Origin of the sequence: Nonomuraea sp. NPDC050680, assembly GCF_040654555.1 — a bacterium.
Classification (GTDB): Bacteria; Actinomycetota; Actinomycetes; order Streptosporangiales; family Streptosporangiaceae; genus Nonomuraea.
The window spans coordinates 1-110940 of sequence record NZ_JBFAIF010000001.1 but is presented as its reverse complement, the minus strand read 5'-3'; the positions used below and the strand labels follow the sequence as shown (position 1 = coordinate 110940).

Here is a 110940-nt window from a genome sequence, read left to right as displayed (position 1 = left end):
GACCACGTGATCGGCTCGCACATCACCGCCGGGCTCGGCATCCCCACCGGCGACCCGGCCGAGCTCGACGGCGCCACCGAGGCGGAGCTGGCCGAGCTAACGGACCTGACCCAGCGGTTCGCCGGAGGCAGCGGCTACGGGCCCTACCTCGCCAAGCGGCCGCAGACGCTGAGCTTCGGGTTCGCCGACTCGCCGGTGGCACAGCTGGCCTACCTGGTGGAGCGGTTCAAGGAGTTCGACGGCTGGCCCGATGAGGAGGCCGCCGAGCCCATCGACCGTGACCTGGTGCTCACGAACGCGAGCCTCTACTGGCTGACCGCGACGGGCGGCTCGTCGTCGTGGCCGTACTACGAGGGGGCGGCGGGCATGCCGATCAACCAGACCGCGGTGCCGAGCGGGGTGTCGCACGGCGGCTCTCCGCTGCTCCGGCGCATCGCCGAGCGCGGGAACCGGGTCGTCCACTGGGCGGGCGAGCACGGCGACAGCCACATGGTGGCGATGAACTCGCCCGGGCCGCTGGTACGGAGCATCCGCACGTTCTTCGCAACCCTGGAAGGGACGCCGGAAGGAGCTCTGGAAGGGGCGCGGTAGGGGCTCTGGAAGGGGCGCGGTAGGGGCTCTGGAAGGGGCGCGGTAGGGGCTTCTTAAAGCGCTTCTGAAAGAGGCTTCTGAAAGGGATGCGGTAGGGGCGTGGCGTGACGCTGCAGTAGGGTGCTCGCGTGGAGATCGAGCGTGCGCTGCCGGACGACGCCGGTGAGATCCTCACCCTGCAGCGGGCCGCGTACGTCACCGAGGCGCAGCTGTACGGCGACCCGTTCCTGCCGCCGCTCCTGGAGTCCGTGGAGCAGGTCCGCAGGGCCATCGAGACCGGCGTAGCGCTCAAGGCCACCGACGCCGGCCGGATCGTGGGCGCCGTACGCGGCCAGCTGGCCGGCACCACCTGCCTGGTCGGCCGCCTGGTGGTGGCCCCCGACCGGCAACGTCAGGGCCTGGGCCGGGCGCTGATACGGACGCTGCACGAGCGGATGCCGGAGGCGACGGCCTTCGACCTGTTCACCGGCCACCTGTCCGACGGCAACCTGCGCCTCTACCGGAGCCTGGGCTACCGCGAGACCCGCAGGGAGCGCATGGACGACCATCTCACTCTGGTGCACATGCGCCGCTGATCACCGATCACGGATAGGCTTTCCGCGTGCTGAAAATCGGCCTCACCGGCGGCATCGGATCGGGCAAGAGCGAGGTCTCCAAGCGCCTCGCGGCGCGGGGCGCCGTCGTGATCGACGCCGACAAGATCGCCCGCGAGGTGGTGGAGCCCGGCACTCCGGGCCTGGCTCGCGTGGTGGCCGTGTTCGGTGACGAGGTGCTCCACCCTGACGGCTCACTCGATCGGGAGAAGCTGGGCGCCATCGTCTTCGCCGACTCCGACAAGCTGGCGACGCTCAACGGCATCGTGCATCCGCTGGTGGGGGAGCGGGTCGCCGACCTGCAGAGGCAGACGGCCGATGACGCGATCATGGTCTACGACGTGCCGCTGCTCGCGGAGAACCGGCTGGCGCCGATGTACGACGTGGTGATCGTCGTGGACGCCGCCGACGAGGTGCGCATCGCGCGCCTGGCCGAGCACCGCGGCATGCCGGAGCACGACGCCAAGGCCCGCATCGCGGCGCAGGCGACCCGCCAGGACCGGCTGGCGATCGCCGACATCGTGATCGACAACGAGGGCGACCTGGACGACCTGGAGACCAGGGTCGCCCAGGTCTGGCACGACCTGCTGACCCGAGCCGGCCGCGGCTGACGGCCTCCGGCCTGAGGCTCATCAGCGCCTCGGGCCTGAGGCGCTGATGAGCCTCGGCATGACGGGCTGACCGGTTTCCCGCAGGTCGGGAGGAGCGCTCAGAACGGGGAGTCGAGCGGCACCTGGCGGACACCGGGCAGATACGGGTCCAGCTCACCCAGCTCGAACCGCGACATCCCGATGACGTGCCAGAACTGCCCGGAAACCTCCCCCTGGATCTTGTATCTGCCGTCCGGGGACAGCGCCGCCCACCCCTCCGGCAGGCCCAGCAGGGTGGCCCGCCGCTCCGTCCCCGCCCAGAGGATCACCACCCCGTCGTCCCCGGCACTGGCCAGCAGGTCCGCCGCGGGGCTGAACGCCACCGACCACACCCGCCGCGAGTGTCCCGCCAGCGTGTGCAGCGGCCGCCCCGTCGCCGTGTCCCAGACCCGCACCATGAGGTCGTCGCCGCCCGTCGCCAGCCGCTCGCCCGTGGCGTCGAACGCGACGCTCCACAGCCGCCCGGCGTGCCGGCCGAGCGTGTGCTGCAGGCGCGGCTGCCAGGGCTGGCCGGGACGCAGCTCCCAGACCATGGCGAGGCCGTCGTTGCCGGCGCTGGCCAGGTGCTTGCCCGAGGGTGAGAACACGACCGAGTAGACCCGGTCGGTATGGCCTTCCAAGGTAGCGACGCGCCCGCCGGACTCGACGTGCCAGAGGCGTACGAGCCGGTCGTCGCAGCCCGTGGCCACGAAACGGCCGTCGGGGCTGAAGGCGATCGAGCGGACCCGGCCCCGGTGGTCGGCCAGGTTGCTCACCAGGCGGCTGGTCGGCCGATACCAGATGCGTACGCTGTCGTCGTCGTTGGCCGTGGCCAGCAGCGTGCCGTCGGGGCTGAACGCCTCGGCCCACACATGGTCGGTCTCGGCGCTGAGCTCGCGCTCGTAGTCGCCGGTGACGGCGTTCCAGAAATGCACGCCGCCGTCGTTGCTGGAGGTGGCCAGGACCGGTCCGGCAGGCGAGAACAGGGCCGAGATGAGCCGGTCGGCGGTGCCGGTGACCTCGCGCAGGCGGCGGCCCGTGCGCGGCTCCCAGACGCGGACGACGCCGTCGTTGCCGCTGGTGGCCAGCATCGAGCCGTCGGCGCTGAACCTGACCGAGGAGATCCGCCTGCCGTGGCCGCGCAGCACCCGCTGGCACTGGCCGCTGGCCGGATCCCAGAGGCGTACCGTCCCGTCGTTGCTGCTGGTGGCCAGCTGCTCGCCGTCGGGCCGGAACACGAACGGCCAGACCGAGCTGCGATGCCCAATCAGCTCGACCCGCCGGCCGCCGCCCACCTCCTGCAGCCGTACGACGCCGTTGGAGTCGCCGCTGGCCAGTGTGCGGCCGTCAGGGGAGAAGACCACCTGGTAGACGGACCCGGCGTGGCTGGTGTGCACGCCGTGGGCCTGGCCGGCCGGGTCCCACAGGCGTACCGCTCCGGCTGTGTCGCCGCTGGCCAGCAGGGAGCCGTCGAGGGTGAAGGTCAGGCAGTAGACGCTGCCGGAATGGCCCTTCAGTTCGTGCCGCAGGGCCCATGAGGCCGCGTCCCACAGGCGTACCGTCCCCGCCTCGTCGCCGGTGGCCAGCAGTGACCCGTCCGGGCTGTGGACCGCGCGGTAGACCGAGCCGCGGTGGCCGTCGAGCGTGCGTGCCACCTGTCCTGACGCCAGGTCCCAGACGCGTACCACGCCCGCCGAGTCGCCGCTGACCAGCACCGAGTCGCCGAACGACACCGTGAAGACGGGTGCCTGGTGGCCCGCGAGCTCGTGGAGGAGCCGGCCGGTGGCGCTGTCCCAGACGCGGATGACGCCGTCGCCGCCGCCCGCCGCGACCAGCTCGCCCGACGGGCTGAGGCGTACCGGCCAGACCCCGTCGGCATGGCCGCGCAGCTCGCGCAGGTGCGCGCCGGTGAGGGCGTCCCAGAGCACGACCAGGCCGTCGCTCGCGCCGGTGGCCAGCAGGCTCCCGGCGAACGAGACCGCGTACACACGGCCCGCGTGCCCCTGTAGCGTCCGCACGGGCGCGCCGCCCACGCACAGCAGCACGCCGCCGTCCTCCTGGCCGACGGCGAGCGTGGACCCGTCGGAGGTGTACGCGATGGGCTCCGGCAGCCGGCTGGTCTGGAAGTGATAGCCGTACGGCACACCGATCGAGGCGGGCGCGAGCTGGATCTCCACCGGCTGGCCGGGCACCACGGAGGCGCCCGGCAGGTGCGGCAGCGTGCCCGTCACGTTGATCAGCGTGGCCCGGTGCCACCGGGCGCCCTCGGCGGACACGTCGCTCAGGTCCGTGTGGGCCAGCCGCGCGCCCGACAGGTCGGCCCCGGTCAGGTCGGCGCCCGCGAGCTTGGCGCCGTCGAGCCGGGCCCCGGCCAGCTTGGCGTCGCGCAGGACGGCTCGGGACAGGTTCGTGCCGACGAGCGTGGCGTCGGTCAGGTCGGCGCCGGTCAGGTCGACCTCCTGCAGGTCCCTGGCCGACAGGTCTTCGCCCTTGAGGTTCGCGCCCCGCAGGTCGGCCCTGGCGGGGGTGCGCAGCCGCGCCGAGATCTTGACCGCGTTGGCCCGCGACACGTCGTCGGCGGGCGGGTCGGACACCCACGCCCGCAGCGCCCGTACGTCGGCCAGGTCGCACAGGAACTCGACGGTCAACGCCGACAGCGGCCTGCGCGACAGCCCTACCGGCGTCCCGATCGTGGCGGCGATGTGCCGGGCGATCAGCCACTCCATGACCGAGGAGTGGATGAATCCGAACATGCCCTCCTCGGTACGTACCAGCAGGCTTCCCGAGCCCACCGCGTGGGCGGCGTGCTCAGCGGACAGCTGCCCGCCGGCCAGGCCGGTCAGCGTCTCGGCGTACTCGGTCAGCTCGTCGACGCCCAGCAGCGACTCGCCCGAGTCCCACAGCCGCAGCGCGAGCCCCGTCACGACCTGCCACAGCTCGTCGGTGGTCAGGGGAGTCGGCGACCCCGGCACCCTGGCCCGCCGCTCCTCGAAGGCCAGCCACGAGCCGAGGATCTCCTCGTAGAGCAGCGCTGGGCTGATCGTGTGGCGGGCGCCGGCCACCGTGCGCAGCCGGTCGGCGTCGAGATCGGCGATGAAGCTCAGCATCCGCGGGTTCTGGGCCAGGTCGAGCAGGTCCGTGATGCTCTCCATCAGCGACATGCGCGCCGCCGCCGCGTCGCCGTCGTCGAAGCGGTTGGCCAGGTAGGCGCGGATCTGGTCGTGCGTGAAGTCCTCGACACTGAGCACCCGCCGCTGCGGCAGCACGCCGACCATCTCCCCGAGTGAGGTGAGCACCTGGGAGTGCGACTTGAAGTGCTGGGTACGGCTGGCCACCACGATCTTGGCCTTGTCCTCCGCCGCGGCGAGTAACGTCGACAGGTGGTCGGCCGCCCGGTCGTAGGTGAGCCGGGTGACGAGCTCGTCGAACCCGTCGAACAACAGCACGATCCGCCCCTGCCGCAGCAGGTAACGGAACGCCTTGAGATCGATGAACTCCTCGCCGTGGCTCGCCAGGTGGGCGGCGACGAGGGCGTCCACGGAGTGCGCCTTGTCGAGCGCCCGCAGCTCGATCAGGATCGGCGTCAGGTGCGGCAGCTCGGCCGGGATGCGCCTGGCCAGCTCGCGCAGCGCGAACGTCTTGCCGTGGCCGAAGTCGCCCAGCAGCAGCAGGAACCGGCCGTGGTCGGCGGCCAGCAGCCGCATCAGCTCGTCGGTCAGGCCCTGCCTGACCTGGTGTCCGGGGCGGTCGAGCTCGCGGTAGCGCTGGGGGACGTACAGGCTGGGCGGGTAGCGGCGGTCGTTGGTGAGCCGGGCCGTCTGCTCGGCGACATAACCGGACAGGTCCAGCAGGCCCTGGAACTCGGTGAAGCTGCGCAGCCGCACGCCTCTGCGCATGAGCTCGTCGCGCAGCGACCTGGCCGGGGGCGGCCCCTGGTAGACGAGCTCGGCGGCGAGGTCGGCGGCGTGCGCCTGCCGGACGAAATGATCGGCTTCGGCGGCGGTCAGCTCGCCCACGTGCGCGCCGATCATCGTCTGCCGGACGAACCCGTCCTCGGGATGGGTGACGACCAGATGGGCGGTGAACCGGCGGATCCTGGCCCGCTCGTGCCGAGCCTCGCAGACCTCGGTGATCCGATCGAGCAGCAGCTCCACCGGGCCCGGCTCGCGCTCGACCGGCGCGGGCTCGGGGGCGCGGGCGGCCGGCGCCTCTCCGGTGAAGGTGGCCTGGGCGGCCCGCCAGCTGTGGGAGACGCGCTCGGGGCGGTCGGCGCCGGGCAGCCAGGTGCGCAGGCCGCCGGCGGTGATCTCGACGACCTGGTGGTGGCCGGAGCGCGGCGCGGCGACGGCGGCCTCACCGGCCTCCCCCGCGCCCTGGAAGAGCAGGTTGAGCCGCCGGGCGAGGATCCGGTCGTACGTCGGCGCGTCGCGTAGGACGGCCGGCGGGTGCCCGATCGCGCCGAGCCGCAGCCAGGCGCTCTCCTCATAGGGGCGCAGCCGCTCGGCGAACCAGGCGGCCTGCCCCTCGCCGAGCAGGGGATAGGCGTCGCGTTCGAGGTGGCTCATGGCCATCGTCGAGTTGAGCCCGGCGACGACCACCTTCAGGTCGGGCACCTCGAACAGCGTCCACGGCTGGCCGCCGTCGAACACCCGGTCGTCCAGCCCTTGGTACACCTCGCCGAACAGGCCCGCGAAATGCCGCCACTTCGGCCAGTAGGGCGGCTGCGGGGAGACGTCGTCGGCCTCGCAGGTGAGGAAGTAGGCGCTGGCCGCGGCCTTGGTGACGTCGCGCGGACCCGGTACGATCACCAGCCGGTGCGGCTCCAGACCGACCAGCAGCCGCAGGTCGGTGACGAAGCGGGTGGCCTGCCCGAACTGCCCCAGACTGCCCGACTCGGTCAGGTCGCCGGTGACCACCATGAGATCGGGGCGCGGCATGCCCCTGTCGTACATCTCGGTGAGATCCGCCCAGATCCGCGCCTGCATGTCCTCGGGCGTGAACGGCTCGCCCGGATCGGGCAACGCCCGGCCGAACCGGGGGCCGCCGATGTGCAGCACGGTCAGCGACTCGCGGCCGTGGTCGGCGGTGGCCGACGGCGGGAACTTCGGCGCCGACACCGGGGCGCGCCGGGCCCGCGAGCGCTCACCCGGCGGCGGCAGGGTCGGCGCGGGCAGCGGCAGGCCCGCACCCGTCGGGAAGGCGGGTGCCGCCTCCGGCTTGGCCCGGCCCGACATGGCCTCCCTGACCCGGCCCAGCAGCAGTGCCCTGGCCTGGCCGGAATCGGTGACGCCGAGCAGGTCCACCCAGGTGATCGTGGACAGCAGCCCTTCGAGCCGTACGTCTTCGAGCCGGATCGTGACCAGCTTGTTGGACGGGTTGTCGGGGTCGGCGCGGAGCGCGGCCTGCCACTCCATGCGGCCGTAGCGCGAGGTCAGGTAGTTGCGCGAGAGCACGGCCACCACCACCTGCGCCTCGCTGACGCCGCGGTCCATGAAGTCGATGAAGTTCGTGCCGGGCACGAAGTCCCACGCCTGGATCATGGTCCGGTAGCCCGCCGCCTCCAACTCCCAGGCGATCCAGGTCGCCCAGGCCGTGTCGGCGGGGGAGTAGCTGACGAAGATCTCTGTCGGCCTGCCGTCACGTGCCATTTCCTCAGTATCCCCTGTGGGGTGGGCGATTTGCAGCTGTGCCATCATCGACGGGTGTGGCGACGTCTCGGTGTGCTCGACTGGATCAGGTTCGGGCTGCTCGGGCTCGGCCTCGTCTTCGTGGCGACCGGGCTGCTGCCGTGGCGGGAGGCCGTGGCGAGCCTGGATGAGATCGGGCCGTTGCTCGTCTTCCTGGTGGGCATCATCGTGCTGGCGGAGCTGACCAAGGAGGCCCAGGTCTTCGACGCCATCGCGGCGCGGATGGCGGTCCTGGGGCGGGGCAACTACGTCGCGCTCTTCTTCCTGTGTACGGCCTTCGCCTCATTTATTACGATATTTCTGAATCTCGATACGACCGCGGTGCTGCTCACCCCGGTCATGCTGGCGCTGGCACCCAGGGCGCGCATCGCCGCCCTGCCCCTGGCGATGACCACGATCTGGCTGGCCAATACCGCCAGCCTGCTGCTCCCGGTCTCCAACCTGACGAACCTGCTCGGCATCAACAAGATCGCGCTCGACGCCCAGCAGTTCGCCGGGCGGATGTGGGTGCCACAGATCGTCTCGATCGCCGTGACGATGGCCTTCCTGTGGGTCTTCTACTGGCGCCGGGGCCAGCGCCGCGACCTGCGCTACACGCCGCCCGTGCTGGAGCCGGTCGCCGACCGCGTGCTGTTCGCCGCCGCGGCCGCGGGCTGCCTACTGTTCATCGGCGCGCTGCTGTTCAAGGTCCAGGTCGGTGTGGCCGCCTCGGTGGCGGCGCTGGTCGTCGTGGTGGCCTTCTTGGTACGCGCACGCGCCCGGATGACGTGGAGCCTGATCCCCTGGCAGCTGCTGATCTTCGTGACGGGCCTGTTCCTGGTGGTGCCCACCCTCAGCCGGTACGGCCTGGCCGACCTGATGCGCTGGATGATCGGCGCCGAGGGCGACCCCTATCGGACGGCGGCGGTGGGTGCCGGGCTGTCCAACCTGATCAACAACCTGCCCGCCTTCCAGGCCATCGCCGAGGTCATTCCGTCGAGCGACCAGGACCGGCTGCTGGCCCTGCTGGTCGGCACCAACGTGGGGCCGGTGGTCACGCCGTGGGCGTCGCTGGCGACGCTGCTCTGGTTCGAGTCGTGCCGTCGCCACGACGTGTCCGTCCCGATGCGCCGCTTCCTGGCCACCGGCACGGGGCTGGCGGTCGTCGGTCTGGTCGCCAGTGTGTGGGCCCTTGTCACGTTCGGCTGACCGCTTGTCAGAGTCGGGGACAATACGGTTCATGACTATCTACCGTTTGTTTGCATATTTCGGTCTTGCTGTGGCGCTTGCCGGTTGCGGCGCCCAGGAGCCCTCACCGGCCCAGCCCTCGACGCTCCCGTCCGCCGCCACCGCGGCGCCGCCCGCCGAGTCGCCCAGTGCCGCGCCGCCCGCCGCCGCGACGCGCAGGATCAAGCTGGAGGTGCTGGGCAAGGGCAAGGCCATGCAGCCGATCATGTACATGGCTGACGAGGACGGCACGGAGAACAACGCCACGCTGCCCTGGTCCCGGACCGCCACGATCGAGCTCACCGGTGCCGAGCAGCGTGTGGGCCGCCTGGTGTCCGTCGTGTCAGGCTCGGTCCAGGACGCGAGCGGTCAGCTCAAGCCGGCTCCCTGCCGCATCATCGTGGACGGGAAGAAGGTCGCCTCCGGCACGGGCCTGTGCAAGTACAAGGTCAAGTAGCGGCGCGGGCCTGTACGACTACGAGCTCAAGTAGCGGCGCGGGGCGGTACGACTACAAGGTCAAGTAGCGGCGCGGCTGCGGAGCAGGTCGAGGAGGCCGGGCATGGCGCTCGGATGGGTGGCGACGAAGCTGCGGTCGTCGGGCGTGCCGTCGATCCCCTCCTCGAACGGCCCGCCGTCGAGCGCCCGGATCTCGATGCCCGCCTCCCGCGCGAGGAGCGCGCCCGCGGGCAGGTCCACCGCCTCGGCCCGGTAGCCGACGATGCCGTCGATGTCGCCTCTGGCCAGCATCGCCCACGCCAGCAGCGGGGCCCACAACTGCAGCATCCGCCGGGCGCTCAGCTCCAGGGCGTACTTGATGGCCCGTACGGTCGCGTCACTCCTGGACACCGAGTAGCCCTGGGTCCACGCCAGCAGCGGGCCGTGCGGCGAGGGGTTGTGCGGCGGGGCCAGCCGTACGCCGGAGGATGTGATCGCGCCGCGGTCGCGGATCGCGGACCAGGTCTGGGCCGAGACCGGATCGTGCACCACGCCCAGCATGGGACGTCCCGAGCGGCACAGGGCCAGGCCGACGACGTAGGCGGGCAGGCCGATGACCACGTTGTTGGTGCCGTCGAGCGGGTCGATCAGCCACGTCCACTCGCCGTCGGCGGCGCCCAGCAGCCCCGACTCCTCGGCGATGACGGAGTGCGCAGGGAAGGCGGTGAGGATGTGCTCGACCAGCAGTTTCTCCGAGGCCAGGTCGAGCTCGGTGACGACGTCGCCCGAACCGCCCTTGGGCCGGGCGCCGAGCGCGCCGCGGGTGCCGGACACGAGTAGTTCGCCCGCGGCCTCGGCGGCGGTGACGGCGACCGCGCGAGCGTGATCCAGATCCATTCGGGGACCTCTCAACTCAGGTGGGCGGCTATCAGGTGGACGGCGAGTGCCGTCTCCTCGTCGTCGAGCGGTTGCCTGGACACGTGGTGGTCGCCGGTGCCGAGCGGGCCCAGCGACAGGTCGCGGCTGCCCGGCCGGCCGCGGCCGAGCGCGATCGTGGCCGCCTCGCCGCCCGCCGGCACGACGCTGCTGTGGAAGCGACCGGCCGCCAGCGTGTAGGTGTCGCCTGGGCCGAACTCCTCCACCAGCCCCGTCTCCTGTCGTACGGTCCGGCGGGTGGGCGTGATGCGGTCGCCGTCCGCGGCGCTGACCACCTCGAACACCCGGTGGGTCGGGTCGCGCACCGCGTCGGTGACCACCGCGTGCACGTTGCGCACCTGCCCGTAGAGCACGTGGCTGAGCAGGTCCCAGCTGTGGCAGTGGATGCCCGACGTGGTGCTCTCCGCGTGCGTGAATCTGGCCGACCACAGATGGAGACATACCCCCTCGCCGCCGTCACGCTCCAGCGGCAGGCAGACGAAGCCGAGCGGGTGGCGTACGGCCCTGATGCCGGTGCCCGACAGCGCCGCCAGCGCCCACGGCCGCGCCTGTCCCCGGGCGAGCTGCTGGTAGACGCCGTGTCGGGTCATGCGTCGTACGGATTCCTGGCGCGCAGCGCCTTGCGGGCGATGTCGACGACGTCGCGGTCGTCGTAGGACCTGGGCAGCGGGATCGAGATCCGGGTGAACAGCTCCTGCACCTCCTCGACCGTGGGCTCGTCGCTCAACGGCACCTTCTTGTACATCTCCAGCGGCACCAGCCGGGCCTGCTCGAAGCTGAGCCGCAGCTCGGTGTCGCAGTTCTCGTAGTAGAAGGTGTCGGCCAGCGCGGTCATCGCCCGGTTGGGGTCCTCGACCGTCATGATCAGGCGGGTGGCCGACAGGTCCCAGCGGAAGGTCGTCATCGTGGACGACAGGCCGATGCCGATGTCGAGCAGCCCGTAGCGCTGGCGGTGCCAGAAGGCGGCCAGGATCGTGGCGTACGACTCCTTCCTGACCCGGTCGGCCGTCCAGGTCTCGCCGGTGCCGTCGGGCGCGTCGGACAGGGAGCGGCGGTAGTGGGCGTAGGTCTCGCACACCTCGACGTTGGCCGGGTCGATGATCTCGACCCTGACCGTGAGGTGGCGCTTGACCTTCCTGGCCGCCGCCACGCACTCGGGCAGCGTGACCGCGCGCAGGTAGGTGCCGGTGCCGCCCTTGAAGCTCCACCTCGTGGTGTCCTTGCGGGCGTCGGCGTGCGCCTGCGCGATCTCCTGCCTGCTGCCGAGCACCCTGACCAGCTGGAGCGAGTCGAGGGCCCGCCGGGTGCCGGTGACCAGGTCCTCGATCGCCTCGAGCCGGGCCAGCCGCACGGGCAACTGGGCGAGCGCGCCGGAGGTGACGGTCTCCTCCAGCGGCGCCTGACGCACCCGGTCGCGGAGCAGCGCGGTGGCCACCAGCGCCAGGATCACCAGGGTCGCCGCGCTGACCAGCTGGTCCTGGACCTTGTCGCCCTGCGGGCCGAAGATGCCGTCCGGCATGATCCCGAGCACGCCGACTACAATGGCCAGACCGAGTGCGATCGCGCCGTCGGCGTTCTGCGCCGCCCATGGGGCGATCCGCTTCAGCGCCGCCGTGAACCGTGCCATCGCATTGCCCCGCATCCGACGATCAGTCAGTTCCCGAAATCATGGTAACGACCGCGCCGAGTGCGCGGAAAGAGCAGGCCTCCTCCCTGAGTATGACCTGACATATCCCCCTCAGAGGTAGGGCGTGGAGATCGCGAGATCTTTACGCTTACTGGACGGGGGTGGGGATGAAGGGGTTGCTACCGAGCCTGCGCTCGGGTTCTCTGGCGATGGCGCTGGTCGTCTACACGGTGTGTCCCGTGCCGCCGGCCATCGCCGCCACGGTGTCCGACGAGCTGGTCCTGGGGGAGCGGTTCGTGCAGGTCGTCGCCCATCCGGACGACGATCTGCTGTTCATGAGCCCCGACCTCTACGGCGGGGTGCTGGGCGAGCGGCCGAGCGTCACCGTCTACCTCACCGCGGGCGAGGGCACCGCGGGGCTGGATGACCATCATGACCCGTACGTGTACGCACGCGACCGCGTCGAGGGCCTGCGCGCCGCGTACGCCCACCTGGCGGGGGTGCGCGACGACTGGCGCAGCACGATGATCACCGCCGGGGGGCTGCCCGTCAAGGTGGACTCCCTGGTCGAGCGGCCACGAGTCGTCCTCATCTACGCCGGGTTGCCGGACGGCGGCGACCCGCGCGCCGACGGCGGCCGTGACGCGCTGACCCGGCTGTGGGTCGGCCGTGGCTGCGTGCGCGTCTTCGACGCCGCCGACCGGCGGTGCGTGAGCCGCGAGAACGTGGTGGCGATGCTGCGTGCCGTCTACACCAGATACCAGGCGAACGTGATCCGCACCCTGGACCCCGACCCGCCGCCGCGCTGCCGCCTGTGCGACCACCCCGACCACGTGGCCTCGGCCCGCTTCGCCGCCGCCGCTGCCGCCGATCGGCGGGTGCGCCTGGTGGCCTACCGCGGCTACCCGATGACGACCTGGGCGCCCAACGTGCCGCCGCGGATGCGGGAGCTCAAGCGGGAGATCTTCGGCGTCTACCGGCGCCACGACTACCGGGCCAGGTCCGGTTGGCACTACCGGGCCTGGTACGACCGGATGTACAAGGTCACGGGCCATGGCCATCGCCACTGACGCCCTGGCTCCCGGGCGGCGTGGAGCTGTCGTTCCACGCCGCCCTAGGGGGCCTAGAGCCAGCCGCGGCGGCGTGCCATCTGCTCCAGGGCGTGTCGGAGCGCCTGGTCGGCCCGGCTCGGGTCGTCGTAGCGGATCGTGAACCGGTTGTAGGCGTCGTGGCTGGAGGTCAGGAAGCCGCCGCGCTTGTCGGCCTCCAGGATGACGTCCATCTGCCGCGGCCCGGCGATGAACGTCAGCTCCAGCTCGTTGAAGTGCCGCCGCCACTCCCCACCCGCGTAGTACTCGATCTCCTGGAAGAACGGCATCGTCGAGCCGCGCAGCGTACCGCGTTCGAGGTCGGCCTTCTTGAAGCCGAAGCCCAGGCGGTCGAGCGCGGCGATGACGTGCTCCTGCGCGGGCAGCGGGTTGACGAACAACGGGTCGAGGTCGCCCTTGTCCATCGCGCCGGCCAGCGCCAGCTCCGTCTGCACGCCCAGCCGCATGCCGTGCAGCGGATGACCGCCGATGGCGCTGATCGGCGTCTCCCAGGGGATGACGATCTCGAACGGCTGACTGTGCTGCGCGCCGGCGGTGAGCTGGAAGGTCCCGGCGACCTGCTGGCGCAGGAAGCCGTAGGTGGTCTTGTACTCCTCGTCGCCGCGTTCCACCTCGACCACCGCGGTCAGGTCGAGGTAGATGCCCTCGACCTTGTAGTCGGCGCCGCCGCCGCGGAAGTTCACCACTCCGCGTAACGTCTCACCGGGCCGTACACCGCTGTTGGTCAGGACCGTGTCTACTTCGACGCCCGCGCCGAACGCGGCCATCAATTTGCGGAACACCATGGGGTTCTCCTATGACCCGGGGGTCTCTCCGTTGTGATGGCCCGAGAAGCGGGGGAGCAACTGGGCCAGGAGCAAGGTCGACAGCGCGGAGTCGCCGGATCCCTGCTGGGTGCGGACCACCAGGGGTTGCGGGGCGTTCTCCGCCAGTTTGGCGCCCACGTCCAGGCGCCTGCGGGCCAGCTCGTACTGCAGCACGGCCCGGTTGTCACGGTAGGAGGCGGCCAGCCTGCGCAGGGCCTTGGCCTCGTTCTCGGCGGAGGTCAGCTCGGCGCGGCCGCGGGCCTCGATCTCCCAGCGCACCCGCTGCGCCTCCGTCGCCTGCTCTTCCAGCATGCGCGCCACGTCCTTGCGCGCGGTGTTGTGCGCGGCCTTGACCTCGACCACGCGGGCGTCACGGGTCTTCTTGGAGCGCTCGATCTCCATGAGCAGGGTGTCGATGCGGCGCTTGCGCGTCAGCTCCCACTCACGCTCGTAGGCCGACAGCTCCTTGGCCACCTTCTCGCGGGTGGCCAGGTGCTGCTGATACTGGTCGGGCAGCTGCACGTCGGGGATGTTGGCGCCGGTGATGCGCACGCCGTAGCGGCCGAGCTGACGGTTGAGCGCCTCCTGCATGTCGCCGACGTCGGAGCCGCGCAGGTCGTACGCGCGCTCGGTGTTGACTCTGCGGCTGCGCTGCCTGATCGCGTCCTGTACGGCGCTCGACAGCACCAGGTCGAAGTTGCCCGCGCCGATCGTGCGGACGAACGCGACCGGGTCCACGATGCGGAACTTGAGGAAGAACTCGATCGACTTCAGCGGTACGTTCTCGGCCGTCGGGCAGGCCACGATCGGTGCCGAGTACGGGATCTCGGTGGAGGTGTCGACGACCGCGTCCACCCGGTCCCACGGCAGCCACAGGTAGTGGCGGCCCGGCGGGAGCGTGCCGGTGATGGCGCCCCAGCGGCTGCGTACGCCGGTGGTGCCCTCCTCGATCTCGATGATCGCCCGGCGCCACATCCATACCAGCGCGACGGCGAGGAAGAACACCGCGCCCAGCGAGGCCGTCAGGACGAGGTTGCCCATCACCGCCATCCCGGCGAAGTAGACGGCGATGAAGACCAGGGCCATCCAGGCGAAGCCGCGCCTGTCCTTGGGGATCACGACCGGCACGAGCTGGCCCTGCTCGCCGCCGCGCAGCAGCTGGCGGATGTCGGACCAGGAGGCCAGCGACTCCTTGATCTTCGAGAACTCGCGGCTCATCGGACCTCACCCTCGATGGTCGGCAGGGTGCCGGCGAGCGCGGGCTCGGGTGCCTGGCTCACCTCTTCGGCGACCTTCCTGAGCAGTGCGGTGATCTCCGCCTCCCTGTCCTCCACGCGCTTGCCGATCTCGGCCAGCCGGCCCCGGATCGCGGCCATGTCCTCGGCCGAGAACAGCGCCGCCCCCTTGCCGCCGACCAGTTGCTGGGCCAGCGCGAGGAAGTCGATGTCGGTGTGCTCGCCCACCTGCACCACCTGCGGCAGCCGGGTCGCGACCGACTCCAGCTTGTCCAGCAGGTCCTGCTGGAAGCGGTAGTCGAGGATCTCCGGCGCCTCGGCCGCGCTGAGCGCCCTGATGTCGAGCGCCTGCGCCTCCAGCAGCGCCGAGTTGGCGTTGGCGGAGGACTCCGCCTCGACCAGGCGCTGCCTGGCCTGCGCCTTGGCCTGGTGGGAGGCCCGCTCCAGCGCCGTGTCCATGCGCGCCTGGTAGCCGGCGATCTCCGCCTGGATCGCGCTCAGCGTCTCCTGCAGTCCGGCCAGCTCCTTGATCAGGTCGCCCTCGTTCTGCTCCTTGCGCAGTTGCAGCTCGTACTCGTAGGTGTAGGCCTCCTTGGCGACGCGCACCATCTCGGGGGCGGCCAGGTCCATCCGGTACTCCTGGCTGGACGGCTCGGCGTGCGTGATGTTCACGTCGGTGAGGCGTACGGCGGGCAGGAACTGCTGGTTGAGGTTGTCCAGCATGCCCAGCGTGCTCTCGCCCACCAGGTCGTAGATGTCCTCGGCTCGCTGGGCGTAGATGAGCGAGCGGGTGACCTCGCTGATGGCGTTCTGCAGCTTGGACTGGAAGCCGCTGACCGAGCCGAGCACGAAGATGAACTCCGCCGGGTTCTCGATCCTGAACTGCAGGAACAGGTCGACGCTCGCCTTGACGCCCTGTTGCGTGGGGGCCTCGCTGATGGGGGCGTTGAACGGGTACTCGCGGGTGGTGTTGACGATGTAGCTGACCCGCTTCCACGGGTTGAACAGCGTCACCCGGCCCGGGTCGGCGATCTGCACCAGCTTGCCGAACTTGGTGATCAGCGCCTTGCAGCCCTCGGGCACCATCACCACGCTGCGCCGCCACCACAGGAAGGCGGCCGCCAGGACCAGGACGATCCAGTAGTGCGGGCCGAAGAACACATCGGTTCGGGGGATGACGTTGCCGAGCGCGCCGATCAGGCCGAGCACCACCAGGATGCCCAGCGGCACGACCACCTTCGCGGTGGTCCCCTTGGGGATGACCACCGGCGAGATCACGTGCATGCCGTTCTCGGCGAAGCTGCGGTTGATGATCTCGCCGGCCTCGTTCAGCGACGCGGACCGGGCCTCGATCAGCGTGCCCACCGACACGCCGCCGTCACGGGCCGCCGCGAAGTCGTACGGGTTGAGCGCGAAGCCCTGTACCTGTACCTGACCGGCCAGCTGGCCCGCCTGGCCCACCGCCTGGCCGACGGCTTGACGGACATCACCGCCTTGAACGACCGCCTGGGCTATGCCCTGACCTGCCTGGATCAACGCCTCTCTGGGTCGTGACATTGCACCTTCCTCTTCCGCTACGGGCGGATTAGACCGTATCGGGTGTCACTTACTGTTCGCTTGCAAGCCGTTGTCGCACTCCTCTTACGATCGGTAGCAGGAGTGCTACTTCGCTGAAGCAGATGCGCCGTGGCCGAGCACCGCGAGGTATCGGCTGAGAAGATAGGAGCCGATGAGCGAGATCGTCTACAACCGCATCGCGTTGCTGCGCGCCGAACGCGGTGTCACCCGCAGGCAGCTCGCCGACGCTCTGGGCGTGCACTACCAGACGATCGGTTACCTGGAGCGTGGCGAATACAGCCCCAGCCTCCACCTGGCGCTGCGGATCGCCGAACACTTCGAGGTGCCGGTCGAGGTCGTCTTCTCCACCACCCCGTTTCCACGGATCGGCGAACGGTCCGCCTGACGGAGGCCAGGGGTGGCCCTCCTGACCAGGTGACGGTTTCTGTCAGTGGCGCCGCCTACAGTGGCAGCATGCGACCGGTCACTGATTTGCAGCGGAAGGTGGCGCCCTTCGAGGTCGTCACCGAGATGACTCCCTCCGGCGACCAGCCGACGGCCATCGCCGAGCTGGAGCGCCGCGTCAAGGCCGGGGAGAAGGACAACGTCCTGCTGGGCGCCACGGGCACCGGCAAGACGGCCTCGATCGCCTGGCTGATCGAGCGGCTGCAGCGACCCGCGCTGGTCATGCAGCCCAACAAGACGCTCGCCGCGCAGTTCGCCAACGAGCTGCGGGAGATGCTGCCCAACAACGCGGTTGAATATTTCGTCTCTTATTACGACTACTACCAGCCTGAGGCGTACGTCCCGCAGAGCGACACGTACATCGAGAAGGACTCCTCGATCAACGACGAGGTCGAGCGGTTGCGTCACTCGGCGACCAACTCGCTGCTGACCCGCCGCGACACGATCGTGGTGGCCTCCGTGTCCTGCATCTACGGCCTGGGCACGCCGCAGGAATACGTCGACCGCATGGCCAGGCTCCGCGTCGGCATGGACGTCGACCGCGACCAGTTGCTGCGCCGCCTGGTCGACATGCAGTACACACGCAACGACCTCGCCTTCACGCGGGGCACCTTCCGGGTGCGCGGCGACACGATCGAGATCATCCCGAAGTACGAAGAGCTGGCCGTACGCATCGAGATGTTCGGCGACGAGATCGAGAAGCTCTCCACCATGCACCCGCTGACCGGCGAGGTCATCACCGAGGACGAAGAGCTCTACATCTTCCCCGCCTCCCACTACGTCGCCGGCGAGGCGCGGATGGCGATGGCCGTCAACGGCATCGAGGCGGAGCTGGCCGAGCGGCTGTCGGAGCTGGAGCGGCAGGGCAAGCTGCTGGAGGCGCAGCGGCTGCGCATGCGCACCACCTACGACATCGAGATGATGCGCCAGATCGGCACCTGCTCCGGCATCGAGAACTACTCCCGCCACATGGACGGCCGCGAGCCGGGCAGCGCGCCCAACACGCTGCTCGACTACTTCCCGGAAGACTTCCTGCTGGTCCTCGACGAGTCCCACCAGACCGTGCCGCAGATCGGCGCCATGTACGAGGGCGACGCCTCCCGTAAGCGCACCCTCGTCGACCATGGCTTCCGCCTGCCGTCGGCGCTCGACAACCGGCCGCTGAAGTGGGAGGAGTTCCTGGAGCGCATCGGCCAGACCGTCTACCTGTCGGCCACGCCCGGCTCCTACGAGCTGGGCCGGGTCAAGGGCGACGTGGTCGAGCAGGTCATCCGGCCGACCGGGCTGATCGACCCCGAGGTGGTCGTCAAGCCCACCAAGGGGCAGATCGACGACCTGGTCCACGAGATCCGCGAGCGCGCCGACCGCGACGAACGGGTCCTGGTCACCACGCTGACCAAGAAGATGTCGGAAGACCTCACCGACTACCTGCTCGAGCTGGGCATCCGGGTCCGCTACCTGCACAGCGAGGTCGACACGCTGCGCCGCATCGAGCTGCTGCGCGAGCTCCGCTCCGGCGAATACGACGTGCTGGTCGGCATCAACCTGCTGCGCGAGGGCCTCGACCTGCCCGAGGTGTCGCTGGTGGCCATCCTCGACGCCGACAAGGAAGGCTTCCTCCGCTCGGAGACCTCCCTGATCCAGACCATCGGCCGGGCCGCCCGTAACGTCTCGGGGCAGGTCCACATGTACGCCGACAAGGTCACCCCGTCGATGGAGCGGGCCATCGACGAGACCAACCGGCGGCGGGCCAAGCAGATCGCCTACAACCAGGCCAACGGCATCGACCCGCAGCCGCTCCGCAAGAAGATCGCCGACATCCTCGACTCGTTGCAGCGCGAGGACGCCGACACCGACCGCCTCCTCGGCGGCGGTCGCCAGCAGTCGCGCGGCAAGGCGCCCGTGCCCGGGTTCGCCGCCCGCCAGGCCGGGCAGCACGCCAAGACCATCGCGGGGGAGATGCCCCGGGCACAGATGGAGTCGTTGATCGAGTCGCTGACCGAGCAGATGCACCAGTCGGCGGCCGACCTGCAGTTCGAGGTGGCCGCTCGGCTACGCGACGAGATCAAGGAGCTCAAGCGGGAACTGCGCGACATGCGGGAGGCGGGGGTCAAGTAGCCGGCCGGAGAGCGGGCTCAAGTAGCCGGCCAGAAAGCGGGCTCTCCGGCCGCTGTGGCAGGGGGCCGGAGAGTGGGCTTAGCGTCGCTACGCCTTCGTCCCCGGTCCTCGCCCTCTGGCGGGCGTCAGAGCATTCCGGCCTCCGACTGGAGCAGGGCGGAGAGGGCGTCGGGGTCTGCTGAGGCGACGCCCTTCGCGGCGAACCAGGTGGCTACGTTCCGGGCGTCCCGGTCGAGGAACTGCGGGCCCGTGGGATGGGAGACCACGTCGACGATTTGCGGGAGGTCGATGATGACCAGCCTGCCCTCGCGGACCAGCAGGTTGTACGCCGACAGGTCACCGTGAGCCAGACCCTCCCTGGCCAGGATGACCAGCGCCTCCACCAGTTGCGTCCAGAGGTCGTCCAGGTCATCCGAGACGTTGGCGAGGCGGGGTGCCGCGTAGCCGTCCGAGGTGCCAATGAATTCCTGCAGGATCTCGGTGCCCACGATCTGTACCGGATAGGGAACCGGCAGACCGAGCGTGGTCAACCGACACAAAGCGCCGAACTCGGCCGCCGCCCACTGACCGGCGATGAGCTGCTTGCCGAAGGCGGTCCGGTTGGCCATGGCGCGATTCATGCGGCTTTCGCGGGTGCTGCGGCCTTCCAGATAGCCGGCGTCTCGGTGGAACAACCGGTGCTCCGCTGAGCGGTAGCGCTTGGCGGCCAGGAGGCAGACGCGATCGGTGTCCGGCACGCCGCGGGAGAGCAGGTGGACGTCGGCTTCCTTGCCGGTTTTGAGGATGCCCAGCTCGGTGTCCACGGCGGCGAGCTCGGTGACGAGCCAGTCCGGGTGCGGCTTCGGGCCGCGCTCGGTGGGCGTGCTCTGGTCCCAGGTCGACCAGCGGTCGCCTACGGGTGGTCCGTCGTCGACGGGGGCGCTGTCGAGCCATTCGAGGTCGTCGGCGTCGAGAGCGTACTTGCCCCGGCGGCGGGGCGAGGAGTGCTTGGGCACGGTGGGATTTCTCCAGGAATGAGGCCCACCGGCTCAGCGATCAGATTGGCGAGATCCCGGTGGGGAGGTCAGAGGACGCGGAAAACGGCACGCGAACAGTCGTCATCACGGTCTCAACCTCCTTTCGCCTTCCACGTACAGGCTGCGACACGCGCTGTGATATGCACCGGTTACACGGTTGCGTAACGCGCTGTGGTCAGCCTGACTGAGTATGCCGAGCGGGCCTGGTCGCGGCAACTGAATTTCGGCCTCCGCCCACTCACTCACCCACACAAACCGGCACATCACATTGGGACGCAGGTTATGACCCGCTAGGGTCCCCACTGCTTGCGGGCGGAGTCGTTGGTCGTCCCAGCCGCGTCGCCGATCTCGGTCCAGGACCGGCCGTGTTCGTGTGCGCCCCCTACCGCGTTGTCCGGACGGGACTGAGCCTCGCGGACGCATAAGCCTGCGCCGGAGAGCTGCCGAAGCGTGCCGCCGGTGGCCTGTTTGAAGAGGTACTCGGCGCGTTCGTACGACAGGCGGCCGCGGCCCGTCTCCGGACACAGGTCGGCCGGCCCGGGCCTGCGGGCGGGAGCCGGGCGCCGGTCGGCGAGGAACAGCGGGCCGCGGGTCCGGCCCGCCACCAACTCGGGCAGCAGGGCGGCGGTGCCGTGCGCCCAGGAGATCCACACCGCGCCGCCGCTCCTGGCGCCGACCCGGCCGCGGTGGCCCGCCAGGTCGAGGTCCTCGACATTGAGCGACAGGGCCGCCCTGGCGGCGGCGCCCGACTCGTGGAGCAGCCGCCAGAACGTTCTCTCGCGCAGTGACGGGTGCCGCCAGAGAGCTTCGAGGCGGGCGCTGTCGAGGGCGGGGCGGCGTTCGCGGCTTTCCGGCTTCCTGCCCAGCTCCGCCGCCAGGTCCCCGGCGGACGCCCACGAGGCGAACGAACGGACGGCGGCGCGGTGCCGATTCCATGTCTTGGCCGCGGTCGTGCCCCAGGCGACGGCGAAGACCCTGGCCACCTTCTGCGCGGTCACTTCAGCCAGGGGCGTGCCGGAGCCCAGGTCCAGGAGCAGGCGGCGCAGGGTCTGGCCGTAGGAGCGGATCGTCTCCGGACCGAGACTGTCGCGGGCCAGGAAGTCCCGCGCGGCCTGGCCCAGCGTGATGCCCGCCGCCCGGGTCGCGCCAGTGGCGGCGCGGTTGCGGAGGAACGCGCGTTCCGCCTCGTTGCGGGTCAGGGCGCTGGCGCGCTCGAACTCCGTACTGGCCTCGTCGTGCCGTCCGAGCCTGGCCAGCAGGTCGCCGCGGACAACCGACAGCAGGTGGTAGTCCTTGAGCGCCGGGTCCGCGACCAGCGTGCCGACGAGATCCAGGCCCGCGTGGGGCCCGTGAGCCATGCCCAGCGCAACGGCGCGGTTGAGCTGCACCACGGGCGAGGGCGCCAGCCGTACCAGGGCCTCGTAGAGTGCCGCGATCTGCGCCCAGTCGGTTTCCGCCGCGGTCTTCGCCTGGGCGTGGGAGACGGCGATGGCGGCCTGCAGCACGTAGGGGCCGAGCGGACCGCCGGCCTCCCTGGCCCGCAGCATCGCGGCGAACCCGCGGCGGATCAGGAGCTGGTCCCAGCGGCCCCGGTTCTGTTTGTGGAGCTGGATGGGCTCGCCCGACGGGCCGGTACGCGCGGCCGAGCGTGACTGCTGGATCTCCATCAGCGCGACCAACCCGTGCACCTCGGCCTCCCGAGGCGCCAGCTCGGCCAGCAGCCTGCCCAGCCGCAGCGCTTCGAGGCAGAGCGACGGGCGCATCAAGTCGTCGCCGGACGTCGCCGTGTACCCCTCGTTGAAGATCAAGTAGATGACCTCGAGCACGGAGGCGAGCCGGTCGGCCAGCTCCGGCCCGGACGGCAGCTCGAACGGCACCTGCTCCTGCGCGAGCGTGCGCTTGGCCCGCGCGATGCGCTGGGCGGCAACCTGCTCGGAGACTAGGAACGCACGGGCGATCTCCTGGGCGCTCAGCCCGCCGAGCAGCCGGAGCGTCAGCGCGGCCCGCTCCTGCGCGGGCAGGACCGGATGGCAGGAGATGAACATCAGGCGCAACACGTCGTCGTCCACGCCCTGGTCGAGGCCCTCCAGGGCGTGGACGATCTCCTCCTGCTTGCGGTGCAGGCGCTCGTCGCGGCGGATGCGGTCGATGGCACGGCGTTTGGCGGTGGTCATGAGCCACGCGCCCGGATTGCCCGGGACACCTTGTTCTGGCCACTGTTCCAGCGCGGCGACCAGCGCGTCCTGGGCGAGTTCCTCGGCCAGGCCGACGTCGCGGACCATCCGGGTGAGCCCCGCGACGATCCGCGCGGACTCCAGCTTCCAGACCGCGTCGATCGCCGCGTGGGCGTCCCGGGGCGCCATCACCCGTAGATCTGCTGGATTCGGCCCTCACCGTCACCGATGATCTGGAAGAAGCGACGCGCCAGCTCCAGCGCTTCCTCGCGGGACCTGACCTCGATCAACGCGAACCCTCCCGCCATCTCCTTCGCCTCAGCGAAGGGTCCGTCGATCACGGTGATCTCGCCACCACTCGCCTTGACCACGCTGCCACCCAGCTCCATCCCACCCGTGGCCAGCAGCACGCCGGCCGTGGTCATCTCCTCGATGAACTTGCCCATCTCGGCGAAGAGCGCCTCGTCCGCCGACTTCTCGCTCACGTTCGTCATGAGGAATCGCATGCGGTGCTCCTTTGGGTCGAACTTCTGTCTTTGCCCAAGCGTCGACCAACCCTATGTGACAGGGAACGCCGTCCTGCGTTCCCTGTCACATCGCCGGAACGACGCGTAGGCAAAACCACGAAAGGACACCGCAGAAATGACCGCCATCGCCACCACCACCGCAGGAAGCTCCACCCGCACGCTGCTCACCGCCGCAGCCGCGGCCGCCCCCGTCTGGGCGCTGGTGTCTCTGGGCCAGGTGCTCACCCGCGAGGGCTTCGACCTGACCCGCCACCCGCTGAGCGTGCTGTCCACCGGCCCGCTCGGCTGGATCCAGATCGCCAACTTCCTGCTCGTCGGCGCGCTGGTGATCGCCGGTTCGTTCGGTCTCCGGCAGGTCCTGCGCGGCAAGCCCGGCGGGATCTGGGCGCCGCGCCTGTTGCTGATCAACGGTATCGGCATGGTCGCGGCCGGCGTCTTCGTCATGGACCCGGGGGACGGCTTCCCCATCGGCACCCCGGACGGGATGCCGGCGGCTATGAGCTGGCACAGCGTCCTGCACATGGCATCCGGATCGGTGTCGTTCATCGCCCTGGCCGCGGCCGGCTTCGTCCTGGGCCGCCACTTCAGCCGCGCCGGCGCCCGCGGCATGGCCATCGCCTCCAGGGCCGCCGGAGCGGCCGTGATCGTGGGCGACGGCTGGGCGATGAGCGGCGGCCGCGCCGGCTCCCTGACCCTCGCGGTGGGTGTCACTGCCGCGATGGCCTGGGTCTCCCTGGTCGCCGCCCGCCTGCGCAAGTCCGCCTGAACCGCGATCGCCCGAAACCAGGGAGCCAGAATGAGCAAGCCCGCAAACGTCGCTGAGTACGCCGCCGCCCTCGACCAGCCCCTCCGCGAGATCGCCGGGAAACTCCAGACCATCATCGACTCAGCACTGTCCCAGCCGGGGGCGATCTGGCACGGCCACCCGGTCTGGAGCCTCGGCCCAGCCCCGGGCAGGACCCCGATCGCCTACGTCAAGGCCCACTCCTCCTACGTGACGTTCGGCCTGTGGCGCGGACAGGAGATCCCCGACGCCGATGGCCGCCTGGAGCCCGCCGCCCGGCAGATGGCCGCCGTCAAACTACGCACCCTGGCCGAGGTCGACGCCGAACTCTTCACCACCTGGCTGAACGCCGCCCGTGCCCTGGAGAAATGACCCGGACGCGTCCAAGCCCGTTCCGGAAATCCCGGAACGGGCTCCGCGGATGGCCATCCCGCACCAGTCCACCACCAACCCCGCGCCCATCAGCCAGCACCAGCGCCTGGCCGTGCTCCGCCGGCTCGCCTGGCTGGCCTACCACAGCAGGTGCTGGCCCTTGGGCCCACTGGCGGCTTGAGTGTGCCCCCAGGGCACGGTGTTCCCTTGGGCGTGGAACAACCATCTCGACCCAGGAGGACCGCCCGATGTCCGTGCCAGAACCCGGCCAGACCCCGGCCACGGCAGCGCGCCCGAGCTCACCGCACCAGGCTGACGACCCGGCACGCGGACGTCGCGGGCCGGAGGTCGACGGGTCCCGGCCGTTCGGTGCCCACGTCCGCATGAGCTGGTGGAGGCCGCTGGTCGTCCTCGTCGTGCCGCCGGTCGTGATGGTGCTCCTGCAGATCCTGCTGTACCAGGTCGTGGGCGTCATCGAGGGCAGCGACGACCCGATGTCCGCCACCTTCACCCCGCTGAAGCTGCTGGCCGTCAACCTGAGCGTGGGCATCGCGGGCGTGGTGGCGATCCTGCTGCTGGCACGGCTGGCGAAGGTGCCGTGGCGCAGCCTGATCAGCTCGCCACGGGCGTTCGACGGTCGACGCCTGGCGCAGTACCTGCTCGGCGCGGCCCTGCTGGTGGGCGCCGGCATCGGCGTGGTGGCGCTGGTCGCCCCCGAGTCCCCAGGCTGGGTCGCGTTCGGTGTCTCCGGGACGACGATCCTCATGCTGGTGATCACCGTGCTGAGCACCCCGCTCCAGTCCGTCGGCGAGGAGCTGATGTTCCGCAGCACCGTGCTGCCCGCCGCCGCGTCCTGGGTACGCGCGGTTCGCCCGGCCCTCGCCATCGGCCTGGTGGTCTCCAGCCTGGCCTTCGCGGTGGTTCACGGCTCCAGCGACCCCTGGCTGTTCGGCTACTACACCTTCATCGGCGCTGCCACGGGACTGATGGCGATCATCAGCCGCGGCATCGAGGCGCCGGCCGCGTTCCACGTCGCCAACAACGTCCTGTTCTCGAGCGTCAACGCGCTGATGGCAGACGGCGAGGGCTACACCATCGACCGGTCCACCGACACCGGTGATGCGGCCCTCCTGATCCTCGCCGCCGTCAACATCGCCATGGTCGTCCTCGTCTGGGTGCGCGAGCGACGCGCACGGAGCACGACCTAAAATCGGCACCGGACGACGAGGTGAGGGCCCATGACCTGGAGCACACGCGAGATCGCCGACCTGGCAGGCACCACGGTGAAGACGGTGCGCTACTACCACCAGGTCGGGCTGCTCGACGAGCCCGACCGCGAGCCCAACGGCTACAAGCGCTACGAGGTGCACCACCTGACGCGGCTCCTGCAGATCAAGCGCCTGACCGGGCTCGGTGTGCCGCTCGCGCAGGTGGCCGAGATGGGCACGAGCGGCGAAGGGCAGGCCTCCGTTTTCCGGACCGTCGACGCCGAGCTCGAGGCGACGATCCGGCGGCTGGAGAGCATCCGGCGAGAGCTGGCCACCCTGGCGCGGCCGGGTGCCTCACCTGAGGTGCCGACCAGCTTCAGCGGCCTCGTCCAGGACCTGCGCGACAACGACCGCGCCCTGCTGACGATCTACGCCCAGCTTTTCTCGGACGAGTCGATGGAGGTGCTGCGCCGGACGCTCGAGGCACACCCGAACGACGATCTCGACGAGGCGTTCCGCGACCTGCCCGAAGACGCCGACGATGCCACCCGGCAGGCCCTCGCCGAGCAGCTCGCGCCCTTCATCGACCCGGGCGCCACCGCACACGGCGTGACGCTGGAGCCGCGGGCCACCACGCCAGGCCAGGCCGAGGCGGCGCGGCGCGCCGCCGGTCACGCCCTCAGGGCGCTGTACAACCCCGCGCAGCTCGACGTGCTCCGTCGAGCGCACCTGCTCCACGAGGCCGACGACAACCCCGCCCAGATCGATGTGCTCACCCGCGCCGGCATCATGGTCAGTGCTCAGCCGTCGTCCGACGACCGCGGAGACGGCGAGAAGCCACAGTCTGCTCGGTGATTTGACCATGTTCTGGGAACACCGCTTGTACTGGGTTTCGAGAACCACCCGCTGCGACATGTCCCGGCGCCGCCGCCACGACCGCCGCGTACCCGGCCTCGGTCAGCGTCGCGTTGGTGCGTCTGCCGGAGCCGGGGATCCGGGCTCGTGCCACCAGATCAGCCGCGGTCGGCGCCGCCTGCTGTTTCTCCGGGGCCGCGATCACGATGATTGCCTCGCGCATCACTCACCCCTTGCCCTGGCGCCTTCGCTCCGGCGGACTCCCGGGCCCATGGCTGGATAACCAGGTGAAGCCGTTCGCCGTCGCTCGTATGGTGCTGGAGTGCGGCGATGCGAGGAGTGCTCCCACTGGGAACCGGCAGGAGCGCCGGGGTGTGTTCGGTGTGCCCGCGAGGTGGACCTGATCGTCGAGAGCGGCTGGCGGGCGTTCCTGGAGGGGGAGTTCGGTACGGCTGAGCAGTCAGATGAGCGGGCCATCGCCGAGATGGTGGTCGACGAGCCTGACAGGCATCTGTGGCGGGTGGTCGATGCGGCCTACGACCGGCTGACCTGCCCCGAGTGCGGCGGCCGGCTGAGCCGGGGCCCGGCCGGGTGCGGGCCGTGCGACCTGGCCAATGGGTTCCGTTATGTCGCGATCGAGGTCGATCGACCGGGAGTCGTACCCGGGAACGAGCACGCGCTGCGGGTCAACGTGTCCGTGGTGCGCAGGCCGTACGGGATCTCAGAGCGTGAGGTGCTGGCTCGGCGGCTCACGTTGCCGATCCTGCTCGAAGGCCGCCTCCCCACGATTCGGCAGGCACAGGCGGCACGTGCCATGCTCAACAAGGGTGCCAGCGTGGGAGAGTATGACGCGTTCATCCATCGCGTCTAGGGGCGCGACGTCAGCGGACGAACCTGTGCAGATCGAGGTCGATGTCTACGGGGAAACCGATGTCGACCTGTAGACGTTTGCGATGGATGCCGGTTGGAACGTAGGCCCGGACCGCCGGCTCGAGCTCGAACGTGTAGATGACGGGCTTCAATTCTTCTTCCTCTTCCACCCGCCAGAAATGCTTGATGCCCGCGTCCGAGTACTTGATTGGCTTTGTGGTCCTGTCTCTTTCTCTCGACTCCGTGGAGACCACTTCAACGGCCAGATGGACGTCGTCAGGAGTGAAGGAGGTGACCCGGCTAGCGAACGCAGAACTCTTGACCACTAGAACGTCCGGTTCTGGCCGCTGCCGCATGCCCAGCGTTACAGTCATCTCACGCGCGATCATAAGACCGGGAGGGGTTTTTATCCCGAGGGTGTGGTCAATGAGCAGGTTTATGACGAGCATGTGGAAGCCCGCCTGCGGCGACATCAAGATGAGGGACCCATCGATCAGCTCGACGTGCTTGGGCGCGTCGGGGGGGAGGTGATCGAGCATGTCGGCGGTCCATCCGCCGGGAGGGCCGGGATAGAACCACTCAGGAAATGCCGCGGTCATCGCACGTCTCCTCAAAAAGCTCACTGTACGAAGCCATTATGCCACGTCAGGTAACCGTCAGGGGAAGTCTCGGCGCTCCTGCGTGCTCCTGCGATACAGCTCGTCGATCTCGTCGAGCGGGTCCGGGGGGCGGCGGCGGGCCTCGATCTCCAGCTCCGTGCGGGAGTGGAGGTCGTCGATTCCGGCCGAGGCGTGCTGGAGCTGGTCACCGAGAAGGTCGGCGCGGATGCGGGCGCACATGGCGGTCAGCTTGGCCTGGTGCTCGCGTAGGCGATTGAGCGTGACGTGGTCGACATATGGCGAGGCGCGGCGTTGCTGGGCGTACATGGCGAGTTGCCCGTCGTGTACGTCGGCCTGCGCGGACAGGTCGGCCAGGAGCCGAGGGAGGTCGCCGAGGCCCCAGCCCTGGCGCTGGGCTTGTTCGACGGCCTGGCGGGTGATCGAGACCTCGCGGCGCAGGTCGAGGCGGAGGCGTTCGACCTCGCCGGCGTCGCCGGCGCCCATGGCGTTTACGTGCGTGGTCAGCTGGGTCGCCGCCTGCCTGGCCTTGATCGCCGCCTTCTGGCCCAGCTTGACCAGGAAGTAGATGCCGACGCCGGCCACCAGGCCGAGGAAGCACAGGACGCCCAGGATGATGAGAAGGACCTCGGCGATCGTCCCCACCTCCTGCTGACTGTCGACTGCCGACTCCTGAACGGTCGCTGCTTAGAGGATAGTGCGAGCGCGGGGCGGGTGCGTGGCCAAGCAGGCTCCGTACTACCAAGCAGGCTCCGTACAACCAAGCAAGCTCCGTACTACCAAGCAAGCTCTTGATTGTTGTTGCGGGTGCGTGATTCAGTTCACGTACCGCGAAGGAGCCACGCATGCTTGACGGCAAGGTAGTGCTCATCACCGGCGGCGCCAGGGGCATGGGAGCCGCGACGGCCCGCCGCTGCGTCGCGGCGGGGGCCACCGTCGTGATCACCGATGTTCTGGTGGAGGACGGCACCGCCACCGCAAAAGACCTCGAATCACGATTTATCCCGCACGACGTGACGAGACAGGATCAGTGGGCTGATGTGGTCGAGGAGGTCCTGGACGAATACGGCCGGATCGACGGGCTGGTCAACAACGCGGGCATCGCCCGCTCGGCGCTCCTTGAGGAGTACACGCTCGACGACTTCGAGCGCGTGCTCAAGGTGAACCTCGTCGGCGTCTTCCTCGGGCTCAAGTCGGTGGTCGCGCCGATGCGCACGTCAGGCGGCGGCTCGATCGTGAACCTGTCGTCGGCGGCCGGCCTGACGGCGCTCCCCGGCACGGGCGGCTACGGCGCGTCCAAATGGGGCGTCCGCGGCCTCACCAAGATCGCCGCGATCGAGTACGCCCCTCACCGGATCAGGGTCAACTCCGTACATCCCGGCATGATCGTCACCCCGATGACGCTCCGGCACGGCGCGGTCTCGGGCGAGGGAGGGTTCCCGCTGGCCGCGGCCGGGCGGTGCGGTGAGCCCGAGGAGGTGGCGGAGACCATCGCGTTCCTGCTGTCCGACGCCGCCTCGTACGTGACGGGCGCCGAGCTGGCGGTGGACGGCGGCTGGACGGCGGGCGAGACCGCCATGCTCCCGCGGACGGAGGCTGAGTGAAGTATGGCGATCGACGAGGTCACCAGGGCGGTCATCGACGCCATGACGGCGGTCTTCCCCAAAGTGGGCACTGAGGTGATGGACGCCGTCGAGGCCCGGCGGATCCTGGCCGAGATGCCCCAGCCGGAGGCGGAGCCGTACAAGGTGGGCCGGGTGGAGAACCGGATGGCCGGTGACCTGCCCGTGCGCGTCTACTGGCCGCCGACGGAGCGGGCGGTGCGGCCGGTGGTCGTGTACTTCCACGGCGGCGGGTTCACGCTCTGCACCCTGGACACCCACGACCCCGTCTGCCGGCTGATCTGCGCGGACGCCGACGTGATCGTGGTGTCCGTCGACTACCGGCTGGCGCCGGAGCATCCGTATCCGGCCGCCGTCGAGGACGCCTACGCCGCGACCCGCTGGGTGTACGAGCACGCCCGGGAGCTGGGCGCCGATCCTGGCAGGCTGGTGGTCGCCGGTGACAGCGCGGGCGGCAACCTGGCGACCGTGACGTGCCTGAAGGCCAGAGACGAGGGCGGGCCGCCGATCGCGCTGCAGGTGCTGATCTATCCCGTCACCGACGCCGCCCAGGACGCCCCCTCGCACGCGGAGAATGCGGAGGGATATTTCCTGACCGCGGCGCACATGCGATGGTACTGGGACTGCTACCAGCCCGACCACGCGAGGCGCGCCGAGCCGTACAGCTCGCCGATCAAGGCGGACGTCAGCGGGCTGCCTCCCGCGCTGGTGATCACGGCGGAGCACGATCCGCTGCGGGACGAGGGCGAGGCGTACGCGGAGCGGCTGCGCGCGGCCGGGGTGGACACGTGGAGCGTGCGTTATGCCGGGATGTTCCACGGGGCCTTCGGGCTGGGCGCCATGCTGCCCGCCGCGAAGGAGGCCGAAGAGCGGGTCTGCGCCACGATCAAGGAGCGGGTGGGGTAAAAGATGCCTTATGCCGATTTAGGGCAGGATATTCGGCTCTTTTATACCGACGACGGCAAGGGTGACGGGCCGCCGCTGCTGCTCGTCCACGGCTGGGGCACGGACTCCCACCAGTGGTCCTGGCACATCGACGCGCTCGCCGGCAAGCACCGGGTGATCGCGGTGGACCTGCGCGGGCACGGCTACTCCTCCGTGCCCGATGAGGGCAACACGCCGCGCGAGATGGCCGCCGACCTCGCCGCGCTGCTGGACGGGCTGGCCATCCCCGAGGTGATCGCGATCGGTCACTCCATGGGCGGGCAGGTCGTCTCCATTCTGGCCGTCGAACATCCGGACAAGGTAGGCAAGCTGGTCGCCCTCGATCCCGGCTACGGCATCACGGCGGACGTCGCGCGGGGCTTCCCGGAGACGATCGCCGCGCTGCGCGGCCCGCACGCGCACGCCGCCGCCGAGCAGCTCGACGAATGGTGCACCAACGCCGCCACCCCGGCCGTCATCAGGCGCTGGCACAAGCGCCGGTTGTACGGCATGGCGCCGCACGTGCTGCTCCAGGCGTTCGAGGCCATGTTCACGCAGCCCGACTCGATCGGGATGCGGCCGGCCAGCGACGACTACCTGACCCGCAGGGAGTGCCCGGTGCTGTCGATCTGGTCCGACCCGGAACGCGCGGCCTGGGAGGCGGGGCTCTGCAAGCATCCGGCCTCGAAGGTGGTGTGCTGGGAGGGCTCCAGCCACCGGCTGCACGAGGAGCGCCCCGGCGAGTTCCTCCTGGTCCTGCGCCGATGGTTACGGGCCTCCTGATCCGTCCTGAGCTGTCCCGTGCTGGTGGCTATGGACTTGCCGCCGTCCGTCTGGCCCGGCGGGCGGCGCGGTAGCGGCGTACTCTCCTGATCGTCCACCAGGCGAGCAGGGCCAGCGCCAGCAGCGCGACGATGACCAGCGCGGGCAGGAACACCGCGATCAGGCTCATACCGAGCGACCCGGCGTCCTCCACCGTGCTGGCGACGGGCGCGCCCACGCCGCCCGTACCCACGTTGATCATCGGACGGGCCGTCGCCTTCAGCGCGTGTACGGCCAGCGCCACCAGGATGCCCAGCAGCCAGCCCGCCCATGGGTGCTCGGCCATCCAGGCCGAGTGGTCCAGTTCCGACGCCGCGTTCGTGGCGCTGAAGACCACACCGCCGGCCGCCGGTCGTACGGCAGTCTGAATGGTGTCGTTGATGCTGTCGACGGCCGGGATCTTGTCGAGCACCATCTCCGCGACCAGTAGCACCGCGATTATGGCGAGCACGCCCCAGTTGGACAGCCACGAGTAGCCGTCGGGCAGCTTCACCCTGTCGGTGAAGTTGGCCAGGATGCCCACCACGAGGAGCGGGATGTAGGCGTTCAGGCCGGCGGCGGTGGACAGTCCGAGCCCTGTCAGTGCGGCGAACATGTTTCTAGTCTGCCCGGACCGCCTCGTCCATGAGGCGGGGCAGACCGGATCCGGTGAACTCGGCCACCGCCCGCTCGTACTTCTCCATGCCCCACGACCAGAAGTCGAAGTCGATGCTCTGGTTGGCGCCGTCCTGGATCGAGGCCCACAACGTCCAGCCGTACTTGGACATGAGCCCGAGCAGCCGGGCTCGCGCGATCTTGTGGCGCAGGCGGCGGCCGTAGTAGGCCGTGACGAGCTCTTCCAGCAGGTCCAGGGACAGGTCCGACTCGCTCCAGATGTTGCCGAGCTCGAAGCAGGGGTCGTTGTTGCCGGCGTACTCGTAGTCGATCAGCCAGAGCCGCTCGCCGTCGTCGATGATGTTGCCGGGGAGCAGGTCGTTGTGACACGGCACCCGCCCCACATCCCGAATAGCCAGACATTTCCGGATCCGCTCAACCTCGGGCATGAAGTCGAGATATTTCGCCGGAAGGCGGTATCCACGGCTCTGGACGATCTCCAGATACCCCCGCTGCACCTCGAACATGTCGAAATCCCGCCCGAACCGGGGCCCCGCGTGCAGCCGCCCGCACACCTCGGCCAGCCGCCGGAGGTTCGCCGGATCGCGCAGATCGGCCTCCGTGAACGTCCGGCCCGGCAGAAAACCCACGATCAGCACCCCGAGCTCCGGCAGATAATCGTGCACCGGCGCCCCCACCCCGATCCGCGCGGCGGCCAGCGAGCAGGTGTGCTCGACGTCCCGGTCGATCGCCAGCAGCGATCCCTCACTGGCCGACACCCGCGCCACATAGGCCCCGCCGGGAACGGTCACCTTGTAGTTGTGGTTGGTCAGCCCGCCGGGCAACTCCTCGATGGAACGCGGCACGCCGGACAGCAGGGGGATGCGGTCGAGGATCTCGGTCATGGTCGATGCTAGCGCCGCCACCCCCTAAACGGTCTAGACCTTTAGTGTAGCCTCGCCCGCATGAGCGACTCGGCCCGCATCGTGATCATCGGCGGCGGCGTGGGCGGCGCCTCCGTCGCCTACCACCTGACCCAGCTCGGCGAACGCGACGTCCTCCTGCTGGACCGCGACGAGCTGACCAGCGGCTCGACCTTCCACTCCGCGGGGCTCGTCGGCCAGCTGCGCGCCGACCCCACGCTGACCAGGATGAATCAGTACTCGGTGGAGCTCTACCGCACGCTCGACGCCGGCTGGACGGAGTGCGGCGGCATCAAGCTGGCCGGCACGCCGGAGCGGATGGCCGAGATCCGCCGCCAGATCGGCTGGGCGCGCACGTTCGGGCTGCCGCTGGAGGAGATCTCCGTCGCTGAGGCGGTCGAGCTGTTCCCGCTGATGGACCCCTCGGGCGTCGTCGGCGCGGCGTACCTGCCCACCGACGGGCAGATCGACCCCTCCGCGCTCTGCTACGCGCTGGCCGCGAAGGCCCGCGAGGGCGGCGCCCGCGTCAGGACCAGGACCCGCGTGCTCGGCATCGACACCGAACGCGGCCGGGTCGCGCGCGTACGCACCGACCAGGGCGACATCGACTGCGAGGTGGTCGTCAACTGCGGGGGCATGTTCGCCGCCGAGATCGGCCGGATGGCCGGGGTGCGGATCCCGATCGTGCCGATGTCGCACCAGTACGTGGTCACCGACGCCTTCCACGAGCACACCGGCCTGCCGACGCTGCGCGACCCCGACCTGCTCGTCTACTACCGGCAGGAGGTCCAGGGCCTGGTCATGGGCGGCTACGAGCGCACCTGCGCCCCCTGGATGGCGGACGAGACCTCCTACGACGCCATCCCGGGCGACTTCAACGGCCGCCTGCTCGCGGAAGATTGGGACCGATTCACCGAAATTTCGGAGAATTCGCGGATCCGTGTGCCGGCCATGGCCGACGTCGGCATCCGTAAGATGATCAACGGCCCGGAGGCGTTCACCCCCGACAACGAGTTCTGCCTGGGTGAGACGGAGGTCGGCGGGTTCTTCGTGGCGGCCGGGTTCTGCGCGCACGGCATCGCGGGCGCCGGCGGCATCGGCAGGGTGATGGCCGAGTGGATCGTCGAGGGCGAGCCCGCCATGGACGTCTGGCACATGGACATCCGCCGCTTCGGCCGCCAGTACCGCTCCCCGTCCTACACCCTCGCCCGCGCGGTCGAGAACTACGAGACCTACTACGACATCCGCTACCCCGGCCACGAGCGTTCGGCGGGCCGCCCGCTCAAGGTCTCCCCGGCGTACGGCTGGCACGCCGCGCACGGCGCCGAGTTCGGCGAGAAGGCGGGCTGGGAGCGGGTCAACTTCTACCGGTCGAACGAGCCGGACCGGTCGAACGAGCCGGACCGGTCGAACGAGCGGGATGGCGGCGACCAGCGGGGTGCGGGTGACCAGCGGGTCGGCGGCGACCAGCGGGATGGCGGTGACGAGCGGCCCCAGGGATGGGCCGGGCGGTTGTGGTCGCCCGCGATCGGGGTCGAACACCGGGCCGTGCGGGAGACGGCGGGCCTGTTCGACGAGACCTCCTTCGCCAAGATCGAGGTCTCCGGGCCGGACGCCGCCGAGCTGCTCGAATGGGTCTGCGACAACCGCGTCGCCCGTCAGGTGGGCGCGGTGACGTACACGCAGGCGCTCAACCGGCGCGGCGGCATCGAGTGCGACTTCACCGTCACCAGGCGGGCCGAGGACGAGTTCCTCATCGTGACCGGCACCGCGTTCGGCTCGCACGACCTGGGCTGGCTGCGCAAGCAGGCCGCGCTCAGGGGCGCCGACGTACGGATCGCCGACGTGACCGGCCAGTACGCCTGCTTCGCCCTGTGGGGACCGCGCGCCCGCGACATCCTCGGCTCGCTCACGCCCGACCCGCTCGCCTTCCCGTTCATGTCGGCGCGGGAGATCACCGTGGGCGACGTGCCGGTGCTGGCGCTGCGGGTGACGTTCGTGGGGGAGCTGGGCTGGGAGCTGTACTGCTCCTGCGAGTACGGCCTGGCGCTCTGGCAGGCCCTGTGGCGGGCCGGGCAGCCGTACGGGCTGCGGGCCGGCGGCTACCGGGCCATCGACAGCCTGCGTCTGGAGAAGGGCTATCGCGTCTGGGGCGCCGACATCGGGCCCGAGACCACACCGTACGAGGCGGGGCTGGGCTTCTGCGTCAAGCTCGACAAGGACTTCCTCGGCAAGGACGCACTCGACCCCGACCCCGAGCGCCGGCTGCGCTGCCTGACGCTGGAGCCGGGCGCGATCGCGCTCGGCAACGAGCCGGTGCGCCTGGACGGCCAGGTCGTGGCGCGGATCACCTCAGGCGGCCACGGCTACACGGTCGGCTCGCCGATCGCCTACGCGTATCTGCCCGTGGGGCCGGGCGCCAAGATCGAGGTCGAGGTGGAGGGCGCCTGGGTGACCGGGACCGTCGTCAGGGACCCGCTCTTCGACCCGGCGGGGGAGCGGGTGCGCTGAGGCCGCCGCGGACGGGTGCGCTGAGGCCGCCGCCGACCGAGGGTGCGCTGGGACCGCTGCCGACCGAGGGCGCGCTGAGGCCGCTGCGGACAGAGATGCGCACCCGGTCGGAGCGGAACAGGTCGCGGGCGAACTCCACCGGCTCCCCGGCCGCCGCGTAGGCGGTGCGCTCGATCAGCATGAGCGGTGTGCCCGGTTCGACGCCCAGCTCGGCGGCCTCGTCGGGCCTGGCGATGACCGGGTCGAGGTGCTCGACGGCGGTGCGCGGCTCCAGGTCGTAGCGGGTGGCCAGCAGGGCGTAGAGCGACCCGCCGAGATCCTCCTCCAGGAAGCCGGGCAGCGCGGGGAAGAAGGAGCGTTCGAGCGCCACCGGCGACTGCCCGGCCGAGCGTACCCGGGCGACGTGGTGCACCGGCTCGCCCACGGCGAGCTCCAGCGCGGCGGCGACGGAGCGGGGCGCGGGGACAGTCGTGGCGACCAGCACTCTGGCCTCGGCCTGGAGATGGGCGCGCCGCATCTGCTCGGTGAACCCCGCCAGCCCCGTCAGATCGCACTCGACACGCGGGTCGGCGACGAACGCGCCCCCCGACCTGCCCGGCGTCCTGACCAGGACGCCATCGTGCTCCAGCGTCGCCAGCGCCTGCCTGAGCGTCATCCGGCTCACGCCCAGGCGCGCCGACAGCTCCCGCTCGCCCGGGAGCCGGTCGCCGGGCTCCATCTCGCCGCTGCCGATGGACTCCAGCAGCCACCGCTCGATCTGCACGTGCGCGGGGACCCCGGTGCCGCGCTCGACCTCGGGTGTCCCGACCACACGCGCATCGTAGCCGGTCACGCCGACAGCCCGGTCACGTCGACGGCCCGGTCACGTCGACGGCCCGGTCACGCCGACAGAGCGGTCAATCCGGGCAGCCGGTCCACCGCGTCGGCGAACTCGCTCACCATCTCGTACACCACCTCGCGAGCGGGCTTGACCTGGTCGAGCTGGCCGACGACCTGCCCGACGAAGTAGTTGGCCAGCTCCACGGCCCCCGGTTCGCCGCGCTCGGCCGCCGTGCCGATACGGGACATCGCGGCCTCGGCCACGAGCATCTGCAGCGGCATCCCGAGCGGGCCGGGACTCTCCTGCCCGGCGTCCCACTCCTCGGTCCAGGCCGACTTGAGCTGCCTGGCCGGCTTGCCGGTACGCGACCTGGACCGGACCGTGTCGAGCGACGAGGCGGCCAGCATCTTCCGCTTCACCGAGGGCGCCGTCTCCGCCTCCTCGGTGGTCAGCCAGACCGAGCCGCACCACACGCCTTCGGCGCCGAGCGCCATCGCCGCCGCCATCTGCCGCCCCGAGGCGATGCCGCCGGCCGCCAGCACGGGCACCGGGGCGACCGCGTCCACGACCTGCGGCACCAGCACCATCGTGGAGATCTCGCCGGTGTGGCCGCCCGCCTCGGTGCCCTGCGCCACGATCAGGTCCGCGCCCGCCGCCACCTGCCTGTGGGCGTGTTCGACGGTGCCGACCAGCGCGGCCACCTGCACGCCCGCCGCCCTGGCCTTGGCCACCATCTCCGGCGGCGGCGGTCCGAGCGCGCTGGCGATCAGGCCGATCGGATGCTTGAGCGCCACGTCGATCAGCCCGGTCGCGCCCGCCGCCGTCACCCGCCTGCCGAACTCGTCCGTCGAGGCGGCCAGCGGCTGCGGCGGAGCGCTCACGCCGTACTTGGACAGCAGGTGCGCGACGAAGTCGCGGTGCCGTTCCGGGATGAAGTCGGTCAGATGGGCGTCGAGATCGAGCGCCGACGCGTCGAGCTTGCCGGGCACCAGCACGTCGACCCCGTACGGGCGGCCGTCCACGCGCTCGTCGATCCAGGTGAGCTCGGTGTCGAGTTGGTCGGGGGTGTAGGCGATCGCGCCCAGAACACCGAAGCCGCCCGCGTTCGTGACCGCGGCCACCACGTCGCGGCAGTGGCTGAAGGCGAACAACGGGAACTCGACACCGAGACGTTCGCAAATGGCGGTCCGCATGGTCCGACGCTAACCGCCAGAAGGTTGTTCGGTCCACCGTATGGGCGGGCAGATCTACGGGCGGATCCCCCCTCTGGGCGGGCGGGGTCAGGAGGCGGTGGCTTGCCGGTCCATGTCCAGCGACATGCCCGGCGTGTGCCAGCCCAGCGCGGGATCGTAGCTGCGCACCAGCTTGGCGGGCACGCCCGCGACCACGCTGTGGTCGGGGAACTCACCGCGGACGACCGCGCCGCCCGCCACCACGCACTGACGGCCGATCCTGGTGCCGGGCAGGATGATCGCGCCCGCCCCGAGCCAGGAGCCCGCGCCGATCGAGACCGGACTGTTGCGCGGCCACTGCCGGCCGATCGGGGTCTCCGGGTCGTCGTAGACGTGGTTCTGGTCGGTGATGTAGACGTACGGGCCGGTGAAGACGTGCTCGCCGATGTCGATCGACTGGTGGGCCACGATGTGCGAGCCCCGGCCGATCGAGCAGCTGCCGCCGATCCGCAGGATCGAGTCCGGGCCCAGGTCGACGCCGGGGCCCATGCCGCAGGACAGTGACACGCGCTCACCGATCAGCGTGTGGTCGCCGATCTCGATCCACCGCTCGCCGAAGATCGCGCCCGGTGGGAAGGCGATGCTGACTCCGTCGCCCAGATGCCGGAAACGGGTGCCGCCCGGACTGGCGGGAGTGATCGCCCCAGCCGTGCGGATCGCCTTGTAGGCACGGTGAATCAGCGCGCCCGTCGCCCGCCGTACTAGTGACATAGGGCCCAAAGTTACCGCTAGGTCATGCCGTTCGGGCATGTCGGGGACGTTGTTTGATATCCTGAGAGCCCGTGGACGCTTCGACCACACATCGACCCACGGGAGCCCCTTTGCGCAGCGCATCGCAAACCAAGCATCTATTCGTCACCGGCGGTGTCGCCTCCAGCCTAGGGAAGGGGCTCACCGCCTCCAGCCTGGGCCGTCTGCTCAAGGGACGCGGTCTCCGGGTCACCATGCAGAAGCTCGACCCCTACCTCAACGTGGACCCCGGGACGATGAACCCGTTCCAGCACGGCGAGGTCTTCGTCACCGACGACGGATCCGAGACCGACCTCGACGTCGGCCACTACGAGCGGTTCCTCGACACCGACCTGCACGGTTCGGCGAACGTCACCACCGGCCAGGTCTACTCCAACGTCATCGCCAAGGAGCGGCGCGGCGAATACCTGGGCGACACGGTTCAGGTCATCCCGCACATCACCAACGAGATCAAGGACCGCATCCAGGGCATGGCGAGTCCTGAGGTCGACGTGGTCATCACCGAGGTGGGCGGCACGGTCGGCGACATCGAGTCGCTGCCGTTCCTGGAGGCCGTACGCCAGATCCGGCACGAGGTCGGCCGCGACAACGTCTTCTTCCTGCACGTCTCGCTGCTGCCCTATATCGGCCCCTCCGGCGAGCTGAAGACCAAGCCGACACAGCACAGCGTGGCCGCGCTGCGCAGCATCGGCATCCAGCCCGACGCGATCGTGCTGCGCTCCGACCGGCCCGTGCAGACGGCGATCAAGCGGAAGATCAGCCTGATGTGCGACGTGGACGAGGACGCCGTGGTCTCGGCTGTGGACGCGGCCTCGATCTACGACATCCCCAAGGTGCTCCACTCCGAAGGGCTCGACGCCTATGTGGTGCGGCGGCTCGGCCTGCCCTTCCGTGACGTGGACTGGAAGGAGTGGGAGGAACTCCTGCGCCGGGTGCACCGCCCGGCCAAGGAGGTCACCATCGCCCTGGTCGGCAAGTACATCGACCTGCCCGACGCCTACCTGTCCGTCACCGAGGCGCTGCGGGCGGGCGGGTTCGCCAACGACGCCCGCGTCAACATCCGCTGGGTCAAGAGCGACGACTGCGAGACGCCCGAGGGCGCCGAGCGCGAGCTCGACGGCGTCGACGGCGTGCTGATCCCCGGCGGGTTCGGCGTCCGCGGCATCGAGGGCAAGATCGGCGCGATCCGCCACGCCCGGGAGGGCAAGATCCCGTTGCTCGGCATCTGCCTCGGGATGCAGGGCATGGTCATCGAGGCCGCGCGCAACCTGGCGGGACTCGAAGACGCCAACTCCGCCGAGTTCGACCCCGACGCCAAGCACCCGGTCATCTCCACGATGGCCGACCAGGAGGACGTCGTCGCGGGCGAGCGCGACATGGGCGGCACCATGCGCCTGGGCAGCTACACCGCCAAGCTGGGCGAGGGCACCCTGGCCAGGCAGCTGTACGGCGGGAAGGCCAAGGTCGCCGAACGCCACCGGCACCGCTACGAGGTCGCCAACGCCTACCGCGAGCCGCTGGAGAAGGTCGGCCTGGTGTTCTCCGGGCTGTCGCCCGACGGCCGCCTGGTCGAATACACCGAGCTGCCCGTCGAGGCCCACCCGTTCTTCATCGGCACCCAGGCCCACCCCGAGTTCCGCTCCCGGCCGACGCGGGCCAACCCGATGTTCAAGGGCCTGATCACCGCCGCGCTCGCCTACGCCGACAGCCGTGTGACCTCGAAGGTGGCCAAGTGAGAGTGGAAGACACGCCCGAGGCGTGGGAAGTCGTCGAATCCAAGGACCGGTTCAAGGGCCGGGTCGTTCAGGTGGTCACCGACACGGTCCGCATGCCTAGGGACACGGTCGCCGACCGCGACTACGCCGTGCATCCCGGGGCCGTCGCGGTCCTCGCGCTCGACGAGCAGGACCGGGTGCTGCTCATCCGGCAGTACCGTCACCCGATGCGCCACCTGCTCTGGGAGCTGCCCGCCGGATTGCGCGACGTAGAAGGCGAACCGCTGGTCACCGGCGCCGCGCGGGAGCTGGCCGAGGAGGCCGGATACCGAGCCGAGACCTGGCACACACTGGTCGATCTCTACACCTCGCCCGGTATGTCCAACGAGCGGGTCCGGGTGTTCCTGGCCCGCGGCCTGTCGAAGATCCCCGAGGACGAGAACGGCTTCGTCCACGAGCACGAAGAGATCGACATGCCGGTCGAATGGGTGCCTTTGCCCGACGCGGTAGAAAGGGCGCTCATGGGAATGATCCACAATTCCCCGACCGTGGCCGGTATCCTCGCCGCATATGCGGCTTCGGTCGAGGGATTCGCCCTGTTGCGCCCCGCCGACGCCAAGGAGGCGTGACGGAAGGACCACTTCGTGGAGGCGGTGCTCTCCAGCTACCTCGCCCACCTGACGGTGGAGCGGGGCCTGGCTGCCAACACGCTGGCGTCCTACCGCCGTGACCTGGACCGCTATTTCGAACACCTGCGCTCACGCGGCCGCGTGTCGCTCGGCGAGGTGGGCGAGGCCGACGTGCTCGACTTCCTCGCCGCGCTGCGGGAGGGCAACTGTGACCACCCCGCCCTCGTGGCCAGCTCGGCCGCGCGGGCGGTGTCGGCCGTCCGCGGCCTGCACCGCTTCGCGCTGCGCGAGGGCGTCACGGCCCACGACCCGGCGCACCAGGTACGGCCGCCGCGACAGCTCCGCAGGCTGCCCAAGGCGATCACCGTCGACGAGGTCGAGCGGCTCATCGCCGCCTCCGGCCCCGACGGCGCGCCGCTGACCCTCCGCAACCGCGCCCTCCTGGAGGTCCTGTACGGCACGGGCGCCCGCATCTCCGAAGCCGTCGGCCTGGCCGTGGACGACCTGGAGGCCGAGCAGGTACGGCTGCGCGGCAAGGGCAGCCGTACCCGGGTCGTGCCCCTGGGCCGCTACGCCCGCTCCGCGCTCGACGCCTACCTCGTCAGGGCCCGGCCCGGCCTCGTGGCCCACGGCCGGGGCACGCCCGCCGCCTTCCTCAACGCCAGGGGCGGCCGGCTCACCCGGCAGGGCGCCTGGGAGGTGCTCCAGGCCGCCGCCGAACGGGCCGGACTCGCCGGTATATCTCCGCACGTTCTCCGTCATTCCTTCGCAACCCATCTCCTTGACGGCGGAGCCGACGTTAGGGTGGTCCAGGAGTTGCTCGGCCACGCCTCGGTGACGACCACGCAGGTCTACACCCTGGTCACGGTCGACAAACTCCGCGAGGTGTACGCAGCCGCGCATCCCCGTGCCCGGCAGTGATCTATAGTCTTTTGCGACGTGCGGCACTTCGGCGTGCCGCCTTGCCGCGTTAAGTGGTGACGCCATAGTGTCCGTCCGGACGGTCCGGTTCGGGATCGTCAGGGAGGTTCGAGCTGGTGACTCTGAAGACCAACGGTTCGACCCCGGGGACCCCCGACAACCCCTGGGGTGACACGAAGACCAACACGCCCTCCGTCGGCGTGAATCTGGGCCCCACCCGGCGTCCCCGCCCGGTGTTCCCCGAACCTGTGGCGCCCGAGATCCACGGGCCCGCGCGGGTGGTCGCGATGGTCAACCAGAAGGGTGGGGTCGGCAAGACCACCACCACCATCAACCTGGGCGCCGCGCTCGTCGAATGCGGCCTCAAGGTGCTGCTCGTCGACTTCGATCCGCAGGGAGCCCTGTCCGTCGGCCTCGGCATCAACCCGCTCCAGCTCGACCTCACGGTCTACAACCTGCTCATGGAGCGCAACGTCACCGCCGAGGACGTGCTGCTGGAAACCGGCGTCGACGGCCTCGACCTGCTGCCCAGCAACATCGACCTGTCGGCCGCCGAGGTCCAGCTCGTCACCGAGGTGGCCCGCGAGCAGGTGCTCGGCCGCGTGATCAAGCCGCTGCTGCCGCACTACGACGTGTGCCTCATCGACTGCCAGCCGTCGCTCGGCCTGCTCACCATCAACGCGCTGACCTGCGCGCAGGGCGTCATGGTGCCGCTGGAGTGCGAGTTCTTCGCGCTGCGCGGCGTGGCCCTGCTTATGGACACCATCACCAAGGTGCAGGAACGGCTCAACGAGGACCTCGAGATCGAGGGCCTGCTGGCCACCATGTACGACGCCCGCACCCTGCACGGCCGCGAGGTGCTCGCCCGCGTCGTCGAGGCGTTCGGCGACAAGGTCTTCCACACCGTGATCAACCGCACCGTGCGCTTCCCCGACGCCACGGTCGCCGGCGAGCCGATCACCACCTTCGACCCGTCGTCCCTGGGCGCCAACGCTTACCGTGAGCTGGCCCGCGAGGTGCTGTCCCGCTGGCCGGCACCTGCGACAATGGCCAGGTGACGGAGACAGAGCCACAAGGGTTCAGGGTCCACCTGGACGTCTTCGAGGGGCCCTTCGACCTGCTCCTCGGTCTGATCTCCAAGCACAAGCTCGACATCACCGAGATCTCGCTCTCCAAGGTCACCGACGAGTTCATCGCCTACATCCGGGCTCGCGGCCCCGAGTGGGATCTCGACGTGACCAGCCACTTCCTGCTGGTCGCGGCCACGCTGCTCGACCTCAAGGCGGCCCGCCTGCTGCCCTCGGGCGAGGTCGAGGACGAAGAGGACCTGGCCCTGCTGGAGGCCCGCGACCTGCTGTTCGCCCGGCTCCTGCAGTACAAGGCGTACAAAGAGGTGGCGAAGGTCTTCTCCGGCCGCATGGCCGAAGAGGCGCTGCGCTTCCCGCGCACCGCGCCCATGGAGCCGCAGTTCGCCAACCTCCTCCCGCAGCTCATCCTCGGCATCAGCCCCGACGACCTCGCCCGCATCGCCGCCCGCGCCTTCGTCCCCAAGCTCCCGCCCACGGTCAGCGTCGGGCACATCTACCAACCGCTGGCCAGCGTGCGGGAGCAAGCCGCTATTCTGGTTGCTCACCTGCGCCGCATGCGGCGGGCCACCTTCCGGGCCCTGGTGGCCGACTGTGACGGCACCATCGAAGTCATCGCCCGCTTCCTGGCGGTGCTGGAGCTCTTCCGGGAGTCCGCGGTCACCTTCGAACAGGTCGAACCACTGGGCGACCTGCACGTGACCTGGACCGGCTCGGACGACGGGGACGTCCTGGTGGGGGACGACTACGAGGAGAGCGCGGAGAAGACGGCTGATGACTGACCGCTTGGACGACACCCCGCCTCGCGAACCCGCCCCCTTGCCCGCCTGGATGACCCTCCCGGGCTCGCTCGCCTCCACGAGCACCGACGACGGGCCGGACGACGAGCCGGAGGCCCCGCTGGCAGTTGACGAGGCGGAGATCGCGCTGGCAGTTGACGAGGCGGAGGTCGCGCCGTCCGAGCCGGAGGCGGACGACCGGCTCCAGAGGCCGTCTCCCGAGCCGGACGTGGACGATGGGCTTCAGGGGCCGTCTCCCGAGCCGGATGTGGATGATGGGCTTCAGGGGCCGTCTCTCGAGCCGGATGTGGATGATGGGCTTCAGGGCGCATCGCTTGAGCTGGATGCGGTCGAGGAGCTCTGGGACGCGTCCATCGTGCCGTCCGGCGCGGAGGCATCCGAGCCAGGCGGCCCGGACGGCGTACCCGATGAACCCGCTGAGAGCGACCCCCAGGGCGGCGGCCCGACGCTCGGGGCGGCGCTCGAAGCCATCCTGATGGTCGTGGACGAGCCCGTCCCCGAAGTGACCCTGGCGCAGGTGCTCGAACGGCCCACCCACGAGGTGAGCACCGCACTCCGGGCCTTGGCCGCGGAATACACCCGAGCCGGGCGGGGTTTCGATCTGAGAGAAGTGGCAGGCGGTTGGCGGTTCTACACGCGAGCCGACTGCGCCGCGCTGGTCGAGCGGTTCGTCCGCGACGGCCAGCAGACCCGGCTCACCCAGGCCGCGCTGGAAACCCTCGCGGTCGTCGCCTATCGGCAACCGGTGAGCCGTGCACGAGTCGCCGCGGTCCGCGGCGTCAACAGCGACGGCGTCATGCGGACGCTCGTTGCCAGGGGCCTGGTCGAAGAGGCCGGCACCGACCCGGAGAGCCAGGCAGTGCTCTACCGGACAAGTTCATACTTCCTTGAACGTCTGGGACTGAAGGACATCGGTGAGCTCCCCGAGCTCGCTCCCTTCCTCCCCGACGACGTGGAAAACCTCGAGGAGAATACAAAGTGATCAACAGGCGCAGCACCCCGTCCGGTGATGGACGCGGTCGTGGACGCACCGGCGGCGCGAGCCGTGGCGGCCGTCCCGCCTTCCGCTCGGACGACTCGCGCGGCGGTTCCAGCCGTGAGGGGTTCCGTGGCGGTTCCCACCGAGACGATTCCCGCGGCGCACCCCGCCGCGATGACAGTGACCGCGGCGCACCGCGCCGCGACGACAATGACCGCGGCTACAGCCGCGACTCCGGAAGCGAGCTGGGCTCCGGCCGCGACTCCCTCCGCGCCGACCGTGGCGGTTCCCGCGCCCGGTACGGCAGGCCCACCTCCGGCGACTCCCGCGACCGTTCCGGCTCAGCGGGCGACCGGGGCGGCTACAACCGTTCCGGCTCGACGGGCGACCGTGGCGGCTACGACCGTTCCTCCCGTGACGACCGGTCGTCACGCGAGCGTACGTACCGCGACGACCGCTCCCCCTCCCGCGACGACGACCGTCCGGCGCCCGGAAGCGACCGCGGCGGCTACTCCCAGTCCCGCGGCGACCGGGGCGGCTACTCGCAGTCCCGCGGCGGCTCTTCACCATCGCGCGGCGGCGACCGAGGCGGATATGGCGCGCAGTCGCGCGGCGACCGTGGCTACGGCGGGTCGTCCCGTGGCGAGCGCGGTGGCTACGGCTCGTCCCCCGGGGGCGACCGAGGCGGATACCGCTCCGACCGCGGCGGCTCCGGCCCTCGGGAGGGTGGCGGCCGTGACGGCTACCGTCCCCAGCGCCGCGACGACCGTGGCGGTTTTCAGGGCGCCCGTAGTGATGACCGGGGTGGCTTCCGTTCCGAGCGTCGTGACGACCGTGGCGGCTCTCGGCCCGAGCGTCGTGATGACCGTGGCGGTTACCAGGGCGCCCGTAGTGACGACCGCGGTGGTTTCCGCTCCCCGCGCCGCGACGACCGTGGCGGTTTCCAGGGCGCCCGTAGTGATGACCGGGGTGGCTTCCGTCCCGAGCGTCGTGATGACCGTGGCGGCTTCCGGCCCGAGAGGCGGGACGACCGGGGCGGTTATCAGGGCGACCGTCGTGACGACCGGGGCGGATCGCGTCCCGAGCGCACAGAGGACCGTGGCGGCTTCCGGGCCGACCGTGGTGGCCGCAGGGACGGCGGTTCCCGTACCGACTCCCCGAGGAGCGGCTACAGCCGCGGAGAGTCCCCGCGGACCGGCAACGGCCGCGGCGAGTCCACTCGTGCCCGCTTCGGACGGCGTGACGACGCCGGCTCGCGCCGCGACGCCGGCCGTCCGAGCCGTACCCCCAGGCGCGACGACGTTCAGACCATCGGCGGGCGTACGTCCGGCGGACGGGACGGGGCGGCCACCGGTGCCCCGCGCGACCGGTTCAAGACCGCTCGCCAGCCCATGCGGGATCGCAACTTCTTCCCCGACGGCTACACCGACGAGCGCGACACCACGGAGGTGCCCGGCGGCGTACGGCTGCAGAAGGTGCTCGCCCAGGCGGGCGTGGCCAGCCGTCGCGCCTGCGAGGAGATGATCGGCGACGGCCGCGTCACCGTGAACGGGCAGGTCGTACGGAGGTTCGGGGCCAAGGTGGACCCGGCGGCGCAGGTCATCCACGTGGATGGCAAGCGCATCCCGACCGCCCCCGACCTGGTCTACTACGCCCTGAACAAGCCCATCGGCGTCGTGTCCACCATGGACGACCCGCAGGGCCGGCCGTGCCTGGCCGATTATGTGGAGGAGCTCGCGCCGAGGCTGTTCCACGTGGGCAGGCTCGACACCGAGACCGAGGGGCTGCTGCTGCTCACCAACGACGGCGAGCTGGCCAACCGGCTGACTCACCCGAGTTATGGGGTGCAGAAGAAGTACTGGGCGAAGGTCCCTGGCCCGATCCCGCGTGATCTCAGCCGTCGGCTCAAGCAGGGCATCGAGCTCGAAGACGGCCTCGCCAAGATCGACTCCTTCTCGATCGTGCAGGAGCACGGCCAGCAGGCGCTGGTCGAGGTCGTTCTGCACGAAGGCCGCAATCACATCGTCCGGCGGCTGCTGGAAGAGGCCGGTCATCGCGTCATCGACCTGGCCAGGATCGAGTTCGGTCCGGTCAAGCTGGGCCGTACCAAGGCGGGCACCGTCAGGGCGCTGTCCCTGAAGGAGGTCGGCGAGCTTTACGCCGCTGTGAAGCTGTAGCGCCGAAGCTGTAATCTGGGCGCTAACGCAGGAGCCCGTGCGAACCTCCGCACGGGCTTCACCGCTATAGAGGGGTGTAATCACATGGTGCGGGCGATCCGCGGGGCGATCCAGGTGGACGCCAACGACCGTGGGGCGATCATCGAGGCGACCACGGAGCTGGTCAGCGAGATGATGGGGCGCAACAAGCTGACCACCGACGATGTGATCAGCGTGCTGTTCACGGCGTCTCCCGATCTGACGGCGGAGTTCCCGGCGCTGGCGGCGCGGAAGCTGGGCTTCCACGACGTGCCGCTGATCTGCTGCACCGAGATCGACGTGCCGGGCGCGCTGCCCAGGGTGGTGCGCCTGATGGCCCACGTGGAGACGGATCGGCCGCGCTCCGACATCCAGCACGTCTATTTGCGCGGCGCCGTCGCGCTCCGCCAGGACATAGCCCAGTAGCGACCGGCTCATCCGCTTCCTGCCACTCGACCGAGCTTCTCCGACGCCCGATAAATCAGGACATCTACATGGCCTCCGAACTCCGTACCGTGCTGGTAGTCGGCACCGGTCTCATCGGCACCTCTATCGCGCTGGCCCTGCGCCAGCGCGGGCTACGCGTGCTGCTCGCCGACCACGACCAGGGAGCGGTACGACTGGCCCGGGAGCTCGGCGCGGGCGAGGAGTGGCACCCAGAGACGCACGCCCGCGAGGAGCAGCATCCAGAGACGCACGCCCAGGCCGCTTCGGCTTCGGGTGAGTCCGGCGAGACGATCGATCTCGCGGTGCTCGCGGTGCCGCCCGCGCTCATCGCCGGAGAGCTGCTGGCCCTGCAGCGCAACGGCACCGCCACGTTCTACACCGACGTGGCCAGCGTCAAGGTGGAGCCCATCGAGCGGGCCGCCCAGCTGGGCTGCGACATGTCCACCTACGTCGCCTCCCACCCACTGGCCGGACGCGAAAAGTCGGGCCCCGGAGCCGCCAGGGCCGAGCTGTTCCTGGGCCGCCCGTGGGCGCTGTGCCCCACCCCCGACGCCACGCCGGAGGCCAGGGCGGCCGTGCTGCGGCTGGTGGAGCTCTGCGGCGGCAACCCCATCGAGGTGGACGCCGCCGAGCACGACCAGGCCGTGGCCGTCGTCTCCCACGCGCCTCACGTCGCCGCTTCGGCGGTCGCGGCCCGGCTGGCGGACGCGTCCGACATCGCGCTCGGCCTGGCCGGGCAGGGCGTACGTGACGTCACCAGGATCGCGGGCAGCGACCCGGGCCTCTGGCTCGGCATCCTGTCGGGCAACGCGACTCCGGTGGCCGAGGTGCTGGAGGCCGTCTCCCACGACCTGGCCGAGGCCGCGACGGCGCTCCGCGCGCTGGCCGACGGCGACGGCACCGCCACACAGGAGCTGACCCAGCTGCTCAAGCGCGGCGTTGCCGGACATGGCCGCATCCCCGGCAAGCACGGGGGCCCCGCGCCGGCGTACGTGGTGGTCCAGGTCGTCGTCGGTGACCGCCCCGGCCAGCTGGCCAGGCTCTTCCAGATCTGCGACGAGGTCGGGGTCAACGTCGAGGACGTACGCCTGGAGCACGCTCCCGGCCTGCCTCTGGGCATCGCCGAAGTCTCCGTGCAGCCGGACGCGGCGGCGGTGCTCACCAAGGCCCTGCACGAACGGGGCTGGCAGGTCCCCTGAAGCGGGTGCCGTCCTTCACCCCGATTACCGGAACGACCGGAGGCCACCGTTGCCCTCGATTCACGACTTCATGACCTGGGAGCCGCTGCTGAGGCTCCTGCGGGCGGGCAACGTGAAGAATCTTGCCGCCCCGGGCGGCCACGTGGCGGGACGGATCGGCCGCAGCGGGTGGAGTCTGCCACTGCCGCCGCGATTCCCACGGCCAGGCCAAGCCCTCCAGGCTGAGGACATGCAAGACGAGGTCGATGCAGTGGAACGGGTGCAAAGCGCGCTCGCAGATGTCGGCGCCGACGGCATCTCCTTCGCGGCGGAGATCTCGCCTAGCGGGCGGACCGTGCTCTACCTACTCAATCCCAGCCCCGCCGTTGAGACCGGCAACGGGCCGCATCCGGGATCGCTCATCCTGGTCCAGGGCTCCGTCCCGGAGCCCTGGCGCCGCCTTCCCGATTCAGTGCCTGGGACGGTGCCGGCGCCGTCGATGGATCTGGCGTTGCTGGAGCGGACCCTCCGTGAGCGACTCCCCGGCGCCACCGGCGCCACCGAGGCGGAGATCGCCGCCACGGAAGCGCGCCTCGGCGTTGCGTTGCCCGACGAACTCAAGGTGCTCTACCGGGTAACGCGGGGGCGGTGGCAGGACTGGGGCGGCGACTACGCGGCAGCGAACCGCGTCGTCGAGGCAATCGGCTGCGAGCTCTTCCCACTGGATGACCTGTACATCGCCGACGCGCCGTCCCGTCCCTGCCCGTGGCGGTTCGCGGCGACGGAGGCGGTCGTCACCCCGCTCGACGCCGCGGTGCAGGGGCTGGTCGGCTCACCCGGCTGGATCGCCTTCGGTGACAACGGCGGCGGCGATCGGATCGCGGTCGACCTCACCCCAGGCCCGCGCGGACACGTGGGGCAGATCATCGTGCTCGACCACGAGCAGAGCATCGGCGCCGCCCTGCTCGCCGGCTCCCTCACTGACCTGGTGGTGAACCAGCGCGGCGACTGGCACTCCGACCATCGCAGCGACGAACCGCCAGCCGTGGCCTGGATCAACGTCCGGAGCCTGACAAGCGTCCAGGCCGCCGTCCACCCTGAGCTGGAGGTCCTGCGCATCGGCGTCTGGGACGGCGAACCTTTCAGCCTCGCGCCCGTCATCGGGCTGCCTCGCTTACGGACCCTCACCGCCTACCCAGGCACGCTCGCCGACCCGTCGCAGATCGCCAAGCTGACCGGCCTGGAGTTCCTGGAACTCGGGCCCGAGGAGTGGCGCGTCCTCCTCGACGCTGGAGCCGTCCCGCGCGGCCTGTCGGCCGCCGCCATCGAGGTGCACGGCAATCGCCACCCGCTCCCGATCACGGCCATCGCCAACGAACTCCTCGCCCTCTGGAACCGGCCCCCGATCACCCAGACCCTCATCGAGGGCCACCTCGGCCCCGCCGCGTAGTCAGCGACAACAACCAGCGGAATCGACGGCTCGCCCGCCTGGCCGCTGGGAAAAGTTCGTGGACAGCTCACTCGACGGCCGATGTCACATCCCTGGCGGCTCGCTCCGTCTTCAGTGCGGAATTCAACCGGAGTTCGCAAGGAGCCAGGGACATGACGAACATCCTGATACTGGGCGCCGGCTACACGGGCATCGCGGCCGCGATCAGGGCCGCCACCCGCACGCGCCGTCACGGCGGCAAGGTCACGCTGGTCAGTGCCGCGCCGCGGTTCACGGAGCGGCTGCGGCTGCACCAGACCGCCGCCGGTGAACGGCTGCGGGACCACCCGATCGCCGACATCGTCGCCGGCACGGGCATCGACCTCGTCCTGGGCCGCGTGAGCGCCCTCGACCCCGCACGGCACGAGGTCACCGTCAACGGCGACGGCGCGGACCACGGGCGCGTGATCGCGTACGACAAGCTGATCTACGCGCTCGGCACCGTCACCGACGCCTCGACCCCCGGCGTGGCCGAGCACGCCTACGTCTACGACGACCACGACCAGGGCGTACGCCTCGCGCGACGGCTCGATGAGCTCGGCCGGGGGACGGTCGTCGTGGCCGGCGGCGGCCTGACCGGTGTCGAGTCGGCCACCGAGCTCGCCGAAGCGCACCCGAACCTGCGCGTCGTCCTGCTCAGCCGGGGGCGCCCGGGCTCCATGATGGGTGAGAAGGCCCGCGCCTATGTCGAGCGGGCGATGGACCGGCTCGGCATCCGGGTACGCGACGATGCCGAGATCACCAAGGTGCTGCCGGACGCCGTCGAGCTGGCCGGGGGCGAGCTGGTCCACTCCGACGCGACGCTCTGGACCGCCGGCACCAGGGGCCTGTCCCTGGCCGCCGAGGCTGGGCTGACGGTGGACGCGCGGGGCCGGATCGTGGTCGACGCCGCGCTCCGCTCGGTGTCGCACCCGGATGTCCACGCCGTGGGTGACGCCGCCGCGGTGCGCCAGCCGTACGGCATCATGCACGGGACCTGCCAGGGCGGTATCCCGACGGGCCTGCACGCGGCCGACGCGCTCGCCGACGGGCTGCGCGGCCGTCCGGTGAAGGCCTTCCGGTTCGGGTACGTTCATCAGCCCCTCAGCCTCGGGCGCCGGGACGCGGTCATCCAGTTCACCCACCCCGACGACACACCGCGCAGGGCGTACCTGAAGGGGCGCTGGGCCATCGCCTACAAGGAGACGGTGAGCGGCAGCCCGATACCCACCTACCGCTTGCTCAAGCGCGGGCTGGTGCCGGTCGGCCTGTTCCGGCTGACGGCCGGATTCAGGTGATGGGCGCGTGCCGCCAGAACTTGGCGCGGATGGTCGAGCTGGGCGTAGGGCACGCGTGCGAGGCGGTAGCCTCTTCAGGTTGGAGAAAAGAACGTCAAGTGGGAAACGTGAAAAGGGAGAGGCCGTGACCGGTCTGGTCGTTGCCATGGACGGTCCTGCGGGGTCGGGCAAGTCGAGCGTGTCGCGTGGAGTCGCTCGCGCACTCGGGTTGCGCTACCTGGACACCGGGGCGATGTACCGGGCGATGACCTGGTGGATGCTCCAGCAGGGCATCGATCTGGCCGATCCCGCCGCTGTCGCGGCTCGCGCGGGCGAGCCCGAGATCGCCTGTGGCACCGACCCCGACGGCCCGTCCATCCACGTCGGCGGTGTCGACGTGGCCGGGCCGATCAGGGAGGCCGAGGTCACCGGGGCGGTCTCCGTCGTCGCGGCGGTGCCCGAGGTGCGAGCGCGTCTCGTGGACCTGCAGCGGGAGATCATCGGCGCCGGCGACATCGTGGTCGAGGGCCGCGACATCGGCAGCGTGGTCGCCCCCGACGCCACGGTCAAGGTCTATCTGACGGCCAGCGCCGAGGCCCGTGCCCTGCGCCGTACGGCGGAGCTGAGCGGCACCACGGTGGAGGCGCAGCAGGCCGCCATGGCCAAGCGTGACACCCTCGACTCCACTCGCAAGGCGGATCCACTCTCGATGGCGGCTGGCGCCGTCGAGCTCGACACCACGCCGCTGACCCTCGAAGAGGTCATCGGCGAGGTGCTGAGTCTGATCAAGGAGCGCACCTGACAAGGGTGCGGTACTCACAAAGGATGAAAAATCGTGTCAACGGGGGATTGGGTCGAGGCTGAACTCGACGATCTCGCAGTATCCGACGACGTCGCCGACAGCGGCCCGGTGCCGGTCGTGGCCATCGTCGGTCGCCCGAACGTAGGCAAGTCCACGCTGGTCAACCGCATCATCGGCCGCCGCGAGGCGGTCGTCGAAGACGTGCCGGGCGTCACCCGCGACCGCGTCACCTACGACGCCAACTGGCGCGGGCGCCGCTTCACGGTCGTCGACACCGGCGGCTGGGACCCCGAGGCCACCGGGATGAACCTGCGCATCGCCGACCAGGCGCGGGTCGCGGTCGAGCTGGCCGACGTGATCGTGTTCGTCGTCGACGCCACCGTGGGCGCGACCGACGCCGACGAGACGGTCGGCTCGGTGCTCCGCCAGTCGGGCAAGCCGGTCATCCTGGCCGCCAACAAGGTCGACAACCAGCAGGTGGAGCTGGAGGCAGCCGCGCTCTGGGCGCTCGGCCTCGGCGAGCCGCAGCCGGTGTCGGCACTGCACGGCCGCTCCAGCGGAGACCTGCTCGACGTGATCCTCGACGCGCTGCCGGAGACGCCGGAGCTGAGGTTCGACGCCGAACGCGGCCCCTACCGGGTGGCGCTGCTCGGCAAGCCCAACGTCGGTAAGTCCTCGCTGCTCAACAAGCTGGCGGGGGAGGAGCGAGTGCTGGTCGACCCGATGGCGGGCACCACCCGCGACCCCGTCGACGAGCTGATCGAGCTGGGCGGCAAGACCTGGCGCTTCGTCGACACCGCCGGCATCAGGCGGCGCGACCGCGAGCTGCAGGGCGCCGACTTCTACGCCGCCATGCGCACCCGAGCCGCCCTCGAACGCTCCGAGGTGGCGATCGTCCTCATCGACGCCAGCGAGGTGCTCACCGAGCAGGACCTGCGGATCATCAGCCTGGTGATCGAGTCGGGCCGGGCGATGGTCGTCGCGTTCAACAAGTGGGACCTGGTCGACGAGGACCGCCGCTACTACCTGGAGAGGGAGATCGACCGGCAGCTCGTCCGCACTCCGTGGGCGCTGCGGGTCAACATCTCCGCCAAGACCGGACGCCACATGGACCGGCTCGTCCCGGCGCTGGAGAAGGCGCTCGGCTCATGGTCGACGCGGGTGCCGACGGCCAGGCTCAACGCGTTCCTGACCGAGCTGGTGCACCAGACGCCGCCGCCGGTGCGGGGTGGCAAGCAGCCGAAGATCCTCTTCGCCACTCAGGCGTCGGTGGAGCCGCCCAAGTTCGTGCTGTTCACCTCGGGCTGGCTGGAGGACACCTACCGGCGCTTCATCGAGCGCCGGATCCGCGAGGAGTTCGGCTTCGCCGGGTCCCCGATCGACGTGACGATGAAGATCCGGGAGAAGCGGAAGAGCGGCGGCCAGCCCGCCAAGAAGTAGCTCCGGCCCAGGTACGGTCCGGCTCTGTCCGGGCCGGGCCTGGGAGTGGATGGGGTCAGACCGGCTGGGGCTGGGGTTCTTCCGCGGGTGCCTTGGCGTGCCTGCGTACGGCACGGTAGGCGGCGATCACCGCCCAGAGCTGGCCCAGCCCCACGACGGCGTGCAGACCGTACACGAACAGGCTGGCCAGCGGTGTGTCGTTCTTCGTGGCGCCGGCGAGCCCGGCCAGCGGGAAGACGACGAGCATCTGGACCGCGCTGAGCACCAGGGGAGCGGCGCACAGCGCGATCAGCTTGCCTGGCACCTTCGCCAGCGCCGCGACGACGGTGGCCACGAGGGAGACGGCCGGGATGACGAACAGGCCGTTCGCGGCGTGCAGGCCGATCGCCGCGGGATCCGTGCCCGTGGGCCGCGGCATCTGGAACGCGCCGAACGTGGCCAGGTAGAACTGCAGGATCACCACGACGATCTGCGCGACGGCGCATCCGACCAGGGCTCTGCGCATGCCGACCTCCTCCGGGGGGACAGGTTGCCCCGAGTGTGCTCGGCGACCGGCCGTTGGATAACCCCTATCCGGCCCCTGTACGGCGTACTGCGGCAAATCGGGTTGCCGACGTTCGCCGGCGATGTCTATGATCACCGGCAACGCGTAGACGGAGACAAGTAACCGAAGGCCCGCGCGGGTCCAGAGAGCCGCCGGCAGCTGTGAAGGCGGCCTCGCGCCCCTTCGGCGAAGACACTCCCGAGTGCGGGGAGGAAATGCCCCGCCGGTCTGACCCCCGTCATCGGGTCGTGGAGGCCGCCCCCGCGTGGGCGGCGAAAGTGCGGTGGCACCGGGAGTTCCCTTCTCCCCCGCACTCCCAAGGGATCATGCAACTCGTGAGGAGCTGTGATGATCTCTCGTGTCCTGTCGGCGGAGCTCGCTGAGCACGCCGGACAACGAGTGACGATCGCCGGCTGGGTACATCGCCGCCGGCGGCTGAAATCCGTGTCCTTCCTGGTCGTCAGGGACCGCAGCGGGCTCGCCCAGGTGGTGGCGCCCGGCGTGGTCCCGGGTGAGGAGCCCGGCGTGGTTCCGGGCGAGGAGACGGTCGTGCGGGTGACGGGCGTCGTGACCGCGAACCCGCAGGCGCCGGGCGGCGTCGAGCTCACCGAGCCGGAGATCGAGGTACTGGCCGAGCCCACTGAGGCGCCGCCGTTCGACCTCTACCGGCCGGTCGTGCCCGCGGCGCTGCCCACGATCCTTGACCACGCGCCGGTCGCGCTGCGCCATCCGCGGCTCAGGGCGCCGCTGGAGATCTCGGCGACGAGCGTGGCCGGGTTCCGCCGGACGCTGGACCGGCTGGGGTTCACCGAGATCCACACGCCCAAGATTGTCGCCTCGGCCACCGAGTCGGGCGCGAACGTCTTCGGCATCGACTACTTCGGCCGCCCCGCCTACCTGGCGCAGTCGCCGCAGTTCTACAAGCAGGCGATGGTCGGTGTGTTCGAGCGGGTCTACGAGGTGGGGCCGGTCTTCCGGGCCGAGCCGCACGACACGGTCCGCCACCTGGCCCAGTACACCAGCCTGGACGCCGAGCTGGGCTTCGTGCGCGACCACCGTGACGTGATGGCGGTGCTGCGCGAGGCGGTGGCGGGCATGGTGGAGGCGGTACGGGGGCAGCCCGCGGTCGACCTGCTGGATGTCACGCTGCCGGAGGTGCCCGCCGAGATCCCGGCGATCCATTTCACCGAGGCGCAGCGGCTCACAGGCGACTTCGAGCCGGACCTCTCGCCGGAACAGGAGCGGTGGCTGTCGGAGTGGGCGGTGCGGGAGCACGGGTCGGAGTTCCTGTTCGTCACGGGGTATCCGATGGCCAAGCGGCCGTTCTACACCCATCCGGACCCGCTGCGTGAGGGGTACTCGAACGGGTTCGACCTGCTTTTCCGGGGGTTGGAGCTGGTCACGGGCGGGCAGCGGCTGCACAGGTACCAGGACTACCTCGACGCGCTCGCCGCGCGTGGGGAGGGTATCGGGCCGTATGAGGGGTATCTGCAGGCGTTCGCACACGGCATGCCACCGCATGGCGGGTTCGCCCTGGGCCTCGAGCGCTGGACCGCGCGCCTGGTCGGCGCCGCGAACATCCGCCAGGCCACGCTGTTCCCGCGCGACCTGCACCGGCTCTCTCCGTAGAAGCGTCATCTCGTACGGCACCGCACGGCCTGACGCCAGACCCCCTTCGACCCCGGCCCTCTGATCCGGTCATCCCCGGCCCGCGAGCAGTGGCATCGCCTTGCCCGGGCCGGGGCAACGCCTCATCCATCGGCGGCGGATCGTGACGCATATCGATAGATGCGCGGTTCCAGGGAATCGATCGCTAGCATCGCCGGATGCTTACTCTTCCGGCAGCGGCCCGGCAGCAGACCGGGCGGCGCATGGCCTGGCTCGACGCCCTCCGTGGCATCGCCGCTGTGGTGGTGGTCTTCGAGCATGCGTTGAAGCCCCTGCTGCCCGAGATGGAGTCGCCGGTCAAGGCGGCCTTCGAGCCCGGCTGGTATGGGGTGATGGTGTTCTTCCTGGTCAGCGGCTATATCGTGCCCGCGTCGCTGGAGCGGCGAGGCAGCATACGGGCTTTCTGGATCTCGCGTTTCTTCCGGTTGTATCCGCTGTTCGGGGTATGCGTGGCGGGCATGGCGTTGCTGGCGGCAGTGGGCTGGGACGCCCCGCATATCTGGTGGAGTTCGCGGCCGGTCTCCCTGGCGCTGGGTCATCTGACGATGATGCAGAATCTGCTGTATGTGCCGAACGTGGTCAACGTCCTGTGGACGCTCTCCTACGAGATGGCCTTCTACCTGCTGCTGACCGCGATGTTCAGCCTCGGCGTGCACCGGCGGAGTGCCGTCGGCGCTCTCGGCTTCGCCGCGGCGGCCGTGGTGGGTGCGGGCGCGCTGCCGGTCGCGCTGCTGTCGGCCGGCGGATCGGGGCGGATGCTGGCGGTCGTGCTGGTGGTGACCGCACTGCTGGCGGCGGGACTGGCCGCGGTGCTCAAAGGCACAACCGGGATACGGTACGCGGGCGCCGTCGTCCTGGGGGTCACCGTGCTGGTTCTGCTGGCGGTCAATCAGAGCTATCCCGGCCCGTGGCAGGGGCTGCTGATCTTGGCCACCATGTTCGCCGGCACGGTGCTGTATCGGGCTGAGCAGGGGGAGATCTCCTGGAAACAAGCTGGTTGGGTGGCCCTGGTGCCGCTGGCCGGGGTCTGGCTGGCGCGTGCTGAGCTCGGCGTTCAGACGGCCACGGTCGCGGCCTGGATGACCTTCGTCGTCGGGATGGCACTGCGGCACCGGAGGGTGCCACGGGTGCTTGCATGGCTGGGACTGGTCAGCTACTCGATCTATGTGCTCCACCCGCTGCTCCTGGAGAGCGTCGAGCCCTTCTGGCCCGAGCCGCTGGCTGTGCCGTTGTACGCACGGCTGGCGGTTCTGGCCGGCGTGCTGGGGTTGCTGCTTGGGGCCAGCGCGGTGACAAGGCGTTTCGTGGAGCTTCCAGCGCAACGGCTGGGCAAGCGCCTCGTCTCAGGCGCTGGCTGAGGCCGAGACGGTGGTCAGGCGGCTTTCACCGGGCACGGGGGAGAAAGGCGGCGACCATCGCGCCCAGGAGGCAGATCAGCGCCGTGACGAAGAACATCTCCGTGTATTCCAGATGCAGCGCCGCGTCCACCTTCGCGAGGTACTCGCTCAGCTGCTTGGCGTACACGGCCGGTTCCACCCCCACCGGCAGCGGCGTGTCGAGGCCCGCGGTCAGCGACTGGAATCGGTGGAATCCCCACGCCGACACCCCCGCGATGCCGATCAGCATGCCCATCATCCTGGCCACCACCACCGCCGCAGAGGCCACCCCGTGCTGCGTGGCAGGCGTCACCCGGAGTACCGCCGCCGACACGGGCGCGATGACCAGCCCCAGCCCCAGCCCGGCCACGACCAGTGAGAGGTCCATCATCAGGCCGGCGTTCGCCAGGTCGAGCGGCCAGCGGCTCATCACGCCGTACCCGGCCGTGGCCACGATCAGGCCCGCCACCGCCACCACCCGGTCGCCGAGCCGGCGGGCCAGCAGGCCGCCCAGCAGGGCGCCCACCGGGAGCGCGATCAGGAACCTGGCCAGCACCAGCGCCGCGTCCAACGTGTCCAGGTCGAGCAGCGTCTGTGCCGTGAACTGGACGAACACCATGGTGATCAGCAGCGCGGCCCCGGTCAGGAAGCTCACGCCCAGCGTGGCCAGCAGCGGTCCCTTGCGGGTGCCCGTCAGGTCGAGCAGCCGGACCTTCGACCGCATCTCCCACCAGACGAACGCCGCCCCGGCCACGACCCCGGCGGCGATCACCGGCAGGCCCCAGGGCGGCAGTACGGTCGTGGCGGGGTCCGGGTTGTACAGGCCCACCACCAGAAGGGCGAGGCTCAGGGCCAGCAACGCGCCGCCGACCCCGTCCACACGCCCGGCCGATGTCTCATTCGAAGGCCCGGAAGACGGCTGCTCCGGGTGTTCGGACGGAGTCCTGTCCATGGGAGCGGGACCGGAAGGAGTCCGTTGAGCGCGTGGTGAGGGGACGGTCAGGTGGACTGCGATGGCGGCCAGTGCCGCCAGCGGCAGGTTGATCCAGAAGATGGCGTGCCAGCCGCCCAGCTCGATCCCGAACACCGTCGTGCTCGGCAGCAGGGCCAGCACCCCGCCGTACAGCGGGCCGAGCGCGCTGCCCAGCTCCTGCGCCGCGCCGACCGCGCCGAGCGCGACCGGGCGCTCGTGCTCGTGCCACAGGTCGCCGATGAGCGCCATCGTGATCGGCAGCAGCGCGCCTCCCGCGATCCCCTGGATCGTCCGGCCGGCCACCACCATCACCTCTCCGGACGCCAGCGCGGTCAGCACCGAGCCGAGCGCGAACGCCGCCAGGCAGGCGTGGATGAGGGGACGCCGGCCGTACCGGTCGGAGAGCTGGCCGAGCAGCGGCATCGCGGCGATGTAGCCGAGCAGGAACCCGGTGACCACCGGTGTGGCCCGCTCCAGGCGGTTGGTGGGGATGCCCACGTCGGTGGCGATGTCGAGCAGGACGGTCACGACCACGTACGCGTCGAGGGCGGCCAGCAGCACCACCGCGCCGCCGACGCCGAGCGCGACCCGGCGGGCGCGCCTCATCCGGCGGCGGGCGGCGTGATCGTCACCGGCGCGTCGAAGTCGCTGAGCGACACGGTCACCGTGCCGTCCTGCAGCGGCAGTTCGAGCTTGGTGAGCCGGCTGGTGGCCTTGTCCACCCAGAGCTTGCCGTTGACGCCCTGCGTGACACCGGGGATGAGGGTGCCGAGGACCTGACCGGAGAACGCGGTGGCCACCCGGTAGGCGCCGCTCTCCTCGGCCTCCACGCGCGGGTCGGTGGCCGTGCCGAGCAGCTGCGCGAGGCCCTTGGACGGGTCGAGGATCCGCGACGGGTCGTAAAGCTGCGCCAGGTCCTTCCTGGTCATCTTCTGGAAGCCGCCCGTCGGCCCCTTGAAGTGGACGGTGTCGCCGACCAGGGCGAAGGTGATCTCCTGAAGGCTGCCCAGCACCTCGATGGTGATCGTGCCGTCGGCGTCACCGGCGGCCGTCAGTCTGCCGTCGGCCTTCTTCACCGGCACCTTGGGCTTGCCGTCCGTGGCGATGGAGAAGGTGGCCGACTTGACCACCTTCATGGCCTCGGCGGACTTCTTCAGCAGGTCGGGTCCGGCGGGCAGCTCGCTTCCGCCGCCGCTTGATGAGCAGGCGGACACCAGCGCGAAGACGACGACGAACAGCAGCTTTCGGAGCATGAGCGGATCGTAGCGAGCGCCCGGAACGATCGTGCGCCGTCGGGCATATCGGTTAGGTGTCGGCCCGGCCGTTCAGCGCAGCTTCTTCAGGTGCTCGACGATCGGCTCGTAAGCCGCCACCAGCGCGTCCAGTTGGTCGTCGGTGAGCCGGTCGACGAAATGCTCCCTGACACTGGTCACGTGATCAGGCGCGACCCGCTCGATCGTGGCCCAGCCCTCGCTCGTGAGCACCGCGAACGTGCCCCGCCGGTCGTCGTGGCAGTCCTCCCTGACGACGAGTCCCTTGGCCTCCATGCGGGAGATCTGGTGCGACAGCCGGCTGCGTGACTGGATGGTCGCGTCGGCCAGGTCGCTCATCCGCATCCGGTGGTCGGGGCTCTCCGAGAGGTTGACCAGGATCTCATAGTCGTTCACCGAGAGGGCGTGCTCCTGCAGCTCGCGGTCGAGCCGGTGCATGAGCAGCTTGTGCAGGGCCAGGTGGGTACGCCAGGCACGCTGCTCGGCGGGGGAAAGCCAGCGAGGCGCGCTCATCGAGACTCCTCGAGCGTGGATACCCCCGTCTTCAGGCGAGGGAGGAGGTCAAGATCTCCAATCTAGCGCACAGAATAGAGTGAGCCGTTGTGGCGGAGAACTCGGGTGAGAGTCTGGGCACCGTTCTGGTCGCGGGCGGTGCGAACCTGGCCATCGCGGTGGCCAAGCTGATCGCGGGCCTGATCGGCGGTTCGGCGGCGATGCTGTCAGAGGCGGCCCACTCGGCCGCGGACACGGTGACGGAGCTCCTGCTCCTGGTCTCCGTACGCCGGGCCCAACGGCCCGCTGACCCGCGCCATCCCTTCGGGCACGGCATGGCGGGCTTCTTCTGGGCGATGATGGCGGCGGTCGCGACCCTGGTCGGTGGCGCGGGGTTCTCCATCACGCACGGCGTGCACGAGATCAGCCACGGCGAGCGGCTCGGCAACCTCATCCCGTCCTACATCGTGCTGGCCCTCTCCTTCGCGATCGAGGGCATGTCCTTCCTCAACGCGCTCGCGCAGCTGCGCAGGGAGGCGCGCAGGCATGACGTCAGCCCGTTCCGGCTGGTCTCGATCACCTCGGACACCGCGCTGAAGGCCGTCGTGTACGAGGACGCGGCCGCGCTGATCGGGCTACTGATCGCGGCGCTGGGCCTGCTCGGCTACCAGGTGACCGGCTCGCCCGTGTGGGACGGCGCGGCGTCGATCGCGATCGGTGTGCTCCTGCTGGTGGCCGCGCTCACGCTGATCCGGTCGAACGTGTCGCTGCTGATCGGCCAGTCCGCTCCGGGCCCGATGGAGGAGGAGATCCGCGCGGTGCTGGTGGGGCAGCCCGAGGTGGAGAGCGTGGTCGAGCTGCTCACCATGATGCTGGGCCCGGGCAGCCTCCTGGTGGCCGCGAAGATCGACTTCCGGGACGACGCGACCGCCGGGGGAGTGGAGATCGCCTGCGACGAGCTGGACCGCCGGCTGCGGGAGCGCTATCCCGGCATCTCCCAGGTGTTTCTGGATCCGACTCCGACCCGGCGCCGTTAGTGCAGGGCCATGACCACGGCAAGGCCGACGACGTGCATGAGCACGACCGCGGCGATCAGCGAGACGAACACGAACTTGGCCGGCCCGTGCTCGAAGGTCTTACCCTCTTCGAGCGGCTTGCGCTGGGCCATCCGGTCGGCGATTCGCTCCTCGACTGACTTGCTGTAGAACATACGCTCAGTTTATCCGCTCAAGGGAAATTGCTCGGCTGGTGAGTCTGTGATAACGGCCACTACGATGTCGCCCTCGGCGGTCCATTCGAGCAGGTGACGGCCCGCCACGTCGGCGTCGGCCGCCCGCAGCCCGTCGAGGGTCAGCTCGCCGCGCTTGATCAGGGCCTCCTTGCGGGTCCAGTGCCTGATCAGCTCTTCGTTGGTGGTGACCGCCGCCAGCTCCCGCTCGGTGAGCGCCCGGCCGGCGAGCAGCCGGTCGAACGGGCCCGGCGGCACGCGTTCGGCGTCGATGCCCACCCGGCCCTCACCGGCCGCCGCGCAGACGTAGCCGCGCGTGTGGCTGAGGCTGACGCCCAGGGAGGGGGCCTGCTCGATGTACGGGCGGCCGTGGCCGGGGCCGTGCACCTCGCAGTGCTGTAACAGGGTCAGCCCGGCCGGATCGGTGTCGAGCACCGCGGCGGCGCAGAGGCGTACGAGCAGGTGGGCCGCCGTGAACGAGCGGCGGTCGGGCTCGAACGCGAACCGGGCGGCGCGCGCCCGCTCGACGTCGGTCAGCCAGTCTTCTGGGGCGAGCACCTCGTCGGGGCGCCCACCCATCGCCACGGGGCCGATCGTCAGTCCTTCTTCTTGGTGCTGCTGTCCAGGTTGTACTGGTCCTCTTTGGCCGCGCCGAGCACGGTCACGTCGTGGACCTTCCAGACGCCCTTCTCCTTGACCAGGCTGATCTTCAGATGGGAGTCCTTGACCGAGCGTATCGCCTCCGAGGTGTTCACCTGCTGGTCGACCACGACGATGGCGTGCGCGGTGGCCTCGTCGACGTCCGAGAGGTAGACCTCGCGGACGTTGGCCTGCGAGACGGCCTTGAGCTTGACGATGACCTGGGCCATCGCGCCGCCGAACGCCTCGTCGTAGGTGGCCAGGAAGTCCCCGGTGGCCTGGGCCGTCAGCGTGGCGCGGGTGGCCTGGAGGTTCTGGTAGTCGTAGCTGAGCAGCGCCTTGCCGAACGAACTGGCCGCGCCCGAGACCTCCAGCCGCAGGGCGCGCTCGTTCTCCAGCCGGGCCAGCGAGTCGCGGGCCTGGCCCGCGGAGATCCACTGCAGCGCCGCCGTGGCGGCCAGCGCGGCCACCAGCAGGGCCACCACCGCCACCAGGATCCGGCCACGCCCCAGCCCCGACCGCCCAGCCCCGACCACCCCACCGCTTTCCGAGACACCGCCGTCCGAGGGGCCGCTGTCAGAGGAGACGCCTTCCGAGGGGCTGGCGTCCGAGACCGCGTTGTCCGCCCCCGCGCTGGCCGAGGGCTCCTGAGGAGGGCCGTCCGAGGCGGTCGGGTTGGCCTCCTCCGCGGCGCTCTGCTGTTCCTCGGCGAGGTCCTGCTTGGTGGTCATGCGTTCTCCTCACGCCGGCGGGCGGCTCGGCCCACCGCGATCCACCCCAAGATGCCACCACTCGCCGCCACCGCGAGGAAGATCGCGGCAATCAGCGGAGCGGTGTCCACCGGGGTACGGGACGCGGGCCCGGAAGCCGCGGCGGGCGACTTCGCGCCCGCCGCCGCCGGGGTCCGCTCGGGCTGTGCGGTGGCCTTGGCCTGGGCTTCCGGCCGCCTGGTCGGCTCTGTGTCTCTGTCCTTACGGGGATGGTCGGCGGCGTCTTCCGTACGGACCGGTTCGTCCGTGGCGCGGTCGGGGCAGGCGCGCAGGCGGGGCACGATGGGCGGTCCTACAGGACCCGCGTACTCCTCCGCCGGCTGCGGCCCGCCCGGGACACTGAAGATGAACGACGCCTTGCCGTACACCGTGTTTCCCTCTCTCACACTGATGTCGTCCGCCAGGCTCAGCGCGGTCGGCACGATGCTCAGCAGGTGGTGCACGTTCCGCTCGGTCTCGGCGGAGAACACCGGTTTGTGCGGCAGGCCCGCCGCGGTCAGCAGGCACGACAGGCCCGGTCTGGCCCGCTTGATGGCCCGGTCGAGCTGCCCGAACACGCCCGGTCCCTGGTCCAGGAAGGTGTCGAGATCGGTACGCGACTCGCGCAGCGTGGCCGTCACCGTGCTCAGGTCCGTGATGCCCGAAGCCAGCTTGTCCTTCCTGCCCGCCAGCGTGTGGGTGAGCTGGGTGAGCTGCACGGACAGGTCGTCGAGCACCTGGGAGTTGTCGGCCAGCGTGCCGGTCAGGTCGTGCGCGTCCTCGATGATGTCCCTGATCGACGACGACCGGCCGTCCAGCGCCACCGCCAGCTCGTGCGTGATCGTCTTGGCGTCCTTGGGCGGCACCGCGGACAGCAGCTTGCCGACGCCCTCGAACAGCTTGCGGTAGTCCAGCGGCACCGTGGTCTTGGACAGCGGGATCACGTCGCCGGCCGCGAGCGTCGGGCCGTTCACGCCGGTCGCGGGCGGCGACAGCTCCACGTACGGCTCGCCGATCGCGGACTTGCGCCGCACCTCGGCCGTGGCGGCCTTCGGCAGCCGGATCTCCTTGTCGATGTCCAGGCCCACGACGATCTTGCCGGGCGCCAGCCGTACGTCCCCGACCTTCCCCACCCGGACACCCAGGTAGGCGACGTCGAAACCGCGGACCAGGCCGGGGGAGGAGACGAACTCCGCCGACACCCGGTAGGGCTGGGTGATCGCGTCGAGCTTGATGATCGTGCTGAACGCCCAGATCGTCATCACGATACCCAGGACGACGAAGAAGCCGAGGTTCAGGTAGATGCGGCGGTTTCTCATCGCGGCGGCTCCCAGAGCAGGCGGAAGTCCGCCACCCGGTTGGGCAGCAGACCCGTCTTGCCGTCAGGCAGCAAGCCCGTCTTGCCGTTCGGCAGGAGTCCCTTGTGCTGCGGCGTCAGCAGGCCCTTCAGCCACACGTAGATCAGCACCTGGCCGTTGACCGTGATCGGCGGCGTGTCGATGAACGCCTGCAGCTTGGCCACCAGCGCCTTCAGGTCCTCCTTGCCGCGCAGCATCGAGGAGGTGATCGCGTCGAGCTCGCGCAGCAGCGTGCGCAGCCGGGCGGCGTGCCGCGGATAGACCGTGAGGTTGGCCTCCTTGGCCAGGTCGGTCAGTGCGATGATGGCCGTCTTCACGTGCCTGCGGCCGTGCGCGATGCGGGCCGTGGCCGCCGCCAGCGTGCCGGGCAGCCGGTCCAGCTCCTTGCTGCCCTTGGCGAGCTGGTCGCCCAGCTTGGCCAGGGCGTCCACGGTGGTGGCGATGTCCTGGCGGGCGGCGGCGTAGGTGTCGGTCACCTCGGCCGTCTGCTTGATCAGTTTGTTGACGTCGGCGCCCTTGCCGGCGAACGCGGTCGAGGCGGCGTCGAGGATGGCGTTGACGTCCTGCGTGCCGAGCGCCTCGATGAGCGGCCCGGCCTTCGCGGTGACCTGCTCGATGTCCGGCTCGACCGAGGTGTCGGTGATCGTGGCGCCGCTCTTGAGGAAGGGGCCCATCGACAGGTCCTTGCCGGCGGGCGGCGTGAGCTGGACGTAGTTCTCGCCCAGCACCGAGGTCTTGGCCACCGTCGCCGTGCTGCCCTCGGGCACCGGGTGCTCCGGCATGATCGACATGGTCACCCTGGCCTGGTAGCCCTGCAGCCGGATGCCGGTCACCGTGCCCACCCGTACGTCAGAGATCTGCACGCTGTGCCCGGCGACCAGGCTCTGGACGTCGTCGAAGGTGGCGTTGATGGTCAGGTCGCCGCCGGCGGCGCCGAGCGTCTGGAGCGAGCAGGACGCGGTGATGCCCAGTGCGAGCAGCCCGGACAGGACACGTGCCTTCATCGGTTCTTCTTCCCCTGCTCGTAGGGGCAGTTGCTGAGGCCGGCGGGCAGGCACGGCACCTTGCCGAGGTTCAGGGCGTCGAACAACGGGGTCAGCCAGGCCCTGGTCATCGCGTTGAGCACCACGCGGATCTTCAGCACGTGCTGCTTCTTGTCCCACGAGTCGATCAGGATGTCGGAGAAGTCGGCCGCGCCCTTGATCGCCTGAGCCATGGACGCGCTGTTCGCCCGGACCGTCAGCACCAGCTCGGCCAGCGTGCCGGCGGCCTGGGGCAGTCGTTCGGAATAGGCTTCGATGATCACGTCGCCACGGCGCACGAAATCGGCCATGCCCGCGATGAACGTCCGCAGCCGCCGCCGCTCCTCGGCCAGGATGGCGCTGGCCTCGGCGAAGGAGTCGATCGCGCCGGTCACCTGCCCCTGCCGCTTGTTGAGGCTGGTGGCCAGCTTGTTCAGGCCCTTGGCCAGGTCGACGAGCTGCTGGTCCTGCTTGGCCAGCGTGTCGGTGAGCCGCGCGGTGTCGGCGAGCGCGTTGTTGACCGTCTTGCCGCGACCTCTGACGCCGTCGGCGAGGTCGCCCGCGACGTCGCCCAGCTTGTCGGAGTCCAGCGCGTCGGTCAGCTTGGTGAACGCGTCGAGCGCGTCGTCGATCTCCACCGGCAGGTCGGTGCGCTCCAGCGGGATGGTGGCGCCGGAGGCGATCCGCTGGTCGCCGGGCTTCCAGGGCGGGTAGAGCACCACGTTCCGCTCGCCCAGGGTGTTCTGCGGCGCGACCACGGCCTTGACGTTCGCGGGCAGCGGCACCTCCCGGTCGACCGACAGCTCGACCCGCACCTTGTCGCCGTCGATCCGGATGCTCGTCACATATCCGGCGTCGAGCCCCATCACCTTCACCCGCGCCTGCTCGTACAGCGAGGGGGCCTTGCTGAAGATCGCGGTCAACCGGTACGGCTCGGCGCCGAGCAGCGTGCACCCGCCACTGGCCGCCAGCAGCGTGCCGGCCAGCAGGGCCGCCAGTAAACGGGTCATCGGTCGTTCTTCCTGTCCTTGGCGATGGCGCCGAGCACCTCCGGGTCGATGGGGCCCAGGCCCGTGGCTATGGCCTCGAGCCACGGGCCCTGGCCGCCCATCGTGGACAGCCCGGAGAACGTCGGGCCGGCCCACGCCAGGAGCGCGTTGAACTCCTTGTTGCCGCTGTTGAGCTTGGTGGTGATCGCGCCGGTGTCGTCGAGGACCTGGACCAGCGTCTTCTCGTGCTCGTTGATCAGCCGGGTGGTGCTCTGGACGAGGTCGCTGCCGTCGCCGAGCAGCGCGCGCAGCTCGTTGCGGCGCGAGCGCAGCTCGTTCAGCATGACCTCGATGGCGTCGATGAGCCGGCCGAGCTGCTTGTCCTTCCGTTCCAGCACGTTCATGATCTTGGTGCCGTTGTCGAGGAGCTTCTGCAGCTGCGGTTCGCTCTGGCTGATGGTGTCCGACAGGTCGCCGATGTTCTTCAGCAGCTTGGTGATGCGGCCGCGCTTGCTGGTGTCGATCTTGCCCAGCTGGGTGAGCAGGTCGTCCACGGCCTTGGTGTCGAGCTTCTGGACCAGGTGGGTGGCGTCCTTGATGGCGTCGTTGATCAGCGTGGGGATGCCCGTGCGCGTGACCGGGATCCGCCGCTGCGCCTCGGGGAGCTGGTCGATGTACGGGGCGGTGACCGGGCCCGACAGCTTGACGTAGCGGCCGCCGAGCAGGTTGGACAGCGTGATGTCGGCCCGGGTGGCGCGGCCGAGCCGTACGTCGGTGTCGACCTTCCAGGTGACGACCACGTTGCCCTGGCCGTAGTCGGGCCGTACCTCGGTCACCTTGCCGACGCGCACGCCCGCGACCCGGACGTCGTTGCCGGTGCGCAGGCCGCCGGAGTCCACGAACGTGCCGGACATGTAGTAGCCGCCTTCGAGCAGCCCGAGGCTGCCGACGAGGAAGGTGGCCACCAGGACCGCGCCGAGCACCGTCAGCGAGATCAGGCCGACGACGATCTTGTTGCGGTCGCGGAAGGACTTGAGCGCCATCACTCACCGACCATGAGCTTCTGCAGGTCCTTCGAGCTCTGGATCCGCGTGCTGCCGCGCAGCGGGGGCGGCGTCTTCATCGGGTACGGGCAGGGCGCGGCGCTCAGCGCCAGGCACGGGACCGCGGTGATGAAGTAGTGACCGCGATCGACGCTGGAGTAGGCGCGGGCCAGCAGCGGCTGGAAGGTCCCGATCGTCTTGTCGATCTCGTTCACGTGCCGCCTGATGCCGCCGGTCAGCCCGGAGAGGTGGTCGACCAGCGAGCCCAGCTCGTCGGCGTTCTTGCCGAGCACCTCGTCGGAGGTGTGGACGGTGGTCGAAAGCTGCACGATCGCGTCGTCGATCAGCTTGCGGTTGCCGGCGAACGCCTCGGAGAGGGTGACCAGGTTGTCGACGAGCTGCTCGATCTGCTTGTCGCGCTGGGCGACCACGCCGGTGACGGTGGCGTAGTCCTTGAGCAGCCGCTGGATCGTCTGCTTGCGCTCGTTGATCGTGCCGGTGATGGCGTTGACGTTGTCGAGCAGCCGGGGGATGTTCTTGTCGTTGCCCTTCAGGGACTTGGCGGCGGCGGTGAACAGCTGGTTGATCTGGTCCGGGTCCAGGCTGCGGGTCAGCGGGCCGAGGTCGCTCACCAGCTGGCCGATGTCGACCACGGACGACGTGCGGACGACCCGCGAGCCGGGGGCCAGCCTGCCCGGCGCGCTGCCGGGGAGCAGATAGACGACCCGCTGGCCGACCGCGTTGCGCCACCTGATCGCCGCCTCGGTGTCCGACGGCACTCTGATGGCGTCCTGGACCTCCATGGTGATCTCGGCGCGGCCGTTCACCACTTTGATCGTGTCGACCTGTCCCACGGGCGCCCCGGCGATCTTCACCTGGTCGCCCTCCCGCAACCCCGACACATCATCAAATGTCGCGATTAGTTGGTATCCGCTGCCGGTGCTGACCCGGGCGATCTGCACGCTGATCACCACGATCAGCGTCACCGTCAAGCCGACGAACAGCACCACGCGCAGCAGCGTCCACCGGCGGGTCACGCGTTCCCTGGACAGCGCCACGTCAGTCCCTCCCGTCGGTGGGGCCACAGGAGCCGACGACGAGCTCGCAGATGTCGGTCGAGACGAACGCCTCCACCTGCAACTGGCGGGCGCCGCCGGGGCCCGGCGCCTCGATCAGCTTGTTCAGCAGGTCCACCAGCCGGTTCAGGCCGCGTACGCCGTCACCGGCCAGGCCGAGCTGGGCGTAGATGAGCGAGGCCACCCGCTCGCCCGAGTGGACGGCCGCCCGCAGGTCCTGCCGGTGCTTGCGCAGGCCGTGCGCGGTCAGGTCGGAGACCGAGGCGACCTCCTGGAGCAGGACTCGCACCTTGTCGGCCCGTTCCAGCAGGTCGGGGGTGATGACGTTGACGTCGGAGGAGATCGACACCAGCTCGTCGCCCTTGTCGGACAGCGCGGTGGACAGCCCGGCCGTGTCATGCAGGAACTGCCTGGCCCGCGCGCGCTGCCGGTGCGCGACGCCGACGACCGTGCCCGCGTCGTCGATGAGCTCGCGCAGCCGCTTCCCCTCGCCGTCCAGCCCCTGGGCCAGCGTGTGCACGATGACGGTGACCTCACGCGGGTCCACGGCGTTCAGGCCCCGGTAGGCGGCGCCGAGCGTGTCGGACAGGTCGAGCGGCTGCTGGGTCTGGGTGATGACCGCGCCGCCGGTCAGGTAGGGGCCGGTGGTCTCGCCCGCGCCGAGCCTGAGGTCGACGAACTTGGGTCCGAACACCGACGACGGCTCGATGGCCGCGACGGTGGTGCTGGGCAACCTGACGCCGGGCTCGATGGCCATGCTCACCACGGCCTTGCCCTTGGCGTCGAGGGACACGTTCGTCACGTCGCCGACCGTGATGCCGCGGATCTTGACGGGGGACTGGGTGTCCAAACCCTGACCGGACCGGGTGAAGACGGCGTCGATCCTGGTGCCGTTTATCTCTGACGCGGTCCGTACGATGAAGATCGTCGTCGCCGCGAGCACCACGATGAGCGCGAGCGCGATGCCCGCGCGGACGGGCAGGGAGAACTCGTCGCGTCCCATCATTCACCCCGTCAGCTTCACGCTGCCGCCGTTACCCCAGAACAGGTACGACAGCAGCAGGTTGAGCAGGACGATCGTGACGATCGACTGACGGATCGCGCGGCCCGCCGCCACCCCCACGCCGACCGGGCCGCCGGTGGCGTAGAAGCCGTAGTAGCAGTGGATGATGACGACCGTGAAGGCGAACACCGCCACCTTGGTCACGCTGAACACGATGTCGCTGACCGGCAGGTACAGGTAGAAGTAGTAGTCGTAGACGCCCGGCGCCAGCCCGAACAGGACCGTGCTCATCAGCCGGGTGGCGAAGAAACTGGCGAACAGCGCGATCAGATAGATCGGCACCAGCGCCAGCAGCGCCGCCACCACCCGGGTGCAGATCAGGTAGGTGAAGGCGTTGATGCCCATCACCTCCAGCGCGTCGATCTCCTCGGAGATCCGCATCGCGCCCAGCTCGGCGGTGAACGACGAGCCGACCTGCGCGGCCAGCGCGGTCGCGGCGATGATCGGGGTGATCTCGCGTACGTTGGCGAAGCTGCCGACCAGGCCCATGAACGACTCGGCGCCGATCGCCTGCAGCCCCTGGTAGCCCTGCAGGCCCACGGTCGCGCCCACGACGAAGGCCATGGTGAACACCACGAAGATCATGCCACCGCCGATGACGGTCGCGCCGACGCCCACCACCACGTCGCTGACCTGGCGGATGACGACCTTGAAGTACTTCAGCCGGAGGATCACGTCGCGGACGGAGTAGAACAGCACCTTCCACACGAACAGCGGCCAGTTGGCCAGGGTCGCGAACCGCTCGGCCCATTCGCGCCCGCTGACGGCGAACCTGAGGCCGGCCGTACGCGTGACCATCACAGCGCCTTCGGCGGGTAGGCGAGGAAGTAGACGGCGGAGATCACATAGTTGAACGCGAACACCAGCATGAACGTGACCACCGTCGACTGGTTGACCGCCCGGCCGACGCCGACGGGGCTGGTGGCGCAGGTCATGCCCTTGTAGCAGGCGACGGCCGCGGCGATGAAGCCGAAGATCCACGCCTTGAACAGCGTCACGTACAGGTCGGAGCCCACCACGAGCGACAGCGCGCCGTCGAAGTAGGCGCCGGAGGTCACCCCCTGGACGACCACGTTGAAAAAGTAGCCGCCGCTGGCCCCGGCCAGGATGACCAGCGGGCAGAGGCACACCGCGACCGTGCTCGCCGCCCACATGCGCGGCGTGACCAGGCGGTGGATCGGGTTGACCGACATCACCTCCATGGCGCTCAGCTCGTCGCGGATGTGCCGCGCGCCGATGTCGGAGGTCATCGCGCTGCCGCCGGCCCCGGCGATCAGCAGGGCGCTGGCCAGCGGCGCGACCTCCCTGATGAGCCCGACGAACACGGCGCTGCCGGTGGCGGACGCCGCGCCGAGCTGCCAGGCCAGGTCACCCACCTGCAACGCCACCGTGGCGCCGAGGGGTAAGGAGACGAGCAGCACCGGCACGCTGGTCACGCGGGCCAGGAACCAGCACTGGTCGACGAACTCCCACCACCAGCTCCGGACGTCCCAGCTGCGGCGCAATCCCTCCAGGACGATGACGAAGAGGTCACCCACCTGGCTGAGCACGGACACAGCCTTGCGGCCAACGTATCCGGACAACTGACCACCTCGTGGAACCAGCCGACTACGGAAGCAGTAACCCTACTGACGGTCCGTCTAGTAAGTCGATGCTTTCGCTGGAATTTGAGGAAAAGGTATGAGACCCAGCTCACATGTTGTCAGCCCGCCACGAAACGTGATCGCTTCGTAGCCGTTTCAGCCCAGCAGCCCGGCCATCCACGACTCGACCTCGGCGGGGTGGCGCGGCAGGGCGGCCGACATCAGACGGGCGCCGTCGGCGGTGATCACCAGGTCGTCCTCGATCCGGATGCCCAGCCCCCGGAACTCCGCCGGCAGGGTGAGATCGTCGGGCTGCAGATACAGGCCCGGCTCCACGGTGAGCACCTGGCCCTCCTCCAGGACCCCCTCCAGGTAGACCTCCGAGCGCGCGCGGGCGCAGTCGTGCACGTCCAGGCCGAGCATGTGGCCGCTGCTGCAGAGCGTGTAGCGGCGGTACAGGCCCGACTCCATCAACGCGTCCGGCGAGTCGCGCAGCAGGCCCCAGTCGTGCAGACCCTCGCTGATGACCCGCATCGCCGCCAGGTGGAAGTCGCGGAAGCGGGCACCGGGCTTGAGCGCGGCGATCCCGGCCGTCTGCGCCTCGTACACCAGCTCGTACGCCTGCCGCTGCACGGGACTGAAGCGGCCGGACAGAGGCAGCGTGCGGGTGATGTCGGCCGTGTAGAGGGTGTCGGACTCGACGCCCGCGTCCAGCAGCAGGAGGTCGCTCGGGTCGAGGCGGCCGTCGTTGCGGATCCAGTGCAGCACGCACGCGTGCGCGCCCGAGGCCACGATGCTGTCGTAGCCGGCCGCGTTGCCCTCCAGACGCGAACGGAGCCCGAACACGCCCTCCAGATAGCGCTCGCCCCGAGGGTGCCCGAGCGCGGCGGGCAGCGCTCGTACGACGTCTTCGAAGCCGCGCGCGGTGGCGTCGACCGCCGACTGCAGCTCGCCGATCTCCCACGCGTCCTTGATCAGCCGCATCTCCGACAGGAAGCCCTCGAACTCCGCGTCGCCCGGCAGCAGCGCGTCGACCGCCGCGTCCACGCCGCCGAGCACCCTGGCGGGGCCGGTCAGCGACAGCTCGCGGATGTGGGCGCAGCCGATCTGGTAGAGCTCGGCCGCCTCCTCCAGGTCGGGCCGCCGCCCCACCCAGAACTCCCCATAACGCCGGTCGCGGTAGAACTCCTCGCCGTCCTCGCGCGGCGAGCGCGGCCTGAGGTACAGCGTGGCCTCGCCCGACGGCTCGATGACCAGCACGTCACCCGGCTCGCCCGCGCCCGTCAGGTAGGAGAACGCGCTGTGCGGCCGGAAGCGGTAGTCGCTGTCGTTGCTGCGCACCTTCAGCGTCCCCGACGGCACGACGAGCCGCTCACCGGGGAAGCGGGCGGCGAGCGCGGCGCGGCGCCTGGCCGCCCACGGCGCGATCGGCAGCGCCGCCACGTCGGTGCGCCGGGTGTCGGCCCAGCCCGTCCGCATGAACGCGGTCAGCGCCGCGGTGACGGGCAGATCATGGCTGCCGGTATTGAGCGGCTCTGTCATTACGCATCCTGTTTCACAAGCTCCATGTACGGCATGCAGCCTACGGGAATGCTTGACGGTGCCCCTACCTGCTTGCTTGCCTGGAAGGCACGCGGGTGGAGAGCTTAGCCGGAGCCACCCGGGGTAACTGAGAGCCGAGGTGGTTCAGATGCTCATCGGGACAATCCTGCGCGGCAAGGGAAGCGCGGTGATGACCGTGGCCCCGGAAGCCACGGTCCGCGAACTCCTGACCAAGCTCGCCGAGCACAACATCGGCGCCGTCGTGGTCTCCGCCGACGGCGTGACGATCACGGGCATCGTGTCCGAGCGCGACGTGGTCCGCCGCCTGCACGACCGCGGCGCGGCCGTGCTCGACCAGCCCGTCTCCGCGATCATGACGTCGGAAGTACGCACGGTCGGCCCGCACGACAACGTCGACGAGCTGCGAAGGACCATGACCACACATCGGTTCCGGCACATGCCCGTCGTCGAGGACGGGCGGCTGGTCGGCATCGTGAGCATCGGTGACGTGGTCAAGAGCGCGATCGAGGAGCTGGAGACGGAGAAGGCGTCGCTGGTCGACTACCTCCACCGTTGACACGGATGGGACGCTTGTCCCCGTGATGTACGGGCCTCCTCCCGAATACCCTCCGCCTCCGGAATATCCCAGGGCGACGAACAGTCCGACCATCATCGTGCTCGTCTCCGGGCTGACCTGCTTACTCGGGTTCCTGCTCGGGTACTTCACCGGGCTGGACTCAGGGGAGGCGACGGCCGCGCCCGCGGAGACGCCTCCGGTGACGATGACGATCGGGGACTCGACGCCGCCCGCGGACAAGGGGACCGATCCGTCAGCCCCGGCGGGCGCCCCCACGTCGGACCCGTCGGCCCCGGCGGGCACGGTCACGTCGAACCCGGTGGCCCCGCCCGGCACGGGCACGTCCGACCCGGCCGCATCCGCTCCGGCGGGGACGTCGGCTCCGGCGGGGACGCCCGCGCCGGTCGGGACGCCCGCTCCGGTGGGCTCGGCCGGGCCGCCGGGCGCGCTCGGCGCCATGCGGACGCTCATCGTGGGCGTGGACATCCAGCCGGGCACCTACCGTACGACGGGGCCCGCGACCGCCACGGACAAGTGCTACTGGGCCCGAATGAAGAGCACGTCCGTCCAGGCCAGTGACGTGATCGCGGGGGACATGCCGACGGGCCCGGCCACCGTGACGATCCTGGCCACCGACAAGGCGTTCCAGACGGGCGGCTGCGCCCCATGGACCAAGTCCTGACGTGCTTGGAGCCGGGTGGGCCGGTATAGGAGGATGCAGCCAGCCCATCAAGGAGGATGACATGTCGATCTTGCGGAGCCTGGTGGAGAGCCTGCGTGGTGGCGCCATCGAGGTGGTGGATCTCACCTCGCCCCTGTCGTCGGAGACCCCGATCCTCCAGCTGCCCGAGCCGTTCGGGAACACGATCCCGTTCCGGCTGGAGGAGATCAGCCGCTACGACGACCGGGGCCCCGCCTGGTACTGGAACGACATCCACACCGGCGAGCACAGCGGCACCCACTTCGACGCGCCGATCCACTGGGTGACCGGCCGCGACGGCCAGGACGTCTCCCAGGTGCCCGTGTCCAGCCTGCTGGCGCCCGCCGTCGTGCTCGACCTGGCGGCGGAGGCGGAGAAGGACCCCGACTTCCTGCTCCAGATCGACCACGTCAAGGAGTGGGAGCGCGCCAACGGCCCGCTGCCCGACGGCGGCTGGCTCCTCTACCGCACCGGCTGGGACGCCAGATCAGCTGACCAGGCCACCTTCCTGAACGCCGACGAGACCGGCCCGCACACCCCCGGCATCTCCGTCGAATGCGCGAACTGGCTGGCCGCCGAGACGCCCATCCTCGGGCTCGGCGTCGAGACCGTCGGCACCGACGCGGGCACCGCCCACTCCTTCGACCCGCCCTTCCCGTGCCACTCGTTCCTGCTGGGGGCGGGCAAGTACGGCCTGACCCAGCTGCGCAACCTCGACCGCCTGCCGGTGACCGGCGCCGTCGTCCTGGCCCCGCCGCTGCCCATCGTGGGCGGGTCCGGGAGTCCGGTGCGGGTATTGGCTTTGGTGGAGCGGAGGAGCTCGGAGGGAGAGAGCGAGGAACGAGCCAACGAGCTCCGAAGCGGCCGCGACCATGGGCTCGAGCGGAGGAGCTCGGAGGGAGAGAGCGAGGAACGAGCCAACGAGCTCCGAAGCGGCCGCGACCATGGGCTCGAGAGATGATCGTCGCCGAGGCCGTCGGGCGGGTGCTGGCCGAGGCCGGGGTCGACACCGCGTTCGGCGTGGTGGGCAGTGGCAACTTCCACGTCACCAACGCCCTCGTGGCGCACGGCGTGCGCTTCGTCGCCGCCCGCCACGAGGGCGGCGCCACCACGATGGCCGACGCGTACGCCAGGATGAGCGGCAAGGTCGGGGTCGTCTCCGTCCACCAGGGCCCCGGCCTGACCAACGCCGTGACGGGGATCGCCGAGGCGGCCAAGAGCCGTACCCCGATGATCGTGCTCACCGGCGAGGCGACGGACGTACGCTCCAACTTCCACATCGACCAGGACGCGCTGGCGGCGTCGGTCGGCGCGCTGTCGCTGCGCGTCACCGAGGCCGGCCGGGCGGTCGAGGAGACGCTGTCGGCCTACCGGACGGCGGCCCGCGACCGGCGCACGGTGGTGCTCAACCTGCCGCTCGACGTGCAGCAGGACCTCGTCGCGTGGCCCGGCCTCATCGGCGAGTCGCAGGGGACGCCGTCGGCCGCGGGGTCGCGCGGGACGCTGCCGGCCGCGGGGTCGCCAGGAACGCCGTCGGCTGCGGAGTCGCTCGGGAGGCTGTCAGGCGCGGAGTCGCTCAGGACGCCGTCGGCCGCGGAGCTCGACGCGCTGGTCCGGCTGCTGGCGGAAGCGCGGCGGCCGGTGTTCGTCGCGGGGCGCGGCGCCAGGCACGCCAGGGCCGAGCTGGCGGAGCTGGCCGGCGCCACGGGCGCGCTGCTCGCCACCTCCGCCGTCGCCAAGGGTTTGTTCCGGGGCGACCCCTGGGACCTGGACGTCAGCGGCGGCTTCGCCACGCCGCTCGCCGCCGAGCTGATCCGCGAGGCCGACCTCATCGTGGCTTGGGGGTGCGCCCTCAACATGTGGACCACCCGCCATGGACGGCTGATCGGCGAGCACGCCAAGCTCGTCCAGGTGGACCTCGACGAGAGCGCCCTGGGCGTTCACCGGCCGATCACCCTCGGCCTGGTCGGCGACACGGCCGCCACGGCGCGCACGGTCCTGCACACCCTCGCTCCGACCGGCGGCGCTCTCGCTCCGGCGGGTGACGCTCTTGCTCCGGCAGGCGAGGCCGAGCGCGGGTACCGGTCGGCGGAGGTCGCCGCGCGGATCAGGGCCGAGGGCCGGTGGCAGGCCGTGCCCTACGACGACGAGGGCGGCGAGGGGCTGATCGACCCCAGGACGCTCACGATCGGGCTCGACGACCTGCTGCCGGGGGAGCGGATCGTGGCGGTCGACTCCGGCAACTTCATGGGCTACCCGGCCATGTTTCTCGACGTGCCCGATGAGCAGGGGTTCTGCTTCACCCAGGCGTTCCAGTCGATCGGGCTCGGGCTGGCGACCGCGATCGGCGCCGCGCTCGCCCGGCCCGACCGGCTGCCGGTGGCCGCGCTGGGCGACGGCGGGGCGCTGATGGGCATCGCCGAACTCGACACCGTCATACGGCTCGGGCTGCCGATGGTGGTCGTGGTCTACGACGACGAGGCGTACGGCGCCGAGGTGCACCACTTCGGCCCCCACGGGCACCCGCTCGGCACGGTCAGCTTCCCGCCCGCCGACTTCGCCGCGATCGCCACCGGCTACGGCTTCGCGGCCGTGACGGTCACCGGGCCCGGCGACCTGGCCGGGGTGGCCGAGTGGCTTAAGGGCCCCAGGGACCGGCCGCTGCTGGTCCACGCCAAAGTCGCCGGGAAGCGCGGCTCGTGGTGGCTGGAGGAGGCGTTCAAGGGCCACTGAGCCAGGCTCAGGAGTCGCCGGCCGGTTCAGGATTCGGCGAGTCTCAGGATTCGCCGAGTTTCAGGAGCCGCTGAGCGGGCTCAGGAGTCGCTGAGCTTGCGGACGGTGCGGGCCTCCTCGGCGGCCGCGAGAACGGCCGCCAGGGGTGCGCCCGCACTCGCCGTGACGGCCGCCGCGATCGCCCCCTCCACGAACGGCACGTCGGCCACCACCACCCGGCCGGGCTCCGCCAGCAGCCGGGCCGTCAGCACCGAGCTGCCCAGGTCGGGCACGAGCACCACGCCGTCGCCCTGGTCGACCGCCGTGAGCGCCCGCTCGATGAGGTCGAGGCTCGTGCCCACCCCGCCGTCCTCGGTGCCGCCCGCCGCCGCCACCCGCGCGCCCGTACCGGCGATGCCGCGGACGAGCGCGGCCGCCTCCGTCGCCAGCCCGGCGCTGTGGGCCACCAGTACGATGCCCACCATCACGGGCTCACGGTGGCCAGGCAGGCGACGATGAGCGCCGACGACGCCGCCCCCGGATCCTCGTGCCCGACGCTGCGCTCGCCCAGGTAACTGGCCCGGCCCTTGCGGGCCTGCATCGGGATCGTGGCCCGCGCCCCCTCCTCGGCCGCGCGCGCCGCCAGCTCGAACGCCTCCCGGATCCCCACCCCATCCCGTACGGCCAGCGCCAGGGCCAGCGAGGCCGGAGCCAGCGCGTCCACCATGGTCTTGTCACCCGGCGCCGCCTTGCCCAGCCGCTCGACCGCGACCACCCCGGCCTCGAACGCCGCCGCGAACCCGGCCTGCGTCACCGGCTGCTCCACCGCCTTGCCCATGGCCCGGAACGCCGACCCGTACAGCGGCCCGGAAGCACCCCCGACGCGGCGGATCAGTGTCGTGCCCGCGGACACCAGCACCTGGCCCGGCGCGGTGGGCGGGGAGTCGGCCAGCGCCTTGAGTACCTCGGTGAAGCCGCGGTCGAGGTTCGCGCCGTGGTCGGCGTCGCCGATCGCCGCGTCCAGCGCCGTCAGCCGCTCGCGATGCACCCGGACCTGCGCGGCCACCTCCTCCAGCCAGGCGACGAAGAAGGCCGTGGTCAACGTGCGGAGGCCCATGGATCCGCCACCCGTCTCGGGGTCCGTGGAGGCGCCCATCAGCGTCCCCAGCGCAGCCCCGGCGTCTCGACCGGCGCGTCCCACAGACGCGTCAACGTGTCGTCGAGCCTGCAGATCGTCACGGAGAAGCCCTGCATGTCCAGACTCGTCACGTAGTTGCCCACCAGTGACCGCGCCACCCGCGCCCCCTTGCCGCGGATGAAGGCCGCCACTTCGGCGAACGCCACGTACAGCTCCATCAGGGGTGTGCCGCCCATGCCGTTCAGCAGGACGAGCAGGTCGCCCTCCAGCGGCAGGTCGCGGTGTATGGCCTCCATGGCGATCTCGGTCAGCTCGCGGGCCGAGGCCATCGGCGCCCGGATCCTACCGGGCTCGCCGTGGATGCCGATGCCCAGCTCCACCTGCGTGTCGGGCAGATCGAACGTCGGCTTGCCCGCCGCGGGCGTCGTACACGAGGTGAGCGCGATGCCGAAGGAGCGGCTGCGCGCGTTCACCTCGCCCGCCACGCTCGCCACCTCCGCCAGCGGCGCGCCCTCCTCGGCCAGCGCTCCGGCGATCTTCTCCACGAACAGCGTCGCGCCGGTGCCCCGGCGGCCCGCCGTGTAGAGGGAGTCCTGGACGGCCACGTCGTCGTCGACGAGCACGCCGACGACCTGGACGTCCTCGCACAGCTCGGCGGCCATCTCGAAGTTCAGCACGTCGCCGGTGTAGTTCTTGACGATGTGCAGCACGCCCGCGCCGCCGTCGACGGCCGTGGTCGCCTCGACGATCTGGTCGGGCACGGGCGAGGTGAAGACCTCTCCAGGGCAGGCCGCGTCGAGCATGCCGTAGCCGACGAAGCCGGAGTGCAGCGGCTCGTGCCCCGAGCCACCGCCGGAGACCAGCCCGACCTTGCCCGCCCGCGGCCCCGACGCGCGGTAGACCACCCGGTCGCGGATCCGCAGCGACGGATGGGCCGCGGCCATCCCGGCCAAGGCGTCGTCAACCGCGGATTCGGCCGAGTTGATGAGCTTCTTCATGATGAGAAACATCTGCCCGTTTCCCTGGCAGGACAAGCCTCTTACCGTGAGCGGGGTGGAAGTCGTCCACAGCCTCTGCGACCTTGCCGACTACCGTCCGACCGGGGTGAATAGGCTACCTTCTGGTCATGGCTGAGATCGTGTACCCGCCGGTGATCGCCGCCGCGCGGACCCTCTTTCGCGTGCTCGACTACCGCTTCCACATTGAGGGGACCGAACATATCCCGCGCACCGGCGGAGCGGTGCTGGTCAGCAACCACATCAGCTATCTCGACTTCATCTTCGCCGGGTTCGGGGCGGTGCCCGCCAAGCGGCTGGTGCGGTTCATGGCCAAGCAGGACGTGTTCGACCACCGCGTCTCGGGGCCGCTGATGCGCGGCATGCACCACATCCCGGTCGACCGGGGCGCGGGCGCGGGGTCGTACGCGACGGCGCTGCGCATGCTGAAGGCGGGCGAGGTGGTCGGCGTCTTCGCCGAGGCGACGATCAGCCGGTCGTTCACGGTCAAGGAGATCAAGAACGGCGCCATCCGCATGGCTCAGGCGACCAAGGTCCCGGTCATCCCGATGGCGCTGTGGGGGAGTCAGCGGATCTGGACCAAGGGCCGCTCCAAACAACTCACCCTGCGGCACGTACCCATCACGATCCTGGTGGGGGAGCCCCTTCACCCCAAGCGCGGCGAGGACGTCAACCAGCACGTCGCCGATCTGCACGCGCGGATGTCGGAGCTGGTGGACCGGGCCCAGCGCACCTACCCGGAGATCCCGCCGGGCGTGTGGTGGCAGCCCCAGCACCTCGGCGGCACGGCTCCCACGCCGGAGGAGGCCGCCGCGATGGACGCCGCCGAGGCGGAGGCCCGCGCCAAGCGCGGCGAGGAGGAATAACGGGAGGACCGGTCAGATCGCCGCGGGGTAGCTGCTGGCGCGCATGCCGGCCAATAACCCGGCGGTCTGCTCGGGCGTGAAACGGCGCACCGGGTCGTGGTGCAGCAGGCCCTCGATGAGGGGCCGCATGATCCCGGCCCGGCGCGGCGGCGGGTAGCCGCCGCTCCTGGCCATGCCGAGCACCGTGGCCGCGTCCTGCCCGGGGTAGGGCGGCTGGCCCTCGATGGCGCTGTAGAGCGTGGCACCGAACGACCACATGTCGGCCTCCTTGCTGGCCGGGCCGCCGTGCAGCCGCTCGGGGGCCATGAACGCGGGTGTGCCGCGCAGCCGCCGGGACGTGGTCATCCGGATGTCGCCCTCGACCGTGGCGATGCCGAAGTCGGTCAGCACCACGCGGTCGCCGGTCAGCATCACGTTGGCCGGCTTCACGTCGCGGTGCAGCACCCCTGCCTGGTGGGCGGTACGCAGCGCGGCCAGCAGATGCTGGCCGATCGCCGCCACCGACTGCGCGGGCAGCGTCCCCACCTGGGAGAGCAGCTGGTGCAGTGAGAGGCCGTCGAGGTACTCCATCACGATCCACAGCTTGCCGCCCTCTTCGATGAGGTCGTGGACCGTGACGATGTTCGGGTGGGTGAGCCCAGCGGCCATCCGCGCTTCACGGAGGACCCGGCGACGGACCATCTCGGCCTCACCGCTGAGGGTCAGCTCCTTGAGCGCCACCTCACGGTGGAGAAGCTGGTCGAAAGCCCGCCAGACGACTCCCATACCTCCACGACCGGCCTCCTCATTAAGGAGGTACCGTCCGCCGATCTCCCGCATGCCATCCCCTCATTGCTCGGGGTAATCATGTCATCTCGAGGTAGGCCAAAGTGTGACTAACGTGATCTGAATGTGTCGGGAACGGCAGGTGCGCTGGTCAAAGGGTGGGAAATTCGATCGTGTAAGGCGCGCCACACGAGCCCCACGCCCACCAAACAGACCCCTGTGGCGCCCAGAAGCACGGCGGTCAGCCCGGCGAGTTCGGCCACCACCCCGCCGAGGGCGGCCCCCACCGGCATCCCGCCCATGCCGATCAGCCGGTAGGCGGAGTTGACCCGGCCGAGCAGTTCGGGCGGGATCAGCCGCTGCCGCGTGGAGATGACCAGTACGTTCGCGACGGCCCCGACGACGCCCCACACCACGGAGGTCGGATACAGCAGCCAGGCGACGGGCCACAGCACCGGCACGAGGTACAGCAGGGCGCTCACCAGCCAGGCGCCGAACAGCGTCCGGCCCTCTCCGAGCAGCTCGGAGACCCGTCCCGAGACCAGCGATCCGGCCACCGCGCCGACGGCCATCGCGGTCATCATCAGGCCGTACCCGCTGGGGGACAGCCCGATCCGCGAGCCGTCACCGACGGCCCACAGCACGAACACCCCGAAGTAGGCGGCGCTGGCGAAGTTCAGCAGGCCGGCCGAGACGGCCAGCGTCCGCAGGAACCGCTGGGACCACAGATAGCGCTGAGCCGCCACGATGTCGCGCAGCAGCGAGCGCCTGGGGCCCGCTGTGGCGGCCGTTCCATAGGAGCCCCTCATGCCCAGCAGGAGCAGGCCCGCCGCGCCGTACAGGAGGGCTGGAGCGCCGAAGACGGCGGCGGGCAGGAGCGTGACCAGGAGGCCGGCGATCGGCGCGCCGGCGAACTCGTTGCCGATCATCTGGGCGCTCTGCACCCGCCCGTTCGCCGCCGTGATGCGCTCCGGCGGCACCGCCATCGGCAGGACCGACTGGGCCGAGGTGTCGGCGAAGACCTCGGCCACGCCCGCGACCAGTACGGCGGCCAGCACGACCCACAGGTTCACCAGCCCGAGCAGTCCGAGCGCGGTCGTCGCCGCGAGCACGGCGGACCGGGCGAGGTTGGCCAGCACCATGATTCGCCTGCGGTCGAGCCGGTCGGCGATCGCGCCCGCGTGCAGGGCGAACAGTAACCACGGCAGCGTGGCGGCCGCCCCGGTCAGCGACACCAGTGTGGGGGAGCGGGTCAGCGACACGGCCAGGAGGGGCGCGCCCACTTTGAGCACGCCGTCGGCCAGGTTCGACAGCGCGGTCGACGACAGAAGGAAGCCGAACGATCGGCCGAGACGTGGCATGGCTCACTCCGCTAGTGTGTAAGGAAAACTATGCACAGATTTCTTTGCAAAGATAGGTGTGCACAGCCATGCAAAGCAAGCACTATTCGGCCAGGACGCTCGACGCGAACGCGCTGAAGTCGTTCGCGCACCCGCTGCGACTGCGCATCTACGAGCTGCTCGACGAGCACGGCCCCTCGACGGCGACCCGGCTGGCCGGACTGCTCGGCCAGAACACCGGGGCGACCAGCTACCACCTGCGTGAGCTGGCCCGGCACGACATGATCGAGACGGTGCCCGAGCTGGGCAAGGGCAAGGAGAAGTACTGGCGGATCGTGCCGGGCGGCTTCTCCTACGGCGACCCCTCGGCCGACCCGTCGGCCGATCCCGAGACGGCCGACGCGTTCGCCCGGCTGCTCGACGACCTCGTCCGGCAGCGCGGTGCCGAGCTGGCGCGCTGGCGCGAGGAGGAGGCGGCGACTCCGGAGGAGTGGGTGCGGGCGAGCGGGTTCGGCCGGCGGTCGATGCGGCTCACCGTGGCCGAGACGACGCGGATGCGCGAGGAGGTGTTCGAGGTCCTGGAGAGGTACCGGGCGGTGGCGGACCGCAGGGACCTCGAGTTCCCGGGCGCTCCGGACCCGGCGACCGGTCGCGTGGTGGTCCACTTCGACGTGCTGCCGGTGGGGGTCAAGGACGCTTAGGGATCATGGACACCTAGGGACATCCCTAGGCCGGGCCCTGTCGCGACGCCCCCGTCCCGGGCTGGAGGGACGGGGGTGTCTGCCGTGCCCGGGCGGGACTGGTCGATCAACGTGAGTTAGGTTAGCCTTACCTTAAAGGATCGAGGTGGAGCTGACGATGATCGAGCCCTTTCGCATGTTCGACGTACGCGTGAACCGGTTAGCACGCCTGAGCCCGGCGTTCCTGCGCGTGACCTTCGAGGGGGAGGACCTGCACCACTTCGCGGACAACGGGTTCGACCAGCGGATCAAGCTCATCCTGCCGGTCGACGGGCACGGGCTGGAGCACCTGCCGAGCGGCCCCGACTGGTTCCCGCGCTGGCGCGGCCTGCCCGACGCGCTGCGCAACCCGATCCGTACCTACACCGCCCGCCTGGTACGCCCCGAGGCCCGCGAGGTGGACGTGGACGTGGTCCTGCACGGCCACGGCGACGGCCCGGTGGCCCGCTGGGCGGCCGATGTGCGGCCCGGGGCCGTCGCGGTGCTGCTCGGCCCCGACGCCCGGCACGACGGGCCGCACGGCGGCCTGGAGTTCCATCCGCCCGCGGACACCGGGGCGGTGCTCATCGCCGGCGACGAGACCGCCGTCCCCGCGATCTGCTCCATCCTCGAACGGCTGCCGGCCGGCTACCAGGGTGAGGCGCTCATGGAGGTCCCCTGCGCGGACGACTTCCTGCCCGTCGAGACCGCGAGCGGTGTGAAGGTCACCTGGCTGGCCCGCGCCGACGAGGAGCGCGGCGCCCTGCTCGTGCCCGCCGTCAGGGCCGCCGCAGACCGGCTGCTCCCGCCGCTGCCCACGCCCGATTCCTTCCAGGACATCGACTTCAAGGAAGTAGACGTGGACGTGGAGGAACTGTGGGAGGTGCCCGAGGAGGCGCCGTACGGCCCGCTGTATGCCTGGCTGGCCGGCGAGGCGGCCGTGATCAGGTCGCTCAGGCGACACCTGGTCGCCGAGCGGGGGATGGACAAGCGCGCCGTGGCCTTCATGGGTTACTGGCGGCTGGGCCGCGCCGAGCACAACGAGTAAGGGAGTCCCCAGCAATGACCCGCATCCTGTACGCCCTCGCCGCCTGGCGTGCCGCCGACTCAGGCTGCCGTACGGTCGGCGCCCAGGCCCCGGAGCCGACGCGGTGCGCGTTCGCCTACGCGGACGCGCACCGGTCGTGTCGTGGGGCTATCGGGCCGCGTTCAACGCGTCGACGATGCCCGAGCCGTAGAAGCCGTTACGCGACCTGCCGCCCTCGCAGGTGTGCGTGGCCGTCGTCGTCGTACCGTTCGGCAGGATGCGGGTGTAGGTGAACGCGCGGGGCTCCGGGCACGGGGTCTTGGTGGCGGTCGCCTTCAGCGCCGCCTCCACCGCGTCCGGGTTCATGGTCAGGCCGCCGTGAGCGCGGTCGCGGTGGCCGAACCGGCTGACGATCAGCGCCGCCACGCCCGCGGCCCGCGGCGAGGCCATCGAGGTGCCCTGGAGGTAGGTGTAGTACCCGCAGACCGAGCCGCGGCAGTCGCGCACCACGGACGGGGTGTTCGGCGTGCCGTCGGGGTTGAGCTGCCCGTTCTCCTCGGCCAGCGACTTCGGATAGGCCGCCAGCGTCGCCCTGGTCACGTCGCGCGTGTTGGCCGGGGTGTCGTAGGCGTCGCCGCCGGGCGAGGCCACGTCCACGTAGCCGTTGCCGTAGTCGGAGTAGTACGCCTTGCGCTTGCTGATGCCGGTGGACGACACCGCGATCACGTGGTTGCCCTCGCTGGGCATGGACACGCAGCTCGGCGGGATCGTCCGGTCGTACGGCGCCTCGCCGGGCACGCCGGCGAAGTCGGGGCTGGATCCGTCGACGAGCTCCTTGGTGTAGTCGGTGCCGCCGTTGCCCGCCGCGGACACCAGCGTCACGCCCCTGTCGTGGGCGTAGTTCAGCGCGCGCTGGGTCGCCTTGATGATGGTGGCCTGCTCCACGCGGTCGGCGGGGGAGTCGGCCGGGTTGTCCACGCAGTTGAACAGCCACGGGTCGATGTAGTAGCTCATGTTGACCACATCGATGCCGTGGTCGCCCGCGTACGTCAGCGCGTCCACGCTCGGCTGGAGGAAGAAGAAGCCGGAGTCCTGGCCGACCCGGAGGTTGACGATGGACACCTTGGGCGCCACGCCGGCCACGCCGAGCCGGTTGATGGGCGAGGCGATGGAGGAGGCCACGTGCGTGCCGTGCTCGTTCTCGTCCACGTCCGCGGGGTCGGTGCAGGAGTGGTCCGGCTCGGCCTCGCAGGGCCCGTCGACCGGATCGCCGTTGGCGTCGACCGGGATGTCGACCGTGAAGTTACGGCTCAGAGCCCTATTGAAATTGGGTGCGATATCCGGATGCGAGGCGTCCACGCCGGTGTCCAGAATGCCGACCAGCACCCCCGGGTCGCCCTGCTCGTAGCGGTAGGAGCCGTTGGCGGTGGCGTGGATCTGCTTCATGTCCCACTGCAGCTCCGACAGCGGCTCGGCCGTGAGGCTCGGCTTGCCGAACGTGGTGGCGGCGGGGGCGCCGTCAGCGGCCTTCTCCACGGCGTCGGCGGCCTTGCGCGCCTTGGCGGCGGAGCGGGCGGCGGACGGGACCGTTCCGATGGAGCGGTTGTGCGCCACGCCCTCGATCGAGGCGTTCGCGGCGACGGCGCCGGCGAAGCCCGTGTCGGTGGTGGAGACGGTGGCCACGCCGACTGCGGTGTTCTCCTTGACCACCGTGCCGCCGGCCGCCTGGACGGCCTTGCGGGCGACGTCCGGCTGGACTCCCTCCTTGTATAAGACGATGTATTCGGTGGACGAGGCGGCTGCCAGGCCGGTTGAAGTCCGGACGGCCTGCGCGGGGCTGACCATAGCGGTCGCCACGAGGGTGCAGGCGGCCAGGACGATGACACGCTTCACGCGTACCTCCGGGCGTAGACGGATATCTCCACCAATCTGGACATGTTTACCGGCTACGTCCATAGGTCTCGCCTACCTCATAAGGTGTGCTCGATGAGGCATATCGCGTTCGAGCGCCTGCACAACTTCCGGGACCTGGGCGGTTACCGTACCCGCGACGGTCGTACGGTGCGCTGGCGGCGCCTGTACCGCTCCGACTCCCTGGCCAAGCTCCAGGGCGAGGACTGGCGGCGCTTTCTCGACCTGGGCGTGCGTACGGTGATCGACCTGCGCTACCCGTGGGAGATAGCCGCCAGGGGCCGCGTACCGGACAGCGACGGTCTGGCCTACCACAACCTCAGCATCGAGCATCAGCCCTACGACCAGGCCGAGCTGGGCACGGACATCGACACAGTCCGCTTCCTCGCCGACCGGTACGCCGAGGTCGCGCTGGACGGCGTGGAGGAGCTCGGGCGCGCGCTGAGGGTGATCGCCGCCGAGGAGAACGCTCCACTCGTCATGCACTGCGCCTCGGGCAAGGACCGTACCGGGCTGCTGGCCGCGCTGGTGCTGTCCCTGCTGGGGGTGGACGAGGAGAGTATCGTCGAGGACTTCGCGCTCACCGAACTGGCCACCGAACGGCTGGTCGCGGACTGGCGGGCGGCCTATCCGGACCGGACGCTGAAGTGGCCGGGCTACGGTCGCGCGCCGGGCGAGGTCATGCGGCTCTGCCTGGCGGAGCTGGCGGCCGGCCATGGTTCGGTACGGGACTACGCGATCGACCGGCTGGGTGTCGACGACGAGCTGATCACGGCGCTGCGGAGACGATATCTTTGAGCGCCGGTCTGACGCCGCCACGTTTGCATGCATGCTGCATGCTTAAATGGTTGCATGGGCACTATTCAGATTCGAGACGTCCCTGACGCGACGGAGCAGACGCTTAAAACGCGGGCCGAGCATGAGGGCAAATCGCTGGCGGCTTACGTGCGTGACCTCCTGAACGAGGCGGCCGCGACTCCCACGCTGGACGAGGTGATGGCCAAGATCGCCGCTGACGAGCCGGTTCCGTACGACCCCGACTTCGTACGTGAGACCCTGCGTGAGGGGCGCCGGTGAGCCTGGTCGTCGATGCCTCGATCGTCTTCCGCCTGCTGGCCAATGTGAAGGGTGATGATCTCCTTCGGCAGCGGCTGGCCCGCAAGGTGCACGCCCCCGCGCTGATCGATGTCGAGATCGCTTCCGTGGTGCGGGGGCATGTGATCACCAGCAAGCCTGAGGTGCGGATCTCCGAGCAGAGGGCTCAGATCATGCTGGAACGCTACGCCCAGCTCAAGATCGTCCGCCATCCGATGCTGCCGCTCCAGCCGCGCGTGCTGGAATTGCGGAACAACCTCACTGCTTACGACGGCATGTACGTGGTGCTCGCCGAGCTCCTGGGAGTGCCCCTGCTCACCGATGACGCAAAGTTCGCCGGTTCGACGGGACACCGGGCGGAGATTCACCGCTATCCGCCGCCGCAGGCGTAGATCGGCAACCCCGGAGCCCGCAGGACGACTCCGAGGATGCGGCCGCTGAACCGGCAGGTTATGCGATACCTGGTGGCATGCTGAACCCATGTCCCTGCCGCAACCCGCAGACCCGACGATCAAGAAGTCAGTGACGCTGCGCCGCTCGCTCGCCGAGGAGATCGAGCGCCGCACCGGTCCCCGCGGGTTCTCCCGCTTCGTCGACCAGGCCGCCGAGTACGGGCTGGCCTTGCTGAAGGCCGAGGAGATCATCGCCGACCACGAACGCAGGGCCGGCCCGTTGTCCGATGACGTCATGGCAGAGGCCAGGCGGGCATGGTCCGGCGAGTAAGGCGCGCGGAGGCCTCGTTCCCCACGCCATTGCTCGTACTGGATGCCCAGCCTTTCTCCCTGCTCGGTGAGGACGATCCGAAGGTCGTGGCGCGGATCGCCGTCGCCCGGGAGGAAGGGTTCATCCCGGGGATCAGCGCCGTGACGCTCGCTGAGGTGCGCCGCACGGGCGCGGTCGGAAGGCGGCTCATATGGCAACGGGCGCACCTTACCGTCATACCTGTGACCGAAGGCATAGCAGACCATGCCGGCCTGCTCTTGGCCACCCTCGCCGACGCCCGTCTCATCGTCGGCTAGCTCGGTGAGGCACCCCGAGTCCGGAGTGCCTCACCTGTTCGGCCGCTGGACCTCAGTAACCCAGCCGCTTCAGGTCGGGCTGCTCGAACGCCGTCTGCGGAATGTCGCCCCGGTAAGGACCCGTGATGACCGGCGGGACGAAGGTCTCCTTGATCGTGCGGGCGTTCACCCAGCGGATCAGGTTGAAGATCGAGCCCGCCTTGTCGTTGGTGCCCGAGGCGCGGGCGCCGCCGAACGGCTGCTGGCCCACGACCGCGCCCGTCGGCTTGTCGTTGATGTAGAAGTTGCCCGCCGCGAAGCGCAGCCGCTCCGCGGCCGAGGCGATCGCGTAGCGGTCCTGGGCGATGATCGACCCGGTCAGCGCGTACGGCGAGACGCTCTCCATCTGGTCGAGCACCGCGTCGAAGTCGCCGTCCTCATAGACGTGTACGCCCAGGATCGGCCCGAAGTACTCCTTGACGAAGATCTCGTCCGTGGGGTCGGCGCACTCCAGGATCGTCGGCTTCACGAAATACCCGGTGGAGTCGTCGTACGAACCGGTGAGCAGGTCGATGTTCGAGGCGCCGCGCGCCCGGTCGATGGCCGCCTTGTGCTTGGCGAAGGCCCGGTCGTCGATGACCGCGCCCATGAACGTCGACAGGTCGCCCGCCACGTCGCCCACGGTCAGCGACTCGGCCGCGGAGACGAAGTCGTCACGCATGCGCGACCAGACCGAGCGCGGCACGTACGCCCGCGACGCCGCCGAGCACTTCTGGCCCTGGTATTCGAAGGCGCCCCTGACCAGCGCCGTGGCGAGCACGGCCGGGTCGGCCGACGGGTGGGCCAGGACGAAGTCCTTGCCGCCGGTCTCGCCGACGAGGCGCGGGTAGCCGCGGTAGGAGGCGATGTTCGCGCCGACGGTGCCCCACAGGTGCTGGAAGGTCGGCGTGGAGCCGGTGAAGTGGATGCCCGCCAGTTGCGGGTGCGTGAGCGCCACCTCGGAGACCGCCTGGCCGTTGCCGGTGACCATGTTGATCACGCCGGGCGGCAGGCCCGCCTCCTCCAGCAGGCGCATCGTGAAGTGCGCCGCGAACTGCTGCGTGGGCGACGGCTTCCAGACGACGACATTTCCCATCAAGGCAGCCGACGTCGGCAAATTTCCGGCGATGGCGGTGAAGTTGAACGGGGTGATCGCCAGAACGAAGCCCTCGAGCGCCCGGTACTCCATCCGGTTCCACACCCCGGGCGACGACGCCGGCTGGTCGGCGTACAGCTGCCGCGCGTAGGCCACGTTGAACCGCAGGAAGTCGATCAGCTCACACGCCGAGTCGATCTCCGCCTGCTGCGCCGACTTCGACTGCCCGAGCACGGTCGCGGCGTTCAGCGTCGCCCGCCACGGCCCGGACAGCAGATCGGCCGCCTTGAGGAAGACCGCCGCCCGCTCGTCGAACGACAGCGCCCGCCAGGCCGGAGCCGCGCGCAGCGCGCTGTCGACGGCGTCCCGAACGTCCTGGGCCGTGGCGTCCTGCGTGCGGCCGAGGACGGAGGCCTTGTTGTGCGGCTGCACCACGTCGATCGGCGCGCCGCCGCCGAGCCGTCGCTCGCCGTCGATCGTCATGGTCAGGTCGATCGAGGATCCGGACAGCTCCTTGATCCGGTTCTCCAGCGTCGTACGCTCCGGGCTGCCCGGCGCGTAGCCGTACACCCGCTCGTTGGCGGGAACGGGCACGTTGCTGATGGCGTCCATTTACTTACCCCCAAGGGCACGAAGGAAGAAGGCGACGTTGGCGGGCCGCTCGGCCAGGCGGCGCATGAAGTAGCCGTACCAGTCGTCGCCGTAGGGAACGTAGACGCGCACGGTGTGACCGGCCCCGGCGAGGTCCTCCTGCCGGTCGGTGCGGATTCCGTACAGCATCTGATACTCATAGGACCCGAGCCGGCGGCCGAAGCGGTCGGCGAGCAGCTCGGTGATCGAGATGATCCGGTCGTCGTGCGTCGCCACCATGGGGTACCCCTGCCCCGCCATGAGGATCCGCAGGCATCGCACGTATGCCTTGTCGACGTCGCTCTTGCCCTGGTACGCGACCGAGGCGGGCTCCCGGTAGGCGCCCTTGACCAGGCGTACCCGCGAACCCTCGACCGCCAGAGCGCGGCAGTCGTCCGCGCTGCGGAACAGGTAGGCCTGGATCGCCACGCCGGTCGACGGGAAGTCCGCGCGCAGCTTGCGCAGGATCGCGAGCGTCGAGTCGACGGTGGTGTGATCCTCCATGTCGAGCGTCACGGTCGAGCCGCCCGCGTCGGCGGCCGCGCAGATCTCGCGGGCGTGCTCCAGCGCCATGGCGTCGTCGAGCCGCTGCCCGACGGCCGACAGCTTCACCGACACCTCGCCCCGGCGGCCGAGCTCAAGCGGGCGCAGCGCGTCGAGCAGCGTGATGTACGCCTTCGCGGTGGCCGCCGCGGCGTCGGCGTCGCGGGTCTCCTCGCCGAGATGGTCGACGGTGACGGCGAGTTTGGCGTCGCGCAGCCGTTCGATGGCGGTCCGGGCTTCCTGAACGCTCTCACCGGCGACGAACCGGTCGACGACCTTGCGCGTGAGGGGGAAGCCGGATACCGAGCGGCGTACCAGCGCGCTCCGGGAGGTGGCGAGTAGCAGTTGACCCAGCATGTTCTCAGCCTAAAACCGCAGCTCACGACAGGGCCATCGACGCGCGTAACGCCGCTTGTGGCAGGCTGTCATACAAATGCACAATTCGGCAGATCTACAGGAGACCGTCGACGAGCTCGCCCGCCTGCTGGGGGCGTCCGCGACGCTGGAAGACCGCTCGTTCCGCCTGCTGGCGTACGGTGCGCAGCACGGCGACATCGACACCGTCCGCCAGGAGTCGATCCTGCGCAGGCGCGCCACCGGCGAGGTCCGCGACTACTTCGAACGCTACGGCATCGCCCGCGCCCACGGTCCGGTCAGGATCCCCGCGGACGCCGACCTCAAGGTCCTTGCCCGGGTCTGCTGGCCGCTGCGCCACGGCGATGTCACCTACGGCTACCTGTGGCTGCTCGACTCCGGCAGCCTCACCGAGGACGCGCTGAGCCGGGCGGCCCCGCTCGTCGCCAGAGCCGCCGCCGCGCTCGCCCAGGAGGCCAGGAGCCGCCACGACCTCGGCCGCGGCCTGCGCGCGCTGCTCTCGGCCGACCCGGAGGAGCGGGCCGGCGCCTCCATCGAGGTGCTCGGGCCCGTCACCGCGATCGCCGTCCGCGAGTCGGAGGAGCGCGTCGCCGCCCTCTGGACGCTGCCACGTGGAGTGCTGGCCCGCGCCGGCTCGCCCGTCGCGCTGCTGGCTCCCGCCCACCTGGCCGCCGAGGTCGCCCAGACCCTGCAGAGCGCGTACGGCACGGCGGCCGGCACCGGCGCCCCCCGGGCGGACCCGGCGGACGCCTGGCAGAGCTGGCGCGAGGCGCGGCAGGCGCTGCGCGTCGCCGAGCACTTCCCCGGCTTCGCCCCCGTCGCGCGGTGGGAGGACCTGGGCGTGCACCGGCTGCTGGCCCGGCTCGGCCAGAGCGACCTGCGCGAGCTGGCGGCCGAGACGGCGGCGCTGGACGCCGAGCTGGCGCACACCGTGGAGGTCTACCTGGACCACGGCGGCCACGCCCAGAAGACGGCCGCCGAGCTGGGCATCCACCGCCAGACGCTCTACTACCGGCTGGGCAAGGCCGAGCGGACGCTGCACCGGGACCTGTCGGAGGGCGACGACCGGCTGACCGTCCACCTGGGCCTCAAGGCGGCCCGCCTCCTGCCGGTCACAGGTGGCTGAGGGCTGAGGCGTCGCCGGGCCCGCCGCGCTCGGTCAGCCCCTTGGCGACCCGCTGCCGGTGAGCGTCGTCCTTGTGCCCGTCGTACTTGAACTTGCCACGGATCTCCTCGATCGCCAGCCGGATCCCCTGGATGCCCGCCATCAGCCGCGGCATCCGGGCCGGATCGCCCTGCCCGGGTTCGAGGTCGGCGAGCTGCTCGCGCAGGATCTCCAGCTTGCCCTCGGTCTCCTTGACGATCTCGGCCCGGCAGATGAGCTGGACGGAGGAGTAGAACGTGGTCGGCACGCCGAGCTCCGGCTCGGCACCGGGCTCGGCCCGCCACCGGCCGGGGATGTAGGCCCAGGGACCGGCCACCGACATGACCACCTTGGGGTTCTCGTCGATCGCCGCCCAGACCGGATTCGGCCGGGCCAGATGGAGCACGATCGTCCGCTCGTCCACGAGCAGGAACTGCGTCGGCACCACGACGGGCACCTCACGGCCGCGGCCCGCGGCTATCAGGTGCCCGAACTGGTGGTCCTTCACGTACGCCAGGGACTGCTCGTCGGTGCCCGCATCCCAAGGGTGAATCAGCATAAAAGGAACTTTAGGCGCAGGCGAGTTCGTACACCCGCACCAGCTCCTGGCTGACCCGCTCCCACGAGTAACGCGAACGGGCACGGTCGGCGCCGGCGTAGCCGAGCGCGGTGCGCAGCGTCGGGTCCGTCAGCAGCTCGCGGGCCAGGCGCGCGGTCCGCGCGGGACGGTCCGGCGGCACCAGCAGGCCGGTGACGCCGTCGATGATCGAGTCGAGGTGCGCGCCCACGGCCGAGGCGATCACGGGTACGCCGCAGGCCATGGCCTCCAGCGCGACGATCCCCGTCGTGGCCTCGCGCGGCACCGAGACCACGGCGTCGGCGCTGCGCATGAGCTTGGGCACCGCGGTCCGCTTGACCTGCCCGAGCAGGGTCACCCGGTCGGCCACGCCGAGCTGCTGGGCCAGGGCGCGCAGGCGGCGTACCTCCCGGTCGCCGTCGAGCAGCTCCGGCTCGGGGCCGCCCGCCAGCACCAGCTCGACGTCCTGGAGGCCCTGCAGCGCGCGGATGATCGTGGGGGCGCCGCGTTCGGGGGTGAGCGGGCCCAGGTGCAGCAGGCGCTTGCGGCTGCCGCGCGTGGCGACCGGGCCCTGGCGGTGGAAGCGCTCGGTGTCCACGCCGTACGGCACGATGGCGATGTTGTTACGCGGGACACCGAGCCGGATCAGCGCCGACTCCTCGTCACCAGAGCCGGCGATGACCGCTCTGGCGTTGCGGCCAAGCGCGCGCTCCAGCTTCACGTGGGCCGCGTCGACGGTGTGGAAGGTCTGGGTGACCGGCACTCCGAGGCCGCTGGCGCCCGTGACGGCCGCGAGGCCGCCGGTCCAGGAGTGTGCGTGGATCACGTCCGGACGTTCCTGGCTCCAGCGCCGGCTCAGATACTGGCCGACGTCCTTGAGGTACGGCATGACGTCGGCGGGGGCGAGATCGCGGGCCGGGCCAACCTCGATGTGCTCCATCATCACTCCCGGCGCCACCCGCGTCCTGGCCTTGCCCTCAGCACTGTCACGACGGGAGTAGATGGTGACGTGGTGATCGCGTCCCAGTTCACGCGCTACGGAGAGAATGTGGTGGCGCTTGTTGCCGGTAGCGGAAGCGACGATCGCGATATTCATGGCACACCTCAGCGTTGAAACAGCTTTCAAGGTGTGCCTGCGTCTTAGGCACGTCGTTCTTCCCCCGACCTTACCCAAAGATGGCTCAACCGCAAACCCCCGCAGATCACACGCCGCGCAGAGCCAGCACCACGATCTCGTCCCACACCTGCCCGCCGGAGAACGCGTGCCGGTCCGCCTCGACCGCCTTCACGATGGTCGTAGGCGCCTGACCAGCGCATCTGCCCAGCACGTCGGCCAGCCGCTCCTCGCCGTACGGCTCGCCGACCTCGTTCCTGGAGGAGATCAGCCCCTCGGAGTAGAGCAGCAGCGTCTCACCCACTGAGACAGTGAGCTCCTCGGCCTCGGTCTCGGCCTCCGGTGAGATGCCCAGCGGCACGCCGCCACCCGAGGCGAAGCGGACGCTCCCGTCGGGCAGCAGCAGCGCGGCCGGATGATGGCCCGCGGACGACAGGCGGATCCTGCGGCCCCGCACGAACCCGGCCACGACCATCACGAACATGCCGGTGCCCTGCGTCACCAGGGCCTCGTTCACCTTGCGCAGCACCGCGTCGGGATCGGACTCCCAGACGCTGAGCACCCGGACCCCGCCCCTGACCATCGCGCTGACCGACGCGGCCTCCTCGCCCTTGCCCGCGGCGCCACCGAGGGCGAAGGCCCAGCCGTCCGCGACCGGGAAGACGTCGTAGAACTCGGCGCCGACCGACGCGCCGGGATTGTAGATCGCGGCGGCCTCGTACCCGGGCACGTCCGGCAGGTTGCGCGGCGCGACGGTGGCCGACAGCGCGTCGGCGGCCCGCGAACGGCTCTGGAAGCTGCGCTGCGCGCGCAACGCCAGCCCGAGCTGGAGCCCGACCTCCTGCATGACCCCCAGGTCGGCCAGCGTGAACGGGGGCCGGGCGTGCGACCTGACCAGCGTGAGCACGCCGTCGGCCGGGCCGATGGGCACGCACAGCATCGAGCCGGCGCCCATCGCCGTCAGCAGCGGCCCGTCGGCGCAGAAGCCCAGCAGCGTCTCGTCATCGACCATCTCGTGCACCACGCCGGAGCCGCGCTCCAGCACCTGGGTCACCACGTGGCTCGCGGCCGGCTGGGCGGACTCGATCTGGCGTACCAGGTCGCCCAGCGGGTGGTCCTTGGGCGCCACCACGGCCGCGCGGCGGGCCAGCCCGTCGCGCACCACGTCCGCGATCACCCAGTCGGCCCAGCCGGCCGCCAGCAGCCGCGTCGCCCTGGGCAGCGCCACGGGCTGCCGCAGCGCCTCCTCATCCAGCAGCAGCGTGGTCATCGTGGCCAGCAGGTCCTGGCGCTTGGCCGCCGCCAGCAGCAGCGCGGCGTCCGACTGCTCGGGCCGCCGCGCGCCCGGCTCGGGCAGCTGCACCTCGGTCGGCAACGCCACGGCCGCCACCATCTGCTGCGGCTCGCCGGGCATCGTCAGCCGGGTCAGGGCCACCTGGACGGTGTGGGTCCTGCCCTGGTGCGCCAGCCGCGACTCGAACGCCGCCGGCTGTCCGGTCTGCAGCACCGACATCAGGTGCGAGCGGAACGCCGCCCGCCGCGACACGTCCACCAGCAGCGGGAACGACCGGCCGACCAGGTAGCCGTCGGGACTGCCCAGCATCCGCGAGGTCTCGGGATTGATCCGCCGGACCACGCCGCCGCCGTCCAGCACGATCACCGGCACGGGGAAGGCCCGGTAGACCTGGCGCAGCAGCTTCAGCTCTCGCTGCGCCCCGTCCTTCTTGCCGCCCTGCCGCTTGGGCGCGTTGCGCAGCGCTTCACGCGCCTCGGCCAGCAGCTCGGCGGCGGTGTCGAGCTCGGCGAGTGCCGCGTCTAGAGTCGGCGCAAGGTCGGAGGGGTAGGCCGCCCGCGCCTCGCGCAGGGACGAAACACGTCCGGACAGAGCGTCCAGGGCGTGTTCGAGGCCGGGCATGGTCATTCTCTGACGCTACGCCACGCTGGATAATGCTAGCCATAAGGGGTAGGGCCTTCTTACGATGAAATCAACGGCGATGATCACCCCCGGACTTGCCCGTGACCTGGCGACTCTCGGGCGGTTGGGCGAAGAGAACTCAACGGAAAGTGTGCTGCGCGGCCTGACGACCGCGCTGGCCGACGGCGTCCCCGGCTGCTCGGGCGGTTCCGCCGAGCACTGGCGTGACCAGCGGGTGCTGGTGTCGGGCTCGCACAGCGAGCTCATCATGCTGGTCGAAGGCGAACGCGACCTCGGCGAGGGCCCCTCGACCGACGCCAGGCTGACCGGCGGCCGGGTGGTCGTGACGGACGTGCTCAGCGACTCGCGCTGGCCGCGCTACGCCCCGCTCGCCGCCCGCTGGGGCGTGCGCTCGGTGCTCACCGTGCCGATCCGGCTCGACCCTGTCCTGCTGGTCATCGGCCTCTATTCGGTACGGCCGGCCGCCTTCTCCCCGCAGGCCGCCCAGGCGCTGGCCGACATGCTGACCGAGCAGGTGGGCGTGGCCATGGCCAACCTGTGGGACTTCGAGGAAGCGCGTACCGACGCCGCCCAGCTCCAGGAGGCCCTGGCCGGGCGCTCGGTGATCGACCAGGCCAAGGGCATCATCATGAAGACCAGCGGGTGCTCGTCCGAGGCGGCCTTCGAGGAACTGCGCCGGATCTCACAGCACCACCAGGTCAAGGTGGCGGACCTGGCCAGGCTGCTGGTCGACGAGCACCAGAAAAAGTCGCGCCGTTAGTGGAATGTGCGAATGGGCTCAGCCAATGGCGGCCAAGGCGTCGTCCAGCGTGTCGTACAGCGGCAGCCGCTGCGCGAGCCCGGTGATCCACATGACCTTTGACTTTGAATATTCCACGCCGACCAGGGCAAACCTGGCCCCCGACGCCAGACTGGTCTGCCAATGGTGGACGATCAGGCCGAGCGCGCGCGAGTCCATGAACGTCACCCCGGCCAGGTCCAGGATCAGCTCGGAGCCCGACAGAGAGAGGTAGTCGGCGAACTGCTCGCGCGTCGTGGCGTCGAGCACGCCATCGACCTTGATCACCGTGATCTCGTCCACGGTCGACGACGTAAGGCTCAGGGCCGTCGCCGCCCCTTCGCCGTTCTCCGGCATTGTCACGGGGCAACCATACTGTCACCGCACGAAGGAGGAATACTTCTGCCGTGAGGGGGGACACTGGATCCGAAGTCCAGCAGAGGGCTTCCGTCTCGGATGTAGAGCGAGGCAGGCCTCTGCATGGGCTTTTTCTGCAGGTGGAGGCGGCCCTGCGACCCATATGAGGAGCAGCCATGGCTGTGCGGGAATTCGTCCTCGAGGAGTTGACCGCCGAAGAGTTGCTGGCCGAAATGGCCGACGAAGCCACTACCGACAGTCACCGCGAACGGCTGCGGGAGCGCATCGTCGAGATGCACCGCTCGCTCGCCATGGAGATCGCCAGACGCTACCGCTACCGCGGCGAGCCTATGGAGGATCTTCTGCAGGCCGCGTACGTCGGCCTGATGAAGGCCGTCAACGGCTTCGACCCCACTCTCGGCCACGCCTTCAGGGGCTACGCCGTCGTCACGATGACCGGCGAGGTCAAGCGCCACTTCCGCGACCGTACCTGGGCCATCCGGGTGCCGCGTCTCTACCAGGAGCGTCGCTCCGAGCTGAACCGGCTCGTCGCCGACCTCAGCCAGGATCTCGGACGATCCCCGACCGTGGCCGAACTGGCCGCGAAGATGAACATCAGCGAGGAGGACGTCCTGCTCACGCTCGACGCCTCGGCCGCTTACAGCACGCTGTCGCTCGACGCGCCGCTCGGGACCGAGGACGACGCCGCCTCGCTCGGCGACGTGATCCCGGAGGACGACGATACGCTGAGCAAGATGGTCGACCGGCAGGCCGTCAAACCGCTGATCGACGCGCTGCCGTCGCGTGAGAAGCACATCCTGCTGCTCCGCTTCTTTGGGAACATGACACAAGCCGAAATAGCGGCAGAGTTCGGCATCTCGCAGATGCATGTATCGCGAATCCTCCGTAAGGTGCTGGACCAGCTACGTAGTGAGCTAGTCAGCTGATTAAGGCGGTTACCGGGTGAACGAGGATGTCGATCCTCAGGCGGGCTCCATCAGCCCGCCACCGGGCGCGCCGGTGAAAGAGCTGAGCTTCCGGTTGCCGGACCTCCCGCGGGTCCGCCAGTTCGCCGCGTCCGAGGCCCGCGAGGTGGGCATGGCGGAGGAGGCGGTGGGCGATTTCGTGATCGCCGTCAACGAGGTGGCCACCAACGCCGTCACCCACGGCACGGTCAACGCGCAGCTGCGCACCTGGGTCCACGACGGCGAGCTGGTGGTCGAGGTACACGATGAGGGCACCTGGAAGCCCGGCCCGATGCCCGGCTCGGTGGGCGGGATGGGCCTCTGGGTGGCCCGCCTGCTCTCCTCCGACCTGTCCCTGCGGGTGGGCGGCGAGGGCAGCACGGTCACCATGCGCTTCCCCGGCAAGACCTGAAAGGTATCTCCCGGCCGCTCAGACCTGAACCGACATGTGCGCGCGACGCCTCGTGATCGAGTGCGCCGCGCGCTGTCGTCCGCTGTCGGCTTTGGCTTTGGCTGTCGGCTTTGGTTTGGCTATCGGCGGGTACGGCCTCGCCAGCCGCCGTAGCTCTTGACGCTGGCCGTGCCGATGCCCGCCTGGTGCAGCGCCAGCAGCGTGAGGCCGAGCAGGATGAACGTCGTGCCGGAGATCCCTGACCCGATGCGCACGTTCAGCAGGTCGAGCAGGAAGCCCAGGCCGAAAATGATCGCCGCGACTATCGCCAGCATGTCCCGTTACCTCGTTCCGTAGCCGGTTGCGTGGCTTGTCTCATGGCCGGTTGCCTGGCCCGTCTCATGGCCCGTCTCATGGCCTGTTTCGTGGCCTGAGAGGGTGAGCAGCCGCTCCAGCACGACCCGGTAGTCGCGCAGGGCCAGCCGCAACTGCTCGGTGTCGTCCCCGCCCTTCCAGCGGTCGCGCAGCTCGCTCGTACGAGCCGTAAGACTGCTGGTGATCGCCTCGACGACCTCTTCGACCAGCCCTTCGGCCCGCTGGACGGCGTCGCCGGGGTCGTCCACGAACGAGGTCTGCAGCTCGCGCCAGCGGGCCTGCACCTCGGCCGGATCCTGGTCGAACAGGACGACGGACTGAGGGGCCGCGTGGGCCGGCGCGCTCTCCACCACCACGGGCTCGCCGGCCACGTCGTCGGTGTATTCGGGCTCGTCGTGCACCGGGTCCGGGCTCAGGCCCGGCTCGGGCTCGGGCTCGGGATCGGCCAGCATGTCGCCGCCCGTCGGGGCGTACGGCTCGTGGTGGCGGGCGCCGTTCCCCTCGTCATTCTCATCGTGTTCGGCGTGGGCGGTCGCCCGCGACTGCTCGTCACGGACGCCGTCTTCCCTGCTGAGATCGGCGGTGGGGGTGTCGTTCGCGCGGAAGTCGTCCTTGGGGATGCCGTTGTCCCTGGCCTCTTCGTCTGGAACGGCGTCGGCCCGGAACCCGCCCGTGCGGCGCTCGTCCGTGCGGCGCTCGTCCGTGCGGCGCTCGTCCGTGCGGCCCTCGTCCGTGCGGTCATCATCCGCGCGGAAGCCATCCCTGGGGGCGTCATCGTCGTCGATCTGGTCCGCCCGTTGCGACGGCACTTTCAGCTCGTCGCTCGTCATATCGGTCACCGTCCTCGCGTGGTCTCTTGTAGGAGCTCTTCGAAGAGCGCGCGGTAGTGCACCATCGCCTGACGGAGGTCCTCGGTAGAGGCCTCCTTCCTGGCGGCGCGCCCGCTGATCTCGTGGGCTGCCCGATAGTGGTCCAGGGTGGCACCGTGCCCGACGGACAGATCGGACACCCGCTGCTCGAAGTCCTCCGTGGGGTAGCCGCGCTCCGCCATGACCGCCGCCACCAGCTGGTCGGCCTCGGACACCGCGAACCCAGGGGCATCGACGAAGCGCTCCTGCACCTCGTTCCACCGGGCGGCGTAGCTGTCACGTGACTCCTCCGGCAGGGGCCGGATGTCCAGCTCGGAGTGGCGCTGCTCACGGGCGAGCAACTCCTGCTCCGCGTCGTGCCTGCTGTCGTGCTCAGCCATCAGGCGTTCGTACTCGGGGCCGAAACGTGCGCGGAGGCGGCTGCGGCGCTGCTGCTGCAACACCAGGTAGCCGACTGCGGCGAGGGCCACCACCGCGACCACGACGACGACCACCCAGATCAAGGTGGACATGATGTTCGCCTCCGGTCTCTATTGTCGAGACCAGCGACTGCCCCCGTACGAGCGCCCGAAACGCCGGTGTCAGCGGCCTTCCAGCGCTTTCCTGGCCGCTTCCAGCACTACCGCGACATGTGAGTCACCAGGGGCGGCCGCGACCTCCCTGAACCCGCTCACGCTGTCGTAGCCGACGTCGAGCCCGGCATCGACAAGCCGCTGCGCCCACCGCAACGCGGTGTTCAACCGCTCGGCCGCCGGCGGCTTCCCCTGCGCGGCGGCGGACAGGTTCCGCAGGTTCGTGGCGGGCCCGGACTGGGCGTGCTTGCGCTCCAGCTTCCACGGGACGGCCCGGCTGTGATCGAGCATCGGCTTGGCCAGGCCCGCGGCCCGCTTGGCCTGCAACACCCCGGACTCACTGACCCCGAAGTGCGCGGCCAACTCCTGCACGCTCATCCCTTCGGCGACGAGCCTGGCCAGCTCACCCCGATCGACGGTCGGCCTGCGGCCCACGAGCCCCTCCTGCTGAGTACACGTGCGGTTCTGATGTGCGCTAAGGTTATGACGTCTCGCCCCGCAGGGGGTGATCGACACAAACCGGGACGTAGCGCAGCTTGGTAGCGCACTTGACTGGGGGTCAAGGGGTCGCAGGTTCAAATCCTGTCGTCCCGACCAGGTTTTTTCTGGTCGAGCGGGGTGTCACTCACTAGGGTGGCACCCTTTCGCATTGGTGGGCAATTCCACGCCGTCGCCGCCGAGCTGAACACCAGACCAAGCAAAACGCTCGGCAGGGACACCCCAGCAGAGCGCCTCGCTATGCGGCTGCTCGCCGCAAGCACCCAGTCCCACTTGGGCTGTCCGGGGCGAAAAACAGTTTCGGGAACGTCGCGTGGACGTCGAGGCTTCTGCCATGCGTCATGTCCCATTCCCCAAGATCCCCGTTGCGTCGAGCGCCGCCGTCGCCGACAACGGCATATGGATCGCGACTGAGAAGATCCACGGGGCGCAGCTGGTCATCGCCTACGACGGCCGGGAATTTCGCATCGGTAAGCGCAAGGCATGGCTGCGCGGAGAGGAGGCCTTTTTTGGCTGGCAACTGCTGCGCGGCGAACTGGAGCAAGCGGCGGGGCGGCATTTTCGTGAAGCCGTCGCTTCAGTCCACGTTGATCGCGCTCGGCTACTTGTTCGGCCACGCGGAGGAGAGCCTGACCGCTCGGCGCCGACGACCTTCGAACGCGAGACGCTGGAAATCGCGCCTGGAGAGTGGATCGTCCAAGTGCTCCGCGCGAGCTATCCTACCGAGGACACGCCCATCCACGTTCTTGAGACGATCTGCGCCGCGAGCCGGCACATCTTCTCCATCGGCCAGGTCTCCGGGTACGACGAATTGTGAGTGACAATCGCATCGGACGACCTTGCTGAAGAGAAACCTTTGAGAGCTTCTATCTGATGAGGGGTCAGTGCCATGTGGAAAGATCTCATCGAGCGCTTGTATCCAGACGCCCAGTTCTCTGAAGGGGTGAGTGAGTCTGCCCTGTCGACTGCCGGGCAAAATATGGGCGTGCATATACCTGGTGATCTACAAGAATTGCTACGGCAAACCAATGGCGTACTTGATCGCTGGGCGGTCGATGTGATCTGGCCGATTGATCAGCTGGTCCGCGACAATTCGACATTTCGCACGTTTCCGGATTTCAAAGAACTCTACATGCCGTTCGACTCTCTGCTTTTCTTCGGCGATAATGGCGGAGGGGACCAGTTCGCTTATGTGGTGGAGCCTGATCGCCATGACATTTTCGTTTGGGATCACGAGAATGACAGCAGGCAATGGGTCGCGGGCAACCTTGAGGAGTATCTTCGGCGCAGGTTGGCCTCGTCCGGTGACGAGTGGTACAGAAGCGACTGACCCCGAGCTGCTGGCTCGTGGCTGGGGCGAGAGGTGCCGGTTCAGATCCTGTCATCGCGACGGTGCCGGCAGCACGGGGCGTCTGCTTGCGATGGGCGGCTTCGGCGACCGCCGCTCCGCTGTGGCTGACGAGCCGGCAGACGCCCTCGCCCAAGTCCTTGCCGCCGACGCCGCGTCCGCCGACGCCGACGCCGACGCCGACGCCGACGCCGCGTCCGCTCCCGGCGACCTCACGGCCCGCGCCGCGGCCGCCCTGCTCGGTGCCGCCCACCGCACCCTGTTCGAGCACATCATGGACCTCACGAGGGAGGGGCGGAGCAACCGCCAGATCGCCTCCATCGTGACCCGGTCGGCCCACCAGGTCTTCGGGCTGCTGAAAGCGTCCCTGGCCGACTATGCGATGCGCTGAGGCCACGACCAGACGCGGCCTGTAGGTGCGCCACGTCTACTTGACGACCTCGAAGCGGCCTCCCTACTTCTGCCGGCCTTTCCGTAACGCGGGGCTGGGCGCAGGGGTGTGGATGGCCATGAGCTGAGCTCCGTCAGGGGCGGACGGCGCCGAGCAGGCGGTTGCGCCAGTAGCCATCGAGATCAAAGGGTGTTCAGTGGTCGTGGTGGTACTGGTGCATCACCGCGTGGCCCTTGCCCCGGCCGATCAGCCACTTGTTCACCGGCGTCGTCAGCACGAAGGCCACCAGCAACGACCCGGCCAACGCCACCCAGAACAGCCAATTGGCCAGGCCCGCGTCCATGGCGCCGGGCACGATGAGCATCACCGCGTTGTCCAGGATCTCCATCACCGCGATGGAGATGGTGTCGGCGGCCAGCGCGACCTTCAGCGCCGTACGGAAGTCGACCCCGGCACGCAGCACGCCACGCATGGTCAGCGCGTAGCCGAACACGAAGGCCAGCGCCACGGACAGCACCACCGTGGTGAGGTTGGACAGACCGGCGGCGGTGCCGATGACCATGCCCAGCACCTCGCCGATCGCGCAGCCCGTCAGGCAGTGCAGGGTCGCCTGCGCGGCCATGCTCCAGGTGGCTGCGGGCGGGGTGGATGAGTGATGGCCGGCCCGCTCGTGCTCAGGATGAGTCTGTTCGGGGCCCTCGTGATGGTGACTGCTGTGGCTCATGATGATCCTCCTGTAGTGACGGCACACGCGCGCCGCTGCTTCTACTATGGATGATCGTAGGTCAGAGAGTGAAGAGCGAATGACAGTGATGGGCAAGGAAGGAGCTGACGCCGGGCACCAGCGCGACCATCGCGGGGCCGCCCAGCAGGACGGCGACCGCCGCCAGTCCGGTCAGGCGTTCTCGGCGGCGGAGCGGCGTCTCGGGGTTGAGCATGCGGCGTACCCGGGTGAGTGCCGTCTCTCCACCCGCGCCCAGCGTGAATGCGGGCGCTCGGCCGGTGGCCAGGCGGACCAGTGCGGCGGCGATCTGAGCGCGGGGGTGGCGGCGGGCGGCGACGTCGTCGGCCAGCAGTTCGATCAGCCGGGTGATCTCCGTCCTGGCTCGATCGAACAGCGGGACGCCGGGAAAGGCCCTGGCCAGGGCTTCGGCGGCAGCCAGGACGAGGTGATGGCGGCCGCGGAGATGCGCACGCTCGTGCGCCAGGACCGCGGTGACCTGCTCGGGCGCCAGGGTGTGCAGCGCGCCCGTGGTGATGACCATCTGGGCGCGCCTGCCGGGCACGCAGTACGCCAGTCGCTCGTCGTAGTCGATCACCATCGCGCCCAGGTCGGTGTCATGCCGGCCCAGGAGGCCGAGCATCGCCGCGTGCTCACGGCGTTCGACGCGGGCTCTGAGCAGGACCGCCGCGCCGCAGCAGGCGGTCCTGGCCAGTATCAGGACAGCCGCCGGCAGCGCCACGGCACTCGTCCACGTCAGGCCGGAACCGTCGCTCAGCATGTCGGCGCAGATCGCGAACAGCTCGGCCAAGCCGTGCCCGACGACGTCCGCGGGCACGGCGAAGGCCAGCGCGGCCAGCACCGCCGAGGCGACCACCGACACGCCGGCCGCCTGCCACAACACGATCGCCAGCCGCGGCGCCCGCTCGGCCCAGCGCGCCGCCCGCCGCCCCAGCTCGGGCAGCCAGATCGCGGCGACGATCGTGTAGAGCACCAGGACGATGCCGGCGATCATGCCGGCCTTCCGCGGGGCGGGAACACCTGCAACGCCGCCTCCAGCGCCGCGGCCTCCTCCGGCGTGAGCTGCTCCAGGAAGTGCACGAGCGTGGCGGCCTGGTTGCCGCTGCCCGCCAGCGCACGGCGCATCAGGCCGGCGGTGTAGGCCTCCTTCGAGGCCACCGTCTCGTAGACGTAGGCCCGGCCGACGGGCCGGCGCTTGAGCAGGCCCTTGGTGTGCAGGTTGTCCATCACGGTCATCACCGTGGTGTACGCGATCACCCGCTCCTGACGCAGACCTTCCAGCACGTCGCGTACGGAAGCCGGTCGGCGCCGCGCCCACAACCAATCCATGATCGTGGATTCGAGCTCACCCAGGCCTCGTATCATGCACTGATCCTACCGGCGATCGTAGTCACACCGCCTCGCGTGCCGCGATCGCCCGCTTGAGCTTGATCAGGTCCTTGGGGGAGTTGACCGCGACAGCGCCCACCAGTACGCCGCCCCGCGTGAAGGCCACGGCGAAGCGATCGTCTTCGGGGCTGCCCGCGACGATGCTCGCCTCGTCCGCCATGTGCGGCAGCCCAGCCGTCTGGATGCGGGCGCCGTGCACGTGCGTGGCGAAGTTCGGCACGTCCAGGAACGGCTGGGCGTGCTCCGGCCCGGCCAGCAGGTTGCGAGCGGCCACAGCGCCCTGCTCGTTGGCGTTGGACCAGTGCTCGATACGTACCATCGCCTCGTCGTACAGGCCGTGCGGCCAGCGGGCCACGTCGCCCGCGGCCACGATGTCCGCCGTGTTCCGGGCGAACAGTGTCGGCCGGCACAGCACGCCGTCGTCCACGGCCAGGCCGCTGCCGTCCAGCCATTCGGTGTTCGGCACCACACCCATGCCGCCGACGACCAGGCCCGCGGAGATCGAACGGCCGTCGCTGAGCCGTACCTGATGTCCGCGCACTTCCGTGACTCGGACGTTCGTGACGAGCTCGACGCCGTTGCGCTCGTGGTGCGCGGCCAGCCAGCGCGCCGCCTCCTCACCCAGCCCGGCCCGCATCGGGTACGGCGCGGAGTCGACCAGCGTGACCTTCCTGCCGAGCTGCCGCGCTGTGGAGGCCACCTCGCCGCCGACGAACCCGCCGCCGATGACCAGCACATGCTCGTGGCCCGACGCCAGCTCCGCGCGCAGGGCCAGCGCGTCCTCAAGGGTTCGCAGGGTGTGCACGCCGTCGAGCCGCCGCGGGCGCGCGCCGGTGGCGATGACGAGCCCGTCGTAGCCGAGCCGGGTGCCGTCGTCGAGGGTGACGGTCCGGCCGCCGATGTCCAGCCGTACGGCCTGCCTGCCACGCAGCCACTGATCGCCGAGCTCCTCCGCGCCCGGCAGTGTGACGTCGTCGTCGTCGCCGCGCAGCAGGCTCTTGGACAGTGGCGGCCGGTTGTAGGGCGCGTGCGTCTCGGCGCCGACCAGCGTGATCTCGCCGTCGAAGCCCTCCCGGCGCAGCGCCTGTACGGCCCGCAGCCCCGCCAGCGAAGCGCCGACGACAGTGATCTCGTTGAGCTTTCCCATGCCTGGACCATACTGGTAGGGGGTATGTGTTGGGCAATGTGATGTGGATCTCACATACCCCTGACCCGTATAGCTTGTCATTGAAGGCGGCCGGGGGTACCTTTCTCGAACGCATACCCAGTGGGGGTATAAGCGAGAGGAGATGCGGCGATGAGTACGAGCGCGTACAAGGTGTCCGGGATGACCTGCAGCGGTTGTGTCGGAAAGGTGAAGACCGAGATAGGCAAGGTCGCCGGCGTCTCCTCGGTCGACATCGAGTTGGCGACCGGACGGGTGACCGTCACCTCGGACGGCCTGCTCGACGAGGCGGAGATCAGGAACGTCGTGGAAGAGGCGGGCTACGAGGTGGTTGCCGTCTGAGATGGTGGGGTGCTGCCGGGCAGGCGAGTCGCGCGGCGGTCCGGCAGCACCGGTGGCTGGCGAGCCTCTGTCGCGCCGAAGGCGAGCCACCCGAGGTCATTGAAGCCCGCTGCCTCGGCGACCGCGGCGGAGGCGTGGTTCGCCGGATCATGCATGTAGGTGGGGATCGCGCCTTCGTCCAGCACTCGCCGGGCCGCCTGGGCGACGAGCCCGCGCGCCAGGCCACGGCCGCGTGCTTGAGGGGCGGTCACGACGGCGAGTTCGTGCCCGTAGGCGTCGTGTCGTTTGATGCCCACCCCCGCCAGGTGCTCTCCGGTCGCCGGATCCGTGGCGACCAGGACGTCCCCGCCGAAAGGCCGCAGCCAGTCGGGGACCTCCGGGGCATCGGCAGGTGCCCAGATCCCGGCGTCAGGGAAAGGCGGGGGATGGGTGGTCCACCGATAGACGGCGGTGAACCAGCCGCGCTCGGGAAAGCCGACCAGGCCGGGGATCCGCGGCCCCAACACGGTGAGGTCCTTGTCCTTGGCGTACTGCTCCGCCACGGTCGCGGCATGCTCGGCCGGGACCGACAACACGCCGCCCGCCGGGCTTGCGACTCCCATGACCGGGTGGATCTTGCCATCCCATCCTGGGCTGCTGCGCCTGGGTGTGCCGATGATGTCCAGCCCGCTGGTGGCAGGCTTGCCGCCGAGCCAGTGGGACAGGTGCTCCATGAGGCGCCGCTCCATCGCCTTCCTCCTTCATACATTAGGGGGGTAGGGTATTGAAGAATATTTAGGAGGATACATGCGACGACTGACCCCCCTCGATCCCGCTGAGGCGCCCGAGAAATCCAGAGAGCTGCTGAACGACATCATCGGCAGGAGAGGCGGGGTGGGTGACATGGTCGCCACCATGGCTCACTCACCCGCGCTGTTGCAGGGATACCTGGACCTCTCGCGCGCCATGAGGCGCGTCAAGCTGCCGCGTACGCTCAGCGAGAAGATCTCGCTCGCCGTGCAGGAATGGATCGGCTGCGGCCACTGCCTTCAGGCGCATGCCGAGGCCGGGCGCGCGGCGGGGCTCAGCGAGAGCGACATCGCGCTGGCCCGGCAGGGCACCTCCACCGACGCCAGGGAGGCGGCGCTCATCGCCCTGGCCGTGCGTGTGCTGGCCGAGCCGTCCTCGATCACTGATGAGGACGTCACGGAGCTGCGGGCGCATGGCTGGAGCGACCGCATTGTGGCGGAGATCGTGGGCGTCGTCACCCTCAATCTCCTGACCGGCGCTTTCAACCTCCTGGTGGGCCTGGAGCCGGCGGAAGGGACCGCGTAGGCCATAGATGGGAAGGGCCTCGACGGCGACCTTCGGTAACCGGGGCCTATGCCAGCGGAATGGACACGCCTTGGTCGCCGGCCTGGCGTGGGCCGAAGATGCGTCGCTCCTCGGCGGTGATCTGGAGGTCGTTGATGCTCGCCTCACGCCGTCGCATCAGTCCCTCGGCGTCGAACTCCCAGAGCTCGTTGCCGTAGCTGCGCCACCATCGCCCGTCGGCGTCGTGGCATTCGTACTGGAAGCGGACGGCGATCCGATCGTCGGTGAACGCCCAGAGGTCCTTGCGGAGCGCGTAGTCGAGTTCCTTGGTCCACTTGCGGGTCAGGAACGCGATGATCTCCGCTCGGCCGGTGACGAACTCATCGCGATTGCGCCAGATCGAGTCCGGTGTGTAGGCGAGTGCCACGCGCTGCGGATCACGGGTGTTCCAGGCGTCCTCAGCGGCCTGGACCTTGGCGTGCGCGGTCTCGGCGGTGAAGGGCGGGACAGGTGGACGGGTCATGTGTACTCCTTGGTCAGCAGGTGACGGTGGTCGGCCGGCGGAGGAACCCGGCGGTCACCGCACCGACCACACGCCCGCGCCGCGGGCGTTGTTGTAGTGCTCTACCCGCACAGGCTCCCCATCCAGCACGGCGGCCGGGGCACCCGAGTCAGTTCCCGTCCAGGTAGATGGCTTGTACGGGGCAGGCGCGGGCCGCCTCTTCGACGGCGGGCCAATGCGCGTCGGTGGGCGTGGTGTCGTAGACCAGTTCGTCATCGTCGTTGAGAGCGAAGACCTCCGGGGCGGCGAATACGCACTGGGCGTGGGTCTGGCACAGGGTCATGTCGACGCGGACGCGCATGGGTCTCTTTCAGCTGCGGGGAGTTCAGGCGGGGTTGAACCTGGAGTATTTGTCGAAGGACCACCGTTGGGGCATGCCACCGGCGATCTGGATGACTCTTTCGACGTCGAAGTCGATCAGCCGTTGCGCGCCAGGCACCGCGGCCGCCCGGTCCGGGTCCCAGTCGATGCGGGCGCGGCCGGTCAGGTGCAGGGTGTGGCCGTTCTCCCAGTCCAGGAACAGCAGCCCGCAGCGCGGCTCGATCTCGAGGTTGCCCAACGTCATGTACATCGAGTTGCCGACGTAGTCGGGCCAGGTCAGCCGACGGCTGCCGGTCACTGTGACGAAGCCGGGGTTGCCGCCGCGGTGTGAGGCGTCGGCCCCGAGTCCCGCCGCATAAGTGCCGATGAAGAACGTGTCGGCCGCGACGATCCACCGCTGTTGACTGGTGGTGAGTTCGCTGGTGACGAGTGCTGTCCTGCGCGCGGAGGGCGAGTCGTCGATGTAGGTGCGGGTTTGTAGGTATTTCGGGCAATTGGAGTACACCTGGTCGGTGCGTACCAGGAGTTGGTCTCCATGCCGGCGGGCCCGGCCGTTGACCCGCATCCGTCTCCGAGTGGCCGGCTCGATCATGAGCATGCCCACCGGCCGCTCGGTGTCGAAGAGGTCCGCGAGCGGTTCGCCGGTGCCGGGAAGCCGGTCGGCGATGACGGTGCGGTCGTCGAGGGCGGTGGCGAAGCCGGGCGGGCCGGTGAGCAGGCCGGCCCAGGCCGCGCCGGTTTCGTCGGCGGCGGCGAGCACCACCAGGCGCTGCCGGCTGAGGAACTCTGCCGCCACCGGTGGGATGGTCGCCCGCACACCGGCTGACCCCCAGCCGTCGGCGGTCAGACCGGCATGGCGCTGTACTGCGTTTTCGCCTTGGTGAAGCATGGGCGATCCTTTTCTGTCCCGGCCCGGGCGCTAGGTGCGTCTGTTAGAAGAAGCCGCACGTCGGCGCGCCCTGTGTGGGCGCGGGTGCGGTGTCGGCGCCGCTCGGCGCATAGATCTCCAAACGGATGCCGTCCGGGTCGGCGAAGAAGACACCGCCGGAGGACGCGCCCTCGCCATGCGGGACGATCCCGTCATAGGCCGGCTCCACGCCGAGCTCCCGCAGAATGACCTCGGCGCGACGGACCGCCTCGATGTCGGGTACCTGGAACGACAGATGGTGCAGGCCGGGCCGGTCGGTGGCGAACGTACCGCTGCTCTGCTGCCACAACGTGACCAGCAGGGTGCCGTCGCGGCCGAGGAAGGCGAATCTGCGATCGCCGTCGGTCCGCTCGCCCATGACCTCGAAGTCGAAGACCTGGCGGTAGAAGGCGATGGAACGCGGCAAATCGGTCACGTTCAGGCCGACGTGCCCGGTCTGCAGGGTCGGTGTGCTCATACGGATCTCCAGTGTGAAGGTGATCGGGTTGACGCGGAAGCGTCGTTTCTCACGGTTTGCCGCTCGCTGGACCATTAGAATATGGCGTGTGGTTTGTAACGGTGTCAAGCTTGAGATAGCGTTAGAATCGTGGAAGTGGCACACCTTGCGAATGGCGGCGCTCCGCTCCTCGGTGAGCCGCCGTCCATCGAACTCGGCAACACCACGTACGCGGTGAGAGGTCGCCGCAAGGACGGCTTGCAGAGCGTCGAGCACCTGGCGGCGTGGCTGCGCGACATGCGTCCACGCCTCGCGGTCGCGCTCGCCGATGCCGACATTCAGGGTGTGACCGACGGTGACCTGCGCCTTGCCAGAGAACTCCGAGACGTTGTCCGAGCCCTCGCCGCCGCGGTCGTGAACGACCGTGAACCCGAGCCGGACGTGGTCGCGACCCTCAACCGTCACGCGGGCCAGACTCCGCGCTGGCGCGAGTTGCGCACCAACCCTGAGCCGCACACGACGGTGCGCGCCGCGGGCCGCCCTGTAGCCGCCGCCCTCGCCGCGCTGGCCGAAGACGCCGTCGACCTGTTCGCCGGGCCGCTACGTGGCCAGTTGGCCGCCTGTCATGGCCCTGGCTGTGTGCTGTACTTCGTCCGCGACACCGGACGGCGCGAGTGGTGCTCATCCGGTTGTGGCAACCGGGCGCGAGCCGCCCGTCACTACGCCAAGGTGCGGCAGGGGCCCGAGGCCTGAGCGTCATGGCCCTCGGCGCATTTGTCGGATATCAGCCACCCCAGGCGGGCTATGTGGCATGGCCGTGGCCCGCGATGGGGCGGACAAGCAGGTGACCGGGCTCGTAGGCAGGATGGGCTCCACTAGACCCGGACCTCATGAACGCCACACGCCTATCCCAGGCCGAGGGTCAAGTTGCTGACCGCACTGGCCATTGCGCACGTCCTTGCGGGGGCGCTAGTGGCTTTCGCGACATACGACCCTTACGACTGGCGTGATCTCTCGTTCATTCTTGGGTGGAAAGGCTGACTTGTGACGAAGGGGGCGTTCACAGTGCTCGTTCCACGGCGTCCTGCGCCCTCAGTTGCTCGGCGAGTTGAGTGACGTCGTCGGCATCGACCGTCTGGCAGAGGCCGTGATCTACCTCGTACGGCGATAGGTGCCGGCCGTTTCGAGTTGCCCAGAGGCGTCCTGCGGAACTGCGCCAAATGCACCAACCAGGAAAAGTCTCCTGGAGGTCTTCGAGAATCGTGGACATGTGGTCAGCGTGCTTACTGAAGAGGGGCGAACCCACCGCGTTATTTAGACGTCCAGGACGTTATGGCGTTACGCTTTGAAACGTCCCTGGCGTCCTCTATCCCAAGGTGTCCCGTGGCCAACGTCGCCCTACACAGTGCCATGCTGAACGCCCAGGTCACGAACCAGAATTTGGCCGACCGGTGTGGCGTGGACGTCAAGACGGTGGAACGCTGGCTGCAGGACGAGAGTCGTGTCCCGCACCTGCGGCACCAGTGGGCCGCCGCAGAGGCAGTAGGAGTTGAGGCAGCCGTGCTATGGCCAGACGCAATTCGCAATGCGGTGAAAACGGGGCCGGACAAGGAAGTCTTGACCACTTATCCGTATCGTTCGGCCTGCCCCAAATCAATCTGGCGCAACCTCATCAACTCGGCGCGAAATGAGATTGTGTTCGCCGGTTATACGAACTATTTCCTGTGGCTGGAACACCCGAACCTGGCAAAGGTGCTCAAACGGAAGGCTCAGCAGGGCTGCAAGGTCCGGTTTCTCGTCGGTGACCCGGAGAGCGATGTCACACGCAGCCGGGAGAAAGTGGAGAACGTCCCGTTGACCGTCTCCACGCGCATCCAGATCACGCTGTCGGAGATCCAGCAGCTGCGCGACGTTCCCGGGATTGAGGCGCGGTACGGGGACGCGCACATCGCCATGAGCGTGTTCCGGTTCGACTCGGAGATGCTTGTCACGCCGCACCTGGCCAAGCTGGTCGGGCACGACTCGCCCATGCTGCACCTGAGGCGGTGCCAGGACGACGGGTTGTTCGATCGGTTCGCCTTCCACGCCTCCGAGCTGTGGAGCAACGGTCGTGACCTGTGGCAGCAGCCCCAGGCCACGGGCCAGATTCTGGGTGACTGACGGGGTGGCGATAGGCCCGTGACTCATCGGCGGAGGATGTCATGGGGCCCGGTGGACGGGAGGCGGTCAGTGGATGTCGAGCCAGCCGAGCCGGGCCGCCCGGACCCCTGCTTGGAAGCGGCTGCCCGCTCCCAGCAGCACCGTCAGCTCGCCCACCACACGGGTGACGGTACGTGTGGAGACGCCCATGCTGCGGGCGATGGCGGAGTCCTTCATGCCGGCAGCCAGCATGCGCAGCACCGCACGCTGCTGTTCGGTGAGTGAGGAGCCGTCGGCGGAGCGGGGCACGTCCTCGGGCTCGGAGGCGGTCGTCCAGCAGTAGTCGTAGATCGCCGCGAGGGATTTCACCACGCCACCACCTCGGATCAGGACAGTGCCCGCGTCCAGGTCTTCGGGGTCGGTCTGGACGACGGCGGTCGTGCGGTCGTAGATGAGCATGCGTGTGGGGATCACCGGGGTGACCCGTATCTCTATGCCCAGCTCCCGCCACCGCGCCGTGTACTCGCGGACCAGCGGGTTCGACATGGCGATCTGGGCGTGCAGAGTCCGCACCCGTACGCCGTTGCGGATGTTCGCCTCGCTGCGTGTCAGGCCCGCGTCGAGAGATTCACGCGTCCAGGCAGCGATCGGGTGCATGTCGAGCACCTCGTGTTCGGCCAGTTCGGACAGCTCGTCGAGCCGGTCGTGGAGTTGCCGGCGGTCCCTGGGCCAGGAGAAATACTCGATGTTGGCGTGGTTGTCCATCCGCTCGGGCAGGCCGAGGTAGTGCTTGGCCAGTGTGGCGATCTTGACGTGCTGCTCGACGAGGTTGTCGAGCATGCGATGGCTGCTGTGCAGGCTGCGATTGAGCGCGGCGGTCAGGTCGGTGGCGGCCTGTGTCTCCGGGTTCAACAGCTGGAGCCGGGTGAGCTCGTCGCGGGCCCGGTCGATGTCCGCCGCTGTCAGGCTCAGCTTCGCCGCGGCCTCGGAAAGCGACTCGCCTTCCTGGCGCATGCGGGCGTACAGAGAGCGTGCGACACCGTCGTCCCCGGAAAATGCCCCGCTGTCCACCTGACTCCCTTCATGTTGGATCAATCCTGCACATTGGCATATCAGCCCCTTTGTCGGCAAAGAGTTCCGATTTCCGCCATGTCCTACTTCCGAAGTTTTCGCGCCCTCCACAGGCACCCTGGTCTGCAGCACGATCGGTGAGTGAGGCGAATCGTCATCGCCGCGAACGAGGAGGAACCCCATTGATCACCGTTGCGTACAGTCTTGTCGCCTATCGCGTCACCGGCCTGTCACCGAAGACGTGCGCCCACTGTCTTGGCACCGTCAAGGCGGAGCTCATCCAGGTGCCGGGAGTCGTGGGGGTGGACGTAGATCCGGCGGAATCTCGGGTGAGCATCCTGACCGACGGCCCCGTGGACGAGCTGGAGGTGCGGGCCGCCATGGAAGCGGCCGGTTGCGACGTCGTGGCGACATGATGTGCCGCGTGGGTTGTCACAGGCGATAGAGGCCGCCGGTGCCGGGGGGGTGGGGGGGGGCCGGGCCCCCCCCCCCGCCCCCCGCGCGGGGCGCCCCCAGCGAACA

The 110940-nt window shown here is 70.0% G+C and carries 116 protein-coding genes, 1 tRNA gene and 1 pseudogene (1 of these 118 only partly in view); 59 read left to right on the top strand and 59 right to left on the bottom strand.

Annotation, left to right across the window (positions count from 1 at the left end; translation table 11 throughout):
• The 3 genes from AB0H88_RS00590 to coaE form a co-directional block, all read left to right on the top strand.
• A protein-coding gene (locus AB0H88_RS00590; protein ID WP_357639397.1) for an epoxide hydrolase crosses the window boundary here: on the top strand, window positions 1–591 show its 3' portion. The gene continues 579 nt to the left of window position 1, outside the view; only the last 591 of its 1170 coding nucleotides appear in the window; its start codon lies beyond the left edge, outside the window; it ends in the stop codon at window positions 589–591.
• A gap of 128 nt (window positions 592–719) precedes the next feature.
• On the top strand, window positions 720–1166 hold the full coding sequence (locus AB0H88_RS00585) for a GNAT family N-acetyltransferase (RefSeq protein ID WP_357639394.1): 447 nt from the start codon (window positions 720–722) through the stop codon (window positions 1164–1166).
• A 26-nt stretch (window positions 1167–1192) separates the two neighbouring features.
• Window positions 1193–1795 carry a dephospho-CoA kinase gene (gene coaE, locus AB0H88_RS00580; RefSeq protein WP_357639391.1) on the top strand — a complete coding sequence of 201 codons (603 nt, stop codon included), beginning with the start codon at window positions 1193–1195 and terminating at the stop codon, window positions 1793–1795.
• A gap of 98 nt (window positions 1796–1893) precedes the next feature.
• On the opposite strand, the gene AB0H88_RS00575 is transcribed toward coaE, so the two are convergent.
• Window positions 1894–7461, bottom strand: coding sequence for a TIR domain-containing protein (locus AB0H88_RS00575; RefSeq protein ID WP_357639389.1), 5568 nt, complete (start codon window positions 7459–7461; stop codon window positions 1894–1896).
• A 54-nt stretch (window positions 7462–7515) separates the two neighbouring features.
• On the opposite strand from AB0H88_RS00575, the gene AB0H88_RS00570 reads away from it, so the two are divergent.
• Window positions 7516–8688 (top strand): SLC13 family permease, encoded by a 1173-nt coding sequence (locus tag AB0H88_RS00570; protein ID WP_357639387.1) that lies wholly within the window; start codon window positions 7516–7518, stop codon window positions 8686–8688.
• Window positions 8689–8758: 70 nt separating this feature from the next.
• The gene (locus tag AB0H88_RS00565; RefSeq protein WP_357639384.1) at window positions 8759–9163 is read left to right on the top strand and encodes a hypothetical protein; all 405 of its coding nucleotides are present in this window, start codon (window positions 8759–8761) and stop codon (window positions 9161–9163) included.
• A gap of 60 nt (window positions 9164–9223) precedes the next feature.
• Here the strand turns inward: AB0H88_RS00565 and AB0H88_RS00560 are convergent, their stop codons facing one another.
• The 3 genes from AB0H88_RS00560 to AB0H88_RS00550 are packed head-to-tail and all read right to left on the bottom strand — an operon-like array spanning window position 9224 to window position 11705.
• Window positions 9224–10039 (bottom strand): inositol monophosphatase family protein, encoded by an 816-nt coding sequence (locus AB0H88_RS00560; protein WP_357639382.1) that lies wholly within the window; start codon window positions 10037–10039, stop codon window positions 9224–9226.
• A gap of 11 nt (window positions 10040–10050) precedes the next feature.
• Window positions 10051–10668 carry a hypothetical protein gene (locus AB0H88_RS00555; RefSeq protein WP_357639379.1) on the bottom strand — a complete coding sequence of 206 codons (618 nt, stop codon included), beginning with the start codon at window positions 10666–10668 and terminating at the stop codon, window positions 10051–10053.
• Window positions 10665–11705, bottom strand: coding sequence for a hypothetical protein (locus AB0H88_RS00550; RefSeq protein WP_357639376.1), 1041 nt, complete (start codon window positions 11703–11705; stop codon window positions 10665–10667). The genes AB0H88_RS00555 and AB0H88_RS00550 overlap by 4 nt, the downstream gene beginning before the upstream one ends.
• 167 nt (window positions 11706–11872) lie before the next feature.
• On the opposite strand from AB0H88_RS00550, the gene AB0H88_RS00545 reads away from it, so the two are divergent.
• Window positions 11873–12775, top strand: a complete 903-nt coding sequence (locus tag AB0H88_RS00545) for a PIG-L family deacetylase (protein ID WP_357639373.1) — start codon at window positions 11873–11875, stop codon at window positions 12773–12775.
• Window positions 12776–12828: 53 nt separating this feature from the next.
• On the opposite strand, the gene AB0H88_RS00540 is transcribed toward AB0H88_RS00545, so the two are convergent.
• Genes AB0H88_RS00540 through AB0H88_RS00530 form a run of 3 tightly spaced genes read right to left on the bottom strand, consistent with a single transcriptional unit; the run spans window position 12829 to window position 16412 of the window.
• The gene (locus AB0H88_RS00540) at window positions 12829–13599 is read right to left on the bottom strand and encodes a sporulation protein (RefSeq protein WP_357639370.1); all 771 of its coding nucleotides are present in this window, start codon (window positions 13597–13599) and stop codon (window positions 12829–12831) included.
• 9 nt (window positions 13600–13608) lie between these two features.
• The gene (locus AB0H88_RS00535) at window positions 13609–14838 is read right to left on the bottom strand and encodes an SPFH domain-containing protein (RefSeq protein ID WP_357639368.1); all 1230 of its coding nucleotides are present in this window, start codon (window positions 14836–14838) and stop codon (window positions 13609–13611) included.
• Window positions 14835–16412, bottom strand: a complete 1578-nt coding sequence (locus AB0H88_RS00530; protein WP_357639365.1) for an SPFH domain-containing protein — start codon at window positions 16410–16412, stop codon at window positions 14835–14837. The genes AB0H88_RS00535 and AB0H88_RS00530 overlap by 4 nt, the downstream gene beginning before the upstream one ends.
• A 172-nt stretch (window positions 16413–16584) precedes the next feature.
• Between AB0H88_RS00530 and AB0H88_RS00525 the strand changes: the two genes are divergently transcribed.
• Entirely contained in the window at window positions 16585–16818 is a 234-nt protein-coding gene (locus tag AB0H88_RS00525) for a helix-turn-helix transcriptional regulator (RefSeq protein WP_357639363.1), read from the top strand.
• A gap of 68 nt (window positions 16819–16886) precedes the next feature.
• The gene (gene uvrB / locus AB0H88_RS00520; protein WP_357639361.1) at window positions 16887–18995 is read left to right on the top strand and encodes an excinuclease ABC subunit UvrB; all 2109 of its coding nucleotides are present in this window, start codon (window positions 16887–16889) and stop codon (window positions 18993–18995) included.
• 125 nt (window positions 18996–19120) lie between these two features.
• Here uvrB and AB0H88_RS00515 read toward each other — a convergent pair whose 3' ends face one another.
• The 3 genes from AB0H88_RS00515 to AB0H88_RS00505 all read right to left on the bottom strand — a co-directional run bounded on the left by AB0H88_RS00515 (window position 19121) and on the right by AB0H88_RS00505 (window position 22691).
• Window positions 19121–19990: an RIO1 family regulatory kinase/ATPase gene (locus tag AB0H88_RS00515; RefSeq protein ID WP_357639358.1), complete on the bottom strand. Its 870-nt coding sequence runs from the start codon at window positions 19988–19990 to the stop codon at window positions 19121–19123.
• 311 nt (window positions 19991–20301) lie between these two features.
• Window positions 20302–22374: an RNA polymerase sigma factor gene (locus AB0H88_RS00510; RefSeq protein ID WP_357641951.1), complete on the bottom strand. Its 2073-nt coding sequence runs from the start codon at window positions 22372–22374 to the stop codon at window positions 20302–20304.
• Entirely contained in the window at window positions 22374–22691 is a 318-nt protein-coding gene (locus AB0H88_RS00505) for a YciI family protein (protein WP_357639355.1), read from the bottom strand. Before AB0H88_RS00505 ends, AB0H88_RS00510 begins: the two co-directional genes overlap by 1 nt.
• Window positions 22692–22827: 136 nt before the next feature.
• On the opposite strand from AB0H88_RS00505, the gene AB0H88_RS00500 reads away from it, so the two are divergent.
• From AB0H88_RS00500 to AB0H88_RS00475, 6 genes are all read left to right on the top strand, one after another.
• Window positions 22828–23478: a DUF998 domain-containing protein gene (locus AB0H88_RS00500; protein WP_357639353.1), complete on the top strand. Its 651-nt coding sequence runs from the start codon at window positions 22828–22830 to the stop codon at window positions 23476–23478.
• A 30-nt stretch (window positions 23479–23508) separates the two neighbouring features.
• Complete coding sequence (locus AB0H88_RS00495) at window positions 23509–23868, top strand: DUF1801 domain-containing protein (protein ID WP_357639351.1); 360 nt, start codon at window positions 23509–23511, stop codon at window positions 23866–23868.
• Window positions 23869–23917: 49 nt separating this feature from the next.
• Window positions 23918–24049: a hypothetical protein gene (locus tag AB0H88_RS00490; protein ID WP_357639349.1), complete on the top strand. Its 132-nt coding sequence runs from the start codon at window positions 23918–23920 to the stop codon at window positions 24047–24049.
• A gap of 67 nt (window positions 24050–24116) precedes the next feature.
• Window positions 24117–25076: a CPBP family intramembrane glutamic endopeptidase gene (locus AB0H88_RS00485; RefSeq protein ID WP_357639347.1), complete on the top strand. Its 960-nt coding sequence runs from the start codon at window positions 24117–24119 to the stop codon at window positions 25074–25076.
• Window positions 25077–25106: 30 nt separating this feature from the next.
• On the top strand, window positions 25107–25931 hold the full coding sequence (locus AB0H88_RS00480; protein ID WP_357639345.1) for a MerR family transcriptional regulator: 825 nt from the start codon (window positions 25107–25109) through the stop codon (window positions 25929–25931).
• A gap of 394 nt (window positions 25932–26325) precedes the next feature.
• On the top strand, window positions 26326–26802 hold the full coding sequence (locus AB0H88_RS00475; protein WP_357639343.1) for a hypothetical protein: 477 nt from the start codon (window positions 26326–26328) through the stop codon (window positions 26800–26802).
• 10 nt (window positions 26803–26812) lie between these two features.
• Here AB0H88_RS00475 and AB0H88_RS00470 read toward each other — a convergent pair whose 3' ends face one another.
• Together AB0H88_RS00470 and AB0H88_RS00465 are read right to left on the bottom strand one after the other, a co-directional pair.
• On the bottom strand, window positions 26813–27400 hold the full coding sequence (locus AB0H88_RS00470; RefSeq protein WP_357639340.1) for a Uma2 family endonuclease: 588 nt from the start codon (window positions 27398–27400) through the stop codon (window positions 26813–26815).
• A 57-nt stretch (window positions 27401–27457) separates the two neighbouring features.
• Window positions 27458–28063: a hypothetical protein gene (locus AB0H88_RS00465; protein WP_357639337.1), complete on the bottom strand. Its 606-nt coding sequence runs from the start codon at window positions 28061–28063 to the stop codon at window positions 27458–27460.
• A gap of 200 nt (window positions 28064–28263) precedes the next feature.
• Here AB0H88_RS00465 and AB0H88_RS00460 point away from each other — a divergent pair, with 200 nt between their 5' ends.
• From AB0H88_RS00460 to AB0H88_RS00450, 3 genes are read left to right on the top strand one after another with little or no spacing between them, the layout of a single operon-like run.
• The gene (locus AB0H88_RS00460; RefSeq protein ID WP_357639334.1) at window positions 28264–29022 is read left to right on the top strand and encodes a glucose 1-dehydrogenase; all 759 of its coding nucleotides are present in this window, start codon (window positions 28264–28266) and stop codon (window positions 29020–29022) included.
• Window positions 29023–29025: 3 nt separating this feature from the next.
• Complete coding sequence (locus AB0H88_RS00455; RefSeq protein WP_357639332.1) at window positions 29026–29946, top strand: alpha/beta hydrolase; 921 nt, start codon at window positions 29026–29028, stop codon at window positions 29944–29946.
• Window positions 29947–29949: 3 nt separating this feature from the next.
• Window positions 29950–30747: an alpha/beta hydrolase gene (locus tag AB0H88_RS00450; protein ID WP_357639329.1), complete on the top strand. Its 798-nt coding sequence runs from the start codon at window positions 29950–29952 to the stop codon at window positions 30745–30747.
• A 28-nt stretch (window positions 30748–30775) separates the two neighbouring features.
• Here the strand turns inward: AB0H88_RS00450 and AB0H88_RS00445 are convergent, their stop codons facing one another.
• Together AB0H88_RS00445 and AB0H88_RS00440 are read right to left on the bottom strand one after the other, a co-directional pair.
• Window positions 30776–31381, bottom strand: coding sequence for a DUF4126 domain-containing protein (locus tag AB0H88_RS00445; RefSeq protein WP_357639327.1), 606 nt, complete (start codon window positions 31379–31381; stop codon window positions 30776–30778).
• A 4-nt stretch (window positions 31382–31385) separates the two neighbouring features.
• The gene (locus AB0H88_RS00440) at window positions 31386–32285 is read right to left on the bottom strand and encodes a phosphotransferase (protein ID WP_357639324.1); all 900 of its coding nucleotides are present in this window, start codon (window positions 32283–32285) and stop codon (window positions 31386–31388) included.
• Window positions 32286–32345: 60 nt separating this feature from the next.
• Between AB0H88_RS00440 and AB0H88_RS00435 the strand changes: the two genes are divergently transcribed.
• A complete protein-coding gene (locus AB0H88_RS00435; RefSeq protein ID WP_357639321.1) occupies window positions 32346–34814 on the top strand; it encodes an FAD-dependent oxidoreductase in 2469 nt (822 codons plus the stop codon).
• On the opposite strand, the gene AB0H88_RS00430 is transcribed toward AB0H88_RS00435, so the two are convergent.
• The 3 genes from AB0H88_RS00430 to AB0H88_RS00420 all read right to left on the bottom strand — a co-directional run bounded on the left by AB0H88_RS00430 (window position 34771) and on the right by AB0H88_RS00420 (window position 37577).
• Entirely contained in the window at window positions 34771–35625 is an 855-nt protein-coding gene (locus tag AB0H88_RS00430) for a GntR family transcriptional regulator (protein WP_357639318.1), read from the bottom strand. The two genes, AB0H88_RS00435 and AB0H88_RS00430, sit on opposite strands and share 44 nt — an antisense overlap.
• Before the next feature lie 68 nt (window positions 35626–35693).
• The gene (locus tag AB0H88_RS00425; RefSeq protein WP_357639316.1) at window positions 35694–36827 is read right to left on the bottom strand and encodes a nitronate monooxygenase family protein; all 1134 of its coding nucleotides are present in this window, start codon (window positions 36825–36827) and stop codon (window positions 35694–35696) included.
• Between the two features lie 87 nt (window positions 36828–36914).
• A complete protein-coding gene (locus tag AB0H88_RS00420; RefSeq protein ID WP_357639314.1) occupies window positions 36915–37577 on the bottom strand; it encodes an acyltransferase in 663 nt (220 codons plus the stop codon).
• A gap of 110 nt (window positions 37578–37687) precedes the next feature.
• Between AB0H88_RS00420 and AB0H88_RS00415 the strand changes: the two genes are divergently transcribed.
• The 13 genes and pseudogenes from AB0H88_RS00415 to der all read left to right on the top strand — a co-directional run bounded on the left by AB0H88_RS00415 (window position 37688) and on the right by der (window position 52552).
• A complete protein-coding gene (locus AB0H88_RS00415) occupies window positions 37688–39352 on the top strand; it encodes a CTP synthase (protein ID WP_357639311.1) in 1665 nt (554 codons plus the stop codon).
• A complete protein-coding gene (locus AB0H88_RS00410; RefSeq protein WP_357639308.1) occupies window positions 39349–39960 on the top strand; it encodes an NUDIX hydrolase in 612 nt (203 codons plus the stop codon). Before AB0H88_RS00415 ends, AB0H88_RS00410 begins: the two co-directional genes overlap by 4 nt.
• 15 nt (window positions 39961–39975) lie before the next feature.
• Complete coding sequence (locus tag AB0H88_RS00405; protein ID WP_357639305.1) at window positions 39976–40881, top strand: site-specific tyrosine recombinase XerD; 906 nt, start codon at window positions 39976–39978, stop codon at window positions 40879–40881.
• A 206-nt stretch (window positions 40882–41087) separates the two neighbouring features.
• Window positions 41088–41939, top strand: coding sequence for a ParA family protein (locus AB0H88_RS00400; RefSeq protein ID WP_357641949.1), 852 nt, complete (start codon window positions 41088–41090; stop codon window positions 41937–41939).
• The gene (locus AB0H88_RS00395) at window positions 41936–42748 is read left to right on the top strand and encodes a segregation/condensation protein A (RefSeq protein WP_357639302.1); all 813 of its coding nucleotides are present in this window, start codon (window positions 41936–41938) and stop codon (window positions 42746–42748) included. The genes AB0H88_RS00400 and AB0H88_RS00395 overlap by 4 nt, the downstream gene beginning before the upstream one ends.
• A 478-nt stretch (window positions 42749–43226) precedes the next feature.
• A pseudogene (gene scpB, locus AB0H88_RS00390) lies at window positions 43227–43748 on the top strand (SMC-Scp complex subunit ScpB); the annotation flags it as partial.
• Window positions 43745–45922 (top strand): pseudouridine synthase, encoded by a 2178-nt coding sequence (locus tag AB0H88_RS00385; protein WP_357639300.1) that lies wholly within the window; start codon window positions 43745–43747, stop codon window positions 45920–45922. The pseudogene scpB and the gene AB0H88_RS00385, both read left to right, overlap by 4 nt.
• Window positions 45923–46006: 84 nt before the next feature.
• Complete coding sequence (aroH, locus tag AB0H88_RS00380) at window positions 46007–46366, top strand: chorismate mutase (protein ID WP_357639298.1); 360 nt, start codon at window positions 46007–46009, stop codon at window positions 46364–46366.
• A gap of 68 nt (window positions 46367–46434) precedes the next feature.
• A complete protein-coding gene (locus AB0H88_RS00375; protein ID WP_357639295.1) occupies window positions 46435–47586 on the top strand; it encodes a prephenate dehydrogenase in 1152 nt (383 codons plus the stop codon).
• A 250-nt stretch (window positions 47587–47836) separates the two neighbouring features.
• Window positions 47837–49015, top strand: a complete 1179-nt coding sequence (locus AB0H88_RS00370) for an SMI1/KNR4 family protein (protein ID WP_357639293.1) — start codon at window positions 47837–47839, stop codon at window positions 49013–49015.
• Between the two features lie 152 nt (window positions 49016–49167).
• Complete coding sequence (locus AB0H88_RS00365) at window positions 49168–50331, top strand: FAD-dependent oxidoreductase (protein ID WP_357639290.1); 1164 nt, start codon at window positions 49168–49170, stop codon at window positions 50329–50331.
• A gap of 124 nt (window positions 50332–50455) precedes the next feature.
• Window positions 50456–51112, top strand: a complete 657-nt coding sequence (gene cmk / locus AB0H88_RS00360) for a (d)CMP kinase (RefSeq protein ID WP_357639288.1) — start codon at window positions 50456–50458, stop codon at window positions 51110–51112.
• A 33-nt stretch (window positions 51113–51145) separates the two neighbouring features.
• On the top strand, window positions 51146–52552 hold the full coding sequence (gene der / locus AB0H88_RS00355; RefSeq protein ID WP_357639285.1) for a ribosome biogenesis GTPase Der: 1407 nt from the start codon (window positions 51146–51148) through the stop codon (window positions 52550–52552).
• Between the two features lie 55 nt (window positions 52553–52607).
• On the opposite strand, the gene AB0H88_RS00350 is transcribed toward der, so the two are convergent.
• Window positions 52608–53057, bottom strand: coding sequence for a hypothetical protein (locus AB0H88_RS00350; protein ID WP_357639282.1), 450 nt, complete (start codon window positions 53055–53057; stop codon window positions 52608–52610).
• Window positions 53058–53444: 387 nt separating this feature from the next.
• Here AB0H88_RS00350 and aspS point away from each other — a divergent pair, with 387 nt between their 5' ends.
• Both aspS and AB0H88_RS00340 read left to right on the top strand, forming a co-directional pair.
• Window positions 53445–54725: an aspartate--tRNA(Asn) ligase gene (gene aspS / locus AB0H88_RS00345; RefSeq protein WP_357639281.1), complete on the top strand. Its 1281-nt coding sequence runs from the start codon at window positions 53445–53447 to the stop codon at window positions 54723–54725.
• A gap of 242 nt (window positions 54726–54967) precedes the next feature.
• Window positions 54968–56122 carry an acyltransferase gene (locus AB0H88_RS00340; RefSeq protein ID WP_357639279.1) on the top strand — a complete coding sequence of 385 codons (1155 nt, stop codon included), beginning with the start codon at window positions 54968–54970 and terminating at the stop codon, window positions 56120–56122.
• A 25-nt stretch (window positions 56123–56147) separates the two neighbouring features.
• On the opposite strand, the gene AB0H88_RS00335 is transcribed toward AB0H88_RS00340, so the two are convergent.
• The 3 genes from AB0H88_RS00335 to AB0H88_RS00325 all read right to left on the bottom strand — a co-directional run bounded on the left by AB0H88_RS00335 (window position 56148) and on the right by AB0H88_RS00325 (window position 58897).
• Window positions 56148–57719: an MFS transporter gene (locus AB0H88_RS00335; protein WP_357639276.1), complete on the bottom strand. Its 1572-nt coding sequence runs from the start codon at window positions 57717–57719 to the stop codon at window positions 56148–56150.
• Window positions 57716–58366, bottom strand: coding sequence for an LppX_LprAFG lipoprotein (locus tag AB0H88_RS00330; protein ID WP_357639273.1), 651 nt, complete (start codon window positions 58364–58366; stop codon window positions 57716–57718). The genes AB0H88_RS00335 and AB0H88_RS00330 overlap by 4 nt, the downstream gene beginning before the upstream one ends.
• A 72-nt stretch (window positions 58367–58438) precedes the next feature.
• Window positions 58439–58897, bottom strand: coding sequence for a MarR family transcriptional regulator (locus AB0H88_RS00325; protein ID WP_357639270.1), 459 nt, complete (start codon window positions 58895–58897; stop codon window positions 58439–58441).
• An 89-nt stretch (window positions 58898–58986) separates the two neighbouring features.
• Between AB0H88_RS00325 and AB0H88_RS00320 the strand changes: the two genes are divergently transcribed.
• Window positions 58987–59913 carry a cation diffusion facilitator family transporter gene (locus tag AB0H88_RS00320; protein ID WP_357639267.1) on the top strand — a complete coding sequence of 309 codons (927 nt, stop codon included), beginning with the start codon at window positions 58987–58989 and terminating at the stop codon, window positions 59911–59913.
• Here AB0H88_RS00320 and AB0H88_RS00315 read toward each other — a convergent pair.
• The 12 genes from AB0H88_RS00315 to AB0H88_RS00260 all read right to left on the bottom strand — a co-directional run bounded on the left by AB0H88_RS00315 (window position 59910) and on the right by AB0H88_RS00260 (window position 71168).
• Window positions 59910–60086 (bottom strand): hypothetical protein, encoded by a 177-nt coding sequence (locus AB0H88_RS00315; RefSeq protein WP_357639265.1) that lies wholly within the window; start codon window positions 60084–60086, stop codon window positions 59910–59912. The two genes, AB0H88_RS00320 and AB0H88_RS00315, sit on opposite strands and share 4 nt — an antisense overlap.
• 9 nt (window positions 60087–60095) lie before the next feature.
• Window positions 60096–60683, bottom strand: coding sequence for a 4'-phosphopantetheinyl transferase superfamily protein (locus tag AB0H88_RS00310; protein ID WP_357641947.1), 588 nt, complete (start codon window positions 60681–60683; stop codon window positions 60096–60098).
• 17 nt (window positions 60684–60700) lie between these two features.
• Window positions 60701–61474 carry a hypothetical protein gene (locus AB0H88_RS00305; RefSeq protein WP_357639263.1) on the bottom strand — a complete coding sequence of 258 codons (774 nt, stop codon included), beginning with the start codon at window positions 61472–61474 and terminating at the stop codon, window positions 60701–60703.
• Complete coding sequence (locus AB0H88_RS00300) at window positions 61471–62811, bottom strand: MCE family protein (protein WP_357639260.1); 1341 nt, start codon at window positions 62809–62811, stop codon at window positions 61471–61473. Before AB0H88_RS00300 ends, AB0H88_RS00305 begins: the two co-directional genes overlap by 4 nt.
• Window positions 62808–63854, bottom strand: a complete 1047-nt coding sequence (locus AB0H88_RS00295; protein WP_357639257.1) for an MlaD family protein — start codon at window positions 63852–63854, stop codon at window positions 62808–62810. The genes AB0H88_RS00300 and AB0H88_RS00295 overlap by 4 nt, the downstream gene beginning before the upstream one ends.
• The gene (locus tag AB0H88_RS00290; protein ID WP_357639254.1) at window positions 63851–64882 is read right to left on the bottom strand and encodes an MCE family protein; all 1032 of its coding nucleotides are present in this window, start codon (window positions 64880–64882) and stop codon (window positions 63851–63853) included. The genes AB0H88_RS00295 and AB0H88_RS00290 overlap by 4 nt, the downstream gene beginning before the upstream one ends.
• Window positions 64879–65904, bottom strand: a complete 1026-nt coding sequence (locus AB0H88_RS00285) for an MlaD family protein (RefSeq protein ID WP_357641945.1) — start codon at window positions 65902–65904, stop codon at window positions 64879–64881. Before AB0H88_RS00285 ends, AB0H88_RS00290 begins: the two co-directional genes overlap by 4 nt.
• The gene (locus AB0H88_RS00280) at window positions 65904–66962 is read right to left on the bottom strand and encodes an MlaD family protein (RefSeq protein ID WP_357639251.1); all 1059 of its coding nucleotides are present in this window, start codon (window positions 66960–66962) and stop codon (window positions 65904–65906) included. The genes AB0H88_RS00285 and AB0H88_RS00280 overlap by 1 nt, the downstream gene beginning before the upstream one ends.
• A gap of 1 nt (window position 66963) precedes the next feature.
• A complete protein-coding gene (locus tag AB0H88_RS00275) occupies window positions 66964–67986 on the bottom strand; it encodes an MlaD family protein (RefSeq protein ID WP_357639249.1) in 1023 nt (340 codons plus the stop codon).
• On the bottom strand, window positions 67987–68841 hold the full coding sequence (locus AB0H88_RS00270; RefSeq protein WP_357639247.1) for an ABC transporter permease: 855 nt from the start codon (window positions 68839–68841) through the stop codon (window positions 67987–67989). It abuts the gene before it with no gap.
• Window positions 68841–69626, bottom strand: coding sequence for an ABC transporter permease (locus AB0H88_RS00265; protein WP_357639245.1), 786 nt, complete (start codon window positions 69624–69626; stop codon window positions 68841–68843). Before AB0H88_RS00265 ends, AB0H88_RS00270 begins: the two co-directional genes overlap by 1 nt.
• A gap of 156 nt (window positions 69627–69782) precedes the next feature.
• Complete coding sequence (locus tag AB0H88_RS00260; protein WP_357639242.1) at window positions 69783–71168, bottom strand: aminopeptidase P family protein; 1386 nt, start codon at window positions 71166–71168, stop codon at window positions 69783–69785.
• A gap of 148 nt (window positions 71169–71316) precedes the next feature.
• Here AB0H88_RS00260 and AB0H88_RS00255 point away from each other — a divergent pair, with 148 nt between their 5' ends.
• The 4 genes from AB0H88_RS00255 to AB0H88_RS00240 all read left to right on the top strand — a co-directional run bounded on the left by AB0H88_RS00255 (window position 71317) and on the right by AB0H88_RS00240 (window position 75178).
• On the top strand, window positions 71317–71745 hold the full coding sequence (locus tag AB0H88_RS00255; protein WP_357639239.1) for a CBS domain-containing protein: 429 nt from the start codon (window positions 71317–71319) through the stop codon (window positions 71743–71745).
• A 22-nt stretch (window positions 71746–71767) separates the two neighbouring features.
• A complete protein-coding gene (locus tag AB0H88_RS00250; RefSeq protein WP_357639236.1) occupies window positions 71768–72427 on the top strand; it encodes a hypothetical protein in 660 nt (219 codons plus the stop codon).
• 61 nt (window positions 72428–72488) lie between these two features.
• A complete protein-coding gene (locus tag AB0H88_RS00245) occupies window positions 72489–73406 on the top strand; it encodes a cyclase family protein (protein WP_357639233.1) in 918 nt (305 codons plus the stop codon).
• Window positions 73403–75178 (top strand): thiamine pyrophosphate-binding protein, encoded by a 1776-nt coding sequence (locus tag AB0H88_RS00240; RefSeq protein WP_357639230.1) that lies wholly within the window; start codon window positions 73403–73405, stop codon window positions 75176–75178. The genes AB0H88_RS00245 and AB0H88_RS00240 overlap by 4 nt, the downstream gene beginning before the upstream one ends.
• Before the next feature lie 80 nt (window positions 75179–75258).
• On the opposite strand, the gene AB0H88_RS00235 is transcribed toward AB0H88_RS00240, so the two are convergent.
• Genes AB0H88_RS00235 through dhaK form a run of 3 tightly spaced genes read right to left on the bottom strand, consistent with a single transcriptional unit; the run spans window position 75259 to window position 77293 of the window.
• Entirely contained in the window at window positions 75259–75642 is a 384-nt protein-coding gene (locus AB0H88_RS00235) for a phosphoenolpyruvate--protein phosphotransferase (RefSeq protein ID WP_357641943.1), read from the bottom strand.
• A complete protein-coding gene (dhaL, locus tag AB0H88_RS00230; RefSeq protein ID WP_357639228.1) occupies window positions 75642–76313 on the bottom strand; it encodes a dihydroxyacetone kinase subunit DhaL in 672 nt (223 codons plus the stop codon). The genes AB0H88_RS00235 and dhaL overlap by 1 nt, the downstream gene beginning before the upstream one ends.
• Window positions 76313–77293: a dihydroxyacetone kinase subunit DhaK gene (gene dhaK / locus AB0H88_RS00225; RefSeq protein ID WP_357639226.1), complete on the bottom strand. Its 981-nt coding sequence runs from the start codon at window positions 77291–77293 to the stop codon at window positions 76313–76315. The genes dhaL and dhaK overlap by 1 nt, the downstream gene beginning before the upstream one ends.
• Window positions 77294–77421: 128 nt before the next feature.
• Between dhaK and AB0H88_RS00220 the strand changes: the two genes are divergently transcribed.
• Window positions 77422–78177, top strand: coding sequence for a lysophospholipid acyltransferase family protein (locus tag AB0H88_RS00220; RefSeq protein ID WP_357639224.1), 756 nt, complete (start codon window positions 77422–77424; stop codon window positions 78175–78177).
• Between the two features lie 12 nt (window positions 78178–78189).
• On the opposite strand, the gene AB0H88_RS00215 is transcribed toward AB0H88_RS00220, so the two are convergent.
• Together AB0H88_RS00215 and AB0H88_RS00210 are read right to left on the bottom strand one after the other, a co-directional pair.
• The gene (locus AB0H88_RS00215; RefSeq protein WP_225291636.1) at window positions 78190–78996 is read right to left on the bottom strand and encodes a serine/threonine-protein kinase; all 807 of its coding nucleotides are present in this window, start codon (window positions 78994–78996) and stop codon (window positions 78190–78192) included.
• Window positions 78997–79052: 56 nt separating this feature from the next.
• Window positions 79053–80303, bottom strand: a complete 1251-nt coding sequence (locus AB0H88_RS00210) for an MFS transporter (RefSeq protein ID WP_357639221.1) — start codon at window positions 80301–80303, stop codon at window positions 79053–79055.
• Window positions 80304–80371: 68 nt separating this feature from the next.
• Here AB0H88_RS00210 and AB0H88_RS00205 point away from each other — a divergent pair, with 68 nt between their 5' ends.
• Both AB0H88_RS00205 and AB0H88_RS00200 read left to right on the top strand, forming a co-directional pair.
• Window positions 80372–80983: a helix-turn-helix domain-containing protein gene (locus AB0H88_RS00205; protein WP_357639219.1), complete on the top strand. Its 612-nt coding sequence runs from the start codon at window positions 80372–80374 to the stop codon at window positions 80981–80983.
• A 157-nt stretch (window positions 80984–81140) separates the two neighbouring features.
• Window positions 81141–82049, top strand: coding sequence for a siderophore-interacting protein (locus AB0H88_RS00200; RefSeq protein WP_357639216.1), 909 nt, complete (start codon window positions 81141–81143; stop codon window positions 82047–82049).
• Between the two features lie 147 nt (window positions 82050–82196).
• Here the strand turns inward: AB0H88_RS00200 and AB0H88_RS00195 are convergent, their stop codons facing one another.
• A complete protein-coding gene (locus tag AB0H88_RS00195; protein WP_357639213.1) occupies window positions 82197–83921 on the bottom strand; it encodes a S8 family serine peptidase in 1725 nt (574 codons plus the stop codon).
• Window positions 83922–84014: 93 nt separating this feature from the next.
• Here AB0H88_RS00195 and AB0H88_RS00190 point away from each other — a divergent pair, with 93 nt between their 5' ends.
• From AB0H88_RS00190 to AB0H88_RS00170, 5 genes are all read left to right on the top strand, one after another.
• The gene (locus tag AB0H88_RS00190; RefSeq protein WP_357639211.1) at window positions 84015–84737 is read left to right on the top strand and encodes a tyrosine-protein phosphatase; all 723 of its coding nucleotides are present in this window, start codon (window positions 84015–84017) and stop codon (window positions 84735–84737) included.
• A gap of 54 nt (window positions 84738–84791) precedes the next feature.
• Complete coding sequence (locus AB0H88_RS00185; RefSeq protein WP_357639209.1) at window positions 84792–85016, top strand: hypothetical protein; 225 nt, start codon at window positions 84792–84794, stop codon at window positions 85014–85016.
• Window positions 85013–85426: a type II toxin-antitoxin system VapC family toxin gene (locus tag AB0H88_RS00180; protein ID WP_357639206.1), complete on the top strand. Its 414-nt coding sequence runs from the start codon at window positions 85013–85015 to the stop codon at window positions 85424–85426. Before AB0H88_RS00185 ends, AB0H88_RS00180 begins: the two co-directional genes overlap by 4 nt.
• An 88-nt stretch (window positions 85427–85514) precedes the next feature.
• Window positions 85515–85757, top strand: a complete 243-nt coding sequence (locus tag AB0H88_RS00175; RefSeq protein ID WP_357639203.1) for a hypothetical protein — start codon at window positions 85515–85517, stop codon at window positions 85755–85757.
• A 29-nt stretch (window positions 85758–85786) separates the two neighbouring features.
• A complete protein-coding gene (locus AB0H88_RS00170; RefSeq protein ID WP_357639200.1) occupies window positions 85787–86053 on the top strand; it encodes a hypothetical protein in 267 nt (88 codons plus the stop codon).
• A gap of 52 nt (window positions 86054–86105) precedes the next feature.
• Here AB0H88_RS00170 and pruA read toward each other — a convergent pair whose 3' ends face one another.
• Together pruA and AB0H88_RS00160 are read right to left on the bottom strand one after the other, a co-directional pair.
• Window positions 86106–87779: an L-glutamate gamma-semialdehyde dehydrogenase gene (gene pruA / locus AB0H88_RS00165; RefSeq protein WP_357639197.1), complete on the bottom strand. Its 1674-nt coding sequence runs from the start codon at window positions 87777–87779 to the stop codon at window positions 86106–86108.
• Window positions 87780–88697: a proline dehydrogenase family protein gene (locus AB0H88_RS00160; RefSeq protein ID WP_357639194.1), complete on the bottom strand. Its 918-nt coding sequence runs from the start codon at window positions 88695–88697 to the stop codon at window positions 87780–87782.
• Between the two features lie 76 nt (window positions 88698–88773).
• Between AB0H88_RS00160 and AB0H88_RS00155 the strand changes: the two genes are divergently transcribed.
• Window positions 88774–89841 carry a helix-turn-helix domain-containing protein gene (locus AB0H88_RS00155; protein ID WP_357639191.1) on the top strand — a complete coding sequence of 356 codons (1068 nt, stop codon included), beginning with the start codon at window positions 88774–88776 and terminating at the stop codon, window positions 89839–89841.
• Here the strand turns inward: AB0H88_RS00155 and AB0H88_RS00150 are convergent.
• The 3 genes from AB0H88_RS00150 to AB0H88_RS00140 all read right to left on the bottom strand — a co-directional run bounded on the left by AB0H88_RS00150 (window position 89828) and on the right by AB0H88_RS00140 (window position 93471).
• Complete coding sequence (locus tag AB0H88_RS00150; protein ID WP_357639188.1) at window positions 89828–90418, bottom strand: FMN-binding negative transcriptional regulator; 591 nt, start codon at window positions 90416–90418, stop codon at window positions 89828–89830. The two genes, AB0H88_RS00155 and AB0H88_RS00150, sit on opposite strands and share 14 nt — an antisense overlap.
• A 10-nt stretch (window positions 90419–90428) precedes the next feature.
• The gene (locus AB0H88_RS00145) at window positions 90429–91532 is read right to left on the bottom strand and encodes a glycosyltransferase (RefSeq protein ID WP_357639185.1); all 1104 of its coding nucleotides are present in this window, start codon (window positions 91530–91532) and stop codon (window positions 90429–90431) included.
• A gap of 106 nt (window positions 91533–91638) precedes the next feature.
• Window positions 91639–93471: a SpoIIE family protein phosphatase gene (locus AB0H88_RS00140; protein WP_357639182.1), complete on the bottom strand. Its 1833-nt coding sequence runs from the start codon at window positions 93469–93471 to the stop codon at window positions 91639–91641.
• A 73-nt stretch (window positions 93472–93544) separates the two neighbouring features.
• Between AB0H88_RS00140 and AB0H88_RS00135 the strand changes: the two genes are divergently transcribed.
• Window positions 93545–94246 carry a GAF and ANTAR domain-containing protein gene (locus AB0H88_RS00135; protein WP_357639179.1) on the top strand — a complete coding sequence of 234 codons (702 nt, stop codon included), beginning with the start codon at window positions 93545–93547 and terminating at the stop codon, window positions 94244–94246.
• An 18-nt stretch (window positions 94247–94264) separates the two neighbouring features.
• On the opposite strand, the gene AB0H88_RS00130 is transcribed toward AB0H88_RS00135, so the two are convergent.
• On the bottom strand, window positions 94265–94621 hold the full coding sequence (locus AB0H88_RS00130) for an STAS domain-containing protein (RefSeq protein WP_357639176.1): 357 nt from the start codon (window positions 94619–94621) through the stop codon (window positions 94265–94267).
• Window positions 94622–94827: 206 nt separating this feature from the next.
• On the opposite strand from AB0H88_RS00130, the gene AB0H88_RS00125 reads away from it, so the two are divergent.
• Together AB0H88_RS00125 and AB0H88_RS00120 are read left to right on the top strand one after the other, a co-directional pair.
• Window positions 94828–95568: a SigB/SigF/SigG family RNA polymerase sigma factor gene (locus tag AB0H88_RS00125; RefSeq protein ID WP_357639173.1), complete on the top strand. Its 741-nt coding sequence runs from the start codon at window positions 94828–94830 to the stop codon at window positions 95566–95568.
• A 16-nt stretch (window positions 95569–95584) separates the two neighbouring features.
• On the top strand, window positions 95585–95998 hold the full coding sequence (locus tag AB0H88_RS00120; protein WP_357639170.1) for an ATP-binding protein: 414 nt from the start codon (window positions 95585–95587) through the stop codon (window positions 95996–95998).
• A gap of 119 nt (window positions 95999–96117) precedes the next feature.
• Here AB0H88_RS00120 and AB0H88_RS00115 read toward each other — a convergent pair whose 3' ends face one another.
• The 4 genes from AB0H88_RS00115 to AB0H88_RS00100 all read right to left on the bottom strand — a co-directional run bounded on the left by AB0H88_RS00115 (window position 96118) and on the right by AB0H88_RS00100 (window position 98228).
• Window positions 96118–96312 carry a hypothetical protein gene (locus AB0H88_RS00115; protein WP_225291618.1) on the bottom strand — a complete coding sequence of 65 codons (195 nt, stop codon included), beginning with the start codon at window positions 96310–96312 and terminating at the stop codon, window positions 96118–96120.
• Window positions 96313–96318: 6 nt separating this feature from the next.
• Window positions 96319–97182 carry a hypothetical protein gene (locus AB0H88_RS00110; RefSeq protein WP_357639167.1) on the bottom strand — a complete coding sequence of 288 codons (864 nt, stop codon included), beginning with the start codon at window positions 97180–97182 and terminating at the stop codon, window positions 96319–96321.
• Between the two features lie 5 nt (window positions 97183–97187).
• A complete protein-coding gene (locus AB0H88_RS00105; protein ID WP_357639165.1) occupies window positions 97188–97733 on the bottom strand; it encodes a hypothetical protein in 546 nt (181 codons plus the stop codon).
• Between the two features lie 69 nt (window positions 97734–97802).
• The gene (locus AB0H88_RS00100; RefSeq protein ID WP_357639162.1) at window positions 97803–98228 is read right to left on the bottom strand and encodes a hypothetical protein; all 426 of its coding nucleotides are present in this window, start codon (window positions 98226–98228) and stop codon (window positions 97803–97805) included.
• A gap of 85 nt (window positions 98229–98313) precedes the next feature.
• Between AB0H88_RS00100 and AB0H88_RS00095 the strand changes: the two genes are divergently transcribed.
• The 4 genes from AB0H88_RS00095 to AB0H88_RS00080 all read left to right on the top strand — a co-directional run bounded on the left by AB0H88_RS00095 (window position 98314) and on the right by AB0H88_RS00080 (window position 100030).
• Window positions 98314–98390: transfer RNA gene (locus tag AB0H88_RS00095), tRNA-Pro, on the top strand.
• Between the two features lie 214 nt (window positions 98391–98604).
• Complete coding sequence (locus tag AB0H88_RS00090; RefSeq protein ID WP_357639159.1) at window positions 98605–99108, top strand: hypothetical protein; 504 nt, start codon at window positions 98605–98607, stop codon at window positions 99106–99108.
• A gap of 72 nt (window positions 99109–99180) precedes the next feature.
• Complete coding sequence (locus AB0H88_RS00085) at window positions 99181–99621, top strand: SMI1/KNR4 family protein (protein WP_357639156.1); 441 nt, start codon at window positions 99181–99183, stop codon at window positions 99619–99621.
• Between the two features lie 91 nt (window positions 99622–99712).
• The gene (locus tag AB0H88_RS00080; protein ID WP_357639153.1) at window positions 99713–100030 is read left to right on the top strand and encodes a hypothetical protein; all 318 of its coding nucleotides are present in this window, start codon (window positions 99713–99715) and stop codon (window positions 100028–100030) included.
• 193 nt (window positions 100031–100223) lie between these two features.
• On the opposite strand, the gene AB0H88_RS00075 is transcribed toward AB0H88_RS00080, so the two are convergent.
• From AB0H88_RS00075 to AB0H88_RS00060, 4 genes are all read right to left on the bottom strand, one after another.
• On the bottom strand, window positions 100224–100754 hold the full coding sequence (locus AB0H88_RS00075) for a DUF4396 domain-containing protein (RefSeq protein ID WP_357639151.1): 531 nt from the start codon (window positions 100752–100754) through the stop codon (window positions 100224–100226).
• A gap of 61 nt (window positions 100755–100815) precedes the next feature.
• A complete protein-coding gene (locus AB0H88_RS00070) occupies window positions 100816–101766 on the bottom strand; it encodes a M56 family metallopeptidase (protein ID WP_357639148.1) in 951 nt (316 codons plus the stop codon).
• Complete coding sequence (locus AB0H88_RS00065) at window positions 101763–102137, bottom strand: BlaI/MecI/CopY family transcriptional regulator (RefSeq protein WP_225291595.1); 375 nt, start codon at window positions 102135–102137, stop codon at window positions 101763–101765. Before AB0H88_RS00065 ends, AB0H88_RS00070 begins: the two co-directional genes overlap by 4 nt.
• Before the next feature lie 25 nt (window positions 102138–102162).
• Window positions 102163–103308 carry an FAD/NAD(P)-binding oxidoreductase gene (locus AB0H88_RS00060; RefSeq protein ID WP_357639145.1) on the bottom strand — a complete coding sequence of 382 codons (1146 nt, stop codon included), beginning with the start codon at window positions 103306–103308 and terminating at the stop codon, window positions 102163–102165.
• A gap of 150 nt (window positions 103309–103458) precedes the next feature.
• Here AB0H88_RS00060 and AB0H88_RS00055 point away from each other — a divergent pair, with 150 nt between their 5' ends.
• Window positions 103459–103668 (top strand): heavy metal-associated domain-containing protein, encoded by a 210-nt coding sequence (locus AB0H88_RS00055; protein WP_357639143.1) that lies wholly within the window; start codon window positions 103459–103461, stop codon window positions 103666–103668.
• Here AB0H88_RS00055 and AB0H88_RS00050 read toward each other — a convergent pair.
• Complete coding sequence (locus AB0H88_RS00050; RefSeq protein WP_357639140.1) at window positions 103647–104396, bottom strand: GNAT family N-acetyltransferase; 750 nt, start codon at window positions 104394–104396, stop codon at window positions 103647–103649. The genes AB0H88_RS00055 and AB0H88_RS00050 overlap by 22 nt on opposite strands.
• Before the next feature lie 58 nt (window positions 104397–104454).
• Here AB0H88_RS00050 and AB0H88_RS00045 point away from each other — a divergent pair, with 58 nt between their 5' ends.
• Window positions 104455–104982, top strand: a complete 528-nt coding sequence (locus tag AB0H88_RS00045; RefSeq protein WP_357639139.1) for a carboxymuconolactone decarboxylase family protein — start codon at window positions 104455–104457, stop codon at window positions 104980–104982.
• Window positions 104983–105028: 46 nt separating this feature from the next.
• Here AB0H88_RS00045 and AB0H88_RS00040 read toward each other — a convergent pair whose 3' ends face one another.
• From AB0H88_RS00040 to AB0H88_RS00025, 4 genes are all read right to left on the bottom strand, one after another.
• Complete coding sequence (locus tag AB0H88_RS00040; protein ID WP_357639137.1) at window positions 105029–105484, bottom strand: nuclear transport factor 2 family protein; 456 nt, start codon at window positions 105482–105484, stop codon at window positions 105029–105031.
• A gap of 148 nt (window positions 105485–105632) precedes the next feature.
• On the bottom strand, window positions 105633–105824 hold the full coding sequence (locus AB0H88_RS00035; protein WP_357639134.1) for a ferredoxin: 192 nt from the start codon (window positions 105822–105824) through the stop codon (window positions 105633–105635).
• Window positions 105825–105848: 24 nt separating this feature from the next.
• Window positions 105849–106640 (bottom strand): pyridoxamine 5'-phosphate oxidase family protein, encoded by a 792-nt coding sequence (locus tag AB0H88_RS00030; RefSeq protein WP_357639132.1) that lies wholly within the window; start codon window positions 106638–106640, stop codon window positions 105849–105851.
• Window positions 106641–106776: 136 nt separating this feature from the next.
• The gene (locus AB0H88_RS00025) at window positions 106777–107229 is read right to left on the bottom strand and encodes a VOC family protein (protein WP_357639129.1); all 453 of its coding nucleotides are present in this window, start codon (window positions 107227–107229) and stop codon (window positions 106777–106779) included.
• A 135-nt stretch (window positions 107230–107364) separates the two neighbouring features.
• Here AB0H88_RS00025 and AB0H88_RS00020 point away from each other — a divergent pair, with 135 nt between their 5' ends.
• Both AB0H88_RS00020 and AB0H88_RS00015 read left to right on the top strand, forming a co-directional pair.
• A complete protein-coding gene (locus AB0H88_RS00020; RefSeq protein ID WP_357639126.1) occupies window positions 107365–107961 on the top strand; it encodes a CGNR zinc finger domain-containing protein in 597 nt (198 codons plus the stop codon).
• 630 nt (window positions 107962–108591) lie between these two features.
• A complete protein-coding gene (locus AB0H88_RS00015) occupies window positions 108592–109368 on the top strand; it encodes a hypothetical protein (protein WP_357639123.1) in 777 nt (258 codons plus the stop codon).
• Window positions 109369–109434: 66 nt separating this feature from the next.
• On the opposite strand, the gene AB0H88_RS00010 is transcribed toward AB0H88_RS00015, so the two are convergent.
• The gene (locus tag AB0H88_RS00010; protein ID WP_357639120.1) at window positions 109435–110418 is read right to left on the bottom strand and encodes a helix-turn-helix transcriptional regulator; all 984 of its coding nucleotides are present in this window, start codon (window positions 110416–110418) and stop codon (window positions 109435–109437) included.
• Between the two features lie 182 nt (window positions 110419–110600).
• On the opposite strand from AB0H88_RS00010, the gene AB0H88_RS00005 reads away from it, so the two are divergent.
• Entirely contained in the window at window positions 110601–110834 is a 234-nt protein-coding gene (locus tag AB0H88_RS00005; protein WP_357639117.1) for a cation transporter, read from the top strand.
• The last annotated feature ends 106 nt before the right edge of the window (window positions 110835–110940 follow it).

Coding starts and splice junctions, on each gene's coding strand:
- AB0H88_RS00575 (WP_357639389.1), bottom strand. CDS start 7,461: ATGGCACGTGACGGCAGGCCGACAGAGATCTTCGTCAGCTACTCCCCC.
- AB0H88_RS00560 (WP_357639382.1), bottom strand. CDS start 10,039: ATGGATCTGGATCACGCTCGCGCGGTCGCCGTCACCGCCGCCGAGGCC.
- AB0H88_RS00555 (WP_357639379.1), bottom strand. CDS start 10,668: ATGACCCGACACGGCGTCTACCAGCAGCTCGCCCGGGGACAGGCGCGG.
- AB0H88_RS00550 (WP_357639376.1), bottom strand. CDS start 11,705: ATGGCACGGTTCACGGCGGCGCTGAAGCGGATCGCCCCATGGGCGGCG.
- AB0H88_RS00545 (WP_357639373.1), top strand. CDS start 11,873: ATGAAGGGGTTGCTACCGAGCCTGCGCTCGGGTTCTCTGGCGATGGCG.
- AB0H88_RS00540 (WP_357639370.1), bottom strand. CDS start 13,599: ATGGTGTTCCGCAAATTGATGGCCGCGTTCGGCGCGGGCGTCGAAGTA.
- AB0H88_RS00535 (WP_357639368.1), bottom strand. CDS start 14,838: ATGAGCCGCGAGTTCTCGAAGATCAAGGAGTCGCTGGCCTCCTGGTCC.
- AB0H88_RS00530 (WP_357639365.1), bottom strand. CDS start 16,412: ATGTCACGACCCAGAGAGGCGTTGATCCAGGCAGGTCAGGGCATAGCC.
- AB0H88_RS00525 (WP_357639363.1), top strand. CDS start 16,585: ATGAGCGAGATCGTCTACAACCGCATCGCGTTGCTGCGCGCCGAACGC.
- uvrB (WP_357639361.1), top strand. CDS start 16,887: ATGCGACCGGTCACTGATTTGCAGCGGAAGGTGGCGCCCTTCGAGGTC.
- AB0H88_RS00510 (WP_357641951.1), bottom strand. CDS start 22,374: ATGGCGCCCCGGGACGCCCACGCGGCGATCGACGCGGTCTGGAAGCTG.
- AB0H88_RS00505 (WP_357639355.1), bottom strand. CDS start 22,691: ATGCGATTCCTCATGACGAACGTGAGCGAGAAGTCGGCGGACGAGGCG.
- AB0H88_RS00500 (WP_357639353.1), top strand. CDS start 22,828: ATGACCGCCATCGCCACCACCACCGCAGGAAGCTCCACCCGCACGCTG.
- AB0H88_RS00495 (WP_357639351.1), top strand. CDS start 23,509: ATGAGCAAGCCCGCAAACGTCGCTGAGTACGCCGCCGCCCTCGACCAG.
- AB0H88_RS00490 (WP_357639349.1), top strand. CDS start 23,918: ATGGCCATCCCGCACCAGTCCACCACCAACCCCGCGCCCATCAGCCAG.
- AB0H88_RS00485 (WP_357639347.1), top strand. CDS start 24,117: ATGTCCGTGCCAGAACCCGGCCAGACCCCGGCCACGGCAGCGCGCCCG.
- AB0H88_RS00480 (WP_357639345.1), top strand. CDS start 25,107: ATGACCTGGAGCACACGCGAGATCGCCGACCTGGCAGGCACCACGGTG.
- AB0H88_RS00470 (WP_357639340.1), bottom strand. CDS start 27,400: ATGACCGCGGCATTTCCTGAGTGGTTCTATCCCGGCCCTCCCGGCGGA.
- AB0H88_RS00460 (WP_357639334.1), top strand. CDS start 28,264: ATGCTTGACGGCAAGGTAGTGCTCATCACCGGCGGCGCCAGGGGCATG.
- AB0H88_RS00455 (WP_357639332.1), top strand. CDS start 29,026: ATGGCGATCGACGAGGTCACCAGGGCGGTCATCGACGCCATGACGGCG.
- AB0H88_RS00450 (WP_357639329.1), top strand. CDS start 29,950: ATGCCTTATGCCGATTTAGGGCAGGATATTCGGCTCTTTTATACCGAC.
- AB0H88_RS00445 (WP_357639327.1), bottom strand. CDS start 31,381: ATGTTCGCCGCACTGACAGGGCTCGGACTGTCCACCGCCGCCGGCCTG.
- AB0H88_RS00440 (WP_357639324.1), bottom strand. CDS start 32,285: ATGACCGAGATCCTCGACCGCATCCCCCTGCTGTCCGGCGTGCCGCGT.
- AB0H88_RS00435 (WP_357639321.1), top strand. CDS start 32,346: ATGAGCGACTCGGCCCGCATCGTGATCATCGGCGGCGGCGTGGGCGGC.
- AB0H88_RS00425 (WP_357639316.1), bottom strand. CDS start 36,827: ATGCGGACCGCCATTTGCGAACGTCTCGGTGTCGAGTTCCCGTTGTTC.
- AB0H88_RS00420 (WP_357639314.1), bottom strand. CDS start 37,577: ATGTCACTAGTACGGCGGGCGACGGGCGCGCTGATTCACCGTGCCTAC.
- aroH (WP_357639298.1), top strand. CDS start 46,007: ATGGTGCGGGCGATCCGCGGGGCGATCCAGGTGGACGCCAACGACCGT.
- AB0H88_RS00375 (WP_357639295.1), top strand. CDS start 46,435: ATGGCCTCCGAACTCCGTACCGTGCTGGTAGTCGGCACCGGTCTCATC.
- AB0H88_RS00365 (WP_357639290.1), top strand. CDS start 49,168: ATGACGAACATCCTGATACTGGGCGCCGGCTACACGGGCATCGCGGCC.
- AB0H88_RS00350 (WP_357639282.1), bottom strand. CDS start 53,057: ATGCGCAGAGCCCTGGTCGGATGCGCCGTCGCGCAGATCGTCGTGGTG.
- aspS (WP_357639281.1), top strand. CDS start 53,445: ATGATCTCTCGTGTCCTGTCGGCGGAGCTCGCTGAGCACGCCGGACAA.
- AB0H88_RS00340 (WP_357639279.1), top strand. CDS start 54,968: ATGGCCTGGCTCGACGCCCTCCGTGGCATCGCCGCTGTGGTGGTGGTC.
- AB0H88_RS00335 (WP_357639276.1), bottom strand. CDS start 57,719: ATGAGGCGCGCCCGCCGGGTCGCGCTCGGCGTCGGCGGCGCGGTGGTG.
- AB0H88_RS00330 (WP_357639273.1), bottom strand. CDS start 58,366: ATGCTCCGAAAGCTGCTGTTCGTCGTCGTCTTCGCGCTGGTGTCCGCC.
- AB0H88_RS00325 (WP_357639270.1), bottom strand. CDS start 58,897: ATGAGCGCGCCTCGCTGGCTTTCCCCCGCCGAGCAGCGTGCCTGGCGT.
- AB0H88_RS00315 (WP_357639265.1), bottom strand. CDS start 60,086: ATGTTCTACAGCAAGTCAGTCGAGGAGCGAATCGCCGACCGGATGGCC.
- AB0H88_RS00310 (WP_357641947.1), bottom strand. CDS start 60,683: ATGGGTGGGCGCCCCGACGAGGTGCTCGCCCCAGAAGACTGGCTGACC.
- AB0H88_RS00305 (WP_357639263.1), bottom strand. CDS start 61,474: ATGACCACCAAGCAGGACCTCGCCGAGGAACAGCAGAGCGCCGCGGAG.
- AB0H88_RS00300 (WP_357639260.1), bottom strand. CDS start 62,811: ATGAGAAACCGCCGCATCTACCTGAACCTCGGCTTCTTCGTCGTCCTG.
- AB0H88_RS00295 (WP_357639257.1), bottom strand. CDS start 63,854: ATGAAGGCACGTGTCCTGTCCGGGCTGCTCGCACTGGGCATCACCGCG.
- AB0H88_RS00290 (WP_357639254.1), bottom strand. CDS start 64,882: ATGACCCGTTTACTGGCGGCCCTGCTGGCCGGCACGCTGCTGGCGGCC.
- AB0H88_RS00285 (WP_357641945.1), bottom strand. CDS start 65,904: ATGGCGCTCAAGTCCTTCCGCGACCGCAACAAGATCGTCGTCGGCCTG.
- AB0H88_RS00275 (WP_357639249.1), bottom strand. CDS start 67,986: ATGATGGGACGCGACGAGTTCTCCCTGCCCGTCCGCGCGGGCATCGCG.
- AB0H88_RS00270 (WP_357639247.1), bottom strand. CDS start 68,841: ATGGTCACGCGTACGGCCGGCCTCAGGTTCGCCGTCAGCGGGCGCGAA.
- AB0H88_RS00260 (WP_357639242.1), bottom strand. CDS start 71,168: ATGACAGAGCCGCTCAATACCGGCAGCCATGATCTGCCCGTCACCGCG.
- AB0H88_RS00255 (WP_357639239.1), top strand. CDS start 71,317: ATGCTCATCGGGACAATCCTGCGCGGCAAGGGAAGCGCGGTGATGACC.
- AB0H88_RS00245 (WP_357639233.1), top strand. CDS start 72,489: ATGTCGATCTTGCGGAGCCTGGTGGAGAGCCTGCGTGGTGGCGCCATC.
- AB0H88_RS00240 (WP_357639230.1), top strand. CDS start 73,403: ATGATCGTCGCCGAGGCCGTCGGGCGGGTGCTGGCCGAGGCCGGGGTC.
- AB0H88_RS00235 (WP_357641943.1), bottom strand. CDS start 75,642: ATGGTGGGCATCGTACTGGTGGCCCACAGCGCCGGGCTGGCGACGGAG.
- dhaL (WP_357639228.1), bottom strand. CDS start 76,313: ATGGGCGCCTCCACGGACCCCGAGACGGGTGGCGGATCCATGGGCCTC.
- dhaK (WP_357639226.1), bottom strand. CDS start 77,293: ATGAAGAAGCTCATCAACTCGGCCGAATCCGCGGTTGACGACGCCTTG.
- AB0H88_RS00220 (WP_357639224.1), top strand. CDS start 77,422: ATGGCTGAGATCGTGTACCCGCCGGTGATCGCCGCCGCGCGGACCCTC.
- AB0H88_RS00215 (WP_225291636.1), bottom strand. CDS start 78,996: ATGCGGGAGATCGGCGGACGGTACCTCCTTAATGAGGAGGCCGGTCGT.
- AB0H88_RS00210 (WP_357639221.1), bottom strand. CDS start 80,303: ATGCCACGTCTCGGCCGATCGTTCGGCTTCCTTCTGTCGTCGACCGCG.
- AB0H88_RS00205 (WP_357639219.1), top strand. CDS start 80,372: ATGCAAAGCAAGCACTATTCGGCCAGGACGCTCGACGCGAACGCGCTG.
- AB0H88_RS00200 (WP_357639216.1), top strand. CDS start 81,141: ATGATCGAGCCCTTTCGCATGTTCGACGTACGCGTGAACCGGTTAGCA.
- AB0H88_RS00190 (WP_357639211.1), top strand. CDS start 84,015: ATGAGGCATATCGCGTTCGAGCGCCTGCACAACTTCCGGGACCTGGGC.
- AB0H88_RS00185 (WP_357639209.1), top strand. CDS start 84,792: ATGGGCACTATTCAGATTCGAGACGTCCCTGACGCGACGGAGCAGACG.
- AB0H88_RS00175 (WP_357639203.1), top strand. CDS start 85,515: ATGTCCCTGCCGCAACCCGCAGACCCGACGATCAAGAAGTCAGTGACG.
- pruA (WP_357639197.1), bottom strand. CDS start 87,779: ATGGACGCCATCAGCAACGTGCCCGTTCCCGCCAACGAGCGGGTGTAC.
- AB0H88_RS00160 (WP_357639194.1), bottom strand. CDS start 88,697: ATGCTGGGTCAACTGCTACTCGCCACCTCCCGGAGCGCGCTGGTACGC.
- AB0H88_RS00155 (WP_357639191.1), top strand. CDS start 88,774: ATGCACAATTCGGCAGATCTACAGGAGACCGTCGACGAGCTCGCCCGC.
- AB0H88_RS00150 (WP_357639188.1), bottom strand. CDS start 90,418: ATGCTGATTCACCCTTGGGATGCGGGCACCGACGAGCAGTCCCTGGCG.
- AB0H88_RS00145 (WP_357639185.1), bottom strand. CDS start 91,532: ATGAATATCGCGATCGTCGCTTCCGCTACCGGCAACAAGCGCCACCAC.
- AB0H88_RS00140 (WP_357639182.1), bottom strand. CDS start 93,471: ATGACCATGCCCGGCCTCGAACACGCCCTGGACGCTCTGTCCGGACGT.
- AB0H88_RS00135 (WP_357639179.1), top strand. CDS start 93,545: ATGATCACCCCCGGACTTGCCCGTGACCTGGCGACTCTCGGGCGGTTG.
- AB0H88_RS00130 (WP_357639176.1), bottom strand. CDS start 94,621: ATGCCGGAGAACGGCGAAGGGGCGGCGACGGCCCTGAGCCTTACGTCG.
- AB0H88_RS00115 (WP_225291618.1), bottom strand. CDS start 96,312: ATGCTGGCGATAGTCGCGGCGATCATTTTCGGCCTGGGCTTCCTGCTC.
- AB0H88_RS00110 (WP_357639167.1), bottom strand. CDS start 97,182: ATGACGAGCGACGAGCTGAAAGTGCCGTCGCAACGGGCGGACCAGATC.
- AB0H88_RS00105 (WP_357639165.1), bottom strand. CDS start 97,733: ATGTCCACCTTGATCTGGGTGGTCGTCGTCGTGGTCGCGGTGGTGGCC.
- AB0H88_RS00085 (WP_357639156.1), top strand. CDS start 99,181: ATGTGGAAAGATCTCATCGAGCGCTTGTATCCAGACGCCCAGTTCTCT.
- AB0H88_RS00080 (WP_357639153.1), top strand. CDS start 99,713: ATGGGCGGCTTCGGCGACCGCCGCTCCGCTGTGGCTGACGAGCCGGCA.
- AB0H88_RS00075 (WP_357639151.1), bottom strand. CDS start 100,754: ATGAGCCACAGCAGTCACCATCACGAGGGCCCCGAACAGACTCATCCT.
- AB0H88_RS00070 (WP_357639148.1), bottom strand. CDS start 101,766: ATGATCGCCGGCATCGTCCTGGTGCTCTACACGATCGTCGCCGCGATC.
- AB0H88_RS00065 (WP_225291595.1), bottom strand. CDS start 102,137: ATGATACGAGGCCTGGGTGAGCTCGAATCCACGATCATGGATTGGTTG.
- AB0H88_RS00060 (WP_357639145.1), bottom strand. CDS start 103,308: ATGGGAAAGCTCAACGAGATCACTGTCGTCGGCGCTTCGCTGGCGGGG.
- AB0H88_RS00055 (WP_357639143.1), top strand. CDS start 103,459: ATGAGTACGAGCGCGTACAAGGTGTCCGGGATGACCTGCAGCGGTTGT.
- AB0H88_RS00050 (WP_357639140.1), bottom strand. CDS start 104,396: ATGGAGCGGCGCCTCATGGAGCACCTGTCCCACTGGCTCGGCGGCAAG.
- AB0H88_RS00045 (WP_357639139.1), top strand. CDS start 104,455: ATGCGACGACTGACCCCCCTCGATCCCGCTGAGGCGCCCGAGAAATCC.
- AB0H88_RS00040 (WP_357639137.1), bottom strand. CDS start 105,484: ATGACCCGTCCACCTGTCCCGCCCTTCACCGCCGAGACCGCGCACGCC.
- AB0H88_RS00035 (WP_357639134.1), bottom strand. CDS start 105,824: ATGCGCGTCCGCGTCGACATGACCCTGTGCCAGACCCACGCCCAGTGC.
- AB0H88_RS00025 (WP_357639129.1), bottom strand. CDS start 107,229: ATGAGCACACCGACCCTGCAGACCGGGCACGTCGGCCTGAACGTGACC.